Consider the following 94,617-nt stretch of genomic DNA (forward strand, 5'->3'; position numbering starts at 1 on the left):
CGCCCCGGAGGCGAACCGAGCCCTGAAAAAAAGGGGGGTCGAGCACGGTCGCGCTCTCGACACAGGCTGTGGCGCCCCGGAGGCGAACCGAGCCCTGAAAAAAAGGGGGGTCGAGCACGGTCGCGCTCTCGACACAGGCTGTGGCGCCCCGGAGGCGAACCGAGCCCTAAAAAAAGGGGGGAGCGGAGCCCCTTCGGCGCAGGGGGCGCTCCCCGCCGTTCGGGGCCCCGCCGCCGTGTCGCGGGGAGCCGGTCAGCCCTGGGCGGCCGCGGCCCGCAGGGCAATGCGGTGCTCGCCCGCGTACACGTTCATGGAAGCCCCGCGCAGGAAGCCGACCAGGGTCAGGCCTGTCTCGGCGGCCAGGTCCACGGCCAGCGACGACGGAGCCGAGACCGCCGCCAGGACCGGAATCCCGGCCATCACCGCCTTCTGCGCCAGTTCGAAGGAGGCCCGGCCCGAGACCAGCAGGATCGTGCGGGACAGCGGCAGCGTGCCGTTCTGCAGTGCCCGGCCCACCAGTTTGTCGACCGCGTTGTGCCGGCCCACGTCCTCACGGATGTCGACCAGCTCACCGTCCTCGGTGAACAGCGCCGCCGCGTGCAGACCCCCGGTCCGGTCGAACACCCGTTGGGCCGCGCGCAGCCGGTCGGGGAGGCTCGCGAGCAGTTCGGGTTCCACCCGGACCGGGGGAGTGTCGGCGATGGGCCAGCGGGTCGTCGTACGGACCGCGTCCAGGCTCGCCTTGCCGCACAGGCCGCAGGACGAGGTCGTATAGACGTTCCGTTCGAGTGTGATGTCCGGGATGACGACGCCCGGCGCGGTCCGCACATCCACCACGTTGTACGTGTTCGAACCGTCCACCGTGGCGCCCGCGCAGTACACGATGCTCTGGAGATCCTGCTGCTCGGCGAGCACCCCCTCGCTCACCAGGAAGCCCGCCGCCAGCGCGAAGTCGTCGCCCGGCGTGCGCATGGTGATCGCGAGCGGCTTGCCGTTGAGGCGGATCTCCAGGGGTTCCTCGGCGACGAGCGTGTCGGGGCGGGTACTCACGGCCCCGTCCCGGATGCGTATCACCTTGCGTCGTTCCGTGACTCGTCCCATGTCCTCTTCAGTCCCGGTTCTGTACGTGCTGGTAGCCGAAACGGCCCTTGATGCAGAGGTTGCCGTGGGTCACCGGGTTGTCGTGCGGAGAGGTGACCTTCACGATCTCATTGTCCTGCACGTGCAGAGTGAGGTTGCAGCCCACGCCGCAGTACGCGCACACCGTGGTCGTTTCGGTCTGCGCGGACTCGTCCCACGTACCCGCCGCACGCATGTCGAACTCCGACTTGAAGGACAGTGCTCCCGTCGGGCAGACCTCGATGCAGTTGCCGCAGTAGACGCATGCCGAGTCCGTCAGCGGGGCGTCGTGCTCGACGGCGATCCGGGCGTCGAAACCGCGCCCGGTGACCGAGATCGCGAAGGTGTTCTGCCACTGGTCGCCGCAGGCGTCGACGCACTTGTAGCAGAGGATGCACTTGTCGTAGTCGCGGACGTAGAGGTCGTTGTCGATCCTCGGCTCCTCGTCCACACGGGCGGCGTCCGGGCCGAAGCGGTCCGGCTTCGCCTCGTACTCCTTGATCCATTCGGCCACCTCGGGTGTGGTCGACATATCGACCGAGGAGGCCAGGAGCTCGAGGACGATCTTGCGGCTGTGCCGGGCGCGCTCGGTGTCCGTGCGCACCTGCATGCCGGCCTCCGCCTGGCGCGAGCAGGCCGGGGCGAGGGTGCGCGAGCCCTCGACCTCGACGACGCAGACGCGGCAGGCGTTCTTCGGTGTGAGCGTGTCTCCCTGGCAGAGGGTGGGCACGTCCTTGCCGGCGGCCCGGCAGGCGTCGAGGATCGTCGAGCCCTCGGGAGCCCGCACCTGCTCACCGTCGAGCGTGAATTCCAGCAGACGGCGGGGGATTCCCAGCGGTGTCACGGTCATGCGGCAGCCTCCGTCCGGTCGGTCGCGGTCATTCGTACGCCCCCAAGCGGTCGATGGCGGATTCCACGGCGTTCCACGCGGTCTGTCCGAGACCGCAGATCGAGGCGTCCCGCATGGCACGGCCCACCTCGCGCAGCAGCGCGATGTCCCCCGCGGCCTCGGCGCCCGCGCGCTCCACGATCCGGTGCAGCGCCTCCTCCTGGCGCACGGTCCCCACCCGGCACGGCACGCACTGGCCGCAGGACTCGTCGCGGAAGAACTCGGCGATCCGCAGCAGCAGCCGCGGCAGCTCGACCGTGTCGTCGAAGGCCATCACCACGCCCGAGCCGAGTGTCGTGCCCGCCTGACGGGTGCCTTCGAAGGTGAGTGGTATGTCCAGCTCGTCGGGTCGTACGAAGCCGCCGGCCGCGCCGCCGAGAAGGACCGCGCGCAGACGTTCACGCACCCCCGCCGACTCCAGCAGCTCACCCAGCGTGGCCCCGAACGGCAGCTCGTAGATACCGGGCCGGTCCACGCTCCCCGACACGCAGTACAACTTCGGGCCCGTGGAGCCGGGGGTGCCGATGGCGGCGTACGCCTGCGCCCCCATGGTGAGGATGGGCAGCACGTTGACCAGGGTCTCGACATTGTTCTCGGCAGTGGGTTTGCCGAACAGACCCTTCTCCACAGGGAAGGGTGGTTTCGAACGGGGCTCTCCTCTGTAGCCCTCGATCGAGTTGAACAGGGCGGTCTCCTCGCCGCAGATGTACGCGCCCGCACCACGCCGGATCTCGATGTCGAAGGCGTATCCCTGGCCCAGGACGTCGTCGCCGAGCAGGCCACGCGCGCGTGCCTGCCCGATGGCGTGCTCCATGCGGTGCAGCGCGCGCGGGTACTCGCCGCGCAGATACAGATAGCCGTGGTGCGCGCCGACCGCGTACGCCGCGACCGTCATCGCCTCGACGAGCGCGTACGGGTCGCCCTCCATGACCAGCCGGTCCTTGAAGGTGCCCGGCTCGGATTCGTCGGCGTTGCACACCAGATAGTGCGGATGGTCCGGCTGGGACGCCGTGGCCTGCCACTTGCGGCCGGTGGGGAAGGCGGCGCCGCCTCGCCCGACCAGGCCCGCGTCGGTCACCTCGCGGATCACCGCGGCGGGACCGATCGCGAACGCCCGGCGCAGCGCGGTGTACCCGCCGTGCGCCCGGTAGTCGTCCAGATCGGCGGGGTCCACCACGCCGACGCGGCGCAGCAGGATCAGTCCGTCCTGGCCGGCCTGCGGGACGGCGGCGGAGGCGGGTGGTTCGTCGGGGGCGGCGCCGGGGGTGGTGGCGGCGACGACGGCGGTGTCGAGGGTGGCGGGTGCGATGACGGCGGTGGCCCGGTGAGGAGGTCGCCCCCGCCGCCCCTTCCCATTCCCGACCCCGGGGGCTCCGCCCCCGGACCCCCGTTCGGCCTGAAGAGCCTCGTCCTCGAACTCCCCCAAGCTCTCGGCTTCGCTCGAGCAGGGGGGACCCCCATGACGGGCTGAAGATTCCTCCCCGGCCCGTATCACCAGCGCCGCCGGCGCCCGCTCGCACAGGCCCAGGCAAGGACTCCGCTCGACCGCGACCCCGCTCCCGAGCCCCAGTCGGGCCTCGACCCCCGCGCACAGATCGGCCGCCCCCGCCGCCGCACACGCGAGATCCGTACACACATGGAGCACGGTCGCCGGGCGCGGCTTCACCGAGAACATCGAGTAGAAGGTCGCGACCCCGTACGCCTCCGCGGGTGGAACCGTGAGACGGCGGCAAAGGTAGCCGAGGGCGCCCTCGCTGATCCACCCCACCCGATCGTTGATCGCGTGCAGCCCCGGCAACAGCAGGTCACGGCGTTCGCGTGCCTCGCGGCCACCGCGTGCCCACCGGAGGTCGGCGTCGGATCGGTCGGCGCCCTCCCACGAGGACTCCGGAGGGCCGAGCAGCGCGTCGACGGCCGCCCGCTCCTCATCCGTCGGTTTGCTGTCACCGAAGTGCAGGTCCACTACATCACCTCACTTGAATCGGGGCCGGCAGCTTCTCGATCCGGATGGCCGACGCCTTGAACTCCGCCGTCCCCGCGATCGGGCAGTTCGCCTCGATCGTCAGCTGGTTGGTGTCCACCTCGTCGGGAAAGTGCATGGTCATGAACGCGAGCCCGGGGCGCAGGGCGGTGTCGATCCACACGGGTGCCACGACGGATCCGCGCCGCGAGGACACCCGTACGTCCTCGCCCACCACGACCCCGTAGCGCTCCGCGTCCTCCGGGCACAGTTCGACGTACTCGCCGCGCCGCAGCGGCGACGCGAAACCGCCGCTCTGCACACCGGTGTTGTACGAGTCGAGCCGCCGTCCGGTGGTGAGCCGGATCGGGTAATTCTCGTCCGTCAGGTCCACCGGCGGGTCGTGCTGGACGAGCCCGAAGGGCGCGAGACGGCCGCGCTCGGCGGGGTCCGCGGCCCACAACCGGCCGTGCAGATACGTCGGTTCGAGCCGCGTGGGGTCCGGGCAGGGCCACTGGATGCCCTGGTGCTCCTCCAGCCGCTCGTACGTCATCCCGTAGTGGTCCGGCGACACCGACCGCAGCTCGTTCCACACGGTCTCGGCGTCGGCGTACTTCCACTCGTGGCCGAGGCGCGTGGCGAGGTCGCAGAGGATGTCGATGTCCTCACGGGCCTCGCCGGGCGGGGTGACCGCGGCGCGGACCCGCTGAACCCGCCGCTCGCTGTTGGTGGTTGTCCCCTCCGTCTCCGCCCACCCGGCGGTCGCGGGCAGCACGACATCCGCCAGCTCGGCCGTCTTCGTGAGGAAGATGTCCTGTACGACGAGGAAGTCCAGGGCGCTCAGCCGCCGCACTGCCTGTTCGCTGTCGGCCTCGGACTGCGCTGGGTTCTCCCCGATGCAGTAGACGGCCTTGAGCGTGCCCTCCTCCATGGCTTCGAACATCTCCGTCAGATTCAGCCCGTAGTGCGGCTGGATGACGGTGTCCCAGGCGGACTCGAACTTCAGCCGCGCGTCGGGGTCGAGGATGTCCTGGAAGCCGGGGAGCCGGTTGGGGATGGCGCCCATGTCGCCGCCGCCCTGCACGTTGTTCTGGCCGCGCAGTGGCTGGAGCCCGGAGCCGTAGCGGCCCACGTGCCCGGTCAGCAGCGACAGATTGATCAGCGCGCGGACGTTGTCCGTGCCGTTGTGGTGCTCGGTGATGCCGAGTGTCCAGCACAGCTGGGCGCGCTCGGCGCGGGCGTACGCGTGCGCCAACTCCCTTATCGCCGCGGCCGGTACGCCTGTCACCTTCTGGGCGAGCGACAGCGTCCATGGCTCGACCAGCTGTTTGTACTGCTCGAAGCCGCTGGTCGCCCGCTCGATGAAGGCGTGGTTGGCGAGGCCCGCGTGGATGATCTCGCGGCCGATCGCGTGCGCCATCGGGATGTCGGTGCCGACGTTCAGGCCGAGCCAGCTCTCCGCCCACTCGGCCGTGGAGGTGCGGCGTGGGTCGACCGCGTACATCCGGGCGCCGTTCCTGATCCCCTTCAGCACGTGCTGGAAGAAGATGGGGTGCGCGAAGCGGGCGTTGGAGCCCCACATCACGATGAGGTCGGTGTGCTCGGCCTCGGCGTACGAGGAGGTGCCGCCGCCCGAGCCGAAGGCCGCCGACAGGCCGGCGACGCTCGGGGCGTGGCAGGTGCGATTGCAGGAGTCGACGTTGTTCGTGCCCATCACGACCCGGGCGAACTTCTGGGCCACGTAGTTCATTTCGTTGGTCGCACGGGCGCAGGAGAACAGGCCGAAGGCGCCGTGTGCGGCACTCAGTCCCGCGGCCGCGCGGGTCAGTGCCTCGTCCCAGGTGGCCTGGCGGAAGGGCTGGTCGCGCGAGTCCCTGATGAGCGGATGAGTGAGTCGGGTGTAGATCTTCGGGTCGCGTTTCCTCATGCGGCGCTCCTCAACGCGAGCAGGTCCGAGATGGCGTGGACGGTACGGAGCGTCGGCACCGGGACTTCGGTGATCTCCGCCAGCTCCACGACGGCCGCCAGCAGCACGTCCAGTTCGAGCGGTTTGCCGCGCTCCAGGTCCTGGAGAGTGGAGGTGCGATGGTCGCCGACGCGTTCGGCGCCGGCCAGCCGCCGTTCGATGGAGACGCCCACCTCGCAGCCGAGGGCCTGGGCGACCGCGAGCGTCTCGGTCATCATGATCTCGATGACCCTGCGGGTGCCGCCGTGCAGGCACATCTGCCGCATCGTCGCGCGGGCCAGCGCGCTGATGGGGTTGAAGGAGATGTTGCCGAGCAGCTTGAGCCAGATGTCGTTGCGCAGGTCCTGCTCGACGGGGCATTTGAGGCCGCCCGCCTGCATGGCCTCGCTGAACGCCCGACAGCGCGGGGAAAGAGAGCGGTCGGGTTCGCCGATGGAGAACCGGGTGCCTTCGAGGTGTCGTACGACTCCCGGTCCTTCGAGCTCGGTCGCGGCGTAGACGACACACCCGATGGCCCGTTCGGGCGCGAGCACCGCACTGACCGCGCCGTCGGGGTCCACGCTCTCGACACGGTGGCCGTCGTGCGGGCCGCCGTGCCGGTGGAAGTACCACCAGGGGATGCCGTTCTGGGCGGCGATGACCGCCGTCGTGTCGTGCAACAGGGGCTCGATCAGCGGCCCGCACGCCGCGTACGAGTTGGCCTTCAGACCCAGCAGGACGAAGTCGACCGGGCCGACCTCGGCCGGGTCGTCCGTGGCATGGGTGCGCGCGGTGAAGTCGCCGCGCGGGCTGAGTACATGGACTCCGTGCTGCCTCATGGCCGCCAGATGCGGTCCACGGGCGATGAGGTGCACATCGGCGCCTGCGCGGTGCAGCGCGGCGCCGACGTAGGCGCCGATCGCACCGGCGCCGAGAACGGCGACTTTCACTGGGGGCGCTCCGTTCGGTCGAGGGTACCGAGGAACTGGGCGAACTATGTCGACGAAATATTGTCTACAGTATGGAACTTGGACCAGCAAGACTTCGCGCAGCACCTGGGCCGGTGACCATGGAGAGAGGTCATGGGGCCGACCGTTCGTCGCGCCGTGGATACCGCTCACCGCATACGGTCGACGAGTTGGCGTCGGGCAACTTCCCAACCGGGCAACCGATTCCTATCGTTCGGGATCATGAGTCCACCTGTCGCACCGCCCGGCTGGAGCCGCTGGCTCGTGCCGCCCGCAGCCCTGTCGGTCCACCTCTCCATCGGCCAGGCCTACGCCTGGAGCGTCTTCAAGCCGCCGCTCGAATCCGCCCTCGGCCTCAGTGGCACCCAGAGCGCGCTGCCGTTCCAGCTCGGCATCGTCATGCTCGGTCTGTCCGCCGCGTTCGGCGGCACGCTCGTGGAGCGCAACGGGCCGCGCTGGGCGATGACGGTCGCCCTGGTCTGCTTCTCCACCGGCTTCCTGATCGCCTCGCTCGGCGCCGCCACCGAGCAGTACTGGCTGATCGTGTTCGGCTACGGCTTCGTCGGCGGCATCGGCCTCGGCATCGGCTACATCTCGCCCGTCTCGACCCTGATCAAATGGTTCCCGGACCGGCCCGGCATGGCCACCGGCATCGCGATCATGGGCTTCGGCGGCGGCGCGCTGATCGCCTCGCCATGGTCCGCGCAGATGCTGAAGTCCTTCGGCTCCGACTCCTCCGGCATCGCCCTCGCGTTCCTCGTGCACGGGCTGTCGTACTCCGTCTTCATGCTGCTCGGCGTGCTGCTGGTGCGGGTGCCCCGCCATGACAAGCCGGTCAAGGCGGGCCCCGGGCCGCTCGACGGGGTGCAGGTGTCCGCGAACAACGCCGTGCGCACCCCGCAGTTCTGGTGCCTGTGGGTCATCCTGTGCATGAACGTGACCGCGGGCATCGGCATCCTCGAGAAGGCCGCCCCGATGATCACGGACTTCTTCGCGGACACCTCCACACCGGTGTCGGTCTCCGCGGCCGCGGGCTTCGTGGCACTGCTCTCGGCGGCGAACATGGCGGGCCGGATCGGCTGGTCGTCCACGTCCGACCTGATCGGCCGCAAGAACATCTACCGCGTCTATCTCGGTGTGGGCGCGTTGATGTATCTGCTGATCTCGCAGTTCGGGGACTCGTCCAAGCCCCTGTTCATCGTCTGCGCGCTGGTGATCCTCTCCTTCTACGGCGGCGGCTTCGCCACCATCCCCGCGTATCTGAAGGACCTCTTCGGCACCTACCAGGTCGGCGCGATCCATGGCCGGCTGCTCACCGCCTGGTCCACGGCGGGCGTCCTCGGCCCGCTGATCGTCAACTGGATCGCGGACCGGCAGAAAGAGGCGGGCAAGCACGGCTCGGCGCTCTACGAGACCTCGTTCCTGATCATGATCGGGCTGCTGGCCGTCGGCTTCGTCGCCAACGAGCTGGTGCGCCCCGTCCACACCCGCCACCACATCCCCGCACCGAGGGAGGCCGCCGATGACGACTCCGTCCAGCCCCAGCAGTCCGCCTGAAGACCGCCGTGGGCTCATCGCCTTCACCTGGCTGTGGGTGGGGGCGCCGTTCTGCTACGGCCTGTACGAGCTCGTACTGAAGGCCAAGCAGCTGTTCACGGGGTGAGGCCCCGGCATGCTTGCGGACGGTGTGCGGGCGGACGGCGTGCGTGCGGACTTGTATGCGGACGGGCGATATGCGGACCCGACGGAGCGATATGCGGACCCGACGGGACGGTATGCGGACGTTGTTTCGGGCGTCCGCGGGCCTGACCGAAGCAGACAAGCCTGACGCCCCTTTCCTGTGGCAACACCTGCCGTCGTACTCGTGAGTCACTGATCAGACTGGAGGATCCCGCTAGCCAAGGCAACGAGGGGACCCCCCAATGAACGGCTCACGCATCGCGGCCGTCGGCCACTACCAGCCCGCCAAGGTACTCACCAACGAGGACCTGGCGGGCCTGGTCGACACCAGTGACGAGTGGATCAGGTCCCGGGTGGGCATCCGCACACGCCACATCGCCGGGCCCGACGAGCCCGTCGACGAGCTGGCCGCGTACGCCGCGGCCAAGGCGCTCGCGGCGGCGGGGCTGACCCCCGGCGACATCGACCTGGTCCTCGTCGCCACCTCCACGGCCATCGACCGCTCCCCGAACATGGCCGCCCGGGTCGCCGCCCGCCTCGGCATCCCGTCCCCGGCCGCGATGGACATCAACGTGGTCTGCGCGGGCTTCACGCACGCACTCGCCACTGCCGACCATGCCGTGCGCGCGGGGTCGGCGACGAGGGCGCTGGTCGTCGGCGCGGACAAGATGTCCGAGGTGACGGACTGGAGCGACCGTACGACCAGTGTCCTGGTGGGGGACGGGGCGGGGGCCGCGGTGGTCGAGGCCTCGCAGGATCCCGGTATCGGGCCGGTGCTGTGGGGCTCGGTGCCCGAGATGGGTCATGCCGTGCGCATCGAGGGCACGCCCCCGCGATTCGCCCAGGAAGGGCAGAGCGTCTACCGCTGGGCCACGACGCGGCTTCCCGTGATCGCCCGGCAGGCCTGCGAGCGGGCCGGGCTCGCGCCCGAGGAACTCGCCGGGGTCGTCCTGCACCAGGCGAACCTGCGCATCATCGAGCCCCTCGCCGCGAAGATCGGTGCCGTGAACGCCGTGGTCGCACGCGATGTCGTCGACTCCGGCAACACCTCCGCCGCCAGCATCCCGCTCGCCTTCTCGAAACTCGTCGAACGCGGCGAGATCAGCACCGGAGACCCTGTGCTGCTCTTCGGGTTCGGCGGCAACCTGTCGTACGCGGGACAGGTCGTCCACTGCCCGTGACGTGCACGGACGACAGGGTGTGACGAGCTCGACCTCTCCCGCCCCTGGCCATTGTGCGCCGTAGACTGTAGACGAAAGACAATCAATACTGGTTTTTCTGATACTGGCTCTTCGATGGCTTTGGCATTCGGCGGCTTTGGCAAGAGGGGGACCGCGATGTTGTCGACAGGACTGCCGCAGGGGGCGGTGCCCAGGCTCGAGCGGCCCGGCCCGCTGCGCGACCGTGTCTACGAAGCGCTGCTCGAACTCATCACGACCCGTGCCCTCCAGCCGGGCCAGCACCTGGTCGAGAGCGAACTCGCCGGGCATCTCGGGGTCTCCCGGCAGCCCGTGCGCGAGGCGCTGCAGCGGCTGAACACGGAAGGATGGGTCGATCTGCGGCCCGCCCAGGGCGCGTTCGTGCACGAGCCGACGGAGGAGGAGGCGGACCAGCTCCTCACGGTGCGCACGCTGCTGGAGGCCGAGGCGGCCCGGCTCGCCGCCGCCAACGCGGGCACCGCCGGCATCGCCGCGCTCGAGGAGCTGTGCGCCGAGGGCGAGCGCGCGGTCGCCGCCGACGACGTGGACGGCGCGGTCGCGATGAACGCCCGCTTCCATGCGAAGGTCATGGAACTGGCCGGCAACACGGTCCTGGCCGAACTGGCCGCGCAGGTCGACCGCCGGGTCCGCTGGTACTACACGCCGGTCGCCCGGCAGCGCGGCCGGCAGTCCTGGATCGAGCACCGCGACCTCATCGCCGCGATCGCCGACCGCGACGAGCCACGCGCCACCCAGGTCATGCGCGCGCACACGGAGCACACGCGCAAGACGTACCACGAGCGCGATAGGTCCTGACCACCGGTCGGTCTAAGCCGGCGGCACGATGCGGTACCCGAGGCTGAGGACGACCTTGATGGTCTCCACGGCAAGCTCCCTGTCGTACTCCTTCTCCGGCTCCGGCAGCTCCGGGTAGGGGACGAGGAGGGGATGCGTCAGCGCGGAGTCGCTCCGCTCCGCACCAAGACGCCAGCCCTCCGCCAGGCGGCGCCGAGCCCAGCGGGCATGCGCGTTCTCGGCTAGTTCCTCGACGAGCGCCAGCAGGCCCGCGTCGAGTTCGATTCCGCTGGTGTCAAGGGGAGCCGGTGTCCAGCCGTTCTCTGCCATGTCTCATGTTCCGGAGTAGTCGGGGGTGATCTGACCGGTGAAGAAGCCGTCCATGTCCTGGACGATCAGCGCGACCCGCTCGGCCTCGGTGAGGTCGGAGATGTCCGCGCCCTGTTCGGGGATCAGTTCCTCGGAACTGCCGTCGAGGAAATAGGGAATGATGGTCAGCCGCCCCTGGTCGCTGAGGCGACGGGCGGTTGCCAATTCCCGCCTGCACCACTCACTGCGCCAATAGGCCTGGCTCACCAGTGGGGCGAACACCTGGCTCGCCGCGAGTTGCTGCTCCAGCCGGTCCTGCCATTTCGAGCCGCGCGGGATCGTGTTGTTGTACACGTAGTGGAAGAAGGTGAAGTTCTGGAGCTTGAGGGCACGGCCGACCTCGCGCGACAGCGCGTCGTCCGGTCCCGCCGTGCTGAGGAAGATCTTGCCGTCGGTGCGGCCGGTGCTGCGGATGTATCCGATTCCCTCGTCGAGATTGCGGAACTGCTGCCGAGGAAGGTCGAACCGCTCCAACTGCTGCTCCAGCCGAGCGGCGAACTCACCGGGGCTGTTCCACCACAGCACGGAATCCTGCTCGAAGGTGGCCTGGCGCAGGGTTTCGCCCACGACCAGGTCCGGGACGCCCGGCCGCGGACCGCCCGCGGGGTCGTGGTGAATGACGTTCAGAGTCGGGATGGACCGGCCGAGAAGCAGATGGAAGAGCCGGTCGAGAGGCTCCTGACCGCCGATGTCGATGACGACGAAGTCGAGCGGGTCGAGCTGGAGGGGAATCTTCGCCTGATCCTTGAAGGCGACGTCCACCTCTTTCACCGCATACCCGAACTTCGCCAGGGTCTGGGTGATCAGGGGCTTCGCCGCCCGGTACGCGGGAGTGTCGGGTACCGCGAGCCCCACTTCGCCGACCAGCTGGTCTCCCGCTGAGGAGTAACCCTGTGCCTTGAGGGCGAGCTGCCGGATCGGCTGCTCGAAGCCGCCATAGGTGTCCAGCTCGTCCCGGTCGAAGACGAACCGCTCCTGGACATTGGGGAAGTGGTACCCGGGGACACCCTTTTCGACAAAGACCAGCAGGGGCTTGATGGCCCGGGCCGCCAGCCCGTACTCGTAGACGATGAACGGCGAACACTTGAAGGCGGACTGATCCCGGCGCAGGGTCACCACGCCGACGAAGCAGGCACTGCGGCGCATGGTCATCTCCAGATGACAGGTGGACAGCGCGCCGGCGGATTGCGGGTCGACCGTGAATCCGAATCCCTGCGCGTCGAAGGCGCGCCAGAAGAACTCGTTGACATCGCGGTCTTCCCGCCGATAGCTGTGGCTGAAGTACGTGGGAATCCGGCGTGCCGCGACCATGACCGCTCTTCACTTCCCCGTGGACTCGTTGCGCGGGCTCGAGAGTTGAACCCAGGTGCCCATTTCCCGCTGTTCGATCCGCGACACACCGGCGGCGAGGTTCTTGTCCCGGGTGCTTTCGTCGTCGTACGGCCGGGAGCCGGTCAGATACAGCCGGCGCTCCATCTCGACGGCCTCGCGTGCCTGGCTGAACCGGAGATAGTCGTCCTGCCAGTGGAAGGTGGAACGCAGCCCGGTGATGACGACGACCAGGCCGCCCAGGACCGCGGGTATGCGCGCGTTCCCGGGCACGATGACCGCCGAAACCGGAATGGCCGCGGAGAGGATCAACTGCAGGACCTCGGTCAGCCGGAAGTACCTGCGGGCCTTGATGGCCGCGGCTCGGTACCACTCGTAGGACCCGTTGGCGATGCCCAGGGCATAGCCGGGGTCCGGGAACTCCTCGCGCGACGTCTCCGGCACCATGCGCTCCCCCCAGCACTTGACGACCACTGCTGCCCGCAGACACAGGGTAGCCGCGACGTCACTCGGCTGCCCATGGCTGCGGAGCCGGACCGCCGTGCGACCGCCCTTTGTCCTCTGAGTGGAGAAAGTTGTGGGTAATCTCTGCGCAACTTCTTCCCAGCCCCGGCAACCGCTGCTACGTTCCACTCGAAAGCAAGCCACACAGAAGTGGCCGGAACCCAACGGGCGCAGGCCGATTGAGGCGGGGAGGGGCTCGTGAGACGTATGACAGCTCGACCCGCGAACGCGCACCAGGCCCGGTTGCTCCGCCTGTTGCGAGACGGTGGCCCCAACTCCCGTGCCCAGCTGGGCGACCAGGTCGACCTCTCGCGGTCGAAGCTGGCCGTCGAGGTGGAACGGCTCCTGGAGACCGGGCTCGTGGCAGCCGACGGACTCGCCGCATCCCGCGGCGGCCGCCGCTCCCACAACATCCGGCTCGCACCGGGGCTGCGTTTCCTCGGCGTCGACATCGGGGCGACCTCGATCGACGTGGCCGTCACCAATCCGGAACTGGAGGTCCTGGGCCACATCAACCAGCCCATGGACGTCCGCGAAGGACCGGTCGCGGTCTTCGAGCAAGTCCTGTCCATGGCCGCCAAGTTGAAGGCCTCAGGGCTCGCGGAAGGGTTCGACGGCGCCGGAATCGGCGTGCCGGGTCCGGTCCGCTTCCCCGAGGGTGTTCCTGTCGCCCCGCCGATCATGCCCGGCTGGGACGGCTTCCCGGTTCGCGAGGCGCTCAGTCAGGACCTCGGCTGTCCCGTCATGGTCGACAACGACGTGAACCTCATGGCCATGGGGGAGCAGCACGCGGGCGTCGCGCGCTCCGTGGGCGACTTCCTCTGCGTCAAGATCGGAACGGGCATCGGTTGCGGCATCGTCGTCGGCGGTGAGGTCTACCGCGGTACGACGGGCAGCGCCGGAGACATCGGGCACATCCAGGCCGTGCCCGACGGGCGTCCGTGCGCCTGCGGCAACCGGGGCTGCCTGGAGGCGCATTTCAGTGGGGCCGCGCTCGCTCGCGATGCCACGGAGGCCGCCCAGCAGGGACATTCGCAAGAGTTGGCCGCCCGGCTGGAGGCGGCGGGCAGTCTGAGCGCCGTCGACGTCGCCGCCGCGGCCGCCGCGGGAGACGCCACCGCGCTCGGCCTGATCCGCGAGGGCGGCAACCGCACCGGCCAGGTCATCGCCGGGCTGGTCAGTTTCTTCAATCCGGGCCTGGTGGTGATCGGCGGCGGGGTGACGGGTCTCGGCCACACCCTGCTCGCCGCGATCCGCACCCAGGTCTACCGCCAGTCGCTGCCGCTGGCGACCGGCAATCTACCCATCGTGCTGGGTGAGTTGGGGCCGACCGCCGGAGTCATCGGCGCGGCCCGGCTCATCAGCGACCATCTGTTCTCTCCCGCGTAGCGCTCGCAAAAGTCACCGCGCCCTCTCTTCGTCACCTCACCGGCACAGCTCCCTGCTCTGCCCTGCCCTGAAACCGGCCCGCACGCCCGCCAAGGGGAACCGTCATGGCACCAGAACCACCGCTGCTCACCATGTCCGGCATCACCAAGTCGTTCCCCGGAGTCCGGGCCCTCGACGGTGTCGACCTCGACGTCCTGGCCGGCGAAGTCCACTGTCTGCTCGGCCAGAACGGGGCCGGAAAATCCACTCTCATCAAGGTCCTGGCCGGCGCCCACCAGCCCGACGACGGCACGATCGGCTGGCGCGGCGCACCCGTCGCACTTCGCTCTCCGATCGCCGCCATGCGCCTCGGCATCGCCACCATCTACCAGGAACTCGACCTGGTGGAAGGTCTGTCGGTGGCCGAGAACGTCCACCTAGGGCATGAACCCACGGCCGCCGGCTTCGTCGTACGGGGAAAGGCCGCCCGATCCTCAACTGCCGCTCTGCTGAAGCGACTTGGGCACTCCGAGATCGACCCGGCGCGACTCGTCGGTGAGCTGTCGGCCGCCCAGCAGCAGATCGTCTCGATGGCACGGGCGCTCTCGCACGACGTACGCCTCATCGTCATGGACGAGCCGTCCGCGGCCCTCGACCCCGACGAGGTCGACAACCTCTTCCGCATCGTCGGCGACCTCACCGCGGACGGAGTCGCCGTCGTCTACATCTCGCACCGGCTGGAGGAGATCCGTCGCATCGGCGACCGCGTGACCGTGCTGAAGGACGGCCGGGCGGTGGCGGGCGGACTGCCCGCGAAGTCCACGCCGACGCGTGAAATCGTGGCGCTGATGACGGGACGCAATGTGGAGTACGTCTTCCCGGACCGGCCCACCCGCACGCCGTCGTCCGAACCCGTGCTGAAGGTCCAAGGCCTCGCCCGTCAGGGCGAGTTCGCACCGCTCGACCTCGATCTGCGCCCCGGCGAGATCGTCGGCCTGGCCGGGCTCGTCGGCTCCGGACGCTCCGAGATCCTGGAGACGATCTACGGAGCGCGGAAGCCGACGGCAGGTCAAGTCCTGATTGATGGACGCCCATTGCGGCCCGGCAGCGTCGGCGCCGCCGTCCGTGCCGGACTCGGGCTCGCTCCCGAGGAGCGCAAGGCCCAGGCCCTGCTGATGCTGGAGTCCGTCACGCGCAATGTGTCGGTGTCCTCCATGTCCCGCTTCTCACACGGGGGTTGGATCGACCGGAGTGCCGAGCAGGGGGCCGCAAGGACGGCCACCCGCGAGCTGTCGCTGCGCCCCGACAACCCGTCCGTCCCGATCCGGACCCTGTCCGGCGGTAATCAGCAAAAGGCCGTCCTGGCTCGCTGGCTGCTGCGCGGCTGCCGTGTGCTGCTGCTCGACGAACCGACCCGCGGGGTCGACGTCGGCGCCCGCGCCGAGCTGTACGCGGTCATCCGGCGCCTCGCCGACGAGGGCCTCGCCGTTCTGCTGGTCTCCAGCGAAGTCCCCGAAGTGCTGGGCCTCGCCGACCGCGTGCTGGTGCTCCGGGAGGGCCGCGTCGTCCACACGGCGCCCGCCCGGGAGCTCGACGAACACCGCGTACTCGACCTCGTGATGGAAGGAAGCCCGGCGTCATGACGCAGCCCGTATCCCCGTCGCGGGGCAGCACCGACAAGGTGCCGCCGATGACCGAACTCCCCGCATGGCGCACGCTCGTGGCCCGCGCCGACGTCCGCACCCTCTCGCTCCTCGGTGTGCTCGCCGCGCTGATAGTCATCGGCGGCATCACCAAGCCCGATGAGTTCCTCGACACCCGCAACCTCCAACTCGTCCTCACCCAGGCCTCGGTGATCGGCGTCGTCACCGTGGGCATGACCTTCGTCATCACCTCCGGCGGCATCGATCTGTCGGTCGGCGCGATCGTCGCGCTCTCCTCGGTGTGGGCGACGACGGTGGCCACCCAGGAGTACGGCTTCGCGGGCATCCTCTTCACCGCGGTGCTCGTCGGCGTGGGCTGCGGCCTGGTCAACGGCCTGCTCATCGCGTACGGCGCGATGGTCCCGTTCATCGCGACGCTCGCCATGCTCGCCTCGGCCCGGGGCCTTGCCCTCCAGATCACCGACGGCCAGACCCAAGTAGTCAGCGTGGACGGGATATTGAAGCTCGGCGAGCGCGACTCGTACGTGCTGGGGATTCCCCCGCTGGTGCTCGTCTTCGCGGCCGTCACGATCGTCGGCTGGCTGATTCTCAACCGCACCACCTTCGGCCGGCGCACGGTCGCCGTAGGCGGCAACGCCGAGGCCGCGCGGCTCGCGGGCATCGACGTACGGCGGCAGCGCCTGTACCTCTATCTCCTCTCCGGACTGTGCTGCGGTATCGCCGCCTTCCTGCTGATCATCCTGTCCGGCTCGGGCCAGAACACCAACGGCAACCTGTACGAACTCGACGCCATCGCGGCCGCGATCATCGGCGGCACGCTGCTCAGCGGGGGCCGCGGCACCATCACCGGCTCGGTGCTCGGCGTCCTGATCTTCACCACGATCACCAACATCTTCGCGCTGAACAACCTGCAGAGCGACGTCCAGCAGATCGCCAAGGGCGCGATCATCGTCGCCGCGGTCCTGGTCCAACGGCGTACCGCAAGCACGACCTGACACGGAAGGGCCCACCACCATGCCAGAGCTCACAAGCCGCAGAGGACTGCTCTTCGGGACCGCCGCCGTCTCGGCCGGCGCCCTCCTCGTAGGCTGCACCAGCAACGACACCAAGGACGACGAGCCGGCCGGCAACAGTCAGCCCGCCGCCGACGACAAGCCGGGCAAGCAGGTCACCATCGGCTTCGCGGGGCCGCAGGCCGACCACGGATGGCTCAACGCCATCAACGACAACGCCAAGAGCCGAGCCAAGAAGTACTCCGACGTGACACTGGAGATCACCGAGGGCTCCAACGACACGGCCGCGCAGATCGGCCAGATCGAGACACTGATCAACAAGAAGGTCGACGTCCTGGTCGTGCTGCCCGCCGACGGCAAGGCGCTCACCCAGGTCGGGCTCCAGGCGATGCGCGCCGGGATCCCGGTCGTCAACCTCGACCGCATCTTCAACTCCCCGCAGGCCTACCGCTGTTGGATCGGTGGCGACAACTACGGCATGGGCCTCAGCGCCGGTCACTACATCGGCGAGAAGCTGAAGGACAAGCAGGACGCCCGGGTCATCGAGCTCGCCGGGATCGACAACCTGGAGCTCACCCAGCAGCGCACGCAGGGATTCGACGCGGCCCTGAAGAACTACCCGAACATCAAGAAGGTCGCCCGCCAGGCCGCCGAATTCACCGTCGAGTCGGGGCAGGCGAAGATGGCCCAACTCCTCCAGGCACAGTCGAAGTTCGACGCGCTGTGGAATCACGACGACGACCAGGGCGTGGGCGCGCTGCGGGCCATCGAACAGGCCGGGCGGGACGACTTCCTGATGGTCGGCGGGGCCGGCGCGCTGTCCGCCTTCCAGGCCATCGAGGCGGGCAACAGCGTCCTGAAGGCGACCGTGCTCTACCCGCCGACCATGGCCGCGTCCGCGATCGACCTCGCCCGCGCACTCGGCCAGGGCAAGGGTGTGAGCGGCCTCGCCGAGTACGAGATCCCGGCGTCGCTCACGCTCTACTCGGCCGTCGTCGACAAGGACAACGTCAGTCAGTACATGTCCACCGGCTTCAAGTAGATGCACCGCGCTCACACCCCCCACAGCGCCACGATGATGAGGAGGACATCCGTATGGGACAGCCGCACCAGGGCGGGGCAGCCGAGGCAGCCGGGACCGAGGAGGACAGGCAGCCGCTCGGCGTGGGCATGGTCGGTTACGCGTTCATGGGCGCCGCCCACTCACAGGGCTGGCGTACCGTGGGCCGCGTCTTCGACCTGCCGCGTCGCCCGGTCCTCGCGGCCGTCTGCGGCCGTGACGCGGGGGCCGTCCGCGCCATGGCCGACCGGCACGGCTGGGCGGCGGCGGAGACCGACTGGCGCGCGCTGATCGCCCGGGACGACGTCGACATCGTCGACATCTGCACCCCCGGCGACAGCCACGCCGAGATCGCCGTCGCTGCCCTGGCCGCGGGCAAGCACGTGCTGTGCGAGAAGCCCCTCGCGAACACGGTCGAGGAGGCGGAGCTGATGACCGAGGCCGCCGAAGCCGCCTTCGACCGCGGCCAGATGTCCATGGTCGGCTTCAACTACCGTCGGCTGCCCGCGACATCGCTGGCCCGCAACATGGTCGCGGAAGGCCGCCTGGGCGTGCTGCGGCACGTGCGGGTGACCTACCTTCAAGACTGGCTGGTGGACCCGGAGTTCCCCCTCACCTGGCGGCTGCGCAAGGAACATGCGGGGTCCGGCGCGCTCGGCGACCTGGGGGCCCACATCGTCGACCTCGCGCAGTATCTGGTCGGCGAACCGGTCGTCGGCGTCTCGGCGCTCACCGAGACGTTCGTACGGGAACGACCGCTGCCCGGCGGCGCGTCGAGCGGACTGTCCGCCGTATCGGAGACGGGCGGGCTCGGCACGGTCACCGTGGACGACGCCGCCCTCTTCACCGGCCGCTTCGCCTCCGGCGCGCTCGCCTCCTTCGAGGCATCCCGGTTCGCCACCGGCCGCAAGAACTCCCTGCGCATCGAACTCAACGGCGAGCGCGGCTCGTTGGCCTTCGACCTGGAACGCCTCAACGAACTCGCGTACCACGACCACACCGAGCCCGGCGCCCACGCGGGCTTCCGCCGCATCCTGGTCACCGAGCCCGACCACCCCTACCTGGAGGCATGGTGGCCGCCGGGCCACGGCCTCGGCTACGAGCACACCTTCGTGCACCAGGCCCGTGACCTGGTGCGGGCGATCGCGGAGGGACAGCGGCCCGAGCCGTCCTTCGCCGACGGACTGCAGGTGCAGCGCGTGCTCGCGGCGGTGGAGGAGAGCGCCGCGAAAAACTCCGTCCTCACCCCCATAGCGAGCTCCCCCGCACCGCTTCGAGGAGGCCTTTAGCATGCCGCGCACCTTCACACTCTTCACCGGCCAGTGGGCCGACCTGCCGCTCGAAGAGGTCTGCCGACTCGCCCGCGACTTCGGCTACGACGGACTCGAACTCGCCTGCTGGGGCGATCACTTCGAGGTCGACAAGGCGCTCGCCGACCCCGCGTACATCGACTCCAGGCACGCGCTGCTCGACAAGTACGGCCTCAAGTGCTGGGCGATCTCCAACCACCTCGTCGGCCAGGCCGTGTGCGACGCCATCATCGACGAGCGCCACCAGGCCATCCTGCCCGCCCGCATCTGGGGCGACGGCGAACCCGAAGGCGTACGGCAGCGGGCGGCCGCCGAGATCGCCGACACCGCGCGCGCCGCGGCGGCCTTCGGCGTCGACACCGTCATCGGCTTCACCGGCTCGGCGATCTGGCACCTGGTCGCGATGTTCCCGCCCGCACCCGAGTCGATGATCGAGCGCGGCTACGAGGACTTCGCGACGCGCTGGAACCCGATCCTGGACGTCTTCGACGCACAGGGCGTGCGGTTCGCGCACGAGGTCCACCCGAGCGAGATCGCGTACGACTACTGGACCACCCACAAGGCACTGGCGGCAGTCGACCACCGTCCTGCCTTCGGTCTGAACTTCGACCCGTCGCACTTCGTGTGGCAGGACCTCGACCCGGTCGGCTTCCTCTACGACTTCCGCGACCGCATCTACCACGTCGACTGCAAAGAAGCCCGCAAGCGGCTCGACGGCCGCAACGGCCGCCTCGGCTCGCATCTGCCCTGGGGCGATCCGCGCCGCGGCTGGGACTTCGTCTCCGCGGGCCACGGCGACGTCCCCTGGGAGGACGTCTTCCGCATGCTGCGCTCCATCGACTACGCGGGCCCCATCTCGGTCGAGTGGGAGGACGCCGGCATGGACCGGCTCCAGGGCGCACCCGAGGCCCTGACCCGCCTCAAGGCATACGACTTCGAGCCGCCGTCGGCATCCTTCGACGCGGCGTTCGGCGGCAACGACTAGGCCCTGTCGTCACAGTCCCGCCTGCCTCGCGACGCCATGCATGTTCCCCCAAGCTCTTCGAGCGGGGGACCCCTGCTCGGCGCACCGGCACAGACCCACGTACCACCAGTTCGAGGGCCTGTGCCCGGTGCGCCGAGGGCACGCACCTATGGCAGACATCAGCCGCTCCACGGCGGGCGCGAGGCCCGCCCTCCGGGCGGACGACGGGAATGTGACGACAGGACCCAGGCCGCGTCAGCACGTTCACGGACTTCCGGGGTGACGGCGCACCCCGGCGAATCGCACCCGCCCGTACGACCAGCCCCTTCATGGAGGCATTTCGTGCACCCGAACGGAAGTATCAGCAACCCCGGCAGATCCAGCCGACCCAAGGACCGCACCAGGCGCCGGAGACTCCGCGGGGCACTCGCCCTGCTGAGCGGCGCCCTGCTCGCCGCCGCGTCCCTCACCCTCACGGCACCCGCAGCCGTCGCCGACCCGGGAGCCGCGCCGGCGGCCGAGGACTTCCAGCAGGTCACCCTCGCCAAGGGCGAGCCCGAGGTCGGCGAGCCGATGTCGCTCGCCGTCCTCCCGGACCGCTCGGTCCTGCACACCTCCCGCGACGGCGAGCTCCGCCTGACCGACGCGGCCGGCAACACCAGGATCGCGGGCAAACTCGACGTCTACTCGCACGACGAGGAAGGCCTGCAAGGCGTAGGCATCGACCCGGACTTCACCGACAACCGCTTCATCTACCTCTACTACGCGCCGCCGCTGAACACCCCGGCGGGCGACGCCCCGGAGACCGGCACCGCGGCCGATTTCGCCCCCTTCGAGGGTGTCAACCGCCTCTCGCGGTTCGTCCTGAAGACCGACGGCACGCTGGACGCGGCCAGCGAGAAGCAGATCCTCGACGTCAAGGCGACCCGCGGCATCTGCTGCCACGTCGGCGGCGACATCGACTTCGACGCGGCCGGGAACCTCTACCTCTCCACCGGGGACGACTCCAATCCCTTCCAGTCGGACGGCTTCTCACCCATCGACGAGCGCGCCGATCGCAACCCGGTCTTCGACGCCCAGCGTTCGTCTGGCAACACCAACGACCTGCGCGGCAAGATCCTGCGCATCAAGGTGAACGCCGACGGCTCGTACTCCATCCCCGACGGCAACCTCTTCGCACCCGGCACGGACAAGACGCGCCCCGAGATCTACGCGATGGGCTTCCGCAACCCGTTCCGCTTCAGCGTCGACAAGGCGACCGGCATCCTCTACGTGGGTGACTACGGCCCTGACGCGGGCGCGGCCGACCCGGCTCGCGGCCCCGCCGGCCAGGTCGAGTTCGCGCGGGTGACAGGCCCCGGCAACTTCGGCTGGCCTTACTGCACGGGCGACAACGACGCCTACGTGGACTACGACTTCGCCACCAAGACCTCCGGTGCGGCCTTCGACTGCGCCGCGCCGAAGAACACCTCCCCCAACAACACCGGCCTCACCGACCTGCCCCCGGCGCAGCCCGCCTGGATCCCGTACGACGGTGCGTCCGTCCCGGAGCTCGGTGACGGCTCCGAGTCCCCGATGGGCGGCCCGGTCTACCACTACGACGCCTCGCTGGACTCGCCGGTGAAGTTCCCGCAGGCGTACGACGGGAACTTCTTCGCAGGGGAGTTCGGCCGCCGCTGGATCAAGCGGATCGTGTCGGACGGAAACGGCGCCGTGCAGTCCATCAACTCCGTCCCGTGGACGGGCACGCAGGTGATGGACATGGCGTTCGGGCCCGATGGCGCCCTTTACGTCCTGGACTACGGCACCGCCTGGTTCGGCGGCGACGAACACTCGGGTCTCTACCGCATCGAGAACGCCACCGACGGACACTCACCCGTCGCACAGGCCGCCGCCGACCGCACGTCAGGGCAGGCGTCGCTCAAGGTGCGCTTCTCCTCCGCCGGTTCGACCGACGCCGACGGTGACGCCCTCACCTACAGCTGGGACTTCGGCGACGGCGGCACGTCCACCTCCGCGAACCCCGCGCACAAGTACAAGAAGAACGGGACGTACACGGCGACCGTGACGGCGAAGGACGCCTCGGGTCGTACGGGCAGCGCCAGCGTGCAGATCGTGGTCGGCAACACCGCACCCAAGGTGGTGGTCGAACTGCCTCGCGACGGCCAGCTGTTCAGCTTCGGCGACGCCGTGCCGTTCAAGGTGAAGGTCACCGACCCGGAGGACGGCCGCACGATCGACTGCGCCAAGGTGACGGTCAACTTCATCCTGGGCCATGACAGCCACGGCCACCCGCTCACCTCGGCGACCGGCTGCACCGGCACCCTGCAGACCAGCGCCGACGGTGGCCACGACGACGACGCCAACATCTTCGGGGTCCTCGACGCCGAGTACACCGACGGCGGAGGAGGCGGCCAGGCCCCGCTGACCACCCACGACCAGAGCGTCCTCCAGCCCAAGCACCGCCAGGCCGAGCACTACGACGACGCCTCCGGGGTCACCGTCAACTCGCAGGCAACCGCGCACGGCGGAAAGACCGTCGGCGACATCGGCAACGGCGACTGGATCTCCTTCACGCCGTACGCCCTGGGCGGCGCTCAGAAGATCACGGCACGCGTCGCCTCCGCCGGCGCGGGGGGCACCCTCCAAGTCCGCGTGGGCTCCCCGACCGGCCGAGTGCTGGGCACCGCGACCGTGCCGGTGACCGGCGGCTGGGACACCTTCCAGGACGTCAGCGCCAACCTCTCGCGAGTGCCGAGCGACACCACCGAGCTCTACCTCGTCTTCAAGGGAAGCGGAACCGGCCCGCTCTACGCGGTGGACGACTTCACCTTCACGACGGGCTGACTCCGTAACGCCCGGATCAGGAAACTGCCCCTGAGGGCAACTGAGCGGCGGCGGGCGGGAGACGCCGTACTCCCGCCCGCCGCCTCATCCTCACTCCTCTTCTCTTCCGTACTCCTCTTTCTCTTCCATGTGGCTGACGTACGACGAAGTACGACAAGGAGGCTGCCCATGTCCGCGTCCCTTTCCGAACCCCGGGTGGGCGTGTGGCTGATAGGAGCGCGCGGCTCCGTCGCCACCACCGTGATAGCCGGCTGCGCGGCCGTCACCGCCGGCCTGCACCCTCCGACCGGCATCGTCACCGAGACCGCCCCCTTCGCCGGGTGTGGTCTGCCCGCGTTGTCCTCCCTCGTCTTCGGCGGCCACGACACCGTGGACTGCCCGCTGCCCAAACGCGCGGAGGCCCTGGCCGCCGAGGGAGTCCTCCCGCACGGTCTTCCCTCGGCGGTGGCGGCCGAACTCGCCGCCGCAGACGGGGAGATCCGCCCGGGCGGCCCCGCCCCCGGCGACACACGGACCGCGGCCCAACTTGTGGACGACTTCGCGGCGGACCTACGGGATTTTGTACGGCGACGGGGGCTGGCCCGGGCGATCGTGGTGAACGTGGCCTCCACCGAGCCCACCCCCACCGGCACCGAACTTCCCCCGAGCTCCTTGTACGCGGCGGCCGCTGTGCAGGCCGGCTGCCCGTACGTGAACTTCACCCCGTCGACGGGTCTGCACCACCCGGCGCTGTCTTCCGCGGCGGGGTCCAGTGGCCTGCCGTATGCCGGGCGCGACGGCAAAACGGGCCAGACCCTGCTGCGGTCGGTACTCGGGCCGATGTTCGCCCAGCGGGCGCTGGCGGTCCGTGCCTGGTCGGGCACCAACCTCCTGGGCGGCGGGGACGGCGCGTCCCTCGCCGACCCGGGTGCCGCCGCGGCCAAGAACGCAGGCAAGGAGCGGGTGCTCGCGGACACCCTGGGCGCTGCGCCTGAAGGCGAGGTCCACATCGACGACGTCCCGGCCCTCGGCGACTGGAAGACCGCTTGGGACCACATCGCCTTCGACGGTTTCCTCGGCACCCGGATGATCCTTCAGACCATCTGGCAGGGCTGTGACTCCGCACTGGCGGCACCGCTGGTTCTCGACCTCGCACGCCTCGTCGCCCGCGCACACGAGAAGGGCCTCTCGGGCCCGCTGAGCGCACTCGGCTTCTACTTCAAGGACCCGGTGGGTGACGGCCCCTCGGCGCTGGGCGAGCAGTACGCGGCCCTGACACGATTCGCGCAGCAACTGCGCGTAAGCCCTGGGAACCCACGATGAGGGCGCAGGCCGCCCACCGGGCGGGGGAGGGCGGGTCGGGCCGGTCAGGTTGGTTGGCTTGGCTGGGCTTGGCAGGTCGGTTGGGCGGGTTGATCCGGTTGGGTCGATTGACCGGCCCGAGCGTGAGTCCGAGTCCGAGCCCGAGCCCGAGTGGGAGTCCGAGCCCGAGTGGGGGCCCGAGCCCCAAAACGCTCCCAACCCCGCTCCCGATCCCGCGCCGCAAGGCGGCCAATGCCTGGGCCGAGTTGTTGCGCCTACCTGCCATCTTCACCGTCCCCGGGGACGCGCTCGCGGGAGCCGCCGCCGTCGGTGCGCGCCCGACGCCGCGCACTCTGCTGGCCATCGGTTCCTCCCTCTGTCTGTACGAGGCGGGCATGGCCCTCAACGACTGGGCCGACCAAGCCGAGGACGCGGTGGAACGCCCGCACCGCCCGCTGCCGTCCGGGCGCGTACGACCGGCCGCGGCACTCGCGGCGGCGGGTGCCCTGACGGCGGCGGGCCTGGCCCTGGCGGCCCGCGCCGGACGTCCGGCCCTCGCGGTCGCGGCACCCCTCGCCGCCACGGTGTGGGCCTACGACCTCACGCTCAAACGAACTCCCGCAGGACCGGCGGCGATGGCCACCGCCCGAGGCCTGGACCTGCTCCTCGGCGCGGCGACCACCGGCGGCAGCATCCGCCCCGCCCTGCCCTCCGCGCTGACCCTGGCCACCCACACCCTCGCGGTGACCACGGTGTCCCGCGGTGAGACCCAGGGCGGTTCGCCGCTCGCGCCGCTGGCCGCACTCGCCACGACAGCCTCACTGGCCTGGGGACTGACGAACGGCCGAGCACCCGCCTCCTCCGCAGTCTCCTCCGCCTCCTCGCGGAACCCCACCGCAGACGCCCGGCGCGGGGCCCTCACCACCCTCTACGCCACCCTCTACGCCGTCACCTCCGCCCGACCCCTCCTCCACGCCACCCTCAACCCCTCACCCCAGCTCACCCAGCGAGCCGTCGGCGGCGGAATCCGCGCCATGATCCCTCTTCAGGCCGCCCTCGCAGCCCGCTCCGGTGCCTTCACCACCGCATTCCTCACAGCCGCACTCGCTCCGGCGGCCCGCAGGTTCGCCCGGAAGGTGAGCGTCACATGACCCCTGCACCCCGCCCGCCCGCGCAGGCCGGCCCCCGACCCCACCCCCTCCGCTTCGGCTATGGCACGAACGGCCTCGCCGACCTCCGCCTGGACGACGCCCTCGCTCTCCTCGCGGAGCTCGGCTACGACGGCGTCGGCCTGACCCTCGACCACATGCACCTGGACCCCCTGGCCCCGGATTTCGCCGCCCACACCCGGAGGGTGGCCCGCAGACTGGACGCTCTCGGCCTCGGCGTCACCGTGGAGACCGGCGCCCGCTATGTCCTCGACCCGCGCCGCAAGCACGGCCCGTCGCTCCTCGACCCGGACCCGGCCGACCGGGCGCGCCGCGTCGACCTGCTGATCCGTGCCATACAGGCCGCCGCCGCACTCGGCGCCCACGCCGTGCACTGCTTCAGCGGTGTCCCCCCGGCTGGAACGGACGAGGACACCGCCTGGAAGCGCCTCGCCGAGGCACTCACCCCCGTGCTGGACGCGGCCACCGACGCCGGCATCCCCCTCGCCGTCGAACCCGAACCCGGCCACCTGCTCGCCACCCTCGCCGACTTCCACCACCTCCGTCACAGCCTCGGCGACCCGCCCGCGCTCGGCCTCACCCTCGACATCGGCCACTGCCAGTGCCTGGAGCCCCTGCCGCCCGCCGAATGCGTACGCGCCGCCGCCCCCTGGCTGCGACACGTCCAGATCGAGGACATGCGCCGCGGCATCCACGAACACCTCCCGTTCGGGGACGGGGAGATCGACTTCCCGCCCGTACTCGAAGCTCTGGCCGCCACCGGATACCAGGCACTGACCGTCGTCGAACTGCCCCGCCACTCCCACGCGGGCCCCCACTTCGCCGAGCAGTCCCTCCCGTTCCTCCGCCGCGCGGCCCGGGCGATCCCTGACGGCGCCGAAGGGAGCACCCCGTGAACCACCCCCCAGACGCACCCCACGCCACCGCCATGAGTCCCACCGCCACCAGCCCCAATGCCACGAGTTCCACCGCCGCGAGCCCCACTGCCCACCCCGCCCTCGCCGCCCTGCACGCCCACTTGAACACCTCCCTCGACGCGGCAGCCCGCGCCTGGCTCGACCAGGCCCTCGAGGAAGCCACCGCCCACCCCGGCACCCACGGGCCCATCTCCGCCTGGGAATTGCGGATCGCCGAGGCCGGCCGCCGCTGCGGGCACGAGTATGCCGACGCCGCACGCGTCCTCCTCCTCCACGCAGCCCACGCCGACACGGACGCACTCACCCGCGTCTACCGGCAGGGCACCGCCGCCGAACGCCGAGCCGTCCTGCACGCCCTGCCCCACCTCGTGCCCGGCCCTGACGCCCTGCCCCTCGTCGAGGACGCCCTGCGCGTCAACGACACCCGTCTGGTCGCCGCCGCCCTCGGCCCCTACGCCGCCCGGCACCTGGACGACCACACCTGGCGGCACGCCGTCCTCAAGTGCCTTTTCACCGGCGTACCCGTCGACGCCGTGGCCGACCTGGCGCAGCGCGCCCACGCGGACGCCGAACTCGCCAGGATGCTCGCCGACTACGCGCAGGAGCGCACCGCCGCGGGCCGTCCCGTGCCCGAGGACCTGCAGCGCGTCCTGGCCCTGACCGAGCCCGCAGCCGAGCCCGCCGCCACCCCCACCGGCAGGTACGACACATCCGGCAAGGAGTCCTGATGCGCATTTTCGACCCCCACATCCATATGACGTCACGGACCACCGACGACTACGAGGCCATGCGGGCCGCGGGCGTCCGCGCCGTCGTCGAGCCCTCCTTCTGGCTCGGCCAGCCCCGCACCTCGCCCGCCTCCTTCTTCGACTACTTCGACTCGCTCCTCGGCTGGGAACCCTTCCGCGCCGCCCAGTACGGCATCGCTCACCACTGCGCGCTCGCCCTCAATCCCAAGGAGGCGAACGACCCCCGCTGTGTCCCCGTCCTCGACGAACTGCCCAGGTATCTCGTCAAGGACCAGGTCGTGGCCGTGGGCGAGATCGGCTATGACTCGATGACTCCCGCCGAGGACACCGCCCTCGCCACCCAGCTGGAACTCGCCGCCGACCATGAACTCCCGGCGCTTGTCCACACTCCGCACCGCGACAAGCAGGCCGGTCTGCGGCGCACTCTCTCGGTGGTCCGGGAGTCGGCGCTGCCCCCCGACCGGGTCCTGGTCGACCACCTCAACGAGACCACCGTCAAGGAGGCCAAGGACAGCGGCTGCTGGCTGGGCTTCTCCGTCTATCCCGACACCAAGATGGACGAGGCGCGGATGGTCGCGATCCTGCGTACGTACGGGCCGGAGAAGATGCTCGTCAACTCGGCCGCGGACTGGGGCAGAAGCGATCCCCTCAAGACTCGTCGAGTCGGCGACGCGCTGCTCGAGGCCGGGTTCACCGAGGACGAGGTCGACCGGGTGCTGTGGCGCAATCCCGTTGCCTTCTACGGAATCAGCGGACGCCTGTCTCTCGATGTGACCGGCAACGCCGCGACCCACGAAGGAAACTCCATCCTGCGCGGCGGGGAGTGAGCGATGCGTTTCCGCCACCCCGACGGCTCCACCGTGCACCTCGCCTACTGCACCAATGTCCACCCGGCCGAGACCCTCGAGGGTGTCCTCGCCCAGCTCCGCGACCACTGCGAACCGGTCCGCCGGCGTCTCGGCCGCGACCGCCTCGGCATCGGTCTGTGGCTGGCCAGGGACGCCGCCCATGCCCTGGTCACCGACCCGACCGCGCTGCGCGGCCTGCGCACCGAACTCGATCGCCGCGGCCTCGAAGTAGTCACCCTCAACGGCTTCCCCTACGAAGGCTTCGGTGCCGAAGAGGTCAAGTACCGCGTCTATCAGCCGGACTGGGCCGACCCGGAGCGGCTCGCCCACACCACCGACCTGGCCCGTGTCCTCGCCCAGCTTCTCCCCGACGACGTCACCGAAGGCAGCATCTCCACACTGCCCCTCGCCTGGCGCACCGCGTACGACGACGAGCGGGCGACAACCGCCCACACCGCGCTGACCAGGCTCGCCGAACGCCTCGACGCCCTCCACGAACTCACCGGCCGCTCTCTCCGTATCGGCATCGAACCGGAACCGGGCTGCACGGTCGAGACCACACGCGACGCCATCGCCCCGCTCACCGCGATCGGCCACGACCGCATCGGCATCTGCATCGACACCTGTCACCTCGCCACCTCCTTCGAAGACCCGCACACCGCCCTGGACGCGCTCATCGAAGCCCACGTCCCCGTCGTCAAATCCCAACTGTCAGCCGCCCTGCACGCCGAACACCCCCATCTCCCCGAAGTCCGCGCGGCCCTCGCCGCCTTCGACGAGCCCCGCTTCCTGCACCAGACCCGCACCCGCACCGCCGCCGGCCTGCGCGGCACCGACGACCTCGCCGAGGCCCTCGCCGGTGACGCCCTGCCCGACGCCTCCCCGTGGCGTGCCCACTTCCACGTCCCGCTGCACGCGGCCCCCACCGCACCCCTCACCTCCACACTTCCCGTTCTGAGGGCCGCGCTGACCCGCCTCGTCGGCGGCCCGCATCCGATCACCCACCACCTGGAGGTCGAGACCTACACCTGGCAGGCCCTCCCGCCCGAGCTGCGCCCCCGCGCCCGCGCCCAGCTCGCTGACGGCATCGCCGCCGAGCTCACCCTCGCCCGCGACCTGTTGACGGACCTCGGCCTCAAGGAGCTGCCGTGACCCAGCCGCCGCACGAGCACCCCGGGCCCACCCCTCTCCTCGTCCTGGACGTCGTCGGCCTCACCCCCCGTCTCCTCGACCACATGCCCCATCTCAAGGCCCTCGGCCAGTCCGGCTCCCGCGCCCCGCTCGGCACCGTCCTGCCCGCCGTCACCTGCGCCGCCCAGTCCACCTTCCTCACCGGAACCCACCCCGCCGAGCACGGCATCGTCGGCAACGGCTGGTACTTCCGCGAGCTCGGCGACGTACTCCTGTGGCGGCAGCACAACGGCCTGGTGTCCGGAGACAAGCTGTGGGACGCCGCCCGGCGCGCTCATCCCGGCTACACGGTCGCCAATATCTGCTGGTGGTACGCCATGGGCGCCGACACCGACATCACCGTCACTCCCCGTCCCGTCTACTACGCCGACGGCCGCAAGGAACCCGACTGCTACACCCGGCCCCCGGCCCTGCACGACGAACTCACCGAACAATTCGGCACGTTCCCCCTTTTCCACTTCTGGGGTCCCGGCGCCGACCTCGTCTCCAGCCGCTGGATCATCGACGCGACGCGCCACATCAACCGCACCCGCCGACCCGACCTGACCCTCTGCTACCTCCCGCACCTCGACTACGACTTGCAGCGCTTCGGCCCTGACGACCCGCGCTCCCACCAGGCGGCCGCGGACCTCGACGCGGCCATGGCTCCCCTCCTCGACGACGCGAAGGCGGAAGGCCGTACCGTCGTCGCGCTCTCCGAGTACGGCATCACCCGCGCCGACCGTCCGGTCGACATCAACCGCGCCCTGCGCCGCGCCGGACTCCTCGAAGTGCACACACAGGACGGCATGGAGTACCTCGACCCGATGGCCTCACGCGCCTTCGCGGTCGCCGACCACCAGATCGCCCATGTCTACGTGCGACGCCCCGAGGACCTGGACGTCACGAAAGCGGCACTCGCCGACCTGCCCGGCATCGAGCAACTCCTCGACGACGAGGGCAAGAAGATCCACCATCTCGACCATCCGCGCTCCGGCGAACTCGTCGCCGTCGCGGAGCCGGACGCCTGGTTCACGTACTACTACTGGCTCGACGACGACTGCGCGCCCGACTTCGCGCAGCTCGTCGAGATCCACCGCAAACCCGGCTACGACCCGGTCGAACTCTTCATGGATCCGCTCGACCCCTACGTCAAGGTGAAGGCCGCCACGGCTCTGGCCCGCAAGAAGCTCGGCCTGCGCTACCGCATGGCGGTCGTGCCCCTCGACCCCTCACCTATTCGAGGCAGCCAGGGCCGCCTTCCCATGAGCGACGACGAAGGTCCGCTCATCATCTGCTCCACCCCCCGCACCGTCACGGGCCGCGTCGCGGCCACCGAAGTGAAATCCCTGCTGCTCGACCTGGCCGGTCTCGGATGACGAGACCGGACGAGCGACTACGGAAAGTGAAGCACGCGCCACTGACAACGCGTCCTGCGTGCGTCCAGCACGCATGCCGCACGGCCTCGTACACGCCGCTGAACTGCGGCGGAGCAGCAGACCGTCCCGCACCCGTCACAGCTGAACACCGACCCGAAAGCGAGAGACCGTGACCGCGTTCAACGACGAATCCGCAACCGGCGACGCCCTGCGCCGTACTCTCGGCGTCAACCGCCGCCGATTCCTCAGCTCCTGCACCGCCGCGGCGACCGCGGCGATCGCCGCGCCCGTCCTCGGCGCGTCCCCAGCCCTGGCCCAGAGCCGGGGAAGAGGCCACGACCACGGCGGCGACGTCCTCGTCCCCGCGAGCAAGCGCGGCATCATCCTCTACACCGTCCGTGACGCGGTGGGCCGCGACCCGCTCACCACCGATCTGCCCTCCGGCTTCCGTGAGGTCTTCAAGCAGCTCTCACGCTTCGGCTACCGGCAGGTGGAGTTCGCCGGGTACGGCCAGCACGCCAACGCCCCGGGCGGCGCGAGCCTGGAGTCCGTGCAGGGCGCCAAGCAGCTGCGCTGCTGGCTCGACGAGTACGGGCTGCGGGCGCAGGGCAACCACGGCTTCATACCGCCCTCCTGGCCCTTCACGACAGCCGACCTTGACACCTTCAAGCGGCACCTGGAGATCGCCAACATCCTCGGACTGGCCCACATGGGCACCGGCGGCGACCCAACCGGCAGTGCCTACCGCGCCGACTGGGACGTGGCGGCCGACAAGTGGAACACCCTCGGTGAGATCGCCCGCCGCGAGGGTGTCAAGCTGTACACCCACAACCACGACGCGGCCTACTCCTTCCTGCTCGACGGGGGCCCGCTGGACGCCCAGGGCCGTCCGACCCGTAGCTCCGGCATCCGCAAGCTGGAGTACTTCCTGAAGGTCACCGACCCGAAGTCCGTCTGGCTGGAGATGGACATCTTCTGGGCGCACGTGGCGCAGTACAAGTTCCACACGTACACGGCCCACGACGGCTCGGTACAGGAGAAGGTCTTCGACCCCGCCGGGCTCGTCGCCCGCAACAACAAGCGCTTCCCGCTGTTCCATGCCAAGGACGGCACCGTCAACACCACGAACGGCATGGGCTACGACATGGTGCCGTTCGGCACCGGCGTCATCGACTACACCACGTTCTTCTCGCGCGTCGGCGACCGGAACTACCACAACCCGATGGTCGAGCAGGACAACGCCCCGAGCTCCACCGACCTAGGGCAGTCCCTCAAGCACGCGAAGATCGGTTACGACAACCTGGCGGCCCTGCGTAAGAAGCGCCGCTAGCTACACCGGTACCACAGAGGATCAGGCGGCCCTTCCCACATGGCACGTAGTGGGAAGGGCCGCCTGATCGATGTTTCCGGTGAATCCGGAGTGAATCCGTCAGCCGGCGGGCTGCGGCTGGGGAGTCCGGCCCGCCGTGCCGCCGTGCCCCGGCTGCTTCAGCGCAACTTGCTTGAGTGGCCCAGAATGTTCCGGTCCGTCCCGCCGATCCGGTAGATACGGCCTCGGGCGTCGGTGACTTCGCGGTACGGGCGGTACGAGCGGTACGAGCGATTTGAGGGGTTCGAGCGGTTCGAGGCGCCGGTGTCGGCCGATGCGCCTCGGGTGGCGATGGGGGCCGCCGTCATTTCACGCCATCTCCTCACCGAGCGGTTGTGGGTTGGGGCGGACGCTCCGGGCCTTGGGCCGGTCGGGCGCCTTCAGGAACAACGCGAGCACCGCGGAGGCCAGGCCGATGGAGCCCGCGATCACGAAGGCGCCTTCGTAGTCCCACGCGCCGACGACCACCGCGCCCATACCCGAGCCCACGAGGCCCGAGATCAGCTTCGAGCTGTAGACCATCCCGTAGTTGGAGGCGTTGTTGTTCTCGCCGAAGTAGTCCGCCGTCATGGCCGCGAACAGCGGGAAGATCGCGCCGCCGCCGAATCCGGAGACCATGGAGCAGAACAGGAAGAAGGGCATGCTGCCCATCTGGCCGGACACCAGCACGCCGAACTGGGCGGAGCCCAGCACCAGACAGACGATGATCAGCGTGTTGCGGCGCCCGAACTTGTCGGAGATCCAGCCGATGACACCCCGTCCCGTGCCATTGACGATGGCTTTGAGGGACATCGCCGTGGCCACGATCCCGCCCGCGAACCCCATGTCCTTGCCGAACGGCACCTGGAAGGCGATACCGAAGATGTTGATCCCGGCGGTGCACAGCAGACAGAACCACATCATCCACAGGACGGGTGTACGGGCGGCCTCCCTCGGGGTGTACTGCTTCACCGCCGGCGGGTTCTTCTCCAGCGCCCGCCGGATCTTCGGGTCGTCGGACACCTTGAGCGGGTCCACGTGCCCCGGCCACCAGCCCTTGGGCGGGTCCTTGAAGAACCAGCCGGCGAACGCGACGACGGAGCAGCAGATCACGCCGACCATCACCAGGACGCCCTTGTAGTTGCTCAGGTCCATGTACGAGGTGAACAGGAAGACGAAGGGCACCGATCCGTAGGCGAAGCCGCCGTTGACCATCCCGGTCTTGCCGCCCTTGCGCTCCGGATACCACTTGCCGACCATGTTCACGCAGGTCGCGTAGACGAGGCCGGCTCCGATGCCGCTGAACATGCCGAAACCTATGTACGCGACTATCACGTGCGGCGCGAACGCGAGCGACAGATAGCCGAGGATCGTGCCGAACGCGCCGAGGAACATGGCGTACCGCGCGGGCAGCCTGCCGCTCTCGCGCAGCTGTCCGGCGGGGAAGGCGACGGCGGCCTGGAAGAACACCCAGACGCCCATCAGCCAGAAGATGTGCCCACTGCTCCACAGGTGGGCGTCGTGCAGGGTGTCCTCGGCGGATGTGAACGCGTACTCCGAGGAACTGATGCCCAGCATCCCCATCCAGGGGAAGAGCACCATGGTCCAGCGTGGTCGCCCCATGATGTCCCGATCGGTTTCACCGATGCGGTACAGGCGGCCATTGCGGTCCGTCACCTCCCTGTAAGGGACGGACGTCGTGAGGTCGGTGGTTGTCATGTCGCTTCAGCACCCCTTGCGTCGAAAGATCTGGCCAGCGCCCCCTGTCCAAATGCCTTTCGTGTGCGCACGGGTCCTGGAGGTGGCCGACGCGCACCGTCGGCCACCCCCGCCCTCCCTCACCTCATGAACCGCCCCCCAACAGCCCCGCCGCCCGCGCCCAGCCGTACTTCGCGCCGAGTACGGCCACCGGCTTCTCCGTCGTGTACGGGTATGCCACGACCCCACGCTCGTAGAGGTACTGGCAGGCCTCCTCGACCTCGACGTCGCCCGCGAGTGAGGCCACCACGGGCTTCTCGATCCCGCGCTCGCGGAATTCGGCCACCACGCGCGCGGTGAGCTCGGCGAAGACCATGGGAGGGGTCACGATGGTGTGCCAGTAGCCGAGGACGAGCGCGTGGATGCGGGGGTCCTCCAGGCCCAGCCGGATCGTCGCCTCGTACGTCGACGGCGGCTCGCCACCCGTGATGTCCACCGGGTTACCGGCGGCCCCGAACGGCGGGATGAACTTCCTGAAGGACGCGTCCAGGTCCGGCGGGATCTCCATCAGGGACAGGCCGTTGTCCGTCACCGCGTCGGACAGCAGGACGCCGCTGCCGCCCGCGCCCGTGATGATGACGACGTTGTCCCCCTTGGGGGTGGGAAGCACCGGCAACGCGCGCGCGTACTCCAGCATTTCGTTCAGTCCCGGGGCCCTGATGACGCCGGCCTGCTTCAGGATGTCGTCGTACACGGCGTCGTCGCCCGCGAGCGCCCCGGTGTGCGAACCGGCGGCCTTCGCCCCGGCGGCCGTACGGCCCGCCTTCAGGACCACGACCGGCTTCTTCGGGACCGTCGCCTTGGCCGCGGCCACGAAGGCGCGGCCGTCCTTCAGGTCCTCCAGGTGCATCGCGATGCACTCGGTGTGCGGGTCCTCGCCGAACCAGGTGAGCAGGTCGTCCTCGTCCAGGTCCGACTTGTTGCCGAGCCCGACGATCGCGGAGACACCGGTCTTCGTCGTGCGCGCGAAACCCAGGATGGCCATCCCTATGCCGCCGGACTGCGAGGTGAGCGCGACGCCGCCCTTCACGTCGTACGGTGTGCAGAACGTGGCGCACAGGTCATGCCACGTCGAGTAGTAGCCGTAGATGTTCGGCCCGAGGAGCCGCACGCCGTGCCGTTCGGCGATGGCCACGATCTCCTCCTGGAGTTCGTGTTCGCCGGTCTCCGCGAACCCGGAGGGGATCAGTACGGCGTTGGGGATCCCCTTGCGTCCCACCTCCTCCAGGGCCGAGGCCACGAACTTGGCGGGAATCGCGAAGACCGCCACATCCACCTCACCGGGAACGTCAGTGACACTCTTGTACGCCTTGCGGCCCAGAATGTCATCGGCCTTGGGGTTCACCGGATGGATCTCTCCGGAGAAGCCGCCGTCGATGAGGTTGCGCATCACCGAATTGCCGATCTTGCCCTGCTCGTTGGAGGCACCGATGACGGCCACGGAGGAGGGCTGCATCAGCCGGCGCATGGAGGTGAGGATCTCCTCGCGCGTGTACGTACGACGGGGCTTCGCGACCTTGTCGGCGAGGAGCACGCGGATGTCCGCCGCGAGTGCGCCCTCCGGAGTGGCGATCACCGGGTTGAGGTCCACCTCGGCGATCTCCGGGAAGTCCGCGACGAGTTCGGAGACCCGGCGGATCTGCTCGGCGAGCGCCCAGCGGTCCACGGGCCGAGCGCCGCGCACCCCGCGCAGGATCTCCGCCGCGCGGATCGAGTCCAGCATCGACAGCGCCTCGTCGGCGACCACGGGAGCGAGCCGGAAGGTGACGTCCTTGAGGACCTCGACCAGCACGCCGCCGAGCCCGAAGGCGACGACCTTCCCGAAGGTCGGGTCGGTCACCGCGCCGACGATGACTTCCTGTCCCTGGGGGAGCAGTTCCTGTACCTGGACGCCGTCGACGCGGGCCTGCGGGTTGTAGGCCCGGGCGTTCTCGATGATCTTGTGGAAGGCGGCCCGTACGTCCGAGGCGCCCTCCACGCCGACGATCACACCGCCGGCGTCGGTCTTGTGCAGGATGTCCGGGGAGACGATCTTCATCACGACGGGTCCGCCGAAGCGCGCCGCGTACGCCACCGCCTCGTCGACGTCGGTCGCCAACTCCTCGCCGGGGACGGCTATCGCGTACGCGTCGGCGAGCACCTTGCCCTCGGGCGCGGTGAGCGCCGTCCGTCCCTCGGCCCGCACGGCGTCGAGGAGCGTGCGCACCCTCAGCACCCGGTCTTCGGCCATCAATCAGATCACTCCGTTCGACTTGAGCAGGCGCAGCTCCTCGTCGCCGAGGCCGAGCTCGCCGATGTAGACCTCTTCGTTGTGCTCGCCGAGCAGCGGTGAACTGGTCACGTCCACGGGGGAGTCGGACAGCTTCAGCGGACTGCCGACCGTCACGAACTCGCCCCGCTCGGGGTGCGGCACCTTCACGACCATCTCGTTGGCGACCAGCGACTCGTCCTCGATGATCTCCCTGGTGGACAGGATCGGGCCGCACGGGATGTTGTGGGCGTTTAGCCTCTCCAGCACCTCCCACTTGGGGAGGGTGGCCGACCACTCCTCGATGAGCTGGAACATCTTGGTGAGCTGGGGCAGCCGTGCGGCAGGGGTGGCCCAGTCGGGGTCGTCCGCCAGCTCCGGCCGCCCGATGAGCTCGGTGATCGGCTTCCAGCCGACGGGCTGCACGATGACGTAGACGTAGTCGTTGGGGCCGCCCGGCGCGCACTTGACCGCCCAGCCCGGCTGACCGCCGCCGGACGCGTTGCCGGAACGGGGAACCTCGTCGCCGAAGTCGTCGTTGGGATATTCAGCCAGCGGCCCATGCTCCAGGCGCTGCTGGTCCCGGAGCTTCACCCGGCACAGATTCAGCACCGCGTGCTGCATCGCCACGTTCACGCGCTGTCCGCGCCCCGTGTTCTCCCGCTGGAACAGGGCGGCGAGGATCGCCGCCACCGCGTGAATGCCCGTGCCCGAGTCGCCGATCTGCGCGCCCGTCGCGAGCGGCGGCCCGTCCTCGAAGCCGGTGGTCGACATCGACCCGCCCATGGCCTGAGCGACGACCTCGTACGCCTTGAAGTTGGTGTACGGGCCGTCCCCGAACCCCTTGATGGAGGCATAGACGATTCGCGGATTGATCTCCTGGATGCGGTCCCAGGTGAACCCCATGCGGTCGACCGCGCCCGGTCCGAAGTTCTCGACCATGACGTCCGAGCGGCGGATCAGCTCGGTGAGGATCTCCTTGCCACGCTCGGTCTTGGTGTTGAGGGTGATGCTCCGCTTGTTGCAGTTGAGCATCGTGAAGTAGAGGGAGTCGACGTCCGGGAGGTCGCGCAGCTGCCCCCGCGTGATGTCACCGGTCGGCGCCTCCAGCTTGACGACGTCCGCGCCGAGCCAGGCGAGCAGTTGGGTGGCCGAAGGGCCGGACTGGACGTGCGTCATGTCGAGGACGCGGATGCCTTCGAGAGCCTTGGTCGACGTTCCTGTCGTCGCTGTCGTCGCTGTCATCGCTGTCATCGGGGTCACCTCACTTGTACATCGTCTGGTTCATGGTTCCGGGGGCGTACGCGTCCGGGTCGACCCAGACGTTGATGAGCGACGGCTTGCCCGACTCGCGGGCGCGTTGCAGGGCCGGGCGGATGTCGGCGGGGTCGCGGACCTCTTCGCCGTAACCGCCCAGCATCTGGGCGAACTTGTCGTAGTGGACATCGCCGAGGGTGTTGCCGACCCGCTCGCGCTCCAGGCCGTACTTCTGGGCCTGGCCGTAACGGATCTGGTTCATGGAGGAGTTGTTGCCGACGATGCCGACGAAGGGAAGGTTGTAGCGGACAAGGGTCTCGAAGTCCCAGCCGGTGAGGGAGAAGGCGCCGTCTCCGAAGAGGGCGACGACCTCCTTGTCGGGCCGCGCCTGCTTGGCGGCGAGGACGAAGGGGACGCCGACACCGAGCGTGCCCAGCGGGCCCGGGTCCATCCAGTGCCCGGGTGACTTGGGCTGCACGACCTGCCCGGAGAAGGTGACGATGTCGCCGCCGTCGCCGATGTAGATGGAGTCCTCGGTGAGGAAGTCGTTGATCTCGCTCACCAGGCGGTACGGGTGGATCGGCGAGGCGTCCGACTTCAGGCTGGGCAGCCGCTTCTCGAGAGCGGTCTGCTCGGCGGCCCGCAGCTCGTCGAGCCACTCCTTGCGCTTCGACGCGCCCCCGTTGATGCGCCCGGCGGCCGCCTCGGTCACCGACTTGAGGATCAGTCCCGCGTCGCCGACGATTCCCAGGTCGATGTCCCGGTTCTTGCCGACGGTCCGGTAGTCGAGGTCGATCTGTACGACGGTCGCGTCCGGCGAGAGCCGCTTGCCGTAGCCCATGCGGAAGTCGAAGGGCGTACCGACGATGACGATGACGTCGGCGTGGGAGAAGGCGTACCGACGGGAGAGCTGGAAGTGGTGCGGGTCCCCGGGCGGCAGTGTGCCGCGCCCCGCGCCGTTCATGTAGGCGGGGATGTTGAGGCTGCGTACGAGATCGATCGCGGACTCGGTGCCCCGGGTCGTCCAGACCTGGCTGCCCAGCAGGATCGCGGGCTTCTCGGCGTGCACGAGAAGGTCCGCGAGCTTCTCGATCGCCTCGGGGTCACCGGCCGAGCGGGTCGAGGCCCGGTACTGGCCGGCGGCCGGGACCCGGGCCTTGTCGACCGGGACCCTGGCGTCCAGGACATCGCGCGGGATCTCCAAAAAGGAGGGGCCGGGCGCGCCGTGGTAGCACTCCCGGAAGGCCATCGACACCATGTCGGCGGCGCGCGCCGTGTCCGGCACGGTCGCCGCGAACTTGGTGATCGGCGTCATCATGTCGACGTGCGGGAGGTCCTGGAGGGACCCCATTTTGTGTTGGGTGTGGGCTCCTTGGCCGCCGATGAGCAGCATCGGGGACTCGGCGCGGAAGGCGTTCGCGACGCCGGTCACGGCATCGGTCGTACCGGGACCCGCCGTCACGACGGCGCAGCCGGGTTTGCCGGTGATGCGTGCGTAGCCGTCGGCGGCGTGGGCGGCGACCTGCTCGTGACGGACGTCGACGACCTCTATGCCTTCGTCGACGCAGCCGTCGTAGATATCGATGATGTGGCCGCCGCACAAGGTGTAGATGACCTCCACACCTTCCGCTTTGAGTGCCTTGGCGACCAGATGCCCACCGGAGATGAAGGTCGTGTTGTTGTCGCTGCTGCCGTCGGGCATGGCGAAGTCCTGTCCCTTCGTAGGGGTTTGGAACGCTCTCGCGGTACATTGCATACAGTCGACGAATACTGTATGAAGCTTGTTATCCCGCATCCGGTGGGTGGTGTCCAGGGGGCGTGCGGCACTTTCAGTCAGGAGCCAGTGATGGACCTGTACGAGCACCAGGCAAGGGAACTCTTCGAGGAATACGGCATCTTGGTGCCGAGGGCAGAGGTCACGGATTCGCCCAAGGAGGCGCGCGACATCGCCCGCAGGCTCGGCGGCCGCGTCGTCGTCAAGGCGCAGGTGAAGACCGGTGGGCGCGGCAAGGCAGGCGGGGTGAAGCTCGCCGCCGACCCCGCCGCCACCGAACTAACGGCACGTCAGATCCTTGGTATGGACATCAAGGGCCACACGGTCCGCAAGGTGATGCTGGCCCAACCGGTCGACATCCAGAGCGAGTTCTACGTCGGTTACGTCCTCGACCGCGCCGTGGGCCGCTTCCTCGCGATCGCCTCCGCCGAAGGAGGCATGGAGATCGAGGAGGTGGCCGCGACCAGGCCGGAAGCCGTGGCGCGCATCCCCATAGACCCCGCCGAGGGCGTCACCTCGGCGAAGGCGACGGAGATTGCCGAAGCCGCCGGGCTGCCCCCGCAGACCGTCGACGTCCTGGTACGCCTCTGGGAGGTGCTGACCCGCGAGGACGCGGTGCTCGTCGAGGTGAACCCACTCGTGCGCACCGCCCGGGGGCAGATCCTCGCCCTCGACGGCAAAGTCACCCTCGACGACAACGCCCGCTTCAGGCAGGCCCGATGGGGCGAACAGGACGCCCCGCAGGACGACCACCCACTGGAGGCGGCGGCCGCCGCGAAGGGCCTCAACTACGTCAAACTGGACGGAGAGGTCGGCATCATCGGCAACGGCGCGGGCCTGGTCATGTCGACGCTCGACGTGGTCGCCGGCTGCGGCGCCCGCCCCGCCAACTTCCTCGACATCGGCGGTGGAGCCTCCGCCCGGATCATGGCCGACGGGCTGTCGGTGATCCTCTCCGACCCGGCCGTGAAATCGGTCTTCGTGAACGTCTTCGGCGGCATCACGGCCTGCGACGCGGTCGCCGACGGCATCGTGCAAGCCCTGGACACCGTCCAGGTGACCAAGCCGCTCGTGGTCCGCCTCGACGGCAACAACGCCGTGCGCGGACGCGCCATCCTCGACGGTCGCGCGCATCCCCTGGTCCAGCAGGCCACCACCATGGACGGCGCCGCGCGCCGCGCCGCCGAACTCGCCAACGCCGGCTGAAGGAGCGGGACATGGCCATCTTTCTCAGCAAGGAGAGCAAGATCCTCGTCCAGGGCATGACCGGTGCCGAGGGTATGAAACACACGCGGCGGATGCTCGCGGCCGGCACGGACGTCGTCGGCGGGGTCAACCCGCGCAAGGCGGGGCAGACCGTCGACTTCGACGACCGGGCCGTACCCGTCTTCGGCTCGGTGCGCGCGGGGATGGAGGCGACCGGAGCCGACGTGTCCGTGGTCTTCGTGCCGCCCGCGTTCGCCAAGGCCGCTGTGATCGAGGCGGCCGACGCGGGAATCGGCCTCGCTGTGGTGATCACCGAGGGCATCCCCGTTCACGACTCCATCGCCTTCCACGCGTACGCCGCCACGCAGGGCACCCGCGTCATCGGCCCCAACTGCCCCGGCCTGATCACCCCGGGCCAGTCGAACGCGGGCATCATCCCCGCCGACATCACCAAACCAGGACGCATCGGCCTGGTGTCCAAGTCGGGCACGCTGACCTACCAGCTCATGTACGAACTCCGCGACATCGGCTTCTCGACGTGCGTGGGAATCGGCGGCGACCCCGTCGTCGGCACCACGCACATCGACTGCCTGGCCGCCTTCCAGGACGACCCCGACACCGAGCTCATCGTCCTCATCGGGGAGATCGGCGGCGACGCGGAGGAACGGGCGGCCGCGTACATCCGTGAGCACGTCACCAAGCCCGTCGTCGGGTACATCGCCGGGTTCACGGCGCCCGAGGGCAAGACGATGGGGCACGCGGGCGCGATCGTCTCCGGCTCGTCGGGCACCGCGCAGGCGAAGAAGGAGGCCCTGGAGGCGGCCGGGGTGCGGGTGGGCGGCACGCCGACGGAGACGGCTCGGTTGGTGCTGGCCCGACTGGAAGGGGAGAGTGAGATCAGCCGTGGGTGAGACGAAACGTCACTCATAGTCGACGTGAGGTGACTGACACCCGCACAGCCACCTCACCACCTTCTCCCCTGGGGACGTGACGTCGTCCTCCGTACGAACGCGACCACTGCTCGTGCGGGCCGAGGCACCATGCGCCGTACACCCTGCAGCTCGCGAGGAGCCAGGCACCTCCCGCCCCCGACCGTGCACCGAGAGCGGAGACATTCGAATGGCATCCACCCTCCACCCCAACCTCGTCGTGAAGTCCGGTACGTCCTGGGCCGACGCCTGGCAGCGCTGCCTCGCCGTCGCGCCCGAGGCGTTCCAGGACGACCGCGTCCTCAATCTCTGGCACGCCGGCTGGCAGGCGGACGGCCGGGCACTGCCCGCCACCAGCCCGGTCGACGGAAGCCCCGTCGCGGGCCCGCCCCGGCTGGACGGCGCCACCGCCCAGCAAGCCGTACGCGCCTCGCTCGACCAGCACCGCGCCTGGCGCCACGTTCCACCGGCCGAACGCCGTGCGCGCGTCGCGGCGACACTCGACGCTCTGACCGAGCACCGCGAACTCCTCGCCCTCCTCCTGGTCTGGGAGATCGGCAAGCCCTGGCGGCTCGCCCAGGCCGACGTGGACCGGGCGATCGACGGCGTGCGCTGGTACGTCGACGGGATCGAGCCCATGGTCGAGGGCCGCGCCCCGCTGGACGGACCCGTGTCCAACATCGCCAGCTGGAACTACCCGATGAGCGTGCTCGTTCACGCAATGCTGGTACAGGCATTGGCGGGCAACGCGGTCATCGCCAAGACCCCGACCGACGGCGGCGTCTCCTGTCTCACTCTGGCCTGCGCGCTCGCCGCCCGTGAGGGGATCCCCGTCACCCTCGTCAGCGGCAGCGGAGGCGAGCTGTCGGAGGCGCTCGTCCGTGCGCCCGAGATCGGCTGCGTCTCCTTCGTCGGCGGCCGTGACACGGGCGCCGCGGTGGCCACCGCAGTCGCCGACCTCGGCAAGCGGCACGTACTCGAACAGGAGGGACTCAACACCTGGGGCATCTGGAACTACACGGACTGGGACGCGCTGACCGCCGTCATCCCGAAGCTCTTCGACTACGGCAAACAGCGCTGCACCGCGTACCCGCGCTTCGTCGTCCAGCGCACACTGTTCGACGAGTTCCTCGCCGCGTACCTCCCGGCCGTGCGCACCTTGCGGGTCGGCCACCCGCTGGCGGTCGAGCACCCCGACGACCCCTACCCCGTACTGGACTTCGGACCCGTCATCAACGCGGCCAAGGCGAAGGAGCTGCACGACCAGGTCACGGAGGCCATCGACCGCGGCGCCGTCCCGCTGCACCGCGGCAAGCTGTCCGACGCGCGCTTCCTGCCCGGCCAGGACATGGCGGCGTACGTCCAACCGGTCACGCTCCTCAACCCGCCCCCGTCCTCACCGCTGCATCACGCGGAGCCCTTCGGCCCGGTCGACACCATCGTCCTGGTCGACACCGAGGCGGAGCTGCTCGCCGCGATGAACGCGTCGAACGGCGCGCTCGTCGCCACCCTGTCCACGGACGACGAGTCGACGTACGCCCGACTGGCGCCGCAGATCCGTGCCTTCAAGATCGGCCACGGCAAACCCCGCTCCCGCGGGGACCGCGACGAGCTCTTCGGCGGGCTCGGCGCGTCCTGGCGCGGCGCCTTCGTCGGCGGCGAGCTACTGGTGCGCGCCGTCACGCAGGGGCCGACGGGGGAGCGGCTGCCGGGCAACTTCCCGGAGTATCAGCTCGTTCCTTGAGGCGAGGCTGGGCGGCGCCCGCGTCATGGCGTCGCCCACCGTCGTCTCGTACCCATGCTCGCCCAGTGGCTGGGTGCGGCGGCTTGGACACCGGCGGGCTGCAGGCCTGACGGACTCCCGCCTCGCGAGCTGGGGCTGATCGTCGGGCGGCTGTCCGATGAGATGCCCGACGGGCCGGGGGTGAACTGGTCGTCATGGGGTGCGTGGCCCGCGGGCCGACTGCGGCAGCATGTGGTAGTCGTTCAGTCACCTCTGGTGAGTCTCCGGATGCCCTTCGCCCCGCCCTGCTCAGCCGCTCCCACGACCTGGATATGCAGGTGAAAGGCACTCCGAAACCTTGGTATTGTTGTCCATGTCGCCGCGGGGAACACCCCCGGCCAGGCGGCAGACACCTAGTCCGGGTGGCGGAATGGCAGACGCGCTAGCTTGAGGTGCTAGTGCCCTTTATCGGGCGTGGGGGTTCAAGTCCCCCCTCGGACACCAGCTGAGACCCCTGTTCATCAGGGGTTTCTTGCATTTCTGGACTGCGGCGTGACCAACGGCCTGGAGATTCCCCAGGTCAGACCAGGGATGAGAGGCCGAGTCGGCCAGCACCGGAGGCAGCCAGTCGGCGGGCTCCGTCCTCACGAGAGTGGCCGTACTTGGCCATGGTGTAGGCCGGTGAGTGGTGCCGGACGTTGGCGGAGACCTCTACCGGGTTTTCTCCGGCCTCCAGATCGTTCGTGACCTTGCTGTGCCTCCAGTCGTGAATCCGGAAGTCGTCGGTCAGGTGCAGACGATGGCGCAGAGTGCACCAGCGTGCCGATATGTTCTCGGGGTCCTGTGGTCCGCCTGCTTCGCCCCGGTAGAGCTTGAAGCCGTCCCGGGCGAACACCAGGTCGTGGTCCACCCACGCGGAGCCGAGACGTGCACGCTCGGCGTCCTGTCGTTCCTTCTGCCACTTCAGGACGTTCATCACGGACTGATCCAGGTAGATCACCGCGTTGTCGTCGCCGTCCTTGGTCAACAGAAGTACTCCGCAGAGTGAAGCGGGATGCATCGTTCACGACCAAGCTGCGGACCGCATGGGACGGGTCGACACTGCGGAACACGACCAAGGATGGGGCGCAGGAAGTACGCGACCCCGCCATGGTTCTGCACTGCCATGTGACCCCGTCTGATTGGTCGAAGTATGTGGGTGTGTCCGAAGCTGCGGGCGGCTCGTACAACAGAATCCTTCGGCGGTGAGGCATGACGACCTTCGCGCGCACGTACTCGTGTGAGCTCCCTGCCCGCCCCTGAGCCAGTCAGCCTGGTTGAAGGCTCGGAACGGCCCGCAGATGACGGCTGGTGGAGGAGTACGGCGGCACCCTCGACCCGGTGTCCGGCGTGATTGCTTTCCCGCCCAACTCCCTGCCCCGCTGCCCGTTCCCGTGTGAGCGCTGCGCCCGGCGAAAGGACGCGTGACCCGCACCCCACGGCATAGGTTGAGTCTGGCACCGCAAGCGCCCGATGCGCTTGCCCTATTGAAAGGGTTCGTATGAAGCGAATCATTGCCCGAGTGTGGAAACTCATTCGCGGCCCTCTGCAATGGCGCATCCTATGGTTCGTGAACGCCAAATTCATGATTGGTGTGACGGGCGTAGTGCGGAACGAGGCGGGGGAAGTCCTGCTCCTCAAGCATCGACTGTGGCCCGTAGACCGGCCATGGGGGCTTCCGACCGGCTACGCAATCAAGAGCGAGGAGCTCCCGAAGACCGTCGTTCGAGAGGTTCGGGAAGAAACCGGCCTTGAAGTCGTTCCAGGGCGACTTGTTCAGGCAACCAGCGGCTACAAGCTTCGCGTGGAAATCGCGTACGAAGCGCTTTACGTGGGTGGAACTCTCAAGCTCGACGACTTCGAGATTCTGGAGGCGAAATGGTTCAGCCCGGACGAACTCCCGGAGGGAATTCAGGAGGCTCACATCCAGCTCATCAAGGCGGGCATGGCGACTTAACGGAACTCGCACCGAATGAATCTTTCTCGGTAATGGTTCGTGACGGTTCGTGATCTTCGGTCAGGCGGTGCGGCCGTGTTCCAACTGGAGCAGGACGAGGGCGGCTCGGGCGATCCGGGTGATGCCGCTGGCGTCGAGGCTGACCCGGCGCAGGGCCTTGAAGGTGACCTTGAGCAGGGCGTTGGCCCGCTCGGCGACTGCATGGACGCCTCGGATGACCGAGTTGAACGCCTGCTGCTCGTCGTCGAGTTCGCTGCCCTTGGGCTTCTTGACCGGGTGACGGAAGCCGTCGCCGGCGTTTTTGTAGCCGAGGTCGGTCAGGGTGGGAATGTCCAGAGTGGATACGAGCCGGTTGAGGGCGTCGACCAGGCCGTGGGTGCGGGCGCAGGTGGTGTCATGCTCGCGGCCGGGGCGGATCGGGGAGACCCAGATCGGCCAGTCGTCGGGGGCGGAGATGACCTGGACGTTGCCGCCGTGGTGCTTGTGCTTCCCGGACCACCAGAGGTCGGCGCCTTTGGGGCCGGGGGCGGCCACGCGGTCAGTACGGATGACGGTGCCGTCCAGGTTGAGATGGGTGTAGCCGGCGGCGGCCGCCCGTTCCAGCGCGGTGGACAGACCCGGGGCGGGGTCGGCGAGCACGGTCAGCCCTTCGTGCAAGTAGCGGTACGCGGTGGTCACCGAAACCCCGTTGTCCCGGGCGAGTTGGGCCAGCCGGGTCCCGTCGACGAACCACCGCAGCACCAGGACGCCCTGCTTGAAGACGCCCAGAGCGCGGGTTCCCCTGCGGGTGCCGAGCCGTTCGCGGTGCTCGCGCAAGAGTTGGGCGAGAGTCTCGGCGGTCTCCCTGCCGACGTCGAGTGTTGCGGTGTAGGTGATACTGGTCAACGCGTGAAGCCTCTGGGTTCCGGAACGTGATCTTCGCAGACCTGTTCCCACCAGGGGCTTCTCGCGTATCTGATGCCGGGTCAAGCCCGTCTGATGGCCCTAGTCAGTCAGGAAGATCGCGGATCTGTCGGACGGGCGGCCCAGCCAATACTCTGAGCCCCGTCCGCACTATCTGGGAGAGTCATGACAAGTAGGTTCACCGAGTTGGCCGTTGACTGCCGCGATCCGGAGAGGCTCGCGGCCTTCTGGTGCGAGGTCCTGGACTTCAAGGTGATCGACCGGAGCGAGGGCAAGGTCGAGATCGGCTCCTGGGTGCCGACCGTCGAGGATGTTCGGGCCCGACAGATGCCGCCCACCCTGCTGTTCATCCAGGTGCCCGAGGGCAAGACCGTGAAGAACCGGCTCCACCTCGACGTCAGCCCGATCGACGGCAGCACCGAGGACGAGGTGACCAGACTGCTCGGCCTCGGCGCCACCAAGACGGATGTGGGCCAGGGCTCAGACCGAAACTGGGTGGTCATGGCAGACCCCGAGGGCAACGAGTTCGACGTCCTACGCACCCTGGCACCGCAGACCTAGGCCGCGGGCACCCGCACCCCGTCACACACCGCAACCGCTGCGTTGCCGAGAAGACCTCAATGAGTCCGTAACCGGCGCTAAGGCAATGGCAGCACTGGCGGCCATGCGCGCCGACGCGTCCCCGCTCGCGGGAAAGCACCCCCGTCTCCGCGATGGCCCGGCACCTGGACGTGCAGGTCGTAGCCTTCCTCAACCGGTCCCTGGACGCCGGGCCCTATGCGTTCGTCTGGGTCGACGCGCTCACACAGAAGGTCCGCGAAGGCGGCCGCATCATCAACGTGCACGCCCTGATCGCGGTCGGGGTCAACGAGGCCGCGGCCCGTTTTGCCTTCTGGGAGTTCCGGTCCTGTGCGGGGCAGGCGTTCGGCGCGGGCGTCTGCGATCTCGACTCGAAGCGTCGAAGCGTCGAAGCGTCGAAGCGTCGAAGCGTCGAAGCGTCGAAGCGCCGAAGTGGCGAGGACGAGCGCCAGCTCGAAGTCGCGTCTGGGGAGCTGGATGCGGCGGACGGCGTTCGCGGCGAGTTCCGCCACGACCAGGGCCGCGGCGCCGGAGACGTCGCAGCAGTAGGGATGCCCCAAATCAAACATTGAGCTGTGTGAGGAGACGGGCCAGGCGGGCGCCTTTGCCGGTGGAGCTGACCCGTTGGGTGAACACACGTACAGTGACGGGTGGTTGGGCCTGTATGCCGTCCACAGTCCCGGTGGTGGAGCGCGGGTGACCAGTGCTGACACTCGTACAGTCGGCGCTGTACGAGCCCGCGCTATGGACAGTACGGGTAACGCTCCGTGACGATGGGTGAGTTGGGCGGGGCTGCAGTGGTGCACGGGAGGTGGCGGGCGTGGCGGACAGCAGTGTGGAACCGGAGACGTCGGATGCGTTGAAGACCTTCGGGTCGGTCCACAAGGCGATGCGGGACAAGGCTGGGCTGACCCAGGAGGAGTATGCGCTCAGGGTGCGGTATTCGACCCACTTCGTCGGCTCGATCGAGCAGGGCCGCCGCTTCCCGCCGAAGGAACTGATCGACCGTGGCGAGGAAGTGCTGGCCGCTGATGGGGTGTTGAGGGCTGCTTCCCGATTCCTGACGCGGCGGGCGGGGCTGGCCTCCTGGTTCCGGCAGTGGGCGGCGATCGAGGAGGAGGCGATCAGCCTGTACGCGTACGAGTGCCGACTGGTACCCGGGATGCTTCAGCCGGAGGCGTACATCAGGGCGGTCTTCGAAGGCAGTCTGCCGCCCCTCACTGAGGAGCAGGTCGAGCAGCAGGTGGCGGCCCGTCTGGAACGCCAGCGGCTGCTCGCTGAGCGGCCGAACTCGGCCTTCAGCTTCATCGTCGAGCAGTCCCTCCTGGAACGCCGGACCGGCGGCCGGGAGGTGACGCGGATCCTCGTCGAACATCTTCTGGAGACTGGAAGGCGGCGCAATGTGGAAATCCAGCTCATGCCGACGCGGAGTGAGGACCATGCTGGTCTCGACGGCCCCATGTATCTCGCCGAGACCCCGGACCATCAGTGGCTCGGCTACTCCGAGGGGCAGCAGTACAGCAGCCTGACCGGGGAGTCGAAAGACGTCAGCGCCCTGCTCCAGCGCTATGGAAGGATGCGAGCGCAGGCTCTCGGCCGTGCGGCCACCGTGGACCTGCTGGAGCGGATGCGAGGAGAGTTATGAGCACCACTGAACGGGCCTGGTTCAAGAGCAGCTACAGCGGCACGCAGGGCGACAACTGCGTTGAAGTGGCCGCCTCGACGACTGGTGTCCATGTCCGGGACTCGAAGATCGAGCAGAGTCCTCAACTGGCCGTCGAACCCACTACCTGGGCCGCGTTCATTGCCTACGCTACGGGGCACTGAACGTCCGCAGCCGGAGAAGGAGGGGGCGCACGTTGAGCCCCTCCTCGGTCCCTACTCGAAGCGTCGCAGCCGCTCGATGAATCCGTCGATGTCGGCCAACTCCGGCGCGTGCAGCCCTCGGTAGCGCCGCGTCGCACTCCGGAGGGTGATCGCGGAGGCCCGGGCCTGCGCGAACCGCTCCGCCCCCGCCTCCAAACGCATGATCTGGGCGAGGGCCTCCAGATGACGGTCGACCGCGTCTTCGTCGTCCTCGTCCGGGGCGTGCTGCACATAGTCACCGAAGGCGGCGACGGCGGCAGTGGTCTCACCGAGCTCCATACGGCACTCGGCTGCGTAGTAGAGGCATCGCCGCACCTCGACGTCGTCAGCGCCGAGCCGCCGGGCGAGACCTTTCGCAGCTTGTTGGAAGAGTTGGAGAGCCTCACTGTGCGCACCGGCGAGGAATTTCACATGCGCGAGGGACAACGTCAGATCGTCCACGAGGGCTTCGTCGACGGCCCTGGCCAGTGCGGCTGTCAGCACGTCTGCGGCTTGTGTGAACTGCTTCTGGTTCACGAGCTCCGAAGCGCGGTCGGTCGCCACGTTTTCGCCACGTCCGCCTCTGTCTCGCTCAGAGGAACCGTGTTCGCCGAAGGATTTTGCCGAGGCGTTTCGCCGAAGGGCGAGGAGTGTCCGTGCCGGAGACCACCACGCTGAGCCGTGCGACCGTTCACGTTTTCGCCGTCATTGAGCACGCCAACCGCCGCATCCGCATCCTCGTCGCGACCGCCCACTCCACCGCGTACTGGGTCACCCGGGCCGCCAGAACACGGTCATGGACCTCCAGGACGCCGGCGCCACCGTCAGGTACCTGAATCGAGGTCGTCACCGCCCGTGTCTGCGTCACCCGCATGAACTCGATCATGGAACGCTGGGTGCGAACCTGTCGGCACGAGCGCGAACTAGTCGACCGCACCCTCAGCTCGAATCGCTCGGGGCCGGTCGGTTGAGCATCCACGACGTGATCGACCCGGCGGGCGATGCCTACATCACCGTGAGATCGCATTTTTAAGTTAATTAGCAATTAATATTGACAGGCTTGAGGGGTCCGGCCACAGTTTCCGCCGTGGCACCGACGCCCCGCACGACCGGAGCGGTGTGTCCAAACACCCCAACTCTCCGGAGACTTCAGTGGCTTCACATTGCGCAGGGATGGCGCGACTGCGGCGGATCGCGGTGGCGCTCGGTGCCGTGGTGCTGGTCGGGTCGGCAGTTCCGGCGGTACACGCCGCGGACGACCAGGGCGCGCCGCGGCACTACGACAGCGGCCTGGCCCGTACGCCGTACATGGGATGGAACACCTCCTACGGGCTCGGTGCCCCGACGGAGGGCCAGGTCAGAAAGATCGCCGACCGTCTCGTCCATCTCGTCGGCAGCGGGCTGCGCGACAGCGGCTACAACATCGCCTGGCTGGACGGCGGCGTGCTGGCCGCCTTCCGCGGAGTGGACGGCCGCGTCCACCGGGCTGGGCGCTGAGCTCAGCGCTTGCTCCGCCTCACCCTGCTCTACCTGGCTTCACCTCGCTTCACCCGGCTTCACCTGCGTCAACCCGTACCACCCCGCACCATCCGGCACCAACAGGTGTGCCTCCGGGCCTTGTTCGGCCCGATGGCACACCCTCCGAGAAATAAATTAGTAATTAATCTTGACGTTGCTCGGACCCCTGCGACAGGCTGTGCGTGCCGAACGCAGAGCCGGGCCGTCAGGGGGCCTCAGCTCCGTTCCGTGGGCACATAGGAGTGCACAGATGACCGCCTTCAACGCCACCCGCCGTAGATTCCTCGTAGGAACAGGCGCAGTCGGCGCCGGCGCACTGCTCAGCGGCTGCGTCACCTCGAGCCCGTCCGCCTCCGGAGGAAAGTCCGGCGGCCCAGTGACCCTGCAGTCCAACCTCTCCTCCCCGCAGGCCAAGACCGCGATGCAGGCGATCGTCGCCGCCTTCGAGAAGCGCGGCGACGCCGAGGCGCAGCTCAACACCGTCGCGTCGGAGACCTTCCGCACGCAGCTGCCGACCTACCTCACCTCGGCCAACCCGCCGGACGTCTACAGCTGGTACCCCGGCTCCGTCGCCGAGTCGTACGCCAAGAAGGACCTGCTCCTCGACCTCGACGACATATGGGAGAAGCCCGAGCTCTCCGGCTACTCCGACGCGCTGAAGAAGCTGTGCACCTCGGCCTCCAGCGGCAAGAAGGTCTTCGTGCCCACCAGCTACTACTGGTGGGGCATGTTCTACCGGAAGTCGAACTTCGCCAAGTGGGGCGTCAAGGAGCCCAAGACCTGGGACGAGTTCCTCGACCTGTGCGACAAGCTCAAGAGCAAGGGCGTCGCCCCGATCGGCCTCGGCGCCGGCGGGGACACCCCCTGGGTCGCCTCCGCCTGGTTCGACTACCTCAACATCCGCGTCAACGGCGCCGCGTACCACCGCGAACTCCTCGCGGGCAAGCACCGCTTCGACGACCCCGAGGTCCGCAAGGTCTTCGACAAGTGGGACGAGGCCCGCCCGTACTTCGACCCCAACGGCACGGCCATCCCCTTCCAGGACGCCACCACCTCCCTCCTCCAGGGCCGCACCGGCATGATGCTCATCGGCACCTTCTTCGCCGACGCCGCCCCCAAGGACGCCTTGGGCGACCTGGACTTCTTCCAGTTCCCCATCATCGACCCGAAGGTGCCGGTCGCCGAGGAGGCGCCCACCGACGGCTTCTTCGCCAGCGCCCGCACCAAGCGCGCCGACGGGGTCAAGGAACTGCTGCGCTACCTGGCCACCGCCGAGTCGCAGGAGCTCTACCTCAAGAGCGGCTCCGGTACCACGCTGCCCACGCACCCCGACGCGAAGGACGCGGGCACCCCGCTCGTCCTCAAGGGCCGCAAGCTCATCGAGAGCGCCGCCGATCTGACCCAGTTCTTCAACCGGGACTCCAGCGACGCCCTCCAGCCGACCGCCGACACCGCGCTGGTGCACTACCTGGCCAAGCCCAAGGAGATCGGCTCCATCCTCACCACGTGGCAGCGCAGCGCACAGAAGATCTGGAGCCAGTGACAATGGCGCTGATCGGCTCCACACGACGGTCCAGGGCCACCCGGGTGCCCCCGGTGGTCCTGGCCTTCGTCCTCCTCCCGCTGCTTGCCGAGGCGTTCTGGGTCTTCTGGCCGGCCCTCCAGGGCTTCTACCTCTCCCTGACCTCCTGGGACGGCCTGGGGTCCCCGGAGTTCGTCGGCCTCGACAACTACAGCGAGATGCTGCACGACGCGGTCTTCCGCACCGCCGCGATCGACACGGTGCTGTGGCTGCTGCTCTTCGGCGGGCTCTCCGCCGCCCTCGGGCTCGGTGCCGCGCTGCTGCTCCAACAGGAGCGGCGCGGCATCGCGTTCTACCGGGCGGCGCTCTTCCTGCCGGTGGTCTTCTCACTGGTCGCGACCGCGCTGGTGTGGCAGGCCATGTACCAGCCGGACGGCCTGATCAACAACGTGCTGGAGGGCATCGGCCTCGGCAGCTGGACGCACGCCTGGCTCGCCGACCAGGACACCGCCCTCTACGCGGTCATCGTGCCCGCGCTGTGGCGCCAGGTCGGCTATGTGATGGTGCTGTACCTGGCCGGCCTCAAGGGCATCGACCCCGTGCTGTACGAGGCGGCGAAGGTCGACGGCGCCACCCGCCTGCAGCAGTTCCGGCACATCACCCTGCCGCAGCTGCGCAGCGTCAACGCGGTCGTCCTGTCGGTGATCGTCATCGACTCGCTGCGCTCGTTCGACGTGGTGTGGGCGCTCACCCGCGGCGGCCCGTACCACTCCTCCGAACTGCTGAGCACCTACATGTACTCCACCGCGTTCCAGTCGCTGCGGCTGGGATACGGTTCCGCGCTCGCCGTCGTCATCTTCGTGCTGGCCTTCGGCGTCATCGCGAGCTACCTCGTGCGCGCCTTCCGGGAGGCCGACTGATGACCGCCACCGACGCGACCGCGCAGGTCAAGGACGCCGAGGGACCCGTGGGCCAGGCCGGCCCCAGCAAGGTCGCGGCGCCCCGCCGCCCCGTTCTGAGCGGCCGCGCCCTGCGCACCACCGGCTTCCACCTCACCGCGGGCCTGCTGTCCGTGCTGTGGCTGCTGCCGATCGTCCTCGTGCTGGTCACCAGCACCCGGACGTTCGACGACATCGCCGCGCACGGCGTCGGCAGCTGGCCGCACTCGTTCACCTTCGACAGCTTCCGCCAGGCGTGGGTGGACGGCGGCCAGCAGCGCGCCCTCATCAACAGTCTGCTGGTCACCATTCCCACGGTGCTGCTCTCGCTCGGCCTCGCCTCCATGGCGGCGTTCGCGCTCAGCCGCTACGACCTGCCCTTCCGGCGCGGCCTGCTGCTGCTCATGCTCGGCGGCAACCTGCTGCCCCCGCAGATCCTGCTGATCCCCGTCTCCAAGCTCAGTGAAGTGCTGGGCATCTACGACCAGTTGTACGCCCTGATCGGTGTACAGGTCGGCTTCGGCGTCGGCTTCTACGTGTTCGTCCTGCACGGCTTCATGCGGGCGATCCCCGGCGAGATCCAGCAGGCCGCCGTCATCGACGGCGCGAACCCGTGGCAGATCTACTGGCGGATCATCCTGCCGCTGGCCCGCCCGGCGCTGGCCGCGCTGACCGCGCTGTCGTTCACCTGGATCTTCAACGACCTGCTGTGGGCCATCACGGTGCTGCGCACCGACACCCAGATGCCCATCACCGCCTCCCTCCTCGGGCTGCAGGGCCAGTACGTGTCCATGTGGAACGTGATCGCGGCCGGCTCGGTGATCGCCGCCGCCCCGACGGTGGCCGTCTTCCTCCGCTTCCAGCGCTACTTCGTGGCCGGACTCAACCTCGGAGCCGTCAAGTGACCCCGCACGACCGGTGGCTGCTGCGCACCGACACCACCACCTACGCCGTCACCCTCGGCGGCGACGGCCGCTGGGCCGAACTCGCCGCCTGGGGGCCGCACGGCGTGGAGGACGGGCCGTCGCCCATGGACTGGTCGCGGCGCACCCACTTCATCGTCCCCGCCGACGCCGCCCCGGCCGAGTACATCCCGTACGGGCTGCGGCCGTTCACCGGCGCCGACCTGATCGCCTCCCGCCCCGGCGGCGACCGCGGCAGCTGGTGGCACTTCACCGGCGCCACGCAGGACGGCGACCGGGCGCTGCGCCTGGAGTTCGCCGACGACCTCCTCGGCCTGCGCACCACTCTCCACTACGAGACGGTGCCCGGTACCGACGTCGTCCTGCGCTGGACGGAGCTCACCTGCACCGGCGAGACCGAGGTACGCCTGGAGCGCTTCGACTCCGCCGCCGTCAACGTGCCCGTGCAGGGCGGTGCGCGGCTGACGTACCTGGCGGGCCAGTGGTCCCAGGAGTTCCAGCTCAAGGACGTGGAACTGGAGCGCGGCCGCTTCGAGATGGAGAGCACCCAGGGCTCGGCCGGGCACGCGTACCACCCCTGGCTCGCGGTCCAGGACGCCGCCGCCCCCGCCGAGGGCGCCTCCCCCACCTACGGCATCGCCCTGGAGTGGTCCGGCAACTGGCGGATCACCGCCGACGCCGAGCCCGGCGGGGCCGTACGGGTGCGCGCCGGCCGTGTGCCCCACGAGGGCGCCGTCCGCCTCGCCCCCGGCGCCACCCTCGTCACGCCCCGGCTGGCCTGCGCCTTCAGCCCCGACGGGCTCGACGGGCTGGCCCGCGTGTGGCACCGCTACGAGCGGCACCTCACCGGCGAGCGCATCGACCGGCCGCGCAAGGTCCTCTACAACTCGTGGGAGGCGACCGGCTTCGACGTCGACGCCGCCGGGCAGCTGGAGCTCGCCAAGACGGCCGCGGAACTGGGCGCCGAACTCTTCGTCGTCGACGACGGCTGGTTCACCGGCCGCCCCGACGACACCGGCGGCCTCGGCGACTGGGACCCGGACCCGGCCGAGTTCCCCGGCGGGTTCGACCGGTTCGTCGAGGACGTCCGCGCCCTCGGCATGGACTTCGGCCTCTGGGTGGAGCCCGAGGGCATCAGCCCCCGTTCCAGGCTCTACGCCGAGCACCCCGAGTGGGTGTACCGGATCGAGGGCCGGCCCGCGACGCTCGTACGCAACCAGCTCCTGCTCGACCTCGGCCGCGAGGACGTCCAGGACTTCGTCATCGGCACCCTCGACCGGCTGCTCGGCTCCCACGCCATCAGCTACCTCAAGTGGGACATGAACCGGCCGCCCACCGAGCGCGGCCGCCCCGGCCACCCGGCCGGTGCCGACCCCGAGCTCCAGGACCTCGACGCCGCCCATGTCGCCGGCTACCTGCGCGTCCTGGAGCACCTGCGCACCGCCCACCCGCACGTCACCGTCGAGGGCTGCGCCGGCGGCGGCGCCCGCGTCGAGCACGCCACCCTCGCCCGCACCGACGTGGTGTGGCCCAGCGACAACACCGCGCCCATGGACCGGCTGCGCATCCAGTACGGCTATCTCCACGCGCACGCCCCGCACACCATGAGCTCCTGGGTCACCGACGCCCCCGGCGTCTTCGACGCGCGCCAGCGCTCCCTCGCCTTCCGGTTCGTCAACTCCATCGCCGGAGTCCTGGGCATCGGCGCCGACATACGCCACTGGACGCCACAGCAGCGCGCCGAGGCCACCGAGTGGATCGCCCGCTACAAGGAGATCCGCGACATCGTCCACCACGGCGAGGTGAGCCTGCTCGGCAGCCCCGCCGACCCGACCTGCGGCATCCAGTACGAGGAACCGGGCGGCGCCCGCCTGGTGGTGACGGCCTGGAACACCGGCCCGCTCGACGGAGCGCCCCTGGTGCCCGGCCGGGCCGCCCGGCTCCGGCTGCGCGGCCTGAGGCCGGACGCCGTCTACGCCGACACCGTGACCGGCACCCGCTACAGCGGCGCGTACCTGCTCCACTCGGGGCTGCCGTTCGCCTGGACGGCAGGACACGACGCGGAGCTGACCGTTTTGGCCCGGCAGTGACGACAGCGGAAGAATCTGCACCCCACCTGACTCTCGAACATCTGCACCCCGCCGCCCTCTCGAACAGGAGACGATCCACCCCATGAACCCAGCCGCCCGCTTCACCAACCGCGTCGCCGTCGTCACCGGCGCCGCGTCGGGCATCGGCGCGGCCTCCGCGGCCCGCCTCGCCGCGGAGGGTGCGGCCGTCGTCCTGGTCGACATCGCCGCCGAACGCGGCGAGGAGACCGCCGAGCGGCTGCGCAAGGACGGGGCCCGGGCCCTCTTCGTCGCCGCCGATGTCGCGAGCGAGGACGACTGGCAGCGGGTGATCACCGCCGCCCACAGCTTCGGGCCCGTGGGCGTCCTGGTCAGCAATGCGTACACGGTGGCGGTCGCACCGGCCCACGAGACCAGCCTCGCCTCCTGGGAACGGCAGCTCTCGGTCAACCTCACCGGCGCCTTCCTCGGCGTCAGGGCGACACTGCCCGACCTGCGCGAGCACCAGGGGGCCGTGGTGCTCGTCTCCTCCGTCCACGCCCACCGGGGCATCCCCGGCCACCCCGCGTACGCCGCGAGTAAGGGAGCGCTGCTGTCGCTGTGCGGCCAGCTCGCCGTCGAGTACGGCCCCGAGGTCCGCGTCAACGCCGTGCTGCCGGGACCGATTCTCACGGCCGCCTGGGACCGGGTCCCGCCGGCCGACCGCGAGCTCAGCGTCGCCGAGACCGCGGCCCGCCGCTTCGGCACCCCCGAGGAGGCCGCCGCCGCCGTCGCCTTCCTCGCCGCCGACGAAGCCTCCTACATCACCGGATCGAGCCTGCTCGTGGACGGCGGCTGGAGCGTCACCAAGGCCTCCGCCTGATAGAACCGACCGCTCCAGCCACCGACCGAACAGCAAGAAAGGCAAACATATGCCGCCATACGCGCGCCGCGGAGTGCACGGCCAGACCGTGGAGACCCTCGCCCGCCGGGTGCTCAGCGGCGAGATCCCCGAGGGAGCGACGCTCGACATGGCTGCCCTGCAGAGTGAACTGGACGTCAGCCTGACGGCCCTGCGCGAATCGCTCAAGGTGCTCGCGGCCAAGGGCATGGTCGACGCCCGGCAGAAGCGCGGCACCTTCGTCCGGCCCCGCTCCGACTGGAACCTGCTCGACGCCGACGTGCTGCGCTGGCAGTTCTCCGAGAGCAACGGCACCAGCGCCGACCCCGCGCTGCTCCACAACCTCGGCGAGGTCCGCGGCATCATCGAACCCGCCGCCGTGCGGCTGGCCGCGGCCCGCCGCACCGACGCCGACATCGAGGCATTGGAGGCGGCACTGACCGCAATGGGCCAGGAGGGCAGCGCGAGCGACGCCGTCGAGGCTGACCTCGCCTTCCACCGGGCGCTTCTCGCGGCCACCCACAACGAACTGCTGGAACGTCTGGAGATGGTCATCGAGTCGGGCCTGGCCCACCGCGACCAGCTCGTGCACAGCGCCCCCCACAGCGAGGACCCGGTGCCCAGCCATCGAGCCGTCCTCGACGCCGTGTGCGACCAGGACTCGGACGCCGCGGAACACGCCATGCGCGCCCTGCTCGACCAGGCGACGCGCGACGTCGACAAGCTCAGCAGCCCGTCCGCGCCCGAGGGCGCGGACGGCTCCGCCGAGGAGAAGGACGGCCAGTCACAGTGAAGATCGCGCGCGTCGAGACCTTCCTCGTCCCGCCCCGTTGGCTGTTCTGCCGCATCGAGACCGACGACGGCGTCGTCGGCTGGGGCGAGCCGGTGGTGGAGGGCCGGGCCGAGGTGGTCCGGTCAGCCGTCGAGGTGCTGGCGGAGTACCTGGTGGGCCAGGACCCGCTGCGCATCCAGGACCACTGGCAGGTGTTGAGCAAGGGCGGCTTCTACCGGGGCGGCCCGGTCCTCTCCAGCGCCGTCGCCGGCATCGACCAGGCCCTGTGGGACATCGCGGGCCGCTCCCTCGGGGTGCCGGTGCACACCCTGCTCGGCGGCCCGGTCCGCGACACCGTCCGGGTGTACGCCTGGGTCGGCGGCGACGAACCCGACCGGCTCAAGGAGGAGGTCACCGCCCAGGTGGAGGCCGGCTTCACCGCCGTCAAGATGAACGCCGCCGGGCGCACTCCGCCGATCGGCAGCCCCGCAGAGACGGCCGCCGTCATCGAGCGCGTGGCGGCCGCCCGCGAGGCCCTGGGCCCGCACCGCGACGTCGCCGTCGACTTCCACGGCCGCTTCAGCGCCGCCAACGCGCGGCGTGTGCTCCACGAAATAGCCCCGCTGCACCCGCTCTTCGTCGAGGAACCCGTCCTGCCCGAGCAGGCACACCTGCTGCCCGGGCTGGTCGCCGCCTCGTCCGTGCCGCTGGCCACCGGCGAACGGCTCTACGGGCGCGCCGACTTCCTCCCGGTGCTGACCGCGGGCGTCGCCGTGGCCCAGCCGGACCTGTCGCACGCCGGCGGGATATCGGAGGTCACCCGGATCGCCTCGCTCGCCGAGACCTTCGGGGCCCACCTGGCGCCGCACTGCCCGCTCGGTCCCATCGCGCTGGCCGCCAGCCTCCAGGTCGCCTTCGCCACGCCCAACTTCCTGATCCAGGAGCAGAGCCGGGGCATCCACTACAACAGGGACGCCGACCTGCTGTCCTACCTGGTCGACACCGAGCCCTTCCACTTCGTCGACGGCCAGGCGCACCGCACCCAACTGCCCGGACTCGGCATCGCCGTCGACGAGGACGCGGTCCGTGCCGCCGACCGGTCCGGCCACGCCTGGCGCAACCCCGTCTGGCGGCACGCCGACGGCTCCTTCGCCGAATGGTGAGCGTCACGCGGCTGCCCGTCCGCGTCGCCACCGACCCTGACCACGGCGGACGCTGGACGTCGCTGACCGCGGGCGGCCGCGAGTGGCTGTGGCACCGCGACGAGCCCCGCCGCCGCATGGTCCGGCCCGGAGACCCCTTCGCCGACGCCGGTGGGCTGGAGGAGTGCGTGCCCACCGTGCGCGGGCTGCCCGACCACGGGGACACCTGGTCGCGGCCCTGGCGCAGGGCGGGGGAGGAGGACGTCGCCCAGTGCCCCGACTTCCGCCTGACCCGGCGCATCGGCGAGCGAGGGGACGCGGTCGTCGCCGACTACACGCTCGCCGCCGAGCCCGGCTACCGCTTCGTGTGGGCCGCCCATGCCCTGCTGGACCTCTCCCCGGCCGCCCGGATCGGCATCGTCGGACCGGCGGTGACCCGGCTCTACCCGGACGAGGGCGACCGCTGGGTCGCCGGCCCCTGGCCCAGCGTCGACGGCATACCGCTGGACCGGCTCGGGCCGGACGACGGGAGCGCCGTCGGAGCGGTCGTCCTCACCTCCAGGGTGTCCGTGCACGACGGCCCCGACACGCTGCACCTGTCCGTCGAGGCCGACGGACAGCCGGTCGCGGTCGCCCTCTGGCGCAACCTCGGTGGCTTCCCCCAAGGCGCGCCGTACCGCTCGATCGGCGTCGAGCCGATGCTCGGTCGCGTCTTCGACCGCGCCGCGGCGGACGACGGCGACACCGCTGTCGTGCCGCCGTCCGGCGAGGTCGCCTGGCGGCTCACCGTCACCGCGACCCGCCGCCCCTGAACCCCATCGCCAGAAGGCTTGAACCCCCATCACCAGAAGGGATGTCGGATGAACCTGCTCGCCGAGCTGCGCGCCCACCGGCTGCTCGCCATCGTCCGCGGCAGCGACCCGGACGCCGCGCTGACCACCGTGCTCACCCTCGCCGAGGAGGGCGTCCCCCTCATCGAGGTCTCCCTCTCCGGGCGCGACGCGCTCGACGTCATCGCGCGGGCCCGCGCCGCGCTCGGCCCCGACGCGATGCTCGGCGCCGGAACCGTGCTCAGCCCCGACGACGCCCGGGCCGCCCAGAAGGCCGGGGCCGCCTTCCTCGTCTCCCCGGCGGTCAGCGACGGCATCGCCACCGGGCGAGAACTCGGACTCCCCGTACTCGCCGGAGTGATGACGCCCACCGACATCCTCCAGGCGGTGCGGCTCGGCGCGGACGCCCTCAAGATCTTCCCGGCGGGCAGCGCCGGGGGCCCCGGCTATCTGCGGGACCTGCGCGGCCCCTTCCCGGACCTGCCCTTCGTACCCGTCGGGGGAGTGGACGCGGCGGCCGCTGCCGACTACCTGCGCGAGGGAGCCACGGCCGTCGGCGTCGGCTCGCCCCTGATCGGCGACGCCGCCGAGGGCGGCGACCTCACCGCCCTGCGCGAGCGCGCCCGCGCGTTCCTGGACGTCGTCCGCACGCAGGCCCGCCCATGACCGCCCCCGCGGTGCTCGGGACCGACCGCCTCGAACTGGGCGAGGGCATCCGCTGGACGGACGGCCGCGCCGTGCTGACCGACATCCTCACCGGCCGGCTGCTCGCCCTGCCCGACGGGCCCGACGCGCCGCTCGCCCCGATCACCCGACTGCCCTGCCCACTGGGCGCCGTGGCACCGGTGGAGGGGCGCCCCGGCCACTGGATCGCGGCTGCGGGCACCGGCATCTGCCGCATCGACCCCGAGGGCCGCGTCGACTGGATCGCGCGCCCCGAGGACGGCGCACCCGTGCCGATGCGGATGAACGACGGCGTCGCCGACCCGCACGGCCGCTTCTGGGCGGGCAGCATGGCGTACGAGGCCACCGAGGACGCGGGCTCTCTCTACCGCCTGGACCGCGAGGGCCGCGTCACCCGCGTCCTGCGGGACGTCACGATCCCCAACGGCCCGGCCTTCAGCGCCGACGGCACCGTCATGTACCTCGCCGACAGCGCCCGGGGCGTCATTCGCCGCTACCCGGTCGACCCCGTGAGCGGCGACCCGGGCACCCCGGAACCCTTCGTCACCCTCGGCTCCGGCAGCCCCGACGGCATGACCACCGACGTCGAGGGCTGCCTGTGGACCGCTGTCTGGGGCACCGGGCAGGTCCACCGCTACCGCCCCGACGGCAGCCTCGACCGGATCGTCGACCTGCCCGCCGGGCAGCCCGCGGGACTCTGCCTCGGTGGTTCCGACGGCCGTACGCTCCTCGTCACCAGCGCGCAGATCGGCCTGGCCGCCCCGGGACCCCTCGACGGCGCCGTCTTCGCGGTCCGGGTGGACGTCCCCGGCATGCCGGCCGCCCCGTACCGCCCGGCGGTCCCCTCCGTTCCGGCCCCGGCGGACCGCGCCGACACACTTTAGGAAGCCCGCCATGAGCATCCACCGGCCACTGCGCCCCGGCCCCGTGGTCTGCGTCGGCGAGACCATGGCCGCCCTCGCCCCCGACCCCCTCGGGCCGTTGGACGGCGCCGACCTGCTGCGCGTGGACATCGCGGGCGCCGAGTCGAACGTCGCCCTCTACCTCGCCGACCACGGCATCCCCGCCCGCTGGGTCTCCGCGGTCGGTGACGACCCCTTCGGCCGCCGCGTCCGCGCCCGGATCGCCGCGGGCGGCGTCGACGTCAGCGGTGTCCGCACCGACCCGGAGCGGCCCACCGGACTGCTGCTCAAGGACCCGGGCGCGCGCGGCACCCGCGTCCACTACCACCGCGCCGGATCCGCAGCCTCGGCCCTCACCCCCGACGTGCTCGACGACCCGGCGGTGGCGGGCGCCGCGCTCGTCCACCTCAGTGGCATCACCCCCGCTCTGTCGCCGGGCTGCCGCGCCCTCGTCGAACAAGCGCTGCGCCCCGACCGCCCGTGGCCCGTCAGCTTCGACGTCAACCACCGCCCCGCCCTGTGGGCCGGCCGCTCCGCCGCCGACGTGCTGCGGCCGCTCGCGGACCGGGCCGACATCGTCCTCGTCGGCCTCGACGAGGCCCAGGCCTTGTGGGGGGACGGGATCACCGACGCCGAACGGGTCCGCGACCTCCTGTCCGGCCCGCGCGTCCTCGTCGTGAAGGACGGAGACCGCGCCGCCACCGCCTTCGTCGGGGCCGCCGCCCACAGCGTGCCCGCCCTGACCGTGCGCGTCGCCGAACCGGTCGGCGCCGGCGACGCCTTCGCCGCCGGATTCCTCAGCGGCCTGCTGCGGCAGCTGCCCATGGACCGCGCCCTGCGGCTGGGCCATCTGACCGCGGCCTCGGCCCTGAGGGTCGCTGCCGACCACGGCCCGCTGCCGGACCCCGCCCTCGTCGCGGCGCTCCTGGACGCCGACGAGGAGACCTGGCGGGCCGCGGTGATCGACTGATACCTCCGGACGGGACCGCCCGGGGTGCGGTCAGCCCTCCGTGCGGGCGGGCAGCCGCCATCCCGGGCGCGGGAAGTGGCAGGTGTAGCCGTCGGGGTAACGCTCCAGGTAGTCCTGGTGCTCGGGCTCGGCCTCCCAGAAGGGGCCGACCGGCTCGACCTCGGTGACGACCTTGCCCGGCCACAGTCCGGAGGCGTCCACATCCGCGATGGTGTCCTCGGCGATCCGCTTCTGCTCGTCATCCACGTAGTAGATCGCCGAGCGGTAGCTGAGACCGATGTCGTTGCCCTGGCGGTTCTTGGTGCTCGGGTCGTGGATCTGGAAGAAGAACTCCAAGATCGCGCGGAAGTCGGTCTTCTCGGGGTCGAAAAGGATCTCAATGGCCTCCGCGTGAGTCCCGTGGTTACGGTACGTCGCGTTCGGCACGTCACCCCCGGTGTATCCGACCCGGGTCGCCGTCACGCCCGGCAGCCGGCGGATCAAGTCCTCCATCCCCCAGAAGCATCCGCCCGCCAGCACGGCCCTCTGTGTCTGCGCTGCCATTCCGGCCCCTCCAATATCCGTCGACTCGGTCGCTCGCGCTGCTCGGCTCGCACACCGTCGGCATCCCATGCCTTCTGGCTGCATCAACGCGTGAGGGTGCCAAAAAATTCTGTAGCCGCCCGACCCGCCCGACCGGCCCCGCGGCCGCGCGCTGTTCTGCTCTCATGGCGACCTGCCGACCGCTGCGGTCGGGGTCGGTTCGATGGTGCGGGTTTCAGGCGATACCGCCATTGGCGTAGAGCACCTGGCCGTTGATCCAGCGGCCCGGCCCGGCCAGGAACGCGACGGCTTCGGCGATGTCGGCCGGGGTGCCGAGGCGTTCCATCGGGGACTGGGCCGCGATGCGGTCGATGATCTCCTGCGGTTTGCCGTCCAGAAACAGCGGCGTGGCAGTCGGGCCGGGCGCAACGGCGTTCACGGTCACATCGCGGCCGTGCAGCTCGCGGGCCAGGATCAACGTCATCGCCTCGACGGCGCCTTTGGTGGCGGCGTAGGCGCCGTAGGTGGGCTGCTGCAGCCGGGTCACGGACGTGGAGAAGTTGACCAGCGCGCCGCCGGGGCGCAGGGTGCGGGCGGCCAGTTGGGAGACGACGAACGTCCCGCGCACGTTGGTGCGGTGCATGCGGTCGAAGTCGGCAAGATCGAGCTCTGCGATCGGTGCCAGCAGCATGACGCCGGCCGTGTTCACGACCACGTCGACACCGCCGTACAGCTGTGCGGTCTTCGCGAAGAGCGCTGTCATCTGGGGTTCGTCGGCGACGTCGCCGACGATCGCGGTCGCGACCCCGCCGGCACCCGCGATGGCGGCCACGACCTCCTTGGCGCGGGACTGGTCGTGGCCGTAATGCACGACCACGGCGAGGCCGTCGGCGGCCAGGCGTTCGGCGATGGCGCGGCCGATGCCTCCGGAGGCGCCGGTGACAATGGCGACGCGTGGTGCGGTTTCGGTGGTGCCTTCCATGGGGGTGTCTCCCGTCATTTATGGACCGTCCGTCCATAGAGCTCTGGGGCGCCTGCTACCACCGCCTGGGCTTCGGCTGGACCGCGTCGAGGCGCTCGCGCGTCGGCTGCACGCCGCGGTCGGCGGCTGCGCGGCACACTGTCCCGGTCGCCCGGTCGCCCGGTCGCCCGCTCCGCTCACCGCGGGCCGACTCGGTGCGGACCTGGCGCATGCGCTGGGCGCGTCCTGGACTTTCCCCGGCGAGGCACACAAGCGGACGGCAGGTCGGCACGCTGTTCGGCGCCGACTGCCTGCCGCGAGCCCACCGTCGTGCGCAGACCCGACGTCGCAGGCGCCGGCGGACCGGACGCGATCCGGCGGACGGCGGTGGTCGCGGCGCTGGAACCGCTCCGCGATCGGCGGTGGTCGCGGCGCTGGAACCGCTCCGCGATCGGCGTTTCTCGCCCCAGCCGCCCCTGGCCTGCGACCGCCACCCAGAAGCAGTGACGACTCACCCGACGGCTCCAGGGTCAGTGCCTTCTCATCTTCCGTACCTGCTCGGCGGCCTTCTCCGCCAGCTCGTGCGCCTGGCCGCTCAGCATTTCGCCCCGGCCTTCCCGCTTCATGGACTTGTCTCCCGTGGCCTTGCCGAGGGCTTCCTTGAGCTTGCCCTTCAGCTGTGTCGCCTTGGCCGTGCCCTTGCTCATCAGGATCGCTGTCCTCTCGGATCCGGCGGGGTGCGGCCCGGTGGGCCTGCATCTGTGTTCACCCTGCGCCCGCCCGCGGGACACCGCAAACCGTGATCGTCATGCCGGCCCGCGCCCGGCTCGGACCGCCCCGTTCGGTCATCGTTGCAGGCGCTCGCCGGTCCCGACTTCCTGGGTGCCTGAGGCGTCTCCGCGCCTGACGCGGATCTTGGACTGCTTGTGGGGCAACTGCTCCCAGTCCTCCATGAGGCGGGCCGAGAGCGAGCGGGAGGCAGCGAGCTCGGTCAGTGTTTCGACCCGGTAGTAGAAGTCCTCGCGCAGAACGTGGTGTTCCTTCCCCGTCGTGCGGTTGAAGGTGAAGTCGAAGAACGCGTCAGGGGCCATGACCCGCGCGATGTGGCGCAGGCACTCGTCGATGACCTCGATCGGCGAGTGGGAGAACACGCTGTGCGCGTGCACCACCGTGAAATACCCGGAGGGCAGGGCGGAGAGGCGCAGATCGCGGACGAGGGTGAGGTGGGGGAGTTTCGCCTGGAGCCCGCGTGCGGCGAGAGTGTCGCCCGCCGCGAGGAGGATCTCGGGGGAGATGTCGATGCCGTGGTAGTGCCCGACGTCCAGATGCTCGATAAAGCGCCACCCTGCGCGAAGACCGCCGCAACCGATCTCCAGCATGCGGTCCTCGGGGGCGAGCCCGTGCCGCAGCAGATAGTCGAACTGCATCTCGCCGAGCGCGAGCCACCGGTCCTCGGTCGCGCTCCCCACCGCGGCCGATGGGCTCTTGGCGGTGTCCGCCTTCATCACCGCGCGGTAGTAGGCCACATGGTCGCGGGCCGTGAGCCGCAGCCTCCAGTCGCGGCCGAGCCGGCGCAGATACGGCACGACACGGTCGGGGTGCCGGTAGGCATAGCGGAGTCTGTGGCCGAGGCGGGCGCGATCGGTGGTACGGGATGCGGTCATCGTGGGGCCTCCTTCTTCGCGTGGGTCGCACGGGGTCCGAGGTGGGCGACGCAGCGGTCCCAGCCGAGGGCGTGCGGTAGAGGGACAGGCCGCCAGGTACGGGCATACGGGGGCGGGACGCCGTCGGCGGTCCCGATGACGGCCACCGGGGTGCGCGGCGGTGGCGATGCCGTCCGCGGTGATGTCTGTGTCGTGGCTGCCTGGCCGGCGGGAGGAACGGCCCGCGCGACAGATGATCTCCGGGGCGATGCCGATGGAGAGTTCGCCATCGACGTGCGCCGCCATGTGCACGCCGATCTCGACCCCGACGCGATGGCCACCTCGACGATGCCCTCGACCGTCATGAGATCAATCTTGCGCCCCCGGTGGCCGGCCGCAATGTCCGCGCGGGCAGAGCGTCAGGCGAGTGCGGTACCGCCGTGGACGAATGCGGTGACCCGGCCGCCGGAGCTCTCGTGGCGAAGCCGAACAGGACCGTCAAGCCGACCACGGCCGCCATGAACGCCGTAAGCGGGAGGCTCTCTTTCCTGAACCCGCCGAGGCGACGTGCCGCGGAGCTGATTCGACGCCTCGCCTGCTGGAGCGAACGTCCATTCGGGTGACGTGCTCGCTTCCCCCAGTGGTGGGGAGAAGCCCGGGAGTACCGGCCTGGCGGGCGTTTCTGGCCTATCGTCGTGATCGCCTTCGAGTGGCAACCCGCCGATGGCCGATCCAGACTGAAGCGGATGGTTCGTGATCAGGCAATAGCGCAAGGTCACACAGCCTTCGGAACGGGTGGTTCGGCCATTGCCCAGCGAGGACGCCGGACCGGCCGTCGCCGGCCAATGGTGTCGGCCTTTCATCGAGGAGCTCGAATGGAAGAGATGTCTGCCGACATCTTGATACCCGGGCCGGACGAGCCCTGGGTCGCCGGGCGTGAGAGTGCCGACCCGACGACGACAGACACCGAGCGGAGACTTGCCGAAGTACTTGCCGGCGTTGTGTGCACCGAACGCATTGCGGCGGAAAGTAACTTCTTTGAAGACCTCGGCGCCAACTCCCTGGTCATGGCTCAATTCTGTGCACGGATCCGGAAGCAACCGGATCTTCCGTCCGTGTCCATGAAGGACATCTATAGGAACCCCACGATCCGAAGCCTGGCCGCGGCTCTCGCGGAGGCTTCACCCGCCGCCGTCGATTCATCGCTTCCGGCGTCGACAACTGAGCCCAAGGTGTCGCCGACACCGATCACAACGGCGAGTACGCCGGCTTATGTTCTTTGCGGCACGATGCAACTGCTGTTCTTCCTCGGGTATTCCTTCGTCACCGGCGTTGTCACCGCTCGGGGCTATGAGTGGGTTGCCGCCGGCTCAGGCGTCCTCGGCATCTATCTGCGATCGGTCCTGTTCGCCGGCATCGGCTTCCTCGCCCTCTGCGCTTTCCCGATCATGGCCAAATGGATCCTCATCGGACGCTGGAAACCCCGTGAGTTCCCGATCTGGGGTCCGACCTATCTGCGCTTCTGGATCGTCAAGGTGCTGCTCCACGCCAACCCCATGATCTTCTTCGTCGGCAACCCGTTGTATGTGCTGTATCTCCGGGCGCTCGGCGCGCGGATCGGCGAAAGAGTCACGATCCTTTCCCCCTCCATCCCGGTCTGCGCCGACCTGCTCACGATCGGCGCCGGTACGGTGATCCGCAAGGACTCGTCCTTCCTCTGCTACCGAGCGCAAGCCGGGCGTATCCAGACCGGACGGGTCACGCTCGGCCGGGACGTGTACATAGGCGAAAAGACCGTCCTCGATATCGACACGTCGATGGGTGACGGTGCTCAGCTGGGTCACACGTCCGCCTTGTACCGAGGCCAAGCGATCCCGGACGGCGAGCGCCGGCACGGGTCCCCGGCGCAAGCCACGGAGACCGACTACGTGAGGGTCGCACCAGCTCCGTGCGGCGCGCCGCGCCGGTTCGGTTTCGGCCTGCTCACCCTGCTTCAACTGTTCTTCCTGTACATGCCGCTGGCGGTCGGCGGTGTGTACATGCTCGTCACCGAGGTTCCGGCATTCGGCAAGTGGTTCAGCGGCGAGGCGGCTCACATCATTTCGCTGGAGTTCCTCCTCGACGCGATGGCCGTATCCGCCCTGCTGTTCTTCGGCTCCGTCGTCGTGGGCATTGCCGTCGTGTTCGTCGTTCCACGGCTGCTGAATCTGGTCGTCGAGCCCGACAAGGTATATCCGCTCTACGGCTTCCACTACGCGACACACCGGACGATATCCAGGATGACGAACCTGAAGTTCTTCGCCTGGCTCCTCGGCGACAGTTCCTACATCGTCCCTTACCTTCGCCGCATCGGATACGACCTGTCCCAGGTCGAGCAGACCGGGTCGAACTTCGGCACGGAACTGCAGCACGAGACCCCGTTTCTGACCTCCGTCGGCAGGGGAACGATGGTGGCCGACGGGATCTCCATCATCAATGCGGACTACTCGAGCACATCCTTCGTGGTGTCCCGGGCATCCATCGGTCCGCACAACTTTCTGGGCAACAACATCGCCTTTCCGGCGGGAGCCAGGACAGGTGACAACTGCCTGCTTGCGACGAAGGTATTGGTTCCCCTCGACGGTGAGATGCGCCAAGGGGTCGGGCTGCTCGGCTCACCGCCCTTCGAGATTCCCCGGTCGGTGGAGCGCGACTCCCGGTTCGACCATCTCAGGACCGGGGACGAACTACGCCGCCATCTCGCCGCGAAGAACCGCTACAACCTCCGCTCCATGGCCCTCTTCCTGCTCCTGCGCTGGCTTCACACCGTCGCTCTCACGGCGCTCGGCCTCGCGACCCTCACCCTGTACGGTGCGCTCGAGCATGTGGTGATTGCCGGGTTCCTGGCACTCACCCTCACATTCACCGCCCTTTACTACGTCCTGGTGGAGCGTTGCGTCGCTTCCTTCCGCCCGCTGCGCCCCCAGTTGTGCTCCATATACGACCCGATCTTCTGGCTCCAGGAGCGCATCTGGAAGGTGCCGGACGAATACCTGAACATTTTCAACGGAACCCCCTTCAAGAACATGATCTGGAAGATGCTGGGGGTACGCATAGGCAGCAGGGTGTTCGACGACGGGTGCTATATCACGGAGCGGACGCTCGCCACCATCGGTGATGACTGCACGCTCAACAGCGGGAGCAAAATCCAATGCCATTCGCAGGAGGACGGCACCTTCAAGTCGGACTACACCGTTCTCGGCGCCAGTTGCACCCTCGGGGTCGGCGCGCACGTGCATTACGGCGTGACGATAGGTGACAGAGCCGAGATGGAATCCGATTCCTTCCTCATGAAAGGTGAGGAAGTCCCCCCGGACGCACGGTGGGGCGGGAACCCCGCCGCGGAGATCCCGGATGCCGCGACGCAACCTCGCGGCATGGACTCGGCCACGGCAGTAGGAACGTCCGCGACGAACGACGCTGCGGCGTCGGCGGGTTGAGAAAGGCCATTCGATGGGAGCGCACGTGCAGGCGGACCGAGACTTCTGGAGCGGTGTGCTGGCCGCCGGTGGCTCCACCCCCGTTCCACGGTGGGTGCGGGAGCCGGTGGCGGGTATGGCCGTGCACCAGACCGTGGTACCGGGCGAGGTGTTCGAAGCGGTGCGCGGACTGGCGGTGGAGTTGGACGTGCCGGTGAGCGCGGTGCTGCTCGCCGCTCACGCCCAGGTGCTGGCCGCGCTGTCGGGCGAGCAGGAAGTGGTGACGGGCTACGTCGCCGCGCCGGTGGACGGTCCGCTGCCGTGCCGACTGTCCGTCGCACCCGGGTCGTGGCGCCAGTTGGTGCTGAGCGCTTGCGGCGTCGAGGCGGAATTGCTGGCCCATCGGGAGTTTCCGGTGGAGGAGCTGCGACGGGAGCTGGGGGCGACGGAGCCGCCGTACGAGTTCGTGTTCGACCCCGTCGGAACCGATGGTGAGCTGGTCGACGGCGCCGTGCTGAGGGTGGGCTGGTGCGATCGGGACGGGCGCCCGGTGATGCTGTCGCGGTATCGCACGGACGTGCTCGACGCCGAGGCTGCGGCCCGGATCGGCGGCTATCACCTGGCCGCGCTGGGCGCGATGGCGACTGACGTGGACGCCGAGCACACGCGGCAGGGTCTGCTGTCGCCCGAAGAAGTGCGCTATCAGATCGAGGGCCTCGCCGGGCCACGCCGGAAGCTGCCGGAAGGGCGGGCGCATGAGCTGTTCGAGCAGCGCGTGCGGGCGCATCCGGAGGCGGTGGCGGCGGTCCACGGCGCTCACTCATGGACGTACGGGGAGCTCAATGCGCGGGCCAACCGGCTGGCGCGGGCGCTGCTGGCGCGCGGACTGGGCCGGGAACACGTGGTGGGCGTGGTCACCGAGCGCAATCTCGACTGGCTGGCCGCGGTGTTGGCGGTGTTCAAGGCCGGAGGCGTGTACCTGCCGATCGAGCCGCATTTTCCGGCCGGCCGTATCGCGGCGACGTTGTCGCGAGCGGACTGCCGGATGGTGCTGACCGAGTCCGGCAGCAGGCAGGCCCTCGACCGGGCCCTGGACACGCTGCCGGAGGTCGAGAGGCTGCTGGTCGAGGAGGCGTATGCGCAGCAGCACGCCGACGGTGATGTCGGGGTGAAGGTCACGGCCGACCAGTTGGCGTACATGTACTTCACTTCCGGCTCCACCGGGGAACCGAAGGGGGCGATGTGCGAGCACGCGGGCATGCTCAATCACCTGTACGCCAAGATCGATGACTTGGAGATCGGTCCGGGGCAGGTGGTGGCGCAGACGGCACCGCAGTGCTTCGACATCTCACTGTGGCAACTGCTGGCCGCGTTGCTCGTGGACGGGCGGACACTGCTGGTCGAGCAGGACGTGATCGTGGACGTCGAGCGATTCGTCGACACGCTGGTGCGCGGCCGGGTCGCGGTGGTGCAGGTCGTGCCCTCCTATCTGGAGGTGGTGGTCTCCTATCTGGAGCAGTATCCCCGCGAACTGCCCGACCTGACGTGTGTGTCGGTGACCGGCGAGGCGTTGAAGCGGGAGCTGGTCCAGCGCTGGTTCGCCCTTCAGCCGGGGATCAGGCTGGTCAACGCCTATGGGCTGACCGAGACTTCGGACGACACCAACCACGAGGTCATGGACGAGGTGCCGGACCGTGTGCTGTTGGGGCGTCCGGTCAGCAACGTGCAGGTGTACGTCGTCGATGAGCAGCTGTCGCTGGTGCCACTGGGCGCCCCCGGGCTGATCGCCTTCTCCGGGGTCTGCGTGGGCCGGGGATACGTCAATGATCCCGAACGAACCCGGGCGGCGTACCTGGATGATCCGTACCGGCCGGGCGAGCGGCTCTACCTGGGAGGCGACTGGGGGCGCTGGCATCCCGACGGCAAGCTGGAGTTCCTCGGCCGCCGGGACAACCAGGTCAAGATCCGCGGATTCCGTATCGAGATCGGTGAGATCGAGAACACCCTGCTGAGGGTTCCCGGGGTGCGGGACGCCGCGGTGGTCGTCGCCGAGCTTGCCGGCGACAGCAGGCACCTGATCGCCTTCTACACCGGTCGGTGCCAGGAGACGGCGGCGCTGCGTCAGGAGCTGGACGCCACACTCCCCGCCTATATGGTCCCGACCGCCTTTCACCGGCAGCACAGCCTGCCGCTGACCGCCAACGGAAAGATCGACAGAAAGGCCCTGACGGCGCTGGCCGAACAGACCGCGCCGAGCATGGAAAACGATGTCGCGCGGGACGACCACCGCGCCCCGCGCACTCCGAGCGAGCGGAAGCTGGTAGCCGCCTGGGCCGAGCTCCTCGGCGTCCCCCGGCACCGGATCGGACGGCAGGACCACTTCTTCGACTCCGGTGGCACCTCACTGTCGGCAGTGAAACTCAGCATCGCTTTGGACCGTGCGGTGTCCCTCAAGGACATCACCCGTCACCCGAAACTCGCCGACCTCGCCGCGCTCCTCGACGGCACAGCGACGCAGCGTCCAGAGCTGCTTCAACCGCTGTCGGAAGCGAAGGGTGCGCCGAAGTGCGCCCTGGTGTGTTTCCCTTACGCGGGCGGCAACGCGGTCAACTTCCAGCCGATGGCGAGCGCCCTGGCGGGCAGCGGGCCGGCGGTCTACGCCGTCGAACTGCCCGGTCACGATATCGCCGCCGGTAACGAGCCGTTCGCGCCGATGGCGCAGGTCGTGGAGCAGGTCATCGCTGAGATCACCGGGCGTGGCCTGACCAGGGTCATGCTGTGGGGCCACTCCTCGGGCGCCGCGCCCGCCGTGGAGACGGCGAGGAGGCTGCAGGAGCGCGGCGTGGATGTACCGCGGGTGTTCCTCGGCGCGCAGCTGCTCGGCACCGCCAACGACCGGCGCGCCGCCATCACCGAACTGACCAGGCAGAGCAGCGCCGAGATCGCCGCGAAGCTGAGCGCCGACAGCGGCTACACCGAGCTCGGTGAGATCAGCGCACAGCACGCCGAGCAGATCGGGGCCGCCTACCGGCACGACTGTGTTTCCGCCCACCGCTATTTCGCCGATGTCCTTCAATCCCCGCCGTCGGTAAAGCTCTCCGCGCCGGTCACCGTGGTCGTCGCCGCCGACGACCCGAACACGGACGACTTCCCCGACCGCCACCAGGACTGGCAGGTCCTGGCCGAGCAGGTGAACCTGCGCGAGCTCGCCGACGGCGGCCACTACTTCCTGCGCACCCGTCCGGCCGAAGCCGCGCAGGCCGTACTGAGCGCCGTCGAATTGCCGGCCCCTTCCTGAACGTCCTTGAGTCTCCACGGTGACGAACGAAAGGAAAACGAGATGTCGTTCTCATCCCCGGCATCCACGCTTGAAGTGGAAATGCCATCGGGAAAGCCGCCGATCCTGCGTGTCGAGGCCCCTGTCGAGGCGTCCAGCTGGGCGGCCGAGCACCGCGACGCGCTGCGGGCGCTGGTCACCGAGCACGGAGTGGTTCTCGTCCGTGGTCTGGGGCTGCGGGAGCCGGATGAGGTCGGTGCGGTCTTCGCGAAGCTGGCCGGTGCCCTGATGACGGAGCGGGAGGCTTTCGCCCCCCGGGAGACCTACGCCCCCGGGCTGTACTCCTCCACCACCTGGCCGGCCAACCAGCCGATGTGCATGCACCATGAGCTGAGCTACCTGCTCGAGGTCCCCGGCCTGATGCTCTTCGCGTGTCTCGGCGCGCCCGGCCAAGGCGGGGCGACCGCGGTGGCCGACGCGGAAGATGTGCTCCAGGCGCTGCCCGCCGCGTTGAGCGAGCGGTTCGAGCGTGAGGGCTGGTTGCTCACCCGCAGCTACAACGACGAGATCGGGGCGTCTTTGGCGGAGTCGTTCGGCACCGACGACCACGCTGCCATCGAGAAGTACTGCCGCGCCCAGGCCATCGACTTCGCCTGGCAGCCCGACGGGTCCCTGCGCACGCGGCAGCGCCGCAGCGCGGTGGTACGGCACCCCCTCACCGGCCGGCGCTGCTGGTTCAACCAGATCGCCTTCCTCAACGAGTGGACGCTTGCCTCGGAGGTCCGCGAGTACCTGGTGGACGTCTACGGCGCGGACGGACTGCCGTTCAACACCCGTTTCGGAGACGGCACCCCGATCGGCGAGGACATCGTCCAACTGCTCAACACCACGTACGAGGAGCACACCCGACGCGAGCCCTGGCAGGCCGGTGACGTGATGCTGGTCGACAACATTCGCACCGCCCACAGCAGAGAGGCCTACACAGGGGAGCGCCAGGTGCTGGTCGCCATGGCCGAGCCCCAGCGCCTGGCCGACGGCTTCCCGACCCCGGAGGCAAGTCAGCGATGAATCCTGTGACGTCCCCCGCCACCGCCGGGGGCACCGCCTCCCATCCGCCTTCGGCGCCGTCCTTCGCGGTGATCTCCGGTGCACAGGTGCAGCAGGCGCTCGCCGGGCGTGAGAAGCAGATCGTGGAACTGGTCGAGGCCACTTACCGGCTGCACGGCGCCGGTGACTCGGTCAATCCCCCGTCGTACTTCCTGCGCTTCACCGACCGCCCCACAGCCCGGATCATCGCGCTGCCGGCCTCCATCGGCGGGCCGGTACGCGTGGACGGCCTGAAGTGGGTCTCCAGCTTCCCCGCCAACGTCGAAGCAGGCCTGCCCCGAGCCTCCGCGGTCCTCATCCTCAACGACCACGACACCGGCTATCCGTTCGTCTGTCTGGAAAGCTCCATCATCAGCGCCACCAGAACCGCCGCATCCGCTGCGCTGGCGGCGGACTGGCTCACCCGCACCCGGCCCCGTCCCACCCGTATCGGATTCTTCGGTACGGGGCTGATCGCCCGCTACATCCACACCTTCCTGGCCGGCACCGGCTGGACCTTCGACACCATCGGTGTGCACGATGTGTCCGCCGACAGCGCCGCCGGTTTCTGCGGCTATCTGCAGCAATCCGGCGCCACCGGCCAGGTCGTCGACCACGGCAGCGCCGAGGACCTGATCCGCTCCAGCGACCTGGTGGTCTTCGCCACCGTCGCCGGCAAGCCCCACGTCACCGACCCGGCGTGGTTCACCCACCATCCCGTGGTCCTGCACGTGTCGCTGCGCGATCTCGCCCCCGACATCCTGCTCGGCTCGGCCAACATCGTCGACGACGTCGAGCACTGTCTGAAAGCCGACACCTCTCCCCACCTGGCCGAGCAACTCGTCGGCAACCGCGGCTTCCTGGACGGCACCCTCAACGATGTCATGACAGGAAGGATCACTCTTCCGACCGACCGGCCTGTGATCTTCTCGCCGTTCGGACTCGGTGTCCTCGACCTCGCTGTCGGCAAGTACGTCTACGACGAAGTGGCCAGGGCCGGACACCTCCGCCTCATCGACGACTTCTTCCACGAACTGCGCCGATACGGCTGATCACCCTGTCCGTCAGCCCTGGCATCAGGAGGCCAGCGTGCCCGTCATCTCCGATCCCCATGCCTTCAACGAGAGTCAACTCTATGTCGACCTCCAGCCGATTTTTGGGCGCTCCCTCTACCTGAAGTGCGAGGGCTTCAACTTCGCGGGCTCGATCAAATTGAAGGCCGCGGTAGAGATGGTGGAGGCCGCCGAACGGGACGGACTCCTGATGCCGGATTCGATTCTGGTCGAGTCCTCGTCCGGAAACCTGGGTGTAGCGCTCAGCATGATTGCCGCGAGCAAGGGTTACCGGTTTCTGTGTGTGACCGACTCCCGTTGCAATCTGTCGACCAGATTGCTGATGGAGGCACTGGGCGGCGACGTACACATCATCGCCGACCTGGACGCCAACGGCGGATACCTCGGCGCGCGCATCGACTACGTACGCGAGTTGTGTGCCTCCGACAACCGATACGTGTGGCTCAGCCAGTACACCAATCCGGGCAACTGGCGGGCGCACTACCGCAAGACGGCGCCGGAGATAGCCCGCCAGTTCCCGCAGCTGGACGCACTGTTCGTCGGGGCGGGCACCACCGGGACCCTGATGGGCTGCGCGCGCTACTTCCGCCAGTGGCACCGGCCCGTGCGGATCATCGCGGTGGACACCGTCGGCTCGGTGGCCTTCGGCGGCGAGCCGGGCCGTCGGTTGATTCCCGGCCTGGGCATGAGCATGCGCCCGCCGCTGCTGGACGAGTCCTACGTGGATGAGGTGATCTGGGTCGAGGAGGCCGACACCATCCGCGCCTGCCACCGTCTGGCCGGACACGGCTTCCTGTTCGGCGGCTCCACCGGAACGGTGGTCAGCGGCGCGATGGACTGGTTGGCCGAGAATGAAACGCCTGGCCTCACCGCTGTGGCCATCTCCCCGGACCTCGGAGAGCGCTACCTCGACACGGTCTACCAGACCACCTGGATACAGGATGTGTACGGCGACCAGATACTCGCCTCCGAGGAAGTGACCGCCGGTTCCCGGGAAGCCGAGCCCATGCCGAGGAGACCGGGCCGACGCCGGAATCCGTAGGGCTGACGGCGGGGAGCAGGCTCGGCCCGAACATCAACGCCGCATCCGGCCGCGGACCGCCCTGCGGCCGGATGCCCCCGGCCGTCCCCGTGGTCAGCCGGGTTTCTCGCCGGTTTCGCAGATCTGGCGGGCGATCGCGCGCAGTTTGACGTTGTGGTCCTGGGACGCCTTCTTGAGCACCTTGAAGGCCGTGTCCTCGTTCAGCCCGTGGCGCTCCATGAGGATGCCCATGGCCTCGCCGATCTCGTGACGGGTCTCCAAGGCGTGGCCGAGCTGCTGGTGCGTGCGGGCCGCGGAGAAGGCCACGGCGGCGTGCGAGGCGAGGATCCAGCCGGCACGCCGAGCGGCCTCGTCGAAGGTGTCCGGCCGGTGGGAGTACAGGTTGAGAGCACCGAGCTCGTCGTCCTCGGTGAAAAGGAGAAAGCCCATCACGCTCCCGATGCCCAGCTTCCTCAGCTCGGGGGCGAAGCGGGACCAGCGCTCATGCGGCCGCCGCGAGTCCTCGATGGTGTAGACCTGCTGGCGCTCGGTCACGGCGTCGAAGCACGGGCCTTCCTTCAGATCCTGCTGTATCCGGTCCGCGCGGCGCACCACGTCGCTCGTCGCCGCCAGGGAGTGCACTTCACCCCGCCGCACGGTGAGAATGCCGGCGTGGTCGCATCCGTTGATCAGAACGGTCGCATGCTCCACGATGCGGTCCAAAGTGTCCTGGGCCGAGTCCTGTGCCAGCAGATCTCGTGCCATTTCCGCCAAGGCGACCGCGAACTGCTCCCAGACCTCGCCGGGCTCATGGGACATGTGCCACCTGCTTATTTGTTGAAGCGCCATCGCGCCTCATCCGCGGTCCCATCTTGCCACCTGGCCTCCCTGCCGCGTCGGACGGGCATTTTCGGGGGGCCGTGCCCGCGAAGGGCCGGTCGTCCATGTCCGTTTCACGTTCAAGCAGTTCCGTTCCGCGAGCGGGACGGTCGCGCCCCTCGCGCACGGACGCCCTTCGGTGAACGGGTCCAGGGGAGCGTTCCGCAGCGGTCCCGACCGCGTTGTCAGTGCCCTCCGGAACAATGGTGAGCAGCGAGAACGTCACCGCTCCCGGCGGTACGCGATCGAACCCGTCCGTCGAAAGGCCGCCTGCACATGACGCCCGCTCTCCGCCGCCGCGCCGCGAGCCCTGACCGGAGCCCGCTGACGAGGCTCCGTTCCCTCCCGGGCACGCCCGCTCCGCTCGGCCCCGGCGGTGCCGAGGTTCTGCGTCTCATCACCGTGCAGCGCGTCCCCGTCTGCCTCACCGTGCACGCCAACGGGCGTCGCCGGTATGGATACTGGCAGGCACTCAGTTCCGGTACGGGGCGGGGCGGTTGTTATGTGGCCCTGCCCACCGACGAGTGTGACGCCCTGCATGCGGCGGGCCGGATCGTGCTGGGGGACCCAGTGGTGGATCCGGCGAAGACCACGTACCCGGTGCGCCTCGCCGTGCGGGGTGCACCGTCCGCGGCAGGGGCATCCCGACAGGTCCTCACAGCGTGAACTCGGACCAGTGTCGATGGTCTTCACCCGGACCAGTGCCGTGACCGATCCCGTCGGCGCGCCCGCCGTGGTCTTTACCCGGGTGAGAGCGGTACGACGGCCGTGATGCGCTTACCTCCGGCGTGGAGGTCCGAGATGATGATGTCGCGGGCGAGGCGGCAGATGATCGGCCAGCCATGGCCCGCGATCCCTCTGGACCCCGGTTCGTCGACGCGCCGTGGCGGCACGGGTACTTTCTGGCTGTGGTCGCTCACCGACAGGTGTATGTCCCCGTCGACCAGCATCACCTCGAACCCGGTGACACCGCCGCCGTGCAGCATCGCGTTCGTGGTGAGTTCCGAGGCGACGAGCAGGGCGTCGCCGACGGCGTCGTCTTCGCCTGTGGTGTCATGCCCGCGGGATCGGTGTGTGCCTTCCAGCGCGTGTCTGACCGCCTCACGCACCTCGGCGGGACTGCGCGGTCCGGGCGAGCGCGGTCGGCCCGGGGCGGTCGCCGTGTCGGTGGAGTGCGGCCGGTGCTCCCCGCACATTTCTCTCTCCTTCGCCTGAAAAGACGCGGGCCCGCCGCAAGAGCGTGCGGCGGGCCCTGTGCATCGGGTGATCCTCAGTGTCGGAACACGTCCTTCGTTACGTCCTTCGTCTTTTCCTTGGCCTGGCGGGCGTCGCCCTTCGCCTGCTCCATTTTGCCTTCCGCAGTCAGACCCTCGTTGCCGACAGCACGCCCGGCGGCCTCCTTGGCCTTTCCCTTGGCTTGCTCCGCCTTGGCCTTTGCCTTCTGCTGCTTGGCCATGGAAGATCACGTCCTCACTGCTTCGACGGTGCGATCCACTACTACGGCTGACCGGCGAAATTCCTTCCAAACATGTCCGGTCGACAATTCTGCCGTTCCCCCAAACGCTTGAACTATTCCTTTCTCGGAAAGCGAATTTCCCGCTGGGGACGGGCTGTGCGCGCCTTGCCTGCGCTGTGCGCCCGGCGCACGCTGGTCGTATGCGTGCTCAGGACGGCCCTACGCTCATCACCTCCGTGCAGCGCGCCTTCCGCCTGCTGGAGGCGGTGAGCGCGCACGAGAACGGCGCGCCGGCGAAGCAGCTGGCACGTGAGACGGACCTGCCCCTGGCCACTGCCTATCACCTGTTGCGAACGCTGTGTCACGACGGATATGTACGGAAGCTGGGTGACGGCGGGTTCGTCCTGGGCGACAAGCTGCAGACGCTGCACACCACGGGCCGCGGACAGGCGCTGCTCAGCCGTGTCCGCCCCACGCTCGCCGCTCTGCGGGACGAGCTGGCGACCGCCACCTATCTCACCTTCTACGAGGAGGGCGAGATCCGGGTCGCGGAGATCGTCGACAGTCCCCGGGCGCCCCGGGTCGACCTCTGGGTGGGATTCGAGGATGCGGGGCACGCCACCGCGCTGGGCAAGGCCGTGCTGCGAGAAATGAACGACGACTCCCGCAAGGAATACCTCTCCCGGCACCTCCTCGCCGACCTCACGCCACGGACCATCACCAGCTCTCCGGAACTGCTCCGGCGACTCGACGACTCACCCGTGGCCCCGGCCGTCACGGACCTGGAGGAGTACGCCGTCGGCACGGTCTGCCTCGCCGTGCCCGTCTACAGCCGGGACACGCTCGGCTCGCTCGGTGTCTCCATGCCGGTGAGTCGGCTTTCCCGACTCGAGGAGATCCGGGCGCGGCTGATTTCGACCGCGAATCGCGTAACCAGGAGCCTTTCGCTCACTATCTGAAAATCATGTCCTTGCGGCACGCGAGCCGACACCGTTTCCTGGATGAAACGGACATATCGGGAGTCTCTCTCCCCGCGTACACCAGGTGAGGATTTGCGGACGAACATGAGTCAGGCCCGGGACCATGGTGGCGACCATTCGCCGGAGCGGCCCTGTGGGAACCGCATCGCCCCTCTCGGAGCGTCGGTGCACAGGCGTGCCGCCGCGCAGTTGGCCGCCGGTACGCCCGTACTGCCCGTGCTGATCGTCTTGGCCGTCGTGCTCGTCGATCTCCTGTGCGGAGCAGGGATGGCCTGGCTGCCGCTGCTCGCGGCCGGGCCCGCGCTGGCCGCCACCACCAATGGGCCGCGCGGAGTCGTCTGCGCCGGTTTCCTCGCGGTGACGCTGTGCGCGGCGCTCGCTACCCGGGACGGTGTTTGGGACTGCGAACTGGCGGCCGTACTGTCCGCACTGGCGGCCGTGACGCTGGCGAGCGGCCTGGCCAGCGCGCTGCGCGGACGTCGTGAACGGGTGCTCGCGGACGTTCGCTCGGTCGCGGAGACCGCTCAGCATGCGCTCCTCAAGCCCGTACCGGAGACTGTGGGCCCCTTCCGGGTGGCCGTCCGCTACAGCGCCGCGGCGGCGGAGGCTCGTATCGGAGGGGATCTGTACGCACTGGTGGCCACCCCGTACGGGGTCAGGCTGATCGTCGGGGATGTGCGCGGCAAGGGGCTGCCGGCCGTGGGGACCGTCGCACTTGTGCTCGGTGTCTTCCGCGAGGCCGCCTACGACGAGCCCGATCTCCTCGCCGTCGTCGACAGGATCGAGCGGAGCCTGGCGCGCAATCTCGGCGGTGACGACTTCGTCACCGCGGTGGTCGCCGGATACCCGCAGGCAGGCCATCTGGAGATCGTCAACTGCGGACACGCGCCTCCGCTGCTGGTACGCGCGTCCGGAGACGTCGTGGAGGTGGAGCCCACCCATCCGGTCCCGCCGCTCGGACTGCGCGCGCTCTCGGGCGAGGCCCCGAGCCTCCAGGTGCTGCCCTTCGCCGACGGGGATCATCTGCTGCTCTACACCGACGGGGTCACCGAAGCCCGCGACCACGGCTGTGAGTTCTACCCGCTCGCCGAAGGGCTGGCCCGCCACGTGTCCGATGATCCGGCGCGCACCCTCACCGCCCTCCATGACGAACTGCTGGCGCATGTGGGTGGCCGACTGCACGACGACGCGGCGCTGCTCCTGCTCCACAAACCGGCCGCTTCCGAACCGACCGCTTCGATCGCTTCCGAACCGGCTGTTCCCGAATCGACAGTCTCGTCCCGTGCCCGTTTCCGCTCCCGGACCTCTGCCGCGGGCTCGGGCGGCGCAAGCCCGGCTGTCGCAGAGACCGAAGGAGCGGCGGACCCAGGTGTCCCCTCGCCGCCTTCACACCGGGCGGCCGGAACGGGAGCGTGGCTGCGTCCATGGAAGTGGGGTACGGGTTCGACCTGATCCGGGGGTCGCTGCGGCTGCTGGCTGATGCCCGCATGGCTCCTGTCCGACCGGGTCCGACACTTCGGGTACGTCTCCAGCTGGGTGGTGTACCAGCCGCGATCGCCCGCCCCGGGCCGATGACGGAGTCGGTCGATCAAGTCGAGCCCAGAGCATGAGCGGTCCGTTCCCAGGTGGCGGTCGTGACGTCGCGGGCACGCAGCGCCGCCTTGCGGATCTTGCCGGTCTCGGTGAGCGGCAGCTCGGGAACCACGTCCACATAGCGGCTGCGTCGGCCTTGGTGGTCTGCGGCAACAAGAACCCGCTCGGGCCCGGCCTCCGCTCCGCGTCCGCGGTCACGGCGAATTAACGCCTGGGCATGGCCATGATCGGGGAAGGCATGGTTCCGTTGCAGGGACCACGTACTTCGGGGGTATCGGATCGATTGCGAGGTTCTTCTCATGACCGTCACGTCCGTCAGCCGTGCCGACACCGCACCTGCCGCACCCGCCGTGCCAGGCGTGCCCGGGACGCGGGCCACGCTGTCCTGTCCTGACCCGATGAACTCCGTCCTCGGCAAGGTCCGGCCCATCCTGGAGGCCTTCACCGCCGAGGACAACACCCTCTCCCTCGCCGACCTGGTACGCCGGACCGGGGTGGCCAAGGCCACCGTGCACCGGCTCGCCCAGGAGCTGGTCGAGTGGGGGCTACTGGAGCGCGTCGGCTGCGACTACCGGCTCGGCCTGCGGCTGTTCGAGATCGGCCAGCGGGTACACCGGCAGCGGATCCTGCGCGAGGTGGTCCAGCCGTACATGGAGGACCTCCTGCTGGCCACCCGGGAGACCATCCATTTCGCCATCCACGACAGCCTCGACGTCGTGTACCTGGAGAAGATCTTCCCGCACCGCGGGCTGAACGAGGAGTCCCGGGTCGCCGGCCGGCTGCCGCTGTACTGCACGGCCACCGGAAAGGCGATCCTGGCCCATTCGCCCGACGCCCTGTTCGCGGCGGTGGTCAGAAGCGGGCTGAAACCCTTCACCCGCCACACCGTCACCTCACCGGGCCGGCTGCGCGCCCAGCTGGAGCGGACCCGGGCGGAGGGCATCGCGATCGAGACCGAGGAGGTGCGCCTCGGCTACACGAGCATGGCCGTGCCGGTCTTCGGCCGCCATGCCACGCTCGTCGGCGCGCTGTCCATCACCGCGCCGACCTACCGTATGGACCTCACCGGGCACGCCCGCGCGTTGCGCACCGCGGCCCTGGGGATCAGCCGGTCCCTGGGGTGAGCGGCACGGAGGAAGCCCGGTCTCGCGCGGCGACGCGGGACAGTGGTCGCTCCGGCTCGTCGGCGCACGGCGAGAACCCACCCTGTGCGCCGGTGCTGGGCGAGGTGTTGTCCCGGGCCCGGCAGTTGATCGATCGGTGGGAGGGCGAGGACTGCGGATCTCCCACCGTCAGGGCGCTTCTCTTGGACCCGGATCGTGATGTTCCGTCCCTGTGCATGTACGTCCTCCCCCGTGCCGGGAATCATCGGGCGCCGACCTTCCCAGCCCCGCCCGCGGCCGCATAAGCGAAACGTCCTGCTCACCGGAACAGAACCATTTGGCGGGAACGGCCCGGTCCATACGCTCCCGGACCATGAGCGTTCTTCCCGACGTGCCGGTGAGCACGGACGAGTCGCACCTGATCGAGACCGATGTTCTGATCATCGGCGCCGGGCCCGCGAGCCTCTACGGCAGCTACAACGCCGGCTTCCGCGGGCTGCGGGTGGCGGTCATGGACGTCCTTCCCCGGTGCGGCGGCCAGATCGGCGCGACGTACGCGGAGAAGCGCATCTTCGACATCGCGGGATTCCCGTGGGTGCGCGGCCGCGACCTCGTCGCCTACCTGGGTCGCGGACAGGTGTACTTCGTACCGCGGCCCGCCGACCACGCCGACCAGGACGTGGCGGTCGTCGGCGGCGGCGACAGCGCTTTCGACCGGGCGGCGACCCTCGCCCCGATCGCCCGGTCCGTCAAGCTCGTCCACCGCACCGACCGCTTCCGATCCGCCGACACACCCCTCATCAGCGGCGCGGCGACAGCCTGATGAGCCCCGAGTGCGGACCTGTCTCCGCTCCCGCACGCCGTACGCCTACGTACCCGCACACCTGGAGGTTCCGTATGTCCCTGTCCCGTAGCGCGGTGCATGGAGTGTGTCCATGACCGCCGAAAGCCCGCTCCCCGCAGTGGTCAAGGCCGCCGACGCCTTGAACGAAGCCATCTGCGCGGGGAGCGCGTGTCCACCAGTTCGCGCGCTCCTCGCCGACGGCGACACCGAAGCCGCGTACGCGGTACAGCGCGTGAACGTCGAGCGCGGCCTGGCCGCCGGGCGGCGCCTCGTCGGCCGCAAGATCGGACTGACCTCGCCCGCCGTGCAGGCCCAACTCGGCGTGGACCAGCCGGACTTCGGGGTGCTGTTCGCCGACATGGCGGTTCCTGAGGGCGGCGAGGTGGCGGCCGGGCGGCTGCTCCAGCCCAAGGTGGAGGCGGAGGTCGCCCTCGTCCTCGGCGCCGATCTGCCGCATGCCGACTGCACGGTGGCCGACGTGATCCGCGCGACCGAATTCGCGCTGCCCGCGCTGGAGATCGTGGACAGCCGGATCGCCGACTGGGACATCACCATCGTCGACACCGTCGCCGACAACGCCTCCAGTGGTCTGTTCGTGCTCGGCTCCACCCCCGTACCGCTGACGCGGTTGGACCTGCGCGGCCTGCGCATGACCATGACCCGCAATGGCCAGGTGGTCTCCGAGGGAACCGGTGCCGACTGTCTCGGCAGCCCGCTCAACGCGGCGGCCTGGCTCGCCTCGACCGTCGCCGCGAAGGGCGACCCGTTGCGCGCCGGGGAGATCGTGCTGACCGGAGCCCTGGGCCCGATGGCCGTCGCGGCTCCGGGGGACCGGTTCGAGGCCTGTATCGGCGACCTGGGCACGGTCCAGGTCGGGTTCGCGGCGGAAGGGAACAGGCGATGAGCGCCCGCACGAAGGTGGCCGTCATCGGCTCCGGCAACATCGGCACCGACCTCATGATCAAGGTGCTCCGGCTGTCCGACAGCCTGGAGATGGCCGCGATGGCCGGCATCGACGCGGATTCCGACGGCCTGGCCCGCGCCCGCCGGCTGAAGGTGCCCACCACGCACGAGGGCGTGGACGGGCTGGTCGCGATGGACGAGTTCGCCGACGTACGGATCGTCCTCGACGCCACCTCGGCCGGCGCTCACCGCCGCCACGACGAGGTGCTGCGCGCCCTCGGGCGCACGGTGGTGGACCTCACCCCGGCCGCCCTCGGCCCGTACGTGGTGCCGCCGGTGAACCTCGACGCCCATCTGGACAGCCCCAACGTCAACATGGTCACCTGCGGGGGACAGGCCACCATCCCCGTCATCGCCGCCGTCTCGGCCGTCACACCCGTCCACTACGGGGAGATCGTCGCCTCCATCGCCTCCCGTTCGGCGGGCCCCGGTACCCGGGCCAACATCGACGAGTTCACCGAGACCACCGCGTCCGCCATCGAAAAGGTCGGTGGGGCGGCCCGGGGCAAAGCGATTATCGTCCTCAACCCGGCCGAACCGCCGTTGATCATGCGGGACACGGTGCACTGCCTGGTCTCCGACTGTGACGAGGCGGCGGTCGTCGCCTCCGTCGAAGGCATGATCGGCCGCGTCCAGGCCTACGTGCCCGGATATCGCCTCAAGCAGAAGGTGCAGTTCGACCGGGTCGGTGCCGACGACCCGCTGCGCACGCTGGTGCCTTCCGGCAGCGCGCCGGTGAAGGTGTCGGTGTTCCTGGAGGTCGAGGGCGCCGCCCACTACCTGCCGTCCTACGCGGGCAACCTCGACATCATGACCTCGGCCGCATTGCGCACCGCGGAACGCCTGGCGGCGCACCACCTGACGGAGGCAGCCAAGTGACCACCACGCTGTACATCCAGGACGTCACCCTGCGCGACGGCATGCACGCCATCCGGCACCGCTACACCGTCGAGCAGGCCCGCACCATCGCCGCCGCCCTCGACGCGGCCGGGGTCCGCGCCATCGAGATCGCGCACGGCGACGGCCTGTCCGGCTCCAGCGTCAACTACGGCGTCGGTGCCCACACCGACTGGGAGTGGATCGAGGCGGTCGTCGGCGCCGTGCAGCAGGCGATCCCCACGACCCTGCTGCTGCCCGGCATCGGTACCATCCACGACCTCGAGCGGGCCCACGCGCTGGGCATCCGGTCGGTGCGCGTGGCCACCCACTGCACCGAGGCCGACATCTCCGCCCAGCACATCGCCGCCGCGCGGGAGCTGGGCATGGACGTCGCCGGGTTCCTGATGATGTCCCACATGGCCGAACCCGCCGAACTCGCCCGTCAGGCCAAGCTCATGGAGTCGTACGGAGCCCACTGCGTGTACGTCACCGACTCCGGTGGACGGCTGACCATGGACGGCGTGCGGGACCGCTTGCGCGCCTATCGTGACGTCCTGTCGGCAGACACCGAGCTGGGCATCCACGCCCACCACAACCTGGCGCTCGGGGTGGCCAACAGCGTGGTCGCCGTGGAGAGCGGCGCCGTCCGTGTCGACGCCTCGCTCGCCGGGCAGGGCGCGGGCGCCGGCAACTGCCCGCTGGAGGCGTTCGTCGCGGTGGCCGACCTGATGGGCTGGAAGCACGGCTGCGACCTGTTCCCGCTGATGGACGCCGCCGATGACCTCGTACGACCGCTCCAGGACCGGCCGGTGCGCGTCGACCGCGAAACGCTCAGCCTCGGCTACGCGGGCGTCTACTCCAGCTTTCTGCGCCACGCCGAAACCGCCGCCTCCCGCTACGGCCTGGACACGCGCGCCATCCTCGTCGAGGTCGGGCGCCGGGGGATGGTCGGCGGGCAGGAAGACATGATCACCGACATTGCCCTCGACCTGGCGAAGGCTCGGGCATGAGCGCCGAACAAGCCCGGCTGCGGGTCGGCGTCCGTGTCCCGCCCTGTGACCGGGCGGACCGCGTGGTCGAGACCGTACGCCGCGCCGAGGAGCTCGGCTTCGACGACGTATGGTTCCCCGACTCCCAGCTGCTGTGGCGGGACGTGTTCACGACGCTGACCGCCGCCGCCCTGGGCACCGAGCGGATCGGTCTCGGCACCGCGGTCACCAACCTGGCGACCCGGCACCCGGCCGTCGTCGCCTCGGCGGCCCGCAGCGTCGCCGAACTCGCCCCCGGCCGCTTCACCCTCGGGCTCGGTGTGGGCAACAGCTCCGTCGGCCCCATCGGCCTGCGCCAGACCACCTCGGCGGCGATGCGCGAAGGACTCGCCATGCTGCGCGCACTGCTCGACGGCCGTGCATGGGACTTCGAGGGCTGCTCCGAGGGCTCCGAGGGCAAGGTCCGCTCCCGACTGCGCGATCCTCAGCCCCAAGTGCCCCTGCACCTGGCCGCGAGCGGGCCGAAGAACCTGCGGCTCGCCGGTGAGGTCGCCGACGGCGTGATCCTCCTCAGCGGTGTCTCGCCGAGAACCCTGGAAGGCGCCACCGCCCGGGTGCGCGAGGGTGCCGAGGCCGCGGGCCGACAGGCCGGGGAGATACCGCTGACCGTCTCCGCGTTCTGCGCGGTGACCGACGACCTCGAAGCCGAAGCCCGGCTGATCAAACCGATCTGCGCCTCGATCGCACAGAACGGCGGAGCCCCCTTCCTCGCCCTCGCGGGCATCGAGGCCGCCGTCCCCGCGAAGGTCGAGGGGGTCTACCCGGATCTCGTGCACGCCGAGGACTGGGACGCCGCCGTCGAGATCTGCTCGGAGTGGATCAGCGACGAGGCCGCCCTGCGCTTCGCTCAGGAGTTCTGCCTGTTCGGCACCGCGGACCAGATCACCGAGCGGCTCCGCGCCCTGCGCGCCACGGGGGTCACCGGAGTCTTCCTCCAGCACGTCGGCTCGTACGACCCGCCGACCGACCTGATCGAAGCCGTCGGTTCCTCGGTGCTGCCGGCCCTCTCCGTCCCCACCCCTACGAAGGCAGATCGCCGATGACGGATACCACCGACACCCTGCTACGGGGCTATGTGCCCAGCCCCTTCGGGCAGTTGCACTATGTCGAGTGCGGTACGGGCGAGCCCGTACTGATGCTCCACCAGACTCCCCGTTCCTGGACCGAGTACCTCGACGTGCTGCCGCTGGTCGGCGCCGCACACCGGGCCATCGCCATGGACACCCTGGGCTTCGGCGCCTCCGCGAAGCCCGACGGTCCGCATTCGATCGAGCGCTTCGCCGACGCAGCCGATGCGCTGATCGAGGAGCTGGGACTGGAACGCTTCCACCTCGTCGGGCATCACACGGGCGGAGTGATCGCGGTGGAACTCGCCGCACGCCACCAGGACCGCGTCGCGAGCCTTCTGCTCTCCGCCACGCCCTTCGTCGACGACGAGAAGCGGCGCACGGCGGGCGAGCGCAAGCCCGTCGACCATGTCGTCCCCCAGCCCGACGGCTCACACCTGCTGGAGCTGTGGAACCGGCGCCGCGGCTTCTACGAGGAAGGGGAGGAAGCCGCTCTCAACCGGTTCATGGTCGACGCGCTGACCGTCCTTGACCGGGTGGAGGAAGGGCACGAGGCGGTACGGCGATCCCTGCTGGACCAGCGCCTCGCGCACATCACGGCCCGCACGCTCGCCGTCTGCGCGGCCGGGGACCACTACTCCATGCCCGCGCTGGAGAAGTTCGCCGGGGCGCTCGGCTGCGAGACCCGTGTCCTGTCCGGCGGCCATGTCCCCGTCCCCGAGCAACTGCCGCAGGAGTTCTCGAACGTCGTCCTGGAATGGGTGGCACAGGGCTGAGCCGAGGCGGCACGAGGGACCGTTCCTTGTCGTCGCGCGGGACACGGCGCAGCGGCCGGCTCCACCGGATCAACCCGGTGGAGCCGGCCGACTGCGTAACGCGCTCACTGACGGTGTCACTTGAGGCCGATGTCCGCACCCGGCCCGAGCGGCAGGTCGAGCCCGTAGAAGATGCCGAGGATCACCAGCCACACCACCAGGAACGGCACGACGAACACGGCCAGCCGGGAGATGAGCGTGCCCAGTTTGGCCTCGGGCTCGTACTGGCGGAGCATCGCGAGGATGAGGAAGAGATAGGGATTCATGGGCGTGATGGCGCCCGTGGTCGAGTCGCCGATACGGAACGCGGCCTGACTGAGTGCCGGGCTCATGCCCATCAGCATGAACGCCGGGATGAAGACAGGGCCGACGAGGGACCACAGCGCGGAGCCGGACACGACGAAGAGGTTGAGGCAGGAGGCCAGCAGGACGAACGCGATGATCGCCCAGAAGCCCGTGACACCGATGGAGTTGAACAGCGCGGCGGCCTTCACCGCCAGCAGCACACCCACGTTGGACCAGTTGAAGAGCGCGATGACCTGCGCGGCGACGAACATCATGACGATGTAGCCGGACATGCTCTTCACCGAGTCGGTCACGGCGGTGACCACGTCCTCGGCGCTGGTGAGCTTCTTGACCGTGAAGCCGTAGGTGAGTCCGGCCAGCAGGAAGGCACCGAAGAGGACGGGGACGATGCCGGTGAGCGCCGGCGAGGGCACGAAGGCTCCGCCCTCGCCGCGCAGCGGGGCCCCGGTCGGCAGCCACAGGGCGAGGACCGTGCCCAGGTAGAGGACGACGACGATGCCGCCGGCCAGCAGACCGCGACGCTGAACCGGAGTGAGCGTGAGGCTCTGCGTCTCTTCCTCGTCCGCGGCCGGCGTGTACGTCCCCAGCCTCGGCTCCAGGACGCGGCTGATGAGGAACCCGCCGAGCAGAGCGAGCACGATGCTGCTCGCCGCGGTGAAGAAGTAGTTGATGAGGAGATGGATATGGAGGCCGTCGGTGGCCGGAAGGACCGAGGCCGCCTGCTGGGTGATGCCGACGTACAGGGCGTCGAGCGAGCCGATGGTGAATCCGGCGGCGTAGCCCGCGGTGACACAGGCGAAGCCGCCGATGAGGCCCGCGACGGGATGCCGTCCGGCGCTCTTGAAGACCAGGGCCGCCAGCGGCGGCAGCACGATGGCGCCGACATCGCTCATCATGTGCGCCTGACTGGCGACCAGAGCCACCGCGTACGGGAGGACGGCACGCGGCACCCGGGCGAGGGTTGCCCGCATCACCGTTTCCAGCAGGCCCGTCTTCTCCGCGAGTCCGACCACCATGATCAGGACCAGGACGGCGCCGATCGGCGGGAACGTGGCGAAGTTGACGACCAGGTTCTCGACCAGCCAGCGCACCCCCTCGCCGGTGAACAGCCCGGCGACGGCCTTGGTCTCGTCGGTTCCCGGGACCTTGACCGAGACGTCGGCGACGGACAGCGCGGTGGAGGCCAAGGCCAGGAGGACGAAGAGGCCGGCGAACAGGACGACGGGATGGGGCAGGGCGTTGCCCAACCGCTCGATCAGGGAGAGCACCCGGTCGAGACCTTTGGACCGCTGGTCGTCGGGAGACTTGCTGTCCGGGGCGGGGAGGTCGGTCAGTGAGGACATCACGACTGCCTTCCGGTCGGGGCCGCTGGAAGCAGGAGGTCCTTGCGGACGATGCCGTCCTGGACGACGCAGACGATGTTGGCGGGATCGCCGAGGACGCCGATGTCCGCGAGCGGATCGCCCTCGCAGATCACCAGGTCCGCGGTGCGGCCGGAGGCGAGGGTGCCGAGCCGGTCGGCGACGCCGAGGAGTTCGGCGGAGGTGCGGGTGCCGGCGACGATGGCCGCCATCGGGTCCATGCCGAGGTCCACCAGGTAGCTGAGTTCCATCAGGTTCACGCCGTGCGGGCCGACAGCTGCGTCGGTACCGAGCGCGATGCGGGAACCGTATTCGATGGCCCGGGCGATGTTCTCCTTGGTGATGCCGGACCAGCGGGTCTTCTTCTGGTAGTGGTAGTCCGGCATCGTGTCCTTGTTGATGCCCGCGTAGACGGTGGACAGCGTCGGGACGACGAAGACGCCGCGCTCGCCCGCCATGTCCAGGGCCCGATCGTCCAGGCCGTAACCGTGCTCGATGCTGGTCACTCCGCCGCGGATCGCGTTGAGGATGCCCGCGTTGCCCTGGGCGTGGGCGGCGACCGGCTTGCCGCCGTGGCGCCGGGCCTCGTCCACGGCGGCCCGGATCTCCTCTTCCAGCAGGCCCTCGTCGTCGGGGTCGTCGTAGGGGCTGCCCATGCCGCCCGTGGCGCAGACCTTCACCAGGTCGGCGCCCTCGCGCAGCACCCGGCGCACGGCGAGCCGGGCCGCGTCGGCGGTGTCGGCGATCTCGGACATCCCGGCAGTCAGGTCGGTGCCGTCGGGCAGGCGCAGGTCGGCGTGGCCGCCGGTGTGGCTGAGGATCCGTACGGCCGTGTGCAGCCGCGGGCCCACGATCCGTCCGGTCTCGACGGCCGTGCGGTAGCCCGCCGACAGACCGCCCAGATCGCGTGCGGTGGTGATGCCGGCGTCGAGGGTCTGCCGCAGCCGCGTTGCGGTGTCCAACGTGACCAGGACCGGGTCGAGCTCCGCGCGGCGGCTGGGCGGCGAGCCCTGCGCGTAGGCGAGGTGGACGTGGCAGTCGAAGAACCCGGGCAGGACGGTACGGCCGCCCGCGTCGACCGTCCGGACCGAAGAGGCCTCATGGGGCGGGGCTGTTGCCGCGGGGCCGGCGTAGGTGATGGTTCCCTCGGGATCGGCGAGGACGACGGCGTTGTCCACGGGGGCTGCCCCCGTGCCGTCGATGAGCCGGGCGTTGTGGATCCGCAGAGCGGTCCTGGCGGTCTCTTGCGTCGTGACATCCGTCATGGCGGGCTGGGTCACTCCTCCGGTATTAGGAACAGGCGAAGGGAGTGTGGAATGCGCAAGAAAACTCCGTGTCACGGTGCAGCTTTCGGCCTCGATTCCCCAAAGGCGCGCAGGAATGCGCCGCCTCGACGAGTGCAGGATGTTGCCGCGCCGGCGCTCGACGAACTCGACCGTGGCATGGTGCACGCGCTGCAGATTCATCCCAGGGCTCCGTGGACGCTGATCGGCGATGTGCTCGGCGTCGATCCGGTGACAGCCGCACGACGCTGGCAGCGACTGGCGGATGCGGGTCTGGCGTGGGTGACCGCCTACCCTCGGCTGTCCAACTCCCGGATCGTCGTGAGCGGTGTCGTCGAGGTCGACACCGAGCCCGGGGCCGCGGAGGGCGTGGCCATGGCTCTCGCGGCGGATCCCGCGGTGGCCAACGTCAAGCTCATGGCGGGCGGCAGGGACGTGGTGGCCTCGGTGCAGGCCCGGGACCTCGACGAGCTGGCCCACCACACCACGGTGCTGTTCCAAGGGACGCCGGGGGTACGGGCGACACGTACGCACGTGTCCACGGGCGTGCCCACCGAGGGCAGCCGGTGGCGGCTGCGCAGTCTGGATGCCGTCCAGTGTGCGCGGCTCGAGGCCGCCCTGCCCGCGCCGGCGCCACCTGCCGAGGTGGCCGCCGCGGGCTGGGACGCGCTGGATGCGCGACTCGTGGAACTGCTGAGCACCGACGGCAGGATGTCGATACGTGACCTGGCGGCGGAGACCGACACCGGCACGACCACGGTGCGCCGCAGACTCCAGTCCCTGCTCGCCTCGCGGGTGAGCCTGCGCTGTGATCTGGCCCGGCCGCTGTCCGGGTGGCCGTTGTCCGCGGTGTACTTCGCGTCCGTGCCCGGCCAGTACCTCGAGGAGACCAGTCGGGTGCTGGCCGAGGTGCGCGAGGTCCGGTCGTGCTCGATCACCGCCGGACCGAACAACCTGATGATCGACGTCTGGCTGCGCGCGCTGGCCGACGTGCATGCCTTTGAGGCACACCTGTCACGCCGGCTGCCGCGACTGAGCATCCAGGACCGTTCTGTGGTTCTGCGTACGGTCAAGCACATGGGCCGGCTGCTGGACCGGGACGGCCACTGCGTCGGTGTGATTCCGCTGGGGCACCCGCAGAGTGCGCCTGGATGAGGCGCATGCACTGCCGGGCAGGTCCTCGAGGGACCCGCCCGGCAGTGCTGATGTTTCCCGTTTTCCCCGTGCGAGCTACGCCTTCACCAGCTTGCCGCTCTTCATCAAAAGATCAGGAGACCAGCGGGATGTCGTCCGACGGCAGACCGAGACGGGCGCGGCCGACGCGGCGGGCGAGCGGTTCGGGCATGCTGTGGCAGGGGTGCGTCCACATGGTGGAGGCGTCCCGGAAGTAGCGCTGCATGCGCTCGCCGTCACGCCCGTGCCGGGTGCCCGCCGTACGGAACAGGATGCCCTGCAGCGCCTCCCAGGCCATGCGCGCGGCGGTGAGGTGGACGAGCGCGAGCCGGTCGTCCACCTCCGTGGTGAAGGGGGCCCGGCCCGACACGTTGTCGGCAGCGGCCTCCATCCAGTCGTCGGCATTGGCACGCATCGCGGCGTCCGCCGTACGGATCGCGGCCAGCGCCTCGCCGAGGTGGCGCTGGTAGTCGTGGAGGTCGGCGCGGGTATGGCTGGGGTCCATGACGAGCCGCCGTTCGGAGACGATCCGGGCGTACTCGTCGGCGGCCGCGTACGCGGTTCCGATCATCAGGGCGGCGATCTCGCCTTGGAGGAAGCTGGCCGGGCGCCCTGCGTACATCGCTTGGCCGTGCAGCTCCGAGCCGGCCGTACCGCCCTCGACGGGCAGGTCGAGCAGGCCCCCCTCCAGGGTGTAGTGGGTGGGGATGCGGGCCTGGTCGAAGCGGATGCTGTTGGAGCCGCTGCCGCGCAGGCCGAGGGTGCCGTACCAGTCGTCGAGCAGCGTCCAGGAGGAGCGCGGTGCGACGAACAGCACGAATCCCGGCCGGTCGCCCGGGTTCTCGGGGGCGCGCAACGTGTGTGCGAGGTAGTGGGTGGCGTACGGGGAGCCGGAGGAGTAGGACCAGGTGCCGTCGAGCACGACGTGTCCGTCGCCGTCGGGCTGGGCCATCCCGACGGGGGCCACGGTGCTGGGGGCTCGGAAGTCGCCGTCGTCGCCGAAGAGTTCGTCCTGAGTCTTCTCTCCGAAGAACGAGGCGACCTGCAGGACATGGGCGGCGGTGAGCGAAAAGGCCCAGCCGGTGGACGGGCAGCCGCGCGTGAGCTCGGTCACGACGCGGTAGAACGTCGACGCGTCGAACTCGTAGCCGCCGTACCTGCGCGGCTGCAGAATCCGGTAGAAACCGGCCTGCAGAAAGTCCTCGTGGGTGTTCTTCGGGTAGACGGTCAACTGCTCGGTTTCCGCCTGTCGTTCGAGCAGCGTGGGCCGCATCGCCACGGCCCTCGCGATCAGTTCGCGTGGGGTGAGATCCGGTTCGGGCACGGCTATCACGAGGACTCCTTGCGCGTGGAACTGTCCGTGCGTGCGGAAATACGTGTCTCACGCGCGCACATTTATCAAGCATTATCACCGGAATATGCCAAGTTAGTTTACCATTCAACCGGTTGCGGCGCCGGTCCGGCTGCCCGTGAGTTCCGGTTCCGGGTGCGTGCCCTTGCTGGCGTAGAGCTGGGGAACGGTCATGCTCCGGAACATCTGGATCGCGTCGTTGACTTCCTTCTGGACGGGCCTCTGGAGCGAGATCGGATCCGTTGCGAAGTCGTCGGAGAGGGCGAGTTGAGGTATGGGCGTCCTCGGATCGGGGATGGTCGGTGGCCGAGGGGCGGCCCAACGCTCAGACGCCGGGGGCGGTGTTGGGAGACGGCGGGCGGAGCCTGCGGAGGGCGAAGCCCATGAAGGCGGCGTTGGCGAGGGCGGCTACGGCTGTACCGGCGAGGTAGAGGGCGGTGAACAGGCCGTCGTTCGTGCCGGTGAGCGTGCCGTCGGGCATGAGGGTGTACAGCAGACCCAGCGGGGCGGTCAGCAGCATGGGCACGGCGCCGGCCATGGAGGCATCGGCGTGGGTGATGAAGAGGGAGTCGTAGAGGAAGAAGCAGGTCGCGGCCGTGACGGCGGCCAGGTAGACCCGGGAGAGCCAGTTGTCCGTGGCCAGGGCGAGCGCGGAACGGCTGTGGCGGGAGCTGCTCATGATGTCCTCCGGTAGGTGAAGCCAGCGGTGCGTTCCCCTTTCGGCGGTGTGCCGGAGGGCGATGCCATAACGATGGCGGCCGCGCCCGCGAACAGGCATGAGTACGGCTACTCAAGAGCAACTGAGCTGACCCACACCGAGTTGGTGATCCTCCCCAGGGTCGCTCCCCGGTCTTTTCCCAGCCTCGTAGGAGTGACGGCGGGCGTTACAGCCGCGGTCCGTTGCGTCCGGTGGACGGAATGCGGAACGTCTCACTCCGGGCGCCCTCTCAAGAGGATTCGGCCGTCCAGGCGATGTCCGGGGGCTCGACGCGCGCGCAGCGGGGCCGGCCGCACGCGTCGGTCAGACCGAGGCGTCCGACCAGCAGGCCGCTGCGGGTGGCGGCGGCGAGCACCTCGGCGGGGACGGCGTCGAGCATGAGCTTGGCGCGGCGGAACATGGCGAAGACGCCGACCTCGTCTACCGTGCCCCACGACAGGTAGATGAACCGGCGGCCCAGACGGTCCTGCACGTAGGGGCCTTTCACGTCGATGCCCGTCGGCGTGGCGACCGCGGTGCACTCGAGGGTCCAGGTCGCCGCTGTGGCGTCACCGGGCTGTGGGTCGAGGAGTTCGGCCGGACGGTCGCGGCGTTGTACGGCGACGTGGAGGTTGTCGTACGCGGGGACGTTGCCGTCGGCGGGAGCCGGGCAGGTGAGGCCGGGCAGGTCGACAGCGTCGATGCGGATGCGCATGCCGGTCATCATGCCCTGCCAGTCGTCTGCGAGGGGTGCGGGCACCGACTGAGCGAGGCGGGGCGAACAGGGCGCCGGCTCCGGACGGGCCTCCGGCCGCCACCGGCGCCCCCGCGTCTCGCCGTGCGGTGCGCTCGCGGACCTCCGACCTCCAGCCTTCCCTCGTACGGCGAGCAGGCCGCCGCCCTGCTCACACAGTGTGTGCTCGGCTTTCTCGACGAGGTCGAATAGGCGGCGGGGGCGCGACTCGGCCCTCGTCGCCCCGCTGGCGCGCGGTGCGCGCCAACTTCTCGAATTCCGCGTGCCGTTGGTCCACGACGTCGAAAGAGTCGACGTCGGTCGGGGTCCTCGGGCTCGGCGGCGGGCGGCGGAGTGAACCGGCCGCCGAGCCCGGGACTGCGCCGTCTCCCGTCCCCACGGGTTCGGCGCGGCGAGGCCGCCTCCGCTCGAGGAGGCCCCGGGACTGCGTGCCCACGGCGGGGCGTCGTGTGCTCGGCTTACTTGAGTCAGGCAACCATGTGCGAAGTGCTTGAGTCAAGCAAGCGGTTTAGACCGTAGAGGTATCCAATGACCAGAGCGGAGCCCGACCCGATGCGTATGTCCGGACTGACGGAACCGAGGGCGAGGTCCAGGAGGAGGCGGGTGTCGCCGGTGTGCTCCGCGAGGCCCCCCAGGACGTCGCAGGTGGTGTTCACGGACAGCCCCCGGACTCCGATCAGGGCGGACCGACCGGGAGCAGCCCCTCCCGGAGGGGTAGTACTTCGGCTGGTTCGACAGACTCCCGCTCCGGCTCCTCGACGCGTTCATCAAGGAGTTGGGCTGGGATGTGCACACGTCCGCGCCGGCCCGCCGCACGCTCGCCGAGACCCTGGGTTCGCTGCGCGGCCTCGGCGTCCCGCTGGACTGGAGCACGCTCGTGCCGTACGCCCGCCTGGCCGAACGGACCGCGGCGCTCGACCTCGATCAACTGGACGGAATCGATGACCCATGGGAAGTGGCCGAACGTGCGTTGCTGCTGACAGTCATGCTGGAGCCCGCGCTGATGGCCCTGCGGCGCCTGGCCCAGGAGAACGAGTCGGCGCGGCGACCCGCGGACGGCCGGAGCTGATCGTGAGGCAGTCTTACCGGAACTCCTGGCCGTAGCCGCCGCGGCCGAGGCGCGTCATCTACGAATCACGATCGACTCGGGGCGCCCGGTAGGCAGTTGAGCAGGGCGTTCAGGCCGTCGTGGTCGAGTACGGCGGTGCCCAGGGCGACGACCATCACGGCCAGCAGATGCACCGCCCCCGGCGGATCCGCGTCAGCGGCGTGGCTCAGGGCCGTCAAGTCCCCCGCCGCCCAGGCTTGTACGGCCTGGCCGAAGGCGAATTCGTAGTGTGGCGGAGCCGCCGTGGCGGTGTGCTCGGCGGCCCGGACCACATCGCGGGCCGAGGGCTGGGCGGTCAGGGTGAGCCGCAGGGTGACATCCATGACGGCGCAAACGTAGGTGTAGGTCTCGTCGAGGGCGGACTCGTCCAGGGTGTCGAGGGCCGCGCCGACGGCCCGGGCGTCGCAGGCGGCGTATCCGCGCAGCAGAAGCAACGCGGAGTGCTGGGCGGGACCGATACCGGGACCCGGCCCAGGCCTGGCGGCTCGGTGGTGCGGGAGCGGGGAGGGATGGCGCGACACGCGGTGGACTCCTTCGGCGGGCAGCCCGAACTCCGGACGGTCCACCGCTGCGCTGCACCGGCGACCGTGGACTTGCGTTCGACCCTTAGGGCTTGCAGATCATTAACACGTCGTCTTGATCTTGTTGTGGGGCTCGCCTGTTTGGGCAAGGACTCGAGCCTGGAGGGCCGCGAGGGCGTCGG

83 protein-coding genes, 1 tRNA gene and 3 pseudogenes are annotated in these 94,617 nt (G+C 69.6%); 57 read left to right on the top strand and 30 right to left on the bottom strand.

What is annotated here, in order from left to right:
- Window positions 1-252: 252 nt before the first annotated feature.
- From fdhD to AB0D57_RS13275, 5 genes are read right to left on the bottom strand one after another with little or no spacing between them, the layout of a single operon-like run.
- Window positions 253-1,101, bottom strand: a complete 849-nt coding sequence (fdhD, locus tag AB0D57_RS13255) for a formate dehydrogenase accessory sulfurtransferase FdhD (RefSeq protein WP_362071084.1) — start codon at window positions 1,099-1,101, stop codon at window positions 253-255.
- 7 nt (window positions 1,102-1,108) lie between these two features.
- Window positions 1,109-1,969, bottom strand: a complete 861-nt coding sequence (locus tag AB0D57_RS13260) for a 2Fe-2S iron-sulfur cluster-binding protein (protein WP_362071086.1) — start codon at window positions 1,967-1,969, stop codon at window positions 1,109-1,111.
- Between the two features lie 28 nt (window positions 1,970-1,997).
- Entirely contained in the window at window positions 1,998-3,971 is a 1,974-nt protein-coding gene (locus AB0D57_RS13265) for an NAD(P)H-dependent oxidoreductase subunit E (RefSeq protein ID WP_362071088.1), read from the bottom strand.
- 4 nt (window positions 3,972-3,975) lie between these two features.
- Entirely contained in the window at window positions 3,976-5,895 is a 1,920-nt protein-coding gene (locus AB0D57_RS13270) for a molybdopterin-dependent oxidoreductase (RefSeq protein ID WP_362071090.1), read from the bottom strand.
- On the bottom strand, window positions 5,892-6,863 hold the full coding sequence (locus AB0D57_RS13275; protein WP_362071092.1) for a 2-dehydropantoate 2-reductase: 972 nt from the start codon (window positions 6,861-6,863) through the stop codon (window positions 5,892-5,894). Before AB0D57_RS13275 ends, AB0D57_RS13270 begins: the two co-directional genes overlap by 4 nt.
- A 240-nt stretch (window positions 6,864-7,103) precedes the next feature.
- On the opposite strand from AB0D57_RS13275, the gene AB0D57_RS13280 reads away from it, so the two are divergent.
- The 4 genes from AB0D57_RS13280 (at window position 7,104) to AB0D57_RS13295 (ending at window position 10,576) form a co-directional block, all read left to right on the top strand.
- Window positions 7,104-8,438 (top strand): OFA family MFS transporter, encoded by a 1,335-nt coding sequence (locus AB0D57_RS13280; RefSeq protein WP_362071094.1) that lies wholly within the window; start codon window positions 7,104-7,106, stop codon window positions 8,436-8,438.
- Window positions 8,404-8,544, top strand: coding sequence for a hypothetical protein (locus AB0D57_RS13285; protein WP_362071096.1), 141 nt, complete (start codon window positions 8,404-8,406; stop codon window positions 8,542-8,544). The genes AB0D57_RS13280 and AB0D57_RS13285 overlap by 35 nt, the downstream gene beginning before the upstream one ends.
- A 259-nt stretch (window positions 8,545-8,803) precedes the next feature.
- A complete protein-coding gene (locus tag AB0D57_RS13290) occupies window positions 8,804-9,742 on the top strand; it encodes a beta-ketoacyl-ACP synthase III (RefSeq protein WP_362071098.1) in 939 nt (312 codons plus the stop codon).
- Between the two features lie 156 nt (window positions 9,743-9,898).
- Window positions 9,899-10,576, top strand: a complete 678-nt coding sequence (locus AB0D57_RS13295) for a GntR family transcriptional regulator (protein ID WP_362071100.1) — start codon at window positions 9,899-9,901, stop codon at window positions 10,574-10,576.
- A gap of 12 nt (window positions 10,577-10,588) precedes the next feature.
- On the opposite strand, the gene AB0D57_RS13300 is transcribed toward AB0D57_RS13295, so the two are convergent.
- Genes AB0D57_RS13300 through AB0D57_RS13310 form a run of 3 tightly spaced genes read right to left on the bottom strand, consistent with a single transcriptional unit; the run spans window position 10,589 to window position 12,700 of the window.
- Window positions 10,589-10,885: a RyR domain-containing protein gene (locus tag AB0D57_RS13300; protein WP_362071102.1), complete on the bottom strand. Its 297-nt coding sequence runs from the start codon at window positions 10,883-10,885 to the stop codon at window positions 10,589-10,591.
- 3 nt (window positions 10,886-10,888) lie between these two features.
- A complete protein-coding gene (locus AB0D57_RS13305; RefSeq protein ID WP_362071104.1) occupies window positions 10,889-12,235 on the bottom strand; it encodes a toll/interleukin-1 receptor domain-containing protein in 1,347 nt (448 codons plus the stop codon).
- Window positions 12,236-12,244: 9 nt separating this feature from the next.
- Window positions 12,245-12,700: a DUF4231 domain-containing protein gene (locus AB0D57_RS13310; protein WP_362071106.1), complete on the bottom strand. Its 456-nt coding sequence runs from the start codon at window positions 12,698-12,700 to the stop codon at window positions 12,245-12,247.
- 264 nt (window positions 12,701-12,964) lie between these two features.
- On the opposite strand from AB0D57_RS13310, the gene AB0D57_RS13315 reads away from it, so the two are divergent.
- The 15 genes from AB0D57_RS13315 to AB0D57_RS13385 all read left to right on the top strand — a co-directional run bounded on the left by AB0D57_RS13315 (window position 12,965) and on the right by AB0D57_RS13385 (window position 31,826).
- A complete protein-coding gene (locus AB0D57_RS13315) occupies window positions 12,965-14,146 on the top strand; it encodes an ROK family transcriptional regulator (protein ID WP_362071108.1) in 1,182 nt (393 codons plus the stop codon).
- A 104-nt stretch (window positions 14,147-14,250) separates the two neighbouring features.
- Complete coding sequence (locus tag AB0D57_RS13320) at window positions 14,251-15,768, top strand: sugar ABC transporter ATP-binding protein (RefSeq protein ID WP_362071110.1); 1,518 nt, start codon at window positions 14,251-14,253, stop codon at window positions 15,766-15,768.
- On the top strand, window positions 15,765-16,784 hold the full coding sequence (locus AB0D57_RS13325) for an ABC transporter permease (RefSeq protein WP_362071112.1): 1,020 nt from the start codon (window positions 15,765-15,767) through the stop codon (window positions 16,782-16,784). The genes AB0D57_RS13320 and AB0D57_RS13325 overlap by 4 nt, the downstream gene beginning before the upstream one ends.
- A gap of 19 nt (window positions 16,785-16,803) precedes the next feature.
- Window positions 16,804-17,844, top strand: a complete 1,041-nt coding sequence (locus AB0D57_RS13330; RefSeq protein ID WP_362071114.1) for a substrate-binding domain-containing protein — start codon at window positions 16,804-16,806, stop codon at window positions 17,842-17,844.
- Window positions 17,845-17,897: 53 nt separating this feature from the next.
- Window positions 17,898-19,151, top strand: coding sequence for a Gfo/Idh/MocA family oxidoreductase (locus AB0D57_RS13335; RefSeq protein ID WP_362071116.1), 1,254 nt, complete (start codon window positions 17,898-17,900; stop codon window positions 19,149-19,151).
- A 1-nt stretch (window position 19,152) separates the two neighbouring features.
- Window positions 19,153-20,157, top strand: coding sequence for a sugar phosphate isomerase/epimerase family protein (locus AB0D57_RS13340; RefSeq protein ID WP_362071118.1), 1,005 nt, complete (start codon window positions 19,153-19,155; stop codon window positions 20,155-20,157).
- 339 nt (window positions 20,158-20,496) lie between these two features.
- Window positions 20,497-22,983 (top strand): PQQ-dependent sugar dehydrogenase, encoded by a 2,487-nt coding sequence (locus tag AB0D57_RS13345; RefSeq protein WP_362071241.1) that lies wholly within the window; start codon window positions 20,497-20,499, stop codon window positions 22,981-22,983.
- A 168-nt stretch (window positions 22,984-23,151) separates the two neighbouring features.
- Complete coding sequence (locus tag AB0D57_RS13350; protein ID WP_362071120.1) at window positions 23,152-24,285, top strand: inositol-3-phosphate synthase; 1,134 nt, start codon at window positions 23,152-23,154, stop codon at window positions 24,283-24,285.
- A complete protein-coding gene (locus AB0D57_RS13355) occupies window positions 24,282-25,415 on the top strand; it encodes an SCO3242 family prenyltransferase (protein ID WP_362071122.1) in 1,134 nt (377 codons plus the stop codon). The genes AB0D57_RS13350 and AB0D57_RS13355 overlap by 4 nt, the downstream gene beginning before the upstream one ends.
- Entirely contained in the window at window positions 25,412-26,329 is a 918-nt protein-coding gene (locus tag AB0D57_RS13360) for a sugar phosphate isomerase/epimerase family protein (protein WP_362071124.1), read from the top strand. The genes AB0D57_RS13355 and AB0D57_RS13360 overlap by 4 nt, the downstream gene beginning before the upstream one ends.
- A gap of 32 nt (window positions 26,330-26,361) precedes the next feature.
- Entirely contained in the window at window positions 26,362-27,078 is a 717-nt protein-coding gene (locus AB0D57_RS13365; RefSeq protein ID WP_362071243.1) for an EboA domain-containing protein, read from the top strand.
- Window positions 27,078-27,926: a TatD family hydrolase gene (locus tag AB0D57_RS13370; RefSeq protein WP_362071126.1), complete on the top strand. Its 849-nt coding sequence runs from the start codon at window positions 27,078-27,080 to the stop codon at window positions 27,924-27,926. The genes AB0D57_RS13365 and AB0D57_RS13370 overlap by 1 nt, the downstream gene beginning before the upstream one ends.
- A 3-nt stretch (window positions 27,927-27,929) precedes the next feature.
- Window positions 27,930-29,099: a metabolite traffic protein EboE gene (gene eboE, locus AB0D57_RS13375; protein ID WP_362071128.1), complete on the top strand. Its 1,170-nt coding sequence runs from the start codon at window positions 27,930-27,932 to the stop codon at window positions 29,097-29,099.
- Window positions 29,096-30,496: a nucleotide pyrophosphatase/phosphodiesterase family protein gene (locus tag AB0D57_RS13380; RefSeq protein ID WP_362071130.1), complete on the top strand. Its 1,401-nt coding sequence runs from the start codon at window positions 29,096-29,098 to the stop codon at window positions 30,494-30,496. Before eboE ends, AB0D57_RS13380 begins: the two co-directional genes overlap by 4 nt.
- Before the next feature lie 169 nt (window positions 30,497-30,665).
- Window positions 30,666-31,826, top strand: coding sequence for a sugar phosphate isomerase/epimerase family protein (locus AB0D57_RS13385; RefSeq protein WP_362071132.1), 1,161 nt, complete (start codon window positions 30,666-30,668; stop codon window positions 31,824-31,826).
- A 164-nt stretch (window positions 31,827-31,990) separates the two neighbouring features.
- Here the strand turns inward: AB0D57_RS13385 and AB0D57_RS13390 are convergent.
- The 5 genes and pseudogenes from AB0D57_RS13390 to AB0D57_RS13410 all read right to left on the bottom strand — a co-directional run.
- Window positions 31,991-32,173: pseudogene (locus tag AB0D57_RS13390) on the bottom strand (hypothetical protein); the annotation flags it as partial.
- A gap of 1 nt (window position 32,174) precedes the next feature.
- Entirely contained in the window at window positions 32,175-33,563 is a 1,389-nt protein-coding gene (locus AB0D57_RS13395; RefSeq protein WP_362071134.1) for an OFA family MFS transporter, read from the bottom strand.
- A 124-nt stretch (window positions 33,564-33,687) separates the two neighbouring features.
- Window positions 33,688-35,832, bottom strand: a complete 2,145-nt coding sequence (locus tag AB0D57_RS13400; protein ID WP_362071135.1) for an acetate--CoA ligase family protein — start codon at window positions 35,830-35,832, stop codon at window positions 33,688-33,690.
- Window positions 35,833-35,835: 3 nt separating this feature from the next.
- Entirely contained in the window at window positions 35,836-37,095 is a 1,260-nt protein-coding gene (gene frc, locus AB0D57_RS13405; protein WP_362071245.1) for a formyl-CoA transferase, read from the bottom strand.
- 19 nt (window positions 37,096-37,114) lie between these two features.
- Window positions 37,115-38,809 carry a thiamine pyrophosphate-binding protein gene (locus tag AB0D57_RS13410; RefSeq protein WP_362071137.1) on the bottom strand — a complete coding sequence of 565 codons (1,695 nt, stop codon included), beginning with the start codon at window positions 38,807-38,809 and terminating at the stop codon, window positions 37,115-37,117.
- A gap of 144 nt (window positions 38,810-38,953) precedes the next feature.
- Here AB0D57_RS13410 and sucC point away from each other — a divergent pair, with 144 nt between their 5' ends.
- The 4 genes from sucC (at window position 38,954) to AB0D57_RS13430 (ending at window position 43,243) form a co-directional block, all read left to right on the top strand.
- Window positions 38,954-40,087, top strand: coding sequence for an ADP-forming succinate--CoA ligase subunit beta (gene sucC, locus AB0D57_RS13415; RefSeq protein ID WP_362071139.1), 1,134 nt, complete (start codon window positions 38,954-38,956; stop codon window positions 40,085-40,087).
- An 11-nt stretch (window positions 40,088-40,098) separates the two neighbouring features.
- A complete protein-coding gene (gene sucD, locus AB0D57_RS13420) occupies window positions 40,099-40,998 on the top strand; it encodes a succinate--CoA ligase subunit alpha (protein WP_362071141.1) in 900 nt (299 codons plus the stop codon).
- Between the two features lie 208 nt (window positions 40,999-41,206).
- Complete coding sequence (locus AB0D57_RS13425) at window positions 41,207-42,760, top strand: aldehyde dehydrogenase family protein (protein WP_362071143.1); 1,554 nt, start codon at window positions 41,207-41,209, stop codon at window positions 42,758-42,760.
- Window positions 42,761-43,155: 395 nt separating this feature from the next.
- Window positions 43,156-43,243 (top strand) — tRNA-Leu (locus AB0D57_RS13430).
- Window positions 43,244-43,319: 76 nt separating this feature from the next.
- On the opposite strand, the gene AB0D57_RS13435 is transcribed toward AB0D57_RS13430, so the two are convergent.
- Window positions 43,320-43,766 carry a hypothetical protein gene (locus tag AB0D57_RS13435; RefSeq protein WP_362071145.1) on the bottom strand — a complete coding sequence of 149 codons (447 nt, stop codon included), beginning with the start codon at window positions 43,764-43,766 and terminating at the stop codon, window positions 43,320-43,322.
- A gap of 513 nt (window positions 43,767-44,279) precedes the next feature.
- On the opposite strand from AB0D57_RS13435, the gene AB0D57_RS13440 reads away from it, so the two are divergent.
- The gene (locus AB0D57_RS13440) at window positions 44,280-44,735 is read left to right on the top strand and encodes an NUDIX domain-containing protein (protein ID WP_362071147.1); all 456 of its coding nucleotides are present in this window, start codon (window positions 44,280-44,282) and stop codon (window positions 44,733-44,735) included.
- Between the two features lie 60 nt (window positions 44,736-44,795).
- Here AB0D57_RS13440 and AB0D57_RS13445 read toward each other — a convergent pair whose 3' ends face one another.
- Entirely contained in the window at window positions 44,796-45,611 is an 816-nt protein-coding gene (locus AB0D57_RS13445) for a transposase family protein (protein ID WP_362071247.1), read from the bottom strand.
- A 192-nt stretch (window positions 45,612-45,803) separates the two neighbouring features.
- Here AB0D57_RS13445 and AB0D57_RS13450 point away from each other — a divergent pair, with 192 nt between their 5' ends.
- The 4 genes and pseudogenes from AB0D57_RS13450 (at window position 45,804) to AB0D57_RS13465 (ending at window position 48,044) form a co-directional block, all read left to right on the top strand.
- Window positions 45,804-46,199: a VOC family protein gene (locus AB0D57_RS13450; protein ID WP_362071149.1), complete on the top strand. Its 396-nt coding sequence runs from the start codon at window positions 45,804-45,806 to the stop codon at window positions 46,197-46,199.
- Window positions 46,200-46,336: 137 nt separating this feature from the next.
- Window positions 46,337-46,507, top strand: a pseudogene (locus AB0D57_RS13455) (transposase); the annotation flags it as partial.
- A 599-nt stretch (window positions 46,508-47,106) separates the two neighbouring features.
- Entirely contained in the window at window positions 47,107-47,862 is a 756-nt protein-coding gene (locus AB0D57_RS13460) for a helix-turn-helix transcriptional regulator (RefSeq protein ID WP_362071249.1), read from the top strand.
- Entirely contained in the window at window positions 47,859-48,044 is a 186-nt protein-coding gene (locus AB0D57_RS13465) for a DUF397 domain-containing protein (RefSeq protein ID WP_362071151.1), read from the top strand. Before AB0D57_RS13460 ends, AB0D57_RS13465 begins: the two co-directional genes overlap by 4 nt.
- A 51-nt stretch (window positions 48,045-48,095) precedes the next feature.
- Here the strand turns inward: AB0D57_RS13465 and AB0D57_RS13470 are convergent, their stop codons facing one another.
- Both AB0D57_RS13470 and AB0D57_RS13475 read right to left on the bottom strand, forming a co-directional pair.
- On the bottom strand, window positions 48,096-48,599 hold the full coding sequence (locus tag AB0D57_RS13470; RefSeq protein ID WP_362071153.1) for a hypothetical protein: 504 nt from the start codon (window positions 48,597-48,599) through the stop codon (window positions 48,096-48,098).
- 154 nt (window positions 48,600-48,753) lie between these two features.
- On the bottom strand, window positions 48,754-48,948 hold the full coding sequence (locus AB0D57_RS13475; protein WP_362071155.1) for a hypothetical protein: 195 nt from the start codon (window positions 48,946-48,948) through the stop codon (window positions 48,754-48,756).
- 287 nt (window positions 48,949-49,235) lie between these two features.
- Here AB0D57_RS13475 and AB0D57_RS13480 point away from each other — a divergent pair, with 287 nt between their 5' ends.
- The 12 genes from AB0D57_RS13480 (at window position 49,236) to AB0D57_RS13535 (ending at window position 61,212) form a co-directional block, all read left to right on the top strand.
- Window positions 49,236-49,559, top strand: coding sequence for a hypothetical protein (locus AB0D57_RS13480; RefSeq protein WP_362071157.1), 324 nt, complete (start codon window positions 49,236-49,238; stop codon window positions 49,557-49,559).
- 271 nt (window positions 49,560-49,830) lie between these two features.
- Window positions 49,831-51,123 carry an ABC transporter substrate-binding protein gene (locus AB0D57_RS13485; RefSeq protein WP_362071159.1) on the top strand — a complete coding sequence of 431 codons (1,293 nt, stop codon included), beginning with the start codon at window positions 49,831-49,833 and terminating at the stop codon, window positions 51,121-51,123.
- Window positions 51,124-51,125: 2 nt separating this feature from the next.
- Complete coding sequence (locus tag AB0D57_RS13490) at window positions 51,126-52,022, top strand: sugar ABC transporter permease (RefSeq protein WP_362071162.1); 897 nt, start codon at window positions 51,126-51,128, stop codon at window positions 52,020-52,022.
- Window positions 52,022-52,945 (top strand): carbohydrate ABC transporter permease, encoded by a 924-nt coding sequence (locus tag AB0D57_RS13495; protein WP_362071164.1) that lies wholly within the window; start codon window positions 52,022-52,024, stop codon window positions 52,943-52,945. The genes AB0D57_RS13490 and AB0D57_RS13495 overlap by 1 nt, the downstream gene beginning before the upstream one ends.
- Complete coding sequence (locus tag AB0D57_RS13500; RefSeq protein WP_362071166.1) at window positions 52,942-55,053, top strand: alpha-galactosidase; 2,112 nt, start codon at window positions 52,942-52,944, stop codon at window positions 55,051-55,053. Before AB0D57_RS13495 ends, AB0D57_RS13500 begins: the two co-directional genes overlap by 4 nt.
- A gap of 82 nt (window positions 55,054-55,135) precedes the next feature.
- Window positions 55,136-55,894: an SDR family oxidoreductase gene (locus tag AB0D57_RS13505; protein ID WP_362071168.1), complete on the top strand. Its 759-nt coding sequence runs from the start codon at window positions 55,136-55,138 to the stop codon at window positions 55,892-55,894.
- Window positions 55,895-55,943: 49 nt separating this feature from the next.
- Window positions 55,944-56,705, top strand: a complete 762-nt coding sequence (locus AB0D57_RS13510; protein ID WP_362071170.1) for a FadR/GntR family transcriptional regulator — start codon at window positions 55,944-55,946, stop codon at window positions 56,703-56,705.
- Window positions 56,702-57,847: a galactonate dehydratase gene (gene dgoD / locus AB0D57_RS13515; RefSeq protein WP_362071172.1), complete on the top strand. Its 1,146-nt coding sequence runs from the start codon at window positions 56,702-56,704 to the stop codon at window positions 57,845-57,847. Before AB0D57_RS13510 ends, dgoD begins: the two co-directional genes overlap by 4 nt.
- Window positions 57,841-58,638, top strand: coding sequence for a hypothetical protein (locus tag AB0D57_RS13520; RefSeq protein ID WP_362071174.1), 798 nt, complete (start codon window positions 57,841-57,843; stop codon window positions 58,636-58,638). The genes dgoD and AB0D57_RS13520 overlap by 7 nt, the downstream gene beginning before the upstream one ends.
- Before the next feature lie 48 nt (window positions 58,639-58,686).
- Window positions 58,687-59,322, top strand: coding sequence for a bifunctional 4-hydroxy-2-oxoglutarate aldolase/2-dehydro-3-deoxy-phosphogluconate aldolase (locus AB0D57_RS13525; protein WP_362071176.1), 636 nt, complete (start codon window positions 58,687-58,689; stop codon window positions 59,320-59,322).
- Complete coding sequence (locus AB0D57_RS13530; RefSeq protein WP_362071178.1) at window positions 59,319-60,224, top strand: SMP-30/gluconolactonase/LRE family protein; 906 nt, start codon at window positions 59,319-59,321, stop codon at window positions 60,222-60,224. The genes AB0D57_RS13525 and AB0D57_RS13530 overlap by 4 nt, the downstream gene beginning before the upstream one ends.
- Window positions 60,225-60,234: 10 nt before the next feature.
- A complete protein-coding gene (locus AB0D57_RS13535) occupies window positions 60,235-61,212 on the top strand; it encodes a sugar kinase (RefSeq protein WP_362071180.1) in 978 nt (325 codons plus the stop codon).
- A 30-nt stretch (window positions 61,213-61,242) separates the two neighbouring features.
- Here the strand turns inward: AB0D57_RS13535 and msrA are convergent, their stop codons facing one another.
- The 4 genes from msrA to AB0D57_RS13555 form a co-directional block, all read right to left on the bottom strand.
- Window positions 61,243-61,755, bottom strand: a complete 513-nt coding sequence (gene msrA / locus AB0D57_RS13540) for a peptide-methionine (S)-S-oxide reductase MsrA (RefSeq protein WP_362071182.1) — start codon at window positions 61,753-61,755, stop codon at window positions 61,243-61,245.
- 214 nt (window positions 61,756-61,969) lie between these two features.
- Complete coding sequence (locus tag AB0D57_RS13545; protein WP_362071184.1) at window positions 61,970-62,734, bottom strand: SDR family oxidoreductase; 765 nt, start codon at window positions 62,732-62,734, stop codon at window positions 61,970-61,972.
- Between the two features lie 491 nt (window positions 62,735-63,225).
- On the bottom strand, window positions 63,226-63,402 hold the full coding sequence (locus AB0D57_RS13550) for a CsbD family protein (protein WP_362071186.1): 177 nt from the start codon (window positions 63,400-63,402) through the stop codon (window positions 63,226-63,228).
- A gap of 138 nt (window positions 63,403-63,540) precedes the next feature.
- Window positions 63,541-64,359, bottom strand: a complete 819-nt coding sequence (locus tag AB0D57_RS13555; protein WP_362071188.1) for a class I SAM-dependent methyltransferase — start codon at window positions 64,357-64,359, stop codon at window positions 63,541-63,543.
- 854 nt (window positions 64,360-65,213) lie between these two features.
- Here AB0D57_RS13555 and AB0D57_RS13560 point away from each other — a divergent pair.
- From AB0D57_RS13560 to sbnA, 5 genes are read left to right on the top strand one after another with little or no spacing between them, the layout of a single operon-like run.
- Entirely contained in the window at window positions 65,214-67,817 is a 2,604-nt protein-coding gene (locus AB0D57_RS13560; protein ID WP_362071190.1) for a Pls/PosA family non-ribosomal peptide synthetase, read from the top strand.
- 13 nt (window positions 67,818-67,830) lie between these two features.
- Window positions 67,831-71,094 carry an amino acid adenylation domain-containing protein gene (locus tag AB0D57_RS13565; RefSeq protein WP_362071192.1) on the top strand — a complete coding sequence of 1,088 codons (3,264 nt, stop codon included), beginning with the start codon at window positions 67,831-67,833 and terminating at the stop codon, window positions 71,092-71,094.
- Window positions 71,095-71,136: 42 nt separating this feature from the next.
- Window positions 71,137-72,141 carry a TauD/TfdA family dioxygenase gene (locus AB0D57_RS13570; RefSeq protein WP_362071194.1) on the top strand — a complete coding sequence of 335 codons (1,005 nt, stop codon included), beginning with the start codon at window positions 71,137-71,139 and terminating at the stop codon, window positions 72,139-72,141.
- Window positions 72,138-73,211: a 2,3-diaminopropionate biosynthesis protein SbnB gene (gene sbnB / locus AB0D57_RS13575; protein WP_362071196.1), complete on the top strand. Its 1,074-nt coding sequence runs from the start codon at window positions 72,138-72,140 to the stop codon at window positions 73,209-73,211. The genes AB0D57_RS13570 and sbnB overlap by 4 nt, the downstream gene beginning before the upstream one ends.
- A 37-nt stretch (window positions 73,212-73,248) precedes the next feature.
- Complete coding sequence (gene sbnA, locus AB0D57_RS13580; RefSeq protein ID WP_362071198.1) at window positions 73,249-74,274, top strand: 2,3-diaminopropionate biosynthesis protein SbnA; 1,026 nt, start codon at window positions 73,249-73,251, stop codon at window positions 74,272-74,274.
- 93 nt (window positions 74,275-74,367) lie between these two features.
- Here sbnA and AB0D57_RS13585 read toward each other — a convergent pair whose 3' ends face one another.
- On the bottom strand, window positions 74,368-75,072 hold the full coding sequence (locus AB0D57_RS13585) for a GAF and ANTAR domain-containing protein (RefSeq protein WP_362071200.1): 705 nt from the start codon (window positions 75,070-75,072) through the stop codon (window positions 74,368-74,370).
- 336 nt (window positions 75,073-75,408) lie between these two features.
- On the opposite strand from AB0D57_RS13585, the gene AB0D57_RS13590 reads away from it, so the two are divergent.
- A complete protein-coding gene (locus AB0D57_RS13590) occupies window positions 75,409-75,798 on the top strand; it encodes a hypothetical protein (protein WP_362071202.1) in 390 nt (129 codons plus the stop codon).
- 74 nt (window positions 75,799-75,872) lie between these two features.
- Here AB0D57_RS13590 and AB0D57_RS13595 read toward each other — a convergent pair whose 3' ends face one another.
- Both AB0D57_RS13595 and AB0D57_RS13600 read right to left on the bottom strand, forming a co-directional pair.
- Complete coding sequence (locus AB0D57_RS13595) at window positions 75,873-76,328, bottom strand: ATP-binding protein (RefSeq protein ID WP_362071204.1); 456 nt, start codon at window positions 76,326-76,328, stop codon at window positions 75,873-75,875.
- Between the two features lie 74 nt (window positions 76,329-76,402).
- Window positions 76,403-76,588, bottom strand: a complete 186-nt coding sequence (locus tag AB0D57_RS13600; protein WP_362071206.1) for a CsbD family protein — start codon at window positions 76,586-76,588, stop codon at window positions 76,403-76,405.
- Between the two features lie 200 nt (window positions 76,589-76,788).
- On the opposite strand from AB0D57_RS13600, the gene AB0D57_RS13605 reads away from it, so the two are divergent.
- The 9 genes and pseudogenes from AB0D57_RS13605 (at window position 76,789) to AB0D57_RS13645 (ending at window position 85,842) form a co-directional block, all read left to right on the top strand.
- Window positions 76,789-77,547: an IclR family transcriptional regulator gene (locus AB0D57_RS13605; protein ID WP_362071208.1), complete on the top strand. Its 759-nt coding sequence runs from the start codon at window positions 76,789-76,791 to the stop codon at window positions 77,545-77,547.
- Between the two features lie 186 nt (window positions 77,548-77,733).
- The gene (locus AB0D57_RS13610) at window positions 77,734-79,020 is read left to right on the top strand and encodes a PP2C family protein-serine/threonine phosphatase (RefSeq protein WP_362071210.1); all 1,287 of its coding nucleotides are present in this window, start codon (window positions 77,734-77,736) and stop codon (window positions 79,018-79,020) included.
- A gap of 440 nt (window positions 79,021-79,460) precedes the next feature.
- Window positions 79,461-80,285, top strand: a complete 825-nt coding sequence (locus AB0D57_RS13615; RefSeq protein WP_362071212.1) for an IclR family transcriptional regulator — start codon at window positions 79,461-79,463, stop codon at window positions 80,283-80,285.
- Window positions 80,286-80,637: 352 nt separating this feature from the next.
- Window positions 80,638-81,048, top strand: a pseudogene (locus AB0D57_RS13620) (NAD-binding protein); the annotation flags it as partial.
- 151 nt (window positions 81,049-81,199) lie between these two features.
- Window positions 81,200-82,012, top strand: coding sequence for a fumarylacetoacetate hydrolase family protein (locus AB0D57_RS13625; protein WP_362071214.1), 813 nt, complete (start codon window positions 81,200-81,202; stop codon window positions 82,010-82,012).
- On the top strand, window positions 82,009-82,950 hold the full coding sequence (locus tag AB0D57_RS13630) for an acetaldehyde dehydrogenase (acetylating) (RefSeq protein WP_362071216.1): 942 nt from the start codon (window positions 82,009-82,011) through the stop codon (window positions 82,948-82,950). The genes AB0D57_RS13625 and AB0D57_RS13630 overlap by 4 nt, the downstream gene beginning before the upstream one ends.
- Window positions 82,947-83,960, top strand: coding sequence for a 4-hydroxy-2-oxovalerate aldolase (dmpG, locus tag AB0D57_RS13635; RefSeq protein ID WP_362071218.1), 1,014 nt, complete (start codon window positions 82,947-82,949; stop codon window positions 83,958-83,960). Before AB0D57_RS13630 ends, dmpG begins: the two co-directional genes overlap by 4 nt.
- A complete protein-coding gene (locus AB0D57_RS13640; RefSeq protein WP_362071220.1) occupies window positions 83,957-85,042 on the top strand; it encodes an LLM class flavin-dependent oxidoreductase in 1,086 nt (361 codons plus the stop codon). Before dmpG ends, AB0D57_RS13640 begins: the two co-directional genes overlap by 4 nt.
- A complete protein-coding gene (locus AB0D57_RS13645) occupies window positions 85,039-85,842 on the top strand; it encodes an alpha/beta fold hydrolase (protein WP_362071223.1) in 804 nt (267 codons plus the stop codon). Before AB0D57_RS13640 ends, AB0D57_RS13645 begins: the two co-directional genes overlap by 4 nt.
- Before the next feature lie 116 nt (window positions 85,843-85,958).
- On the opposite strand, the gene AB0D57_RS13650 is transcribed toward AB0D57_RS13645, so the two are convergent.
- Complete coding sequence (locus tag AB0D57_RS13650; RefSeq protein WP_362071225.1) at window positions 85,959-87,530, bottom strand: AbgT family transporter; 1,572 nt, start codon at window positions 87,528-87,530, stop codon at window positions 85,959-85,961.
- The gene (locus AB0D57_RS13655) at window positions 87,530-88,813 is read right to left on the bottom strand and encodes an amidohydrolase family protein (protein WP_362071227.1); all 1,284 of its coding nucleotides are present in this window, start codon (window positions 88,811-88,813) and stop codon (window positions 87,530-87,532) included. Before AB0D57_RS13655 ends, AB0D57_RS13650 begins: the two co-directional genes overlap by 1 nt.
- 132 nt (window positions 88,814-88,945) lie before the next feature.
- On the opposite strand from AB0D57_RS13655, the gene AB0D57_RS13660 reads away from it, so the two are divergent.
- A complete protein-coding gene (locus AB0D57_RS13660) occupies window positions 88,946-89,986 on the top strand; it encodes an Lrp/AsnC family transcriptional regulator (RefSeq protein ID WP_362071229.1) in 1,041 nt (346 codons plus the stop codon).
- Between the two features lie 112 nt (window positions 89,987-90,098).
- Here the strand turns inward: AB0D57_RS13660 and AB0D57_RS13665 are convergent, their stop codons facing one another.
- The 3 genes from AB0D57_RS13665 to AB0D57_RS13675 all read right to left on the bottom strand — a co-directional run bounded on the left by AB0D57_RS13665 (window position 90,099) and on the right by AB0D57_RS13675 (window position 92,779).
- Window positions 90,099-91,337 carry an acyl-CoA dehydrogenase family protein gene (locus AB0D57_RS13665; RefSeq protein ID WP_362071231.1) on the bottom strand — a complete coding sequence of 413 codons (1,239 nt, stop codon included), beginning with the start codon at window positions 91,335-91,337 and terminating at the stop codon, window positions 90,099-90,101.
- Window positions 91,338-91,680: 343 nt separating this feature from the next.
- A complete protein-coding gene (locus AB0D57_RS13670) occupies window positions 91,681-92,034 on the bottom strand; it encodes a hypothetical protein (protein WP_362071233.1) in 354 nt (117 codons plus the stop codon).
- 268 nt (window positions 92,035-92,302) lie between these two features.
- A complete protein-coding gene (locus AB0D57_RS13675; protein WP_362071251.1) occupies window positions 92,303-92,779 on the bottom strand; it encodes a DUF5990 family protein in 477 nt (158 codons plus the stop codon).
- 814 nt (window positions 92,780-93,593) lie between these two features.
- On the opposite strand from AB0D57_RS13675, the gene AB0D57_RS13680 reads away from it, so the two are divergent.
- Window positions 93,594-93,875, top strand: coding sequence for a hypothetical protein (locus AB0D57_RS13680; protein ID WP_362071235.1), 282 nt, complete (start codon window positions 93,594-93,596; stop codon window positions 93,873-93,875).
- A 65-nt stretch (window positions 93,876-93,940) separates the two neighbouring features.
- On the opposite strand, the gene AB0D57_RS13685 is transcribed toward AB0D57_RS13680, so the two are convergent.
- Window positions 93,941-94,435 (bottom strand): hypothetical protein, encoded by a 495-nt coding sequence (locus tag AB0D57_RS13685; RefSeq protein WP_362071237.1) that lies wholly within the window; start codon window positions 94,433-94,435, stop codon window positions 93,941-93,943.
- Window positions 94,436-94,617 lie beyond the last annotated feature (182 nt).

It is taken from the genome of Streptomyces sp. NPDC048275 (assembly GCF_040652275.1).
In the GTDB taxonomy this organism is placed as follows: Bacteria; Actinomycetota; Actinomycetes; order Streptomycetales; family Streptomycetaceae; genus Streptomyces.

Bases quoted from the DNA above. Each gene is read 5' to 3' on its own strand.
- fdhD (WP_362071084.1), bottom strand. From the start codon at position 1,101: ATGGGACGAGTCACGGAACGACGCAAGGTGATACGCATCCGGGACGGG.
- AB0D57_RS13260 (WP_362071086.1), bottom strand. From the start codon at position 1,969: ATGACCGTGACACCGCTGGGAATCCCCCGCCGTCTGCTGGAATTCACG.
- AB0D57_RS13270 (WP_362071090.1), bottom strand. From the start codon at position 5,895: ATGAGGAAACGCGACCCGAAGATCTACACCCGACTCACTCATCCGCTC.
- AB0D57_RS13280 (WP_362071094.1), top strand. From the start codon at position 7,104: ATGAGTCCACCTGTCGCACCGCCCGGCTGGAGCCGCTGGCTCGTGCCG.
- AB0D57_RS13285 (WP_362071096.1), top strand. From the start codon at position 8,404: ATGACGACTCCGTCCAGCCCCAGCAGTCCGCCTGAAGACCGCCGTGGG.
- AB0D57_RS13290 (WP_362071098.1), top strand. From the start codon at position 8,804: ATGAACGGCTCACGCATCGCGGCCGTCGGCCACTACCAGCCCGCCAAG.
- AB0D57_RS13295 (WP_362071100.1), top strand. From the start codon at position 9,899: ATGTTGTCGACAGGACTGCCGCAGGGGGCGGTGCCCAGGCTCGAGCGG.
- AB0D57_RS13300 (WP_362071102.1), bottom strand. From the start codon at position 10,885: ATGGCAGAGAACGGCTGGACACCGGCTCCCCTTGACACCAGCGGAATC.
- AB0D57_RS13305 (WP_362071104.1), bottom strand. From the start codon at position 12,235: ATGGTCGCGGCACGCCGGATTCCCACGTACTTCAGCCACAGCTATCGG.
- AB0D57_RS13310 (WP_362071106.1), bottom strand. From the start codon at position 12,700: ATGGTGCCGGAGACGTCGCGCGAGGAGTTCCCGGACCCCGGCTATGCC.
- AB0D57_RS13315 (WP_362071108.1), top strand. From the start codon at position 12,965: ATGACAGCTCGACCCGCGAACGCGCACCAGGCCCGGTTGCTCCGCCTG.
- AB0D57_RS13320 (WP_362071110.1), top strand. From the start codon at position 14,251: ATGGCACCAGAACCACCGCTGCTCACCATGTCCGGCATCACCAAGTCG.
- AB0D57_RS13325 (WP_362071112.1), top strand. From the start codon at position 15,765: ATGACGCAGCCCGTATCCCCGTCGCGGGGCAGCACCGACAAGGTGCCG.
- AB0D57_RS13330 (WP_362071114.1), top strand. From the start codon at position 16,804: ATGCCAGAGCTCACAAGCCGCAGAGGACTGCTCTTCGGGACCGCCGCC.
- AB0D57_RS13335 (WP_362071116.1), top strand. From the start codon at position 17,898: ATGGGACAGCCGCACCAGGGCGGGGCAGCCGAGGCAGCCGGGACCGAG.
- AB0D57_RS13340 (WP_362071118.1), top strand. From the start codon at position 19,153: ATGCCGCGCACCTTCACACTCTTCACCGGCCAGTGGGCCGACCTGCCG.
- AB0D57_RS13350 (WP_362071120.1), top strand. From the start codon at position 23,152: ATGTCCGCGTCCCTTTCCGAACCCCGGGTGGGCGTGTGGCTGATAGGA.
- AB0D57_RS13355 (WP_362071122.1), top strand. From the start codon at position 24,282: ATGAGGGCGCAGGCCGCCCACCGGGCGGGGGAGGGCGGGTCGGGCCGG.
- AB0D57_RS13360 (WP_362071124.1), top strand. From the start codon at position 25,412: ATGACCCCTGCACCCCGCCCGCCCGCGCAGGCCGGCCCCCGACCCCAC.
- AB0D57_RS13365 (WP_362071243.1), top strand. From the start codon at position 26,362: ATGAGTCCCACCGCCACCAGCCCCAATGCCACGAGTTCCACCGCCGCG.
- AB0D57_RS13370 (WP_362071126.1), top strand. From the start codon at position 27,078: ATGCGCATTTTCGACCCCCACATCCATATGACGTCACGGACCACCGAC.
- eboE (WP_362071128.1), top strand. From the start codon at position 27,930: ATGCGTTTCCGCCACCCCGACGGCTCCACCGTGCACCTCGCCTACTGC.
- AB0D57_RS13395 (WP_362071134.1), bottom strand. From the start codon at position 33,563: ATGACAACCACCGACCTCACGACGTCCGTCCCTTACAGGGAGGTGACG.
- AB0D57_RS13400 (WP_362071135.1), bottom strand. From the start codon at position 35,832: ATGGCCGAAGACCGGGTGCTGAGGGTGCGCACGCTCCTCGACGCCGTG.
- frc (WP_362071245.1), bottom strand. From the start codon at position 37,095: ATGACAGCGACGACAGCGACGACAGGAACGTCGACCAAGGCTCTCGAA.
- AB0D57_RS13410 (WP_362071137.1), bottom strand. From the start codon at position 38,809: ATGCCCGACGGCAGCAGCGACAACAACACGACCTTCATCTCCGGTGGG.
- sucC (WP_362071139.1), top strand. From the start codon at position 38,954: ATGGACCTGTACGAGCACCAGGCAAGGGAACTCTTCGAGGAATACGGC.
- sucD (WP_362071141.1), top strand. From the start codon at position 40,099: ATGGCCATCTTTCTCAGCAAGGAGAGCAAGATCCTCGTCCAGGGCATG.
- AB0D57_RS13425 (WP_362071143.1), top strand. From the start codon at position 41,207: ATGGCATCCACCCTCCACCCCAACCTCGTCGTGAAGTCCGGTACGTCC.
- AB0D57_RS13440 (WP_362071147.1), top strand. From the start codon at position 44,280: ATGAAGCGAATCATTGCCCGAGTGTGGAAACTCATTCGCGGCCCTCTG.
- AB0D57_RS13450 (WP_362071149.1), top strand. From the start codon at position 45,804: ATGACAAGTAGGTTCACCGAGTTGGCCGTTGACTGCCGCGATCCGGAG.
- AB0D57_RS13460 (WP_362071249.1), top strand. From the start codon at position 47,107: ATGCGGGACAAGGCTGGGCTGACCCAGGAGGAGTATGCGCTCAGGGTG.
- AB0D57_RS13465 (WP_362071151.1), top strand. From the start codon at position 47,859: ATGAGCACCACTGAACGGGCCTGGTTCAAGAGCAGCTACAGCGGCACG.
- AB0D57_RS13475 (WP_362071155.1), bottom strand. From the start codon at position 48,948: ATGATCGAGTTCATGCGGGTGACGCAGACACGGGCGGTGACGACCTCG.
- AB0D57_RS13480 (WP_362071157.1), top strand. From the start codon at position 49,236: ATGGCGCGACTGCGGCGGATCGCGGTGGCGCTCGGTGCCGTGGTGCTG.
- AB0D57_RS13485 (WP_362071159.1), top strand. From the start codon at position 49,831: ATGACCGCCTTCAACGCCACCCGCCGTAGATTCCTCGTAGGAACAGGC.
- AB0D57_RS13490 (WP_362071162.1), top strand. From the start codon at position 51,126: ATGGCGCTGATCGGCTCCACACGACGGTCCAGGGCCACCCGGGTGCCC.
- AB0D57_RS13495 (WP_362071164.1), top strand. From the start codon at position 52,022: ATGACCGCCACCGACGCGACCGCGCAGGTCAAGGACGCCGAGGGACCC.
- AB0D57_RS13505 (WP_362071168.1), top strand. From the start codon at position 55,136: ATGAACCCAGCCGCCCGCTTCACCAACCGCGTCGCCGTCGTCACCGGC.
- AB0D57_RS13510 (WP_362071170.1), top strand. From the start codon at position 55,944: ATGCCGCCATACGCGCGCCGCGGAGTGCACGGCCAGACCGTGGAGACC.
- AB0D57_RS13520 (WP_362071174.1), top strand. From the start codon at position 57,841: ATGGTGAGCGTCACGCGGCTGCCCGTCCGCGTCGCCACCGACCCTGAC.
- AB0D57_RS13525 (WP_362071176.1), top strand. From the start codon at position 58,687: ATGAACCTGCTCGCCGAGCTGCGCGCCCACCGGCTGCTCGCCATCGTC.
- AB0D57_RS13530 (WP_362071178.1), top strand. From the start codon at position 59,319: ATGACCGCCCCCGCGGTGCTCGGGACCGACCGCCTCGAACTGGGCGAG.
- AB0D57_RS13535 (WP_362071180.1), top strand. From the start codon at position 60,235: ATGAGCATCCACCGGCCACTGCGCCCCGGCCCCGTGGTCTGCGTCGGC.
- msrA (WP_362071182.1), bottom strand. From the start codon at position 61,755: ATGGCAGCGCAGACACAGAGGGCCGTGCTGGCGGGCGGATGCTTCTGG.
- AB0D57_RS13545 (WP_362071184.1), bottom strand. From the start codon at position 62,734: ATGACGGGAGACACCCCCATGGAAGGCACCACCGAAACCGCACCACGC.
- AB0D57_RS13550 (WP_362071186.1), bottom strand. From the start codon at position 63,402: ATGAGCAAGGGCACGGCCAAGGCGACACAGCTGAAGGGCAAGCTCAAG.
- AB0D57_RS13555 (WP_362071188.1), bottom strand. From the start codon at position 64,359: ATGACCGCATCCCGTACCACCGATCGCGCCCGCCTCGGCCACAGACTC.
- AB0D57_RS13560 (WP_362071190.1), top strand. From the start codon at position 65,214: ATGGAAGAGATGTCTGCCGACATCTTGATACCCGGGCCGGACGAGCCC.
- AB0D57_RS13565 (WP_362071192.1), top strand. From the start codon at position 67,831: ATGGGAGCGCACGTGCAGGCGGACCGAGACTTCTGGAGCGGTGTGCTG.
- AB0D57_RS13570 (WP_362071194.1), top strand. From the start codon at position 71,137: ATGTCGTTCTCATCCCCGGCATCCACGCTTGAAGTGGAAATGCCATCG.
- sbnB (WP_362071196.1), top strand. From the start codon at position 72,138: ATGAATCCTGTGACGTCCCCCGCCACCGCCGGGGGCACCGCCTCCCAT.
- AB0D57_RS13585 (WP_362071200.1), bottom strand. From the start codon at position 75,072: ATGTCCCATGAGCCCGGCGAGGTCTGGGAGCAGTTCGCGGTCGCCTTG.
- AB0D57_RS13590 (WP_362071202.1), top strand. From the start codon at position 75,409: ATGACGCCCGCTCTCCGCCGCCGCGCCGCGAGCCCTGACCGGAGCCCG.
- AB0D57_RS13595 (WP_362071204.1), bottom strand. From the start codon at position 76,328: ATGTGCGGGGAGCACCGGCCGCACTCCACCGACACGGCGACCGCCCCG.
- AB0D57_RS13600 (WP_362071206.1), bottom strand. From the start codon at position 76,588: ATGGCCAAGCAGCAGAAGGCAAAGGCCAAGGCGGAGCAAGCCAAGGGA.
- AB0D57_RS13605 (WP_362071208.1), top strand. From the start codon at position 76,789: ATGCGTGCTCAGGACGGCCCTACGCTCATCACCTCCGTGCAGCGCGCC.
- AB0D57_RS13615 (WP_362071212.1), top strand. From the start codon at position 79,461: ATGACCGTCACGTCCGTCAGCCGTGCCGACACCGCACCTGCCGCACCC.
- AB0D57_RS13625 (WP_362071214.1), top strand. From the start codon at position 81,200: ATGACCGCCGAAAGCCCGCTCCCCGCAGTGGTCAAGGCCGCCGACGCC.
- AB0D57_RS13630 (WP_362071216.1), top strand. From the start codon at position 82,009: ATGAGCGCCCGCACGAAGGTGGCCGTCATCGGCTCCGGCAACATCGGC.
- AB0D57_RS13640 (WP_362071220.1), top strand. From the start codon at position 83,957: ATGAGCGCCGAACAAGCCCGGCTGCGGGTCGGCGTCCGTGTCCCGCCC.
- AB0D57_RS13645 (WP_362071223.1), top strand. From the start codon at position 85,039: ATGACGGATACCACCGACACCCTGCTACGGGGCTATGTGCCCAGCCCC.
- AB0D57_RS13650 (WP_362071225.1), bottom strand. From the start codon at position 87,530: ATGTCCTCACTGACCGACCTCCCCGCCCCGGACAGCAAGTCTCCCGAC.
- AB0D57_RS13655 (WP_362071227.1), bottom strand. From the start codon at position 88,813: ATGACGGATGTCACGACGCAAGAGACCGCCAGGACCGCTCTGCGGATC.
- AB0D57_RS13670 (WP_362071233.1), bottom strand. From the start codon at position 92,034: ATGAGCAGCTCCCGCCACAGCCGTTCCGCGCTCGCCCTGGCCACGGAC.
- AB0D57_RS13675 (WP_362071251.1), bottom strand. From the start codon at position 92,779: ATGATGACCGGCATGCGCATCCGCATCGACGCTGTCGACCTGCCCGGC.